91 protein-coding genes, 4 tRNA genes, 1 pseudogene and 1 riboswitch (1 of these 97 only partly in view) are annotated in these 115,343 nt (G+C 46.9%); of the genes and pseudogenes, 43 read left to right on the forward strand and 53 right to left on the reverse strand.

The features are described 5' to 3' along the window. Nucleotides 1-368: 368 nt before the first annotated feature. Nucleotides 369-1,931, reverse strand: a complete 1,563-nt coding sequence (guaA, locus tag BOCO_RS02505; protein ID WP_094722528.1) for a glutamine-hydrolyzing GMP synthase — start codon at nt 1,929-1,931, stop codon at nt 369-371. Nucleotides 1,932-2,312: 381 nt separating this feature from the next. Here guaA and BOCO_RS02510 point away from each other — a divergent pair, with 381 nt between their 5' ends. The 3 genes from BOCO_RS02510 to BOCO_RS02520 all read left to right on the forward strand — a co-directional run bounded on the left by BOCO_RS02510 (nt 2,313) and on the right by BOCO_RS02520 (nt 8,243). Next, the gene (locus tag BOCO_RS02510) at nt 2,313-4,787 is read left to right on the forward strand and encodes a phosphoketolase (protein WP_094722529.1); all 2,475 of its coding nucleotides are present in this window, start codon (nt 2,313-2,315) and stop codon (nt 4,785-4,787) included. A gap of 371 nt (nt 4,788-5,158) precedes the next feature. Continuing rightward, nucleotides 5,159-6,847 carry a phosphate acetyltransferase gene (pta, locus tag BOCO_RS02515; protein ID WP_094722530.1) on the forward strand — a complete coding sequence of 563 codons (1,689 nt, stop codon included), beginning with the start codon at nt 5,159-5,161 and terminating at the stop codon, nt 6,845-6,847. A gap of 169 nt (nt 6,848-7,016) precedes the next feature. Next, nucleotides 7,017-8,243 (forward strand): acetate/propionate family kinase, encoded by a 1,227-nt coding sequence (locus tag BOCO_RS02520; RefSeq protein ID WP_094722531.1) that lies wholly within the window; start codon nt 7,017-7,019, stop codon nt 8,241-8,243. A 95-nt stretch (nt 8,244-8,338) separates the two neighbouring features. On the opposite strand, the gene aroA is transcribed toward BOCO_RS02520, so the two are convergent. Further along, entirely contained in the window at nt 8,339-9,676 is a 1,338-nt protein-coding gene (gene aroA / locus BOCO_RS02525) for a 3-phosphoshikimate 1-carboxyvinyltransferase (protein WP_094722532.1), read from the reverse strand. A gap of 33 nt (nt 9,677-9,709) precedes the next feature. Then, on the reverse strand, nt 9,710-10,669 hold the full coding sequence (locus tag BOCO_RS02530) for a hypothetical protein (protein ID WP_094722533.1): 960 nt from the start codon (nt 10,667-10,669) through the stop codon (nt 9,710-9,712). Nucleotides 10,670-10,915: 246 nt separating this feature from the next. Here BOCO_RS02530 and BOCO_RS02535 point away from each other — a divergent pair. The 5 genes from BOCO_RS02535 (at nt 10,916) to BOCO_RS02555 (ending at nt 14,740) form a co-directional block, all read left to right on the forward strand. Next, nucleotides 10,916-10,989: transfer RNA gene (locus BOCO_RS02535), tRNA-Pro, on the forward strand. A 235-nt stretch (nt 10,990-11,224) separates the two neighbouring features. After that, complete coding sequence (locus BOCO_RS02540; RefSeq protein ID WP_094722534.1) at nt 11,225-11,821, forward strand: DNA-3-methyladenine glycosylase I; 597 nt, start codon at nt 11,225-11,227, stop codon at nt 11,819-11,821. A gap of 52 nt (nt 11,822-11,873) precedes the next feature. After that, entirely contained in the window at nt 11,874-12,656 is a 783-nt protein-coding gene (gene yaaA, locus BOCO_RS02545; RefSeq protein WP_094722535.1) for a peroxide stress protein YaaA, read from the forward strand. Between the two features lie 392 nt (nt 12,657-13,048). Then, nucleotides 13,049-13,675 carry a TetR/AcrR family transcriptional regulator gene (locus BOCO_RS02550; RefSeq protein ID WP_094722536.1) on the forward strand — a complete coding sequence of 209 codons (627 nt, stop codon included), beginning with the start codon at nt 13,049-13,051 and terminating at the stop codon, nt 13,673-13,675. A gap of 84 nt (nt 13,676-13,759) precedes the next feature. Then, nucleotides 13,760-14,740: a DUF5692 family protein gene (locus BOCO_RS02555; protein ID WP_094722537.1), complete on the forward strand. Its 981-nt coding sequence runs from the start codon at nt 13,760-13,762 to the stop codon at nt 14,738-14,740. 284 nt (nt 14,741-15,024) lie between these two features. On the opposite strand, the gene BOCO_RS02560 is transcribed toward BOCO_RS02555, so the two are convergent. Both BOCO_RS02560 and BOCO_RS02565 read right to left on the reverse strand, forming a co-directional pair. Then, nucleotides 15,025-17,592 (reverse strand): ABC transporter permease, encoded by a 2,568-nt coding sequence (locus BOCO_RS02560; protein ID WP_094722538.1) that lies wholly within the window; start codon nt 17,590-17,592, stop codon nt 15,025-15,027. A gap of 55 nt (nt 17,593-17,647) precedes the next feature. Then, nucleotides 17,648-18,349 (reverse strand): ABC transporter ATP-binding protein, encoded by a 702-nt coding sequence (locus BOCO_RS02565; RefSeq protein ID WP_094722923.1) that lies wholly within the window; start codon nt 18,347-18,349, stop codon nt 17,648-17,650. A gap of 165 nt (nt 18,350-18,514) precedes the next feature. Here BOCO_RS02565 and BOCO_RS02570 point away from each other — a divergent pair, with 165 nt between their 5' ends. Together BOCO_RS02570 and BOCO_RS02575 are read left to right on the forward strand one after the other, a co-directional pair. Beyond that, nucleotides 18,515-19,252 (forward strand): TetR/AcrR family transcriptional regulator, encoded by a 738-nt coding sequence (locus BOCO_RS02570; RefSeq protein ID WP_094722539.1) that lies wholly within the window; start codon nt 18,515-18,517, stop codon nt 19,250-19,252. A gap of 336 nt (nt 19,253-19,588) precedes the next feature. Then, a complete protein-coding gene (locus tag BOCO_RS02575; protein WP_094722540.1) occupies nt 19,589-20,242 on the forward strand; it encodes a hypothetical protein in 654 nt (217 codons plus the stop codon). 145 nt (nt 20,243-20,387) lie between these two features. On the opposite strand, the gene BOCO_RS07460 is transcribed toward BOCO_RS02575, so the two are convergent. From BOCO_RS07460 to BOCO_RS02590, 3 genes are all read right to left on the reverse strand, one after another. Then, a complete protein-coding gene (locus tag BOCO_RS07460) occupies nt 20,388-21,236 on the reverse strand; it encodes an immunity 22 family protein (protein ID WP_244568746.1) in 849 nt (282 codons plus the stop codon). Between the two features lie 338 nt (nt 21,237-21,574). Beyond that, nucleotides 21,575-22,018, reverse strand: a complete 444-nt coding sequence (locus tag BOCO_RS02585) for an SMI1/KNR4 family protein (RefSeq protein ID WP_158520396.1) — start codon at nt 22,016-22,018, stop codon at nt 21,575-21,577. Between the two features lie 520 nt (nt 22,019-22,538). Continuing rightward, nucleotides 22,539-24,077 carry a DUF2130 domain-containing protein gene (locus BOCO_RS02590; RefSeq protein ID WP_094722542.1) on the reverse strand — a complete coding sequence of 513 codons (1,539 nt, stop codon included), beginning with the start codon at nt 24,075-24,077 and terminating at the stop codon, nt 22,539-22,541. A gap of 404 nt (nt 24,078-24,481) precedes the next feature. On the opposite strand from BOCO_RS02590, the gene BOCO_RS02595 reads away from it, so the two are divergent. Further along, on the forward strand, nt 24,482-25,408 hold the full coding sequence (locus tag BOCO_RS02595) for an alpha/beta fold hydrolase (RefSeq protein ID WP_094722543.1): 927 nt from the start codon (nt 24,482-24,484) through the stop codon (nt 25,406-25,408). Between the two features lie 223 nt (nt 25,409-25,631). Here BOCO_RS02595 and BOCO_RS02600 read toward each other — a convergent pair whose 3' ends face one another. From BOCO_RS02600 to BOCO_RS02645, 10 genes are all read right to left on the reverse strand, one after another. Continuing rightward, nucleotides 25,632-26,552: a Nif3-like dinuclear metal center hexameric protein gene (locus BOCO_RS02600; protein WP_094722544.1), complete on the reverse strand. Its 921-nt coding sequence runs from the start codon at nt 26,550-26,552 to the stop codon at nt 25,632-25,634. 109 nt (nt 26,553-26,661) lie between these two features. Continuing rightward, nucleotides 26,662-29,553, reverse strand: a complete 2,892-nt coding sequence (gene polA / locus BOCO_RS02605) for a DNA polymerase I (RefSeq protein ID WP_094722545.1) — start codon at nt 29,551-29,553, stop codon at nt 26,662-26,664. Between the two features lie 33 nt (nt 29,554-29,586). Further along, nucleotides 29,587-30,255 carry an ANTAR domain-containing response regulator gene (locus BOCO_RS02610; RefSeq protein ID WP_476727130.1) on the reverse strand — a complete coding sequence of 223 codons (669 nt, stop codon included), beginning with the start codon at nt 30,253-30,255 and terminating at the stop codon, nt 29,587-29,589. A gap of 23 nt (nt 30,256-30,278) precedes the next feature. After that, nucleotides 30,279-30,352 (reverse strand) — tRNA-Leu (locus BOCO_RS02615). 250 nt (nt 30,353-30,602) lie between these two features. Continuing rightward, nucleotides 30,603-32,045, reverse strand: a complete 1,443-nt coding sequence (gene pyk / locus BOCO_RS02620; RefSeq protein ID WP_094722546.1) for a pyruvate kinase — start codon at nt 32,043-32,045, stop codon at nt 30,603-30,605. Nucleotides 32,046-32,207: 162 nt separating this feature from the next. Next, entirely contained in the window at nt 32,208-33,194 is a 987-nt protein-coding gene (locus tag BOCO_RS02625; protein WP_094722547.1) for a TerC family protein, read from the reverse strand. A 51-nt stretch (nt 33,195-33,245) separates the two neighbouring features. Then, on the reverse strand, nt 33,246-35,357 hold the full coding sequence (uvrB, locus tag BOCO_RS02630; protein WP_094722548.1) for an excinuclease ABC subunit UvrB: 2,112 nt from the start codon (nt 35,355-35,357) through the stop codon (nt 33,246-33,248). 28 nt (nt 35,358-35,385) lie between these two features. Then, nucleotides 35,386-36,024, reverse strand: coding sequence for a dephospho-CoA kinase (coaE, locus tag BOCO_RS02635; RefSeq protein ID WP_094722549.1), 639 nt, complete (start codon nt 36,022-36,024; stop codon nt 35,386-35,388). Nucleotides 36,025-36,158: 134 nt separating this feature from the next. Continuing rightward, on the reverse strand, nt 36,159-37,679 hold the full coding sequence (rpsA, locus tag BOCO_RS02640) for a 30S ribosomal protein S1 (RefSeq protein ID WP_094722550.1): 1,521 nt from the start codon (nt 37,677-37,679) through the stop codon (nt 36,159-36,161). 184 nt (nt 37,680-37,863) lie between these two features. Then, complete coding sequence (locus tag BOCO_RS02645) at nt 37,864-38,745, reverse strand: bifunctional methylenetetrahydrofolate dehydrogenase/methenyltetrahydrofolate cyclohydrolase (RefSeq protein ID WP_094722551.1); 882 nt, start codon at nt 38,743-38,745, stop codon at nt 37,864-37,866. A 154-nt stretch (nt 38,746-38,899) separates the two neighbouring features. Here BOCO_RS02645 and BOCO_RS02650 point away from each other — a divergent pair, with 154 nt between their 5' ends. Together BOCO_RS02650 and BOCO_RS02655 are read left to right on the forward strand one after the other, a co-directional pair. Beyond that, nucleotides 38,900-39,739, forward strand: a complete 840-nt coding sequence (locus BOCO_RS02650) for a metal ABC transporter ATP-binding protein (protein WP_094722552.1) — start codon at nt 38,900-38,902, stop codon at nt 39,737-39,739. Nucleotides 39,740-39,769: 30 nt separating this feature from the next. Then, nucleotides 39,770-40,615: a metal ABC transporter permease gene (locus BOCO_RS02655; protein ID WP_094722553.1), complete on the forward strand. Its 846-nt coding sequence runs from the start codon at nt 39,770-39,772 to the stop codon at nt 40,613-40,615. Between the two features lie 54 nt (nt 40,616-40,669). Here the strand turns inward: BOCO_RS02655 and BOCO_RS02660 are convergent, their stop codons facing one another. Then, nucleotides 40,670-41,302 carry a CarD family transcriptional regulator gene (locus tag BOCO_RS02660; RefSeq protein WP_094722554.1) on the reverse strand — a complete coding sequence of 211 codons (633 nt, stop codon included), beginning with the start codon at nt 41,300-41,302 and terminating at the stop codon, nt 40,670-40,672. Between the two features lie 236 nt (nt 41,303-41,538). Here BOCO_RS02660 and BOCO_RS02665 point away from each other — a divergent pair, with 236 nt between their 5' ends. From BOCO_RS02665 to BOCO_RS02680, 4 genes are all read left to right on the forward strand, one after another. After that, nucleotides 41,539-42,279, forward strand: coding sequence for a response regulator transcription factor (locus BOCO_RS02665; protein WP_094722555.1), 741 nt, complete (start codon nt 41,539-41,541; stop codon nt 42,277-42,279). A 19-nt stretch (nt 42,280-42,298) separates the two neighbouring features. Continuing rightward, nucleotides 42,299-43,429, forward strand: a complete 1,131-nt coding sequence (locus tag BOCO_RS02670) for a sensor histidine kinase (RefSeq protein WP_094722556.1) — start codon at nt 42,299-42,301, stop codon at nt 43,427-43,429. A gap of 70 nt (nt 43,430-43,499) precedes the next feature. Then, entirely contained in the window at nt 43,500-44,183 is a 684-nt protein-coding gene (locus tag BOCO_RS02675; protein ID WP_094722557.1) for a LexA family protein, read from the forward strand. After that, nucleotides 44,176-45,528 (forward strand): Y-family DNA polymerase, encoded by a 1,353-nt coding sequence (locus BOCO_RS02680; protein ID WP_094722558.1) that lies wholly within the window; start codon nt 44,176-44,178, stop codon nt 45,526-45,528. The genes BOCO_RS02675 and BOCO_RS02680 overlap by 8 nt, the downstream gene beginning before the upstream one ends. A 45-nt stretch (nt 45,529-45,573) precedes the next feature. Here the strand turns inward: BOCO_RS02680 and BOCO_RS02685 are convergent, their stop codons facing one another. Then, the gene (locus BOCO_RS02685) at nt 45,574-46,293 is read right to left on the reverse strand and encodes a ComF family protein (protein WP_148140046.1); all 720 of its coding nucleotides are present in this window, start codon (nt 46,291-46,293) and stop codon (nt 45,574-45,576) included. A gap of 67 nt (nt 46,294-46,360) precedes the next feature. Further along, nucleotides 46,361-47,182: an HAD-IIB family hydrolase gene (locus BOCO_RS02690; RefSeq protein WP_094722926.1), complete on the reverse strand. Its 822-nt coding sequence runs from the start codon at nt 47,180-47,182 to the stop codon at nt 46,361-46,363. A 97-nt stretch (nt 47,183-47,279) separates the two neighbouring features. Between BOCO_RS02690 and BOCO_RS02695 the strand changes: the two genes are divergently transcribed. After that, complete coding sequence (locus tag BOCO_RS02695; RefSeq protein WP_094722560.1) at nt 47,280-47,714, forward strand: metallopeptidase family protein; 435 nt, start codon at nt 47,280-47,282, stop codon at nt 47,712-47,714. A 9-nt stretch (nt 47,715-47,723) separates the two neighbouring features. Here BOCO_RS02695 and BOCO_RS02700 read toward each other — a convergent pair whose 3' ends face one another. Both BOCO_RS02700 and BOCO_RS02705 read right to left on the reverse strand, forming a co-directional pair. Continuing rightward, nucleotides 47,724-49,268, reverse strand: coding sequence for a DUF5719 family protein (locus BOCO_RS02700; RefSeq protein ID WP_094722561.1), 1,545 nt, complete (start codon nt 49,266-49,268; stop codon nt 47,724-47,726). Beyond that, nucleotides 49,265-52,486 (reverse strand): glycosyltransferase family 2 protein, encoded by a 3,222-nt coding sequence (locus BOCO_RS02705; RefSeq protein WP_094722562.1) that lies wholly within the window; start codon nt 52,484-52,486, stop codon nt 49,265-49,267. The genes BOCO_RS02700 and BOCO_RS02705 overlap by 4 nt, the downstream gene beginning before the upstream one ends. Before the next feature lie 299 nt (nt 52,487-52,785). On the opposite strand from BOCO_RS02705, the gene BOCO_RS02710 reads away from it, so the two are divergent. The 4 genes from BOCO_RS02710 to BOCO_RS02725 all read left to right on the forward strand — a co-directional run bounded on the left by BOCO_RS02710 (nt 52,786) and on the right by BOCO_RS02725 (nt 58,035). Continuing rightward, nucleotides 52,786-54,210: an LCP family protein gene (locus tag BOCO_RS02710; RefSeq protein WP_094722563.1), complete on the forward strand. Its 1,425-nt coding sequence runs from the start codon at nt 52,786-52,788 to the stop codon at nt 54,208-54,210. 86 nt (nt 54,211-54,296) lie between these two features. Continuing rightward, nucleotides 54,297-55,628 carry an LCP family protein gene (locus BOCO_RS02715; RefSeq protein ID WP_094722564.1) on the forward strand — a complete coding sequence of 444 codons (1,332 nt, stop codon included), beginning with the start codon at nt 54,297-54,299 and terminating at the stop codon, nt 55,626-55,628. A gap of 287 nt (nt 55,629-55,915) precedes the next feature. Next, nucleotides 55,916-57,655: an FtsK/SpoIIIE domain-containing protein gene (locus BOCO_RS02720; RefSeq protein WP_158520397.1), complete on the forward strand. Its 1,740-nt coding sequence runs from the start codon at nt 55,916-55,918 to the stop codon at nt 57,653-57,655. Nucleotides 57,656-57,759: 104 nt separating this feature from the next. Further along, on the forward strand, nt 57,760-58,035 hold the full coding sequence (locus BOCO_RS02725) for a WhiB family transcriptional regulator (protein ID WP_094722566.1): 276 nt from the start codon (nt 57,760-57,762) through the stop codon (nt 58,033-58,035). A gap of 83 nt (nt 58,036-58,118) precedes the next feature. Here BOCO_RS02725 and BOCO_RS02730 read toward each other — a convergent pair whose 3' ends face one another. Then, nucleotides 58,119-59,624 carry a sensor histidine kinase gene (locus BOCO_RS02730; RefSeq protein ID WP_094722927.1) on the reverse strand — a complete coding sequence of 502 codons (1,506 nt, stop codon included), beginning with the start codon at nt 59,622-59,624 and terminating at the stop codon, nt 58,119-58,121. A 261-nt stretch (nt 59,625-59,885) separates the two neighbouring features. Here BOCO_RS02730 and trhA point away from each other — a divergent pair. Beyond that, nucleotides 59,886-60,551 (forward strand): annotated as a pseudogene (gene trhA / locus BOCO_RS02735) (PAQR family membrane homeostasis protein TrhA); the annotation flags it as partial. A gap of 95 nt (nt 60,552-60,646) precedes the next feature. Here trhA and BOCO_RS02740 read toward each other — a convergent pair. The 12 genes from BOCO_RS02740 to BOCO_RS02795 all read right to left on the reverse strand — a co-directional run bounded on the left by BOCO_RS02740 (nt 60,647) and on the right by BOCO_RS02795 (nt 75,080). Further along, nucleotides 60,647-61,126, reverse strand: coding sequence for a GreA/GreB family elongation factor (locus BOCO_RS02740; protein WP_094722568.1), 480 nt, complete (start codon nt 61,124-61,126; stop codon nt 60,647-60,649). 213 nt (nt 61,127-61,339) lie between these two features. Further along, a complete protein-coding gene (locus tag BOCO_RS02745; protein ID WP_094722569.1) occupies nt 61,340-61,747 on the reverse strand; it encodes an FKBP-type peptidyl-prolyl cis-trans isomerase in 408 nt (135 codons plus the stop codon). Between the two features lie 114 nt (nt 61,748-61,861). After that, a tRNA-Leu gene (locus tag BOCO_RS02750) sits at nt 61,862-61,944 on the reverse strand. 42 nt (nt 61,945-61,986) lie between these two features. Beyond that, nucleotides 61,987-62,991, reverse strand: a complete 1,005-nt coding sequence (locus tag BOCO_RS02755) for a Ppx/GppA phosphatase family protein (RefSeq protein WP_094722570.1) — start codon at nt 62,989-62,991, stop codon at nt 61,987-61,989. Nucleotides 62,992-63,080: 89 nt separating this feature from the next. Continuing rightward, a complete protein-coding gene (locus tag BOCO_RS02760; protein WP_420835390.1) occupies nt 63,081-63,704 on the reverse strand; it encodes a DUF501 domain-containing protein in 624 nt (207 codons plus the stop codon). Next, the gene (locus tag BOCO_RS02765; RefSeq protein ID WP_094722928.1) at nt 63,679-64,254 is read right to left on the reverse strand and encodes an FtsB family cell division protein; all 576 of its coding nucleotides are present in this window, start codon (nt 64,252-64,254) and stop codon (nt 63,679-63,681) included. The genes BOCO_RS02760 and BOCO_RS02765 overlap by 26 nt, the downstream gene beginning before the upstream one ends. A gap of 83 nt (nt 64,255-64,337) precedes the next feature. Continuing rightward, complete coding sequence (gene eno, locus BOCO_RS02770) at nt 64,338-65,633, reverse strand: phosphopyruvate hydratase (RefSeq protein ID WP_094722572.1); 1,296 nt, start codon at nt 65,631-65,633, stop codon at nt 64,338-64,340. A 106-nt stretch (nt 65,634-65,739) separates the two neighbouring features. Next, nucleotides 65,740-69,279: a transcription-repair coupling factor gene (mfd, locus tag BOCO_RS02775; RefSeq protein ID WP_094722573.1), complete on the reverse strand. Its 3,540-nt coding sequence runs from the start codon at nt 69,277-69,279 to the stop codon at nt 65,740-65,742. After that, nucleotides 69,269-69,868, reverse strand: a complete 600-nt coding sequence (gene pth, locus BOCO_RS02780; RefSeq protein ID WP_094722574.1) for an aminoacyl-tRNA hydrolase — start codon at nt 69,866-69,868, stop codon at nt 69,269-69,271. The genes mfd and pth overlap by 11 nt, the downstream gene beginning before the upstream one ends. 77 nt (nt 69,869-69,945) lie before the next feature. After that, the gene (locus tag BOCO_RS02785; RefSeq protein ID WP_094722575.1) at nt 69,946-73,197 is read right to left on the reverse strand and encodes a UPF0182 family membrane protein; all 3,252 of its coding nucleotides are present in this window, start codon (nt 73,195-73,197) and stop codon (nt 69,946-69,948) included. Between the two features lie 74 nt (nt 73,198-73,271). Then, the gene (locus BOCO_RS02790) at nt 73,272-74,435 is read right to left on the reverse strand and encodes a glycosyltransferase family 4 protein (protein WP_094722576.1); all 1,164 of its coding nucleotides are present in this window, start codon (nt 74,433-74,435) and stop codon (nt 73,272-73,274) included. Nucleotides 74,436-74,438: 3 nt separating this feature from the next. Next, nucleotides 74,439-75,080 (reverse strand): NAD(P)H-dependent oxidoreductase, encoded by a 642-nt coding sequence (locus BOCO_RS02795; RefSeq protein ID WP_244568716.1) that lies wholly within the window; start codon nt 75,078-75,080, stop codon nt 74,439-74,441. Nucleotides 75,081-75,234: 154 nt separating this feature from the next. Beyond that, a riboswitch (M-box (ykoK) riboswitch) is annotated at nt 75,235-75,391 on the forward strand. A 284-nt stretch (nt 75,392-75,675) separates the two neighbouring features. On the opposite strand from BOCO_RS02795, the gene BOCO_RS02800 reads away from it, so the two are divergent. The 5 genes from BOCO_RS02800 to BOCO_RS02820 all read left to right on the forward strand — a co-directional run bounded on the left by BOCO_RS02800 (nt 75,676) and on the right by BOCO_RS02820 (nt 80,565). Beyond that, entirely contained in the window at nt 75,676-77,445 is a 1,770-nt protein-coding gene (locus BOCO_RS02800) for an ABC transporter permease (protein WP_094722578.1), read from the forward strand. A gap of 71 nt (nt 77,446-77,516) precedes the next feature. Then, on the forward strand, nt 77,517-78,884 hold the full coding sequence (locus tag BOCO_RS02805) for an ABC transporter ATP-binding protein (RefSeq protein WP_094722579.1): 1,368 nt from the start codon (nt 77,517-77,519) through the stop codon (nt 78,882-78,884). A gap of 316 nt (nt 78,885-79,200) precedes the next feature. Next, nucleotides 79,201-79,461, forward strand: coding sequence for a fluoride efflux transporter FluC (locus BOCO_RS07650; RefSeq protein ID WP_476727131.1), 261 nt, complete (start codon nt 79,201-79,203; stop codon nt 79,459-79,461). Nucleotides 79,462-79,475: 14 nt separating this feature from the next. Beyond that, nucleotides 79,476-79,673: a fluoride efflux transporter FluC gene (locus BOCO_RS07615; protein WP_420835397.1), complete on the forward strand. Its 198-nt coding sequence runs from the start codon at nt 79,476-79,478 to the stop codon at nt 79,671-79,673. A 253-nt stretch (nt 79,674-79,926) separates the two neighbouring features. Next, nucleotides 79,927-80,565, forward strand: a complete 639-nt coding sequence (locus BOCO_RS02820) for an NAD(P)-dependent oxidoreductase (protein ID WP_211278676.1) — start codon at nt 79,927-79,929, stop codon at nt 80,563-80,565. A gap of 70 nt (nt 80,566-80,635) precedes the next feature. Here BOCO_RS02820 and ychF read toward each other — a convergent pair whose 3' ends face one another. From ychF to BOCO_RS02835, 3 genes are all read right to left on the reverse strand, one after another. Then, nucleotides 80,636-81,724, reverse strand: a complete 1,089-nt coding sequence (gene ychF / locus BOCO_RS02825) for a redox-regulated ATPase YchF (RefSeq protein WP_094722581.1) — start codon at nt 81,722-81,724, stop codon at nt 80,636-80,638. Nucleotides 81,725-81,828: 104 nt separating this feature from the next. Continuing rightward, nucleotides 81,829-82,629 (reverse strand): pyrroline-5-carboxylate reductase, encoded by an 801-nt coding sequence (gene proC / locus BOCO_RS02830; RefSeq protein WP_094722582.1) that lies wholly within the window; start codon nt 82,627-82,629, stop codon nt 81,829-81,831. 105 nt (nt 82,630-82,734) lie between these two features. After that, complete coding sequence (locus BOCO_RS02835; RefSeq protein ID WP_094722583.1) at nt 82,735-84,081, reverse strand: alpha/beta fold hydrolase; 1,347 nt, start codon at nt 84,079-84,081, stop codon at nt 82,735-82,737. 153 nt (nt 84,082-84,234) lie between these two features. On the opposite strand from BOCO_RS02835, the gene BOCO_RS02840 reads away from it, so the two are divergent. The 3 genes from BOCO_RS02840 to BOCO_RS02850 all read left to right on the forward strand — a co-directional run bounded on the left by BOCO_RS02840 (nt 84,235) and on the right by BOCO_RS02850 (nt 88,700). Continuing rightward, nucleotides 84,235-86,757 carry a sensor histidine kinase gene (locus BOCO_RS02840; protein WP_094722584.1) on the forward strand — a complete coding sequence of 841 codons (2,523 nt, stop codon included), beginning with the start codon at nt 84,235-84,237 and terminating at the stop codon, nt 86,755-86,757. A gap of 180 nt (nt 86,758-86,937) precedes the next feature. Then, nucleotides 86,938-87,588, forward strand: a complete 651-nt coding sequence (locus BOCO_RS02845) for a response regulator (protein WP_094722930.1) — start codon at nt 86,938-86,940, stop codon at nt 87,586-87,588. Nucleotides 87,589-87,716: 128 nt separating this feature from the next. Continuing rightward, on the forward strand, nt 87,717-88,700 hold the full coding sequence (locus BOCO_RS02850; protein ID WP_094722585.1) for a ribokinase: 984 nt from the start codon (nt 87,717-87,719) through the stop codon (nt 88,698-88,700). Nucleotides 88,701-88,772: 72 nt separating this feature from the next. On the opposite strand, the gene BOCO_RS02855 is transcribed toward BOCO_RS02850, so the two are convergent. From BOCO_RS02855 to BOCO_RS02865, 3 genes are all read right to left on the reverse strand, one after another. Further along, nucleotides 88,773-91,403: an ABC transporter permease gene (locus BOCO_RS02855; RefSeq protein WP_094722586.1), complete on the reverse strand. Its 2,631-nt coding sequence runs from the start codon at nt 91,401-91,403 to the stop codon at nt 88,773-88,775. 15 nt (nt 91,404-91,418) lie between these two features. Next, nucleotides 91,419-92,354, reverse strand: coding sequence for an ABC transporter ATP-binding protein (locus BOCO_RS02860; protein ID WP_094722587.1), 936 nt, complete (start codon nt 92,352-92,354; stop codon nt 91,419-91,421). A 371-nt stretch (nt 92,355-92,725) separates the two neighbouring features. Continuing rightward, on the reverse strand, nt 92,726-93,814 hold the full coding sequence (locus BOCO_RS02865; protein ID WP_094722588.1) for an alpha/beta fold hydrolase: 1,089 nt from the start codon (nt 93,812-93,814) through the stop codon (nt 92,726-92,728). Between the two features lie 191 nt (nt 93,815-94,005). Between BOCO_RS02865 and BOCO_RS02870 the strand changes: the two genes are divergently transcribed. The 4 genes from BOCO_RS02870 (at nt 94,006) to BOCO_RS02885 (ending at nt 98,477) form a co-directional block, all read left to right on the forward strand. After that, complete coding sequence (locus BOCO_RS02870; protein ID WP_094722589.1) at nt 94,006-94,887, forward strand: pyridoxamine kinase; 882 nt, start codon at nt 94,006-94,008, stop codon at nt 94,885-94,887. A gap of 124 nt (nt 94,888-95,011) precedes the next feature. Beyond that, the gene (locus BOCO_RS02875; RefSeq protein ID WP_094722590.1) at nt 95,012-95,476 is read left to right on the forward strand and encodes a YraN family protein; all 465 of its coding nucleotides are present in this window, start codon (nt 95,012-95,014) and stop codon (nt 95,474-95,476) included. Further along, on the forward strand, nt 95,476-97,014 hold the full coding sequence (locus BOCO_RS02880) for a YifB family Mg chelatase-like AAA ATPase (protein ID WP_094722591.1): 1,539 nt from the start codon (nt 95,476-95,478) through the stop codon (nt 97,012-97,014). The genes BOCO_RS02875 and BOCO_RS02880 overlap by 1 nt, the downstream gene beginning before the upstream one ends. Further along, nucleotides 97,011-98,477 (forward strand): DNA-processing protein DprA, encoded by a 1,467-nt coding sequence (locus BOCO_RS02885; protein ID WP_094722592.1) that lies wholly within the window; start codon nt 97,011-97,013, stop codon nt 98,475-98,477. The genes BOCO_RS02880 and BOCO_RS02885 overlap by 4 nt, the downstream gene beginning before the upstream one ends. Nucleotides 98,478-98,493: 16 nt before the next feature. Here BOCO_RS02885 and BOCO_RS02890 read toward each other — a convergent pair whose 3' ends face one another. Further along, the gene (locus BOCO_RS02890; RefSeq protein WP_094722593.1) at nt 98,494-98,853 is read right to left on the reverse strand and encodes an MGMT family protein; all 360 of its coding nucleotides are present in this window, start codon (nt 98,851-98,853) and stop codon (nt 98,494-98,496) included. 101 nt (nt 98,854-98,954) lie between these two features. Here BOCO_RS02890 and BOCO_RS02895 point away from each other — a divergent pair, with 101 nt between their 5' ends. After that, the gene (locus BOCO_RS02895) at nt 98,955-99,620 is read left to right on the forward strand and encodes an O-methyltransferase (RefSeq protein ID WP_158520399.1); all 666 of its coding nucleotides are present in this window, start codon (nt 98,955-98,957) and stop codon (nt 99,618-99,620) included. Here BOCO_RS02895 and BOCO_RS02900 read toward each other — a convergent pair whose 3' ends face one another. Together BOCO_RS02900 and BOCO_RS02905 are read right to left on the reverse strand one after the other, a co-directional pair. Continuing rightward, nucleotides 99,621-100,412, reverse strand: a complete 792-nt coding sequence (locus tag BOCO_RS02900; protein ID WP_094722595.1) for an LOG family protein — start codon at nt 100,410-100,412, stop codon at nt 99,621-99,623. Nucleotides 100,413-100,494: 82 nt separating this feature from the next. Next, nucleotides 100,495-100,800 carry a YhbY family RNA-binding protein gene (locus BOCO_RS02905; RefSeq protein WP_094722596.1) on the reverse strand — a complete coding sequence of 102 codons (306 nt, stop codon included), beginning with the start codon at nt 100,798-100,800 and terminating at the stop codon, nt 100,495-100,497. Between the two features lie 226 nt (nt 100,801-101,026). Here BOCO_RS02905 and BOCO_RS02910 point away from each other — a divergent pair, with 226 nt between their 5' ends. Both BOCO_RS02910 and BOCO_RS02915 read left to right on the forward strand, forming a co-directional pair. Further along, nucleotides 101,027-101,542 (forward strand): Ltp family lipoprotein, encoded by a 516-nt coding sequence (locus BOCO_RS02910; RefSeq protein ID WP_094722597.1) that lies wholly within the window; start codon nt 101,027-101,029, stop codon nt 101,540-101,542. Nucleotides 101,543-101,687: 145 nt separating this feature from the next. Then, nucleotides 101,688-102,260, forward strand: coding sequence for an Ltp family lipoprotein (locus BOCO_RS02915; RefSeq protein WP_094722598.1), 573 nt, complete (start codon nt 101,688-101,690; stop codon nt 102,258-102,260). A 670-nt stretch (nt 102,261-102,930) separates the two neighbouring features. On the opposite strand, the gene BOCO_RS02920 is transcribed toward BOCO_RS02915, so the two are convergent. Then, nucleotides 102,931-103,632 (reverse strand): response regulator transcription factor, encoded by a 702-nt coding sequence (locus BOCO_RS02920; RefSeq protein ID WP_094722599.1) that lies wholly within the window; start codon nt 103,630-103,632, stop codon nt 102,931-102,933. Further along, entirely contained in the window at nt 103,629-105,002 is a 1,374-nt protein-coding gene (locus BOCO_RS02925) for a sensor histidine kinase (RefSeq protein WP_158520400.1), read from the reverse strand. Before BOCO_RS02925 ends, BOCO_RS02920 begins: the two co-directional genes overlap by 4 nt. Before the next feature lie 173 nt (nt 105,003-105,175). Here BOCO_RS02925 and BOCO_RS02930 point away from each other — a divergent pair, with 173 nt between their 5' ends. The 4 genes from BOCO_RS02930 to BOCO_RS02945 all read left to right on the forward strand — a co-directional run bounded on the left by BOCO_RS02930 (nt 105,176) and on the right by BOCO_RS02945 (nt 109,520). Then, nucleotides 105,176-106,132 carry an ABC transporter ATP-binding protein gene (locus BOCO_RS02930; RefSeq protein ID WP_094722601.1) on the forward strand — a complete coding sequence of 319 codons (957 nt, stop codon included), beginning with the start codon at nt 105,176-105,178 and terminating at the stop codon, nt 106,130-106,132. 44 nt (nt 106,133-106,176) lie between these two features. After that, entirely contained in the window at nt 106,177-107,394 is a 1,218-nt protein-coding gene (locus BOCO_RS02935) for an ABC transporter permease (protein ID WP_094722602.1), read from the forward strand. Next, nucleotides 107,381-108,736: an ABC transporter permease gene (locus BOCO_RS02940; RefSeq protein ID WP_094722603.1), complete on the forward strand. Its 1,356-nt coding sequence runs from the start codon at nt 107,381-107,383 to the stop codon at nt 108,734-108,736. The genes BOCO_RS02935 and BOCO_RS02940 overlap by 14 nt, the downstream gene beginning before the upstream one ends. A gap of 211 nt (nt 108,737-108,947) precedes the next feature. Beyond that, on the forward strand, nt 108,948-109,520 hold the full coding sequence (locus BOCO_RS02945; protein WP_094722604.1) for an NAD(P)H-dependent oxidoreductase: 573 nt from the start codon (nt 108,948-108,950) through the stop codon (nt 109,518-109,520). 573 nt (nt 109,521-110,093) lie between these two features. Here the strand turns inward: BOCO_RS02945 and BOCO_RS02950 are convergent. Both BOCO_RS02950 and BOCO_RS02955 read right to left on the reverse strand, forming a co-directional pair. Then, entirely contained in the window at nt 110,094-111,323 is a 1,230-nt protein-coding gene (locus tag BOCO_RS02950; protein ID WP_158520401.1) for an MFS transporter, read from the reverse strand. Nucleotides 111,324-111,392: 69 nt separating this feature from the next. Next, nucleotides 111,393-111,466 (reverse strand) — tRNA-Arg (locus BOCO_RS02955). A gap of 296 nt (nt 111,467-111,762) precedes the next feature. Between BOCO_RS02955 and BOCO_RS02960 the strand changes: the two genes are divergently transcribed. After that, nucleotides 111,763-112,443, forward strand: coding sequence for a hypothetical protein (locus tag BOCO_RS02960; RefSeq protein WP_094722606.1), 681 nt, complete (start codon nt 111,763-111,765; stop codon nt 112,441-112,443). A gap of 44 nt (nt 112,444-112,487) precedes the next feature. On the opposite strand, the gene BOCO_RS02965 is transcribed toward BOCO_RS02960, so the two are convergent. The 4 genes in view from BOCO_RS02965 to BOCO_RS02975 are tightly spaced (at most 2 nt apart) and all read right to left on the reverse strand, a layout consistent with a single transcriptional unit that may run on beyond the window. Beyond that, complete coding sequence (locus tag BOCO_RS02965; RefSeq protein ID WP_094722607.1) at nt 112,488-113,279, reverse strand: TlyA family RNA methyltransferase; 792 nt, start codon at nt 113,277-113,279, stop codon at nt 112,488-112,490. Then, a complete protein-coding gene (locus tag BOCO_RS07465; RefSeq protein WP_158520402.1) occupies nt 113,266-113,439 on the reverse strand; it encodes a hypothetical protein in 174 nt (57 codons plus the stop codon). Before BOCO_RS07465 ends, BOCO_RS02965 begins: the two co-directional genes overlap by 14 nt. Before the next feature lie 2 nt (nt 113,440-113,441). Continuing rightward, nucleotides 113,442-114,521 (reverse strand): HAD-IIA family hydrolase, encoded by a 1,080-nt coding sequence (locus BOCO_RS02970; RefSeq protein ID WP_094722608.1) that lies wholly within the window; start codon nt 114,519-114,521, stop codon nt 113,442-113,444. Between the two features lies 1 nt (nt 114,522). After that, a protein-coding gene (locus BOCO_RS02975) for a hypothetical protein (RefSeq protein ID WP_148140047.1) crosses the window boundary here: on the reverse strand, nt 114,523-115,343 show its 3' portion. The gene runs 835 nt beyond the window's last position; 821 of the gene's 1,656 nt are visible here — the last part of the coding sequence; its start codon lies off the right edge, out of view — the gene reads right to left on this strand; it ends in the stop codon at nt 114,523-114,525.

Raw genomic sequence — 115,343 nt, forward strand, 5'->3', positions numbered from 1 at the left:
ATTCATGAGTGTGAACGAGGATATTACTGCTTCTGTTCAGGATTTTTTTCAGCATCTTTCCTATAGGATCATTATTTCACTGTGTCCTTGCCCAAGCAAAATTCGTTACCTCCAATCTACTCTGAGATTGACTACATTCATGTCGTTCGTTTGTGTACCATATTCTTCAACTCTGCTGAATGAGCAAAACAACGATTGGGCTGCCCCTTGCAACGGTATTTTCCAGTCACCTACAGTTCTACATTTTTAATGTGAACTACAGCTATAGAACCGTGTCTCAAACAGGTAAGACAAATGTCGCAAGATTGATAAAAAAACAAAGAACTAGCAGCCTGATTGCCACTAGTTCTTCAATCAACATATTATGCTTACTCCCACTCGATTGTTGCCGGTGGCTTCGAAGTTACATCAAGAACCACACGATTGATTCCGGAACACTCATTAGTAATGCGAGTGGAAATATGAGCCAGAACGTCATATGGTAGCCGAGACCAGTCTGCTGTCATGGCATCCTCCGAACTCACCGGACGCAAAACAATGGGTGAACCGTAGGTACGCTCATCACCCTGCACACCTACAGAGTGAACATCCGCCAAAAGAACCACTGGGCATTGCCAGATTTCTCGGTCCAAACCAGCTCGGTTGAGTTCCTCACGAGCAATAGCATCTGCTTCTCGTAAGAGGTCTAAACGTTCCCTAGTGATGTCTCCTATGATACGGATTCCTAACCCGGGCCCGGGGAAAGGCTGTCGCCAGACAATCTCATCAGGGAGACCAAGCTCGCTACCGATGGCTCTGACCTCATCTTTAAAGAGCAATCTCAGGGGCTCAACCAGCTCGAAATTCAAGTCATCAGGTAAACCACCTACATTGTGATGAGACTTAATATTTGCAGCACCATCACCTCCTCCAGACTCGACAACATCTGGATACAAGGTACCCTGCACCAAGAAGCGAACATCCTGTCCCTGCTCCCCTGCTTGAGCAACTACTTCTCGTGCTGCTTTCTCAAATGTCCGTATAAACTTTTCACCGATTATTTTGCGCTTACGCTCTGGTTCACTTACACCTTTCAGAGCAGTTAAAAAGTCCTCTGAAGCATCCACCGCCATCAGCTTAATACCTGTTGCTTGAACAAAATCATGTTTGACTTGTTCCACTTCGCCTTTTCGCAGTAAACCGTGATCTACAAAAACACAAGTTAACTGGTCACCCACAGCACGATGGACCAGTGCTGCTGCTACAGCCGAATCCACACCTCCGGAGAGGCCACAAATAACTGCATGATTCCCGACGGCTTTACGAATCTTGGCAACTTGATCTTCTATTATATTCGATGCATCCCAGTCTGCTTCTAATCCAGCACATTCATGCAGGAAACGGAATATAAGATCTTGTCCGAGAGGCGTGTTGCGGACCTCTGGATGCCATTGAACCCCATACAGTTTTCGTGATGGGTCTTGCATAGCTGCCACAGGGGCACCTGCAGTATGGGCTAATACTGCAAAACCATCAGGAGCTTCTTTAACGGCAACACCATGGCTCATCCATACGGACTGCTCAGAAGGCGAATCTTGTAAAATACCGGCGGGAGTGTCTATGACAGCTACTGTCTTCCCATACTCACCTAAGGCTGCCTTATCAACCTTGCCACCTAACTCATGCGCCATGACTTGGAAGCCATAGCAGATACCAAGAACCGGAACCCCTGCTGTGAAGATAGCAGGATCAATGCTGGGCGCACCATCAACATAAACAGACGCTGGGCCACCGGATAGGATTATGGCTTTGGGATCCATAGCTAGCATTTGTTCTACTGACATGGAGTGTGGCACTAGCTCTGAGTAGACGTGAGCTTCGCGCACGCGCCTAGCTATCAATTGAGCATACTGAGCTCCAAAGTCAACGACTAGTACAGGTCCGGCTGCCATAGTGCTCCTTATATCATCTTTTAATCTTGTATGGATTATCTACATACCTAGTACTGCTAATTCTTTATGATTATGAACTGACTTTCAGACAAGCTATACATAGCACTAGCTCCTAGCTCAATGAGAGATGAGCACTAAACTTACCTATCAGTTTATCCACTTAGCAATTGCACAAATATGCCAAAAATGTATCCAAAGCGAACAAGAATGAGCGACTATGTGCACACATTCGAACACGCTAGGAACGAAAACAGTCAAAAAGTCGTATCATCCTCGTACGATTAAAGTGATTGGAATAAGGGTTTGTCAGGCTCGATGTGAGTTTACAAACCCTTACAACCGAAAGAAAATAATCAATCGCACTAAAGTGCAGGAGTACACATGACGAATCCTGTTATCGGCACCCCTTGGAAGAAGCTCGACGCTCCCGTATCTGAGGAGACCTTGGAAGCCGTCGACAAGTATTGGCGCGCTGCCAACTACCTTTCCATCGGTCAGATTTACCTTCGCAGTAACCCACTGATGAAGGAGCCCTTTACTCGTGAGGACGTCAAGCACCGTCTAGTTGGTCACTGGGGAACAACCCCAGGCCTAAACTTCCTGCTTGGTCATATCAATCGTTTGATTGCCGATCACCAGCAGAATACGGTCTTCATTATGGGCCCAGGTCACGGTGGTCCTGCAGGCACTTCACAGTCCTACATTGACGGCACCTACACCGAATACTTCCCTAAGATTACTAAGAACGAAGAAGGCTTACAGAAGTTCTTCCGCCAGTTCTCCTATCCGGGCGGTATCCCTTCTCACTTTGCACCTGAAACACCTGGTTCCATTCATGAGGGTGGAGAGTTAGGTTATGCTCTCTCCCACGCATATGGCGCTGTTATGAATAACCCTTCACTCTTCGTTCCAGCTGTTGTAGGCGATGGTGAAGCTGAAACTGGTGCATTGGCAACTTCTTGGCAGTCCAACAAGCTTGTCAACCCCCGTACTGATGGTATTGTGTTGCCAATCTTGCACCTCAACGGTTATAAGATTGCTAACCCAACCATTCTCGCCCGCATTTCCGATGAAGAGCTCCACGAGTTCTTCCATGGTATGGGTTACACCCCACATGAGTTCGTAGCTGGCTTCGACGACGAGGACAGCATGTCCATCCATCGTCGTTTCGCTGACTTGCTCGAGGAAGTATTCGACGAAATTTGCGAGATTAAGGCCTTGGCTCAGACAGACGATATGACTCGTCCGTTCTACCCAATGATCATCTTCCGTACGCCTAAGGGTTGGACCTGCCCCAAGTTCATTGACGGCAAGAAGACTGAAGGCTCTTGGCGAGCACATCAGGTACCACTGGCATCCGCTCGTGATACTGAGGCTCACTTCCAAGTACTCAAGGGCTGGTTGGAGTCCTACAAGCCAGAAGAGCTCTTTGACGAAAAGGGTGGTCTGCGTCCAGAAGTTACTTCATTCATGCCTCAGGGTGACCTCCGTATCGGCGAGAATCCTAACGCTAATGGTGGTCGTTTGCTTGAACCTCTGGATCTTCCTAACATTCACGACTACGAAATCAACGTCAAAGAACATGGTCGTGGCTGGGGAGCTACCGAGGCTACTCGAGTTCTTGGATACTACACCCGCGACGTGCTGGCGAAGAATCCTACAAACTTCCGCATCTTTGGACCTGATGAAACAGCATCTAACCGTCTTGCTGCCGCGTACGAAGTCACCAACAAGCAGTGGGATGCCGAGTACCTCTCTGAGCTTACTGATGAACATATGGCTCACACCGGTCAGATTGTTGAACAGCTCTCCGAGAATCAGATGGAAGGCTTCCTCGAAGGATACTTGCTCACAGGACGCCATGGCATTTGGTCCACATACGAGTCCTTCATTCATGTTGTTGATTCTATGGTCAACCAGCATGCCAAGTGGCTTGAAGCAACAGTCCGTGAAATCCCATGGCGTAAGCCAATCGCCGGTCTTAACGTACTTGTCACTTCACACGTTTGGCGTCAGGATCACAACGGATTCTCCCACCAGGATCCAGGATTCGTTGACATCTTGCTGAACAAGTCATTCAACAACGACCATATCGCCAACATCTACTTCCCAGCAGATGCAAACATGCTTCTCGCTGTAGGTGAGCGTGCTTACAAGTCAACCAACTGCATTAACGCTATCTTCGCTGGTAAGCAGCCCGCTGCTACATACCAGACAATCGATGAAGCTGCTGCTGAACTCGAAAAGGGCGCTGCACGATGGGATTGGGCTTCCAACGCTAAAGATGCTGAAGATGCAGATATCATCATTGCAACTGCAGGCGATGTTCCTACGCAAGAAGCCTTGGCTGCAAATGACATGCTGCAAAAGATGGGCTTGAAGGTTCAGTTTGTTAACGTTGTTGACCTTCTGAAGATTCAGAACACTGAAGAAAACAACGAGGCTATCTCTGATGAAGAGTTTGTCAAACTCTTCGGTAAAGACAAGCCTGTTCTCTTCGCCTTCCATGCATACCCAGGTTCCATCTACCGCCTGATTCACGGCCGCCCCAACCATGACAACTTCAAGGTTCATGGATATAAGGAGCAGGGTTCCACAACAACACCATTCGATATGGTGCGTGTCAATGATATGGATCGTTGGTGCTTGGCTGCTGACGCTCTACAGATGGTTGACGACAAGAAGTATGCTGACCAGATTGAAGAGTGGACTAAGTTCCGCATCGAAGCATTCCAGTTTGCGGTAGACAAGGGCTATGATCACCCTGACTACACCGACTGGGTATGGCCCGATGCCAATCACGCTGGACAGAAGAACATTTCTGCAACAGCTGCTACCGCTGGAGACAACGAGTAGCCTACATACATTATTCAGAGTCAACTGAAGTAATGTACTTTTAAATGGCCATTCCTGCGAAAGCAGGAATGGCCATTCTCTATTCTTCAAGAGATACTTGCACACTCTTGTCCTGCGCTGATAAATGCTGGTCTAGTTCGTAAGGCCACGGTATGGGATATATCAGATTCTTACGATGCTAGACATAAACAGATCTTAATTCACTGAACCGATGTGACACCATGTGAATCAGCGAAGTAGACTACTTAGAGGCTTGATCCATAAAGAAAAACACCACTTCTATGATTGCTATAGTAAAACTTGTATACTAGGAAAAGCTGTCGAGCAAAGTAGTCGCACAGTAACAATCAATTCTGGAAGTGAGGGATACAGTGGGTCCTGTTGCAATCAGCCTAATTAGCCCAGAAGCTGGTGTAGGACGAAACGTAGTAGCTTATGGTTTAGCTCATGAACTAGCATCGATAGGCAAACTAGCTATATTCAGACCTGTAGCTTGTCACAAAGAGACACTAACTGAAACACTTGTTTCTGTAGCGACGAAACAGACAACTCGAGAGGACTACGTCGCAACTTGTCCTTGCCAAGCTCGTGAGAATCCTATACAAGCCCGAGCTAACTCACTGAGTACCTACACCAACCTTTGTACTATGGAACAACCTCAATTTGTTCTCTCTGTTGGCTCAGACAACACTGATGTGGTGGACCCAATGAGACTACCTTTGGATGCCGATATAGCTACTGACTTGAGAGCACGAGTTTTCTTGGAAATCTGTTCCACCGAACGATCAGCTAAAACAGTATATGAAAGTGTCAAAAACTGCAGACGCATCGTCGAAAACGCAGGAACAGAACTGGCGGGCATCTTTATTACAGGTTGTCTTAATGAACAAAAAGCCGACTTAAAAGAAGTTTTTCGTCAGTGTGATACACCCCTGTGGCTGATAGACAAGGTACCTTTTAATCTAGACCCTACAGCTGTAGATAGTCGTACTGAAGCTCTGGACACATTCCAAGCTTGTGCACCGTTGAACAGTCTCATTCATGCTGTTCAACAACCTCCCCTGCAGGTTACCACACCCATATCATTCCAGAACGATTTGTTAGTAAAAGCCAAAAGTTCCCAACAAACGATTGTCCTTCCTGAAAGCGAAGACGATCGTATTCTTAAGGCTGCCGACTATCTGTTGGAAAGAGATATTGTCAAACTCATTATTATTGGTGACCGAGATTCGATAACCTCACACGGGCAAGAGTTAGGCCTACAACATTTACACAAGGCCTCCTACCAACCTATGGATGACGCGCAAGTCCTTGCTCCAATGGTTGAGCAACTTTGTACCCTCCGAGCAAACAAAGGTATGACCCCGGAACAAGCGCGTCATCAGCTTACAGACCCATCTTATTTCGGAACTATGTTGGTCGTCGAAGGGTTAGCAGACGGACTTGTCTCCGGTTCAGTCCATTCCACGGCAAGTACAGTGCGACCTGCCCTACAAGTCATTAAAACAAAACCGGGAACTTCTCTGGTATCAGGCGCTTTCCTAATGTGTTTCAAAGAGCACGTTGCTTTATTTGCAGATTGTGCCATCAACCTCAACCCTCATGCTGAACAACTCGCTGACATAGCTATACAGTCTGCTGAAACCGCTAGAGCTTTTGGCATAGATCCACGAGTTGGTATGCTGTCATACTCAACCTTAGGCTCGGGTAAGGGACCAGATGTAGATTTAGTGGAAAAAGCCACTGCTCTTGTGCAAGCGAAAAGACCAGATCTACCAGTCGTTGGACCCATCCAATTTGATGCTGCATGGTCACCAGAGGTAGCTATGACCAAAGCACATGACAATAATGTTGCTGGTCATGTAAACGTATTTGTATTCCCATCTTTATCTGCAGGAAATATCGCTTACAAGGCAGTACAACGTTCTTCTGGAGCTTTAGCGATCGGACCTGTATTACAAGGACTTAACAAACCTGTTAACGACCTATCCAGAGGTGCCTTAGTTGCAGACATCATCAATACTGTAGCCTTAACGGCTATAGAAGCACAAAACCATTGAACTTCCCATCCACAGTCACACACAGCAATTGTTCATACAGTATAGTTTCGAATACTAGGCTGTGCATTATTCGTTTTCGTCTACAGAGAGGATGTAAACCCCGGCAGGTAAGGTAAATGAAGGAATATGGAGTAAGAACTCCAACCTATTGCGTCAGGAGGATGCCACAATGGCGAAAACTGTCCTAGTTATTAACTCAGGTTCTAGCTCGATCAAGTATCAGCTAGTTGACCTTGAAAATGGTGAGGGCATTGCCTCAGGCCTGGTCGAAAAAATCGGCGAACCTGTAGCAGGACACTACAAGCACGAGTATCAAGGCATAAAGCACGAACTAGAAGAACCAACGGCTACTCATGAAGTAGGTCTCAAGAGGGTGCTTGATCTCTTTGGAAAATATGGGCCAGACCTGAACGAAGCAGGCATTGTGGCTGTAGGACACCGTGTTGTTCAGGGTGGATCGGTCTTCCCCAAGCCAGCACTGGTGACCGAGAAAACCTTAGCTCAGGTTAAAAGTCTTGCAGTGCTTGCGCCTCTGCACAATGGTCCTGAGGCAGAAGGAGCCGAGGTTATGATGAGCCTGCTCCCTGATACTCCGCAAGTCTTCGTCTTCGATTCTTCATTCTTCACGGACCTTCCAGCAAAGGCTTCCACCTATGCGCTGAACAAGGATATTGCCCGTCAGTATCATATTCGACGTTATGGTGCCCATGGAACCAGTCATGAATACGTTGGAAAGCTGGTACCAGAAGTCACCGGTAAGCCAGCAGAAGGCCTTAAGCAGATTGTTCTCCATATCGGAAATGGAGCTTCCGCCTCAGCACAGGTATCCGGCAAACCAATCGAAACTTCAATGGGCCTCACTCCTCTTGAAGGGCTGATGATGGGTAGCCGCACAGGAGACATTGACCCAGCGGTCGCCTTCCATCTGATTCGCAACGCACATATGTCTGTAGATGAACTCGATGCCCTCTTCAACAAAAAATCCGGCATGATGGGTATGACCGGTTTCGGTGATATGCGTGAAATTCACCGCATGATTGCTGAAGGAGATGAGGACGCCAAACTGGCTCTAGACATTTATGTTCACCGCATCGTAGGTTACATAGGTAACTACACAGCTCAGATGGGTGGATTGGATGTGCTCACCTTTACCGCTGGTGTTGGTGAAAATGACGAAATCGTTCGTCGTCGTGTTATAGAAGCGCTTGAGCCTTTTGGAGTCAAAATTGACTTGGAAGAAAACGACATTCGTTCCAAGGAAGCACGAATTATCTCAACTCCAGATAGCACGCTTACAGTATGCATCATTCCCACCAATGAAGAGCTCTCTATCGCGCGGCAGTCAGCAGTAATTGCTGAAAACGGTGACTCATATGGCAATAAGTTTAAGGGATAAGACGGATACTCTCCACAGCTTATAGTCAAAAACCGGTTGGTTAAGAAGTACAGTGTTACCAGCCGGTTTTACTATATTCAGTATGTTGCTACAGCTCACACTAGTTGCAGCATTTGATTCCAAAGAGCAACAAAATTAGGCAGTGTTTTGCGCGTGGTAGCAATATTGACAACTTCTATACCAGGAATGCCCAGCCCAAGCAAAGCACCAAATGTTGCCATGCGATGGTCATGATAGGTTTCAATGATTGCTGGGTGAAGTTTGTCAGCAGGGACAGGAGTGATTTCAATCCCATCTTCCATCTCAGTTGCACATCCACCTATCTTCTGTATCTCTTTGGTTAGTGCTTCTAAACGATTTGTCTCATGACCGCGTAAATGCCCCACACCGTGCAAACGACTAGGACTATCAGCAAACACTAGGAGGGCAGCCAAGCTGGGAACTAGCTCCCCTGCCGCAGACAGGTCATAATCACCAAGTCCATGTATGATTCTTGTTCCGGTAACTTGGCAGGTACGTTGAATATCAGTAGAAATGGTAACATCGGCACCCATAGTTTGTAATAAATCAGGCAACAAGCCACCAGGTTGTGTAGTGGAGGCAGGCCAATGCTGAACACCTACCCTACCGCCTGCTATGAGAGCAGCTCCGAGAAAAGGAGCCGCATTAGATAAGTCAGGTTCAATCTGAACAGTTTCTTCCAGTTTCGGATAAGGTAGCGAAGACGGAGAACTGACGGTCCATTGATTGTTGATTTCGTCTTCGTCGATGTGGAGACCAGCTTCTCTCAAATCTGCGATTGTCATACGTATGTGGGGCAGACTGGGCAACTGTTTACCGGTATGACGAATATGTAGTCCCTCACTTGCCCTAGATCCTAACAGCAGAAGTCCTGAAATGAATTGAGAGGACAGAGACGAGTCAATATCGACTGCTCCCCCGGTAAAGACTCGAGGTGGGTGGATCGTGAAAGGTAGGTAGCCCTCTTGTCCTTCATAGACAATCGTTGCCCCCAATTGTTGGAGGGCATCCAATAAAGGTCTCATAGGTCGCTCTTGAGCTTGAACATCACCATAAAAGCGGGTAGGACCATCCGCTAACATAGCCAGCGCTGGAACGAAACGCATCACTGTACCAGCAAGCCCGCAGTAGACTTGTTTGCCTCCTGTAGGGTACCCTGAAGAAGCTGGTGTAACGCATACTCGTGTGGAATCATCGTCCTCAACCTGACACGTTACACCAAGTTCTCGCAATGCCTCCATCATAAGATCAGTATCCCTGGAGCGCAATAGACCCTGAATATGTACTGGTCTCGAACCTAAGGCAGCTAGCATGAGGTACCGGTTAGATAAAGACTTACTACCGGGTATCTCAATGCAAGCATTCAGAGGATGCTTCGGCCTAGGTGCTATCCAGTATTCAGCGTTTGTCATATCTCTGTAGCATAGCCTACCCTGGTTATAGGCTTACTTTTTTGTTTTGTTGTACAAAACAGTGTGGAGATCCTCTAACGCCTTATTGGGGTTAGCATCGTCTTCCTGCTTCTGTAGAGTTGCTCTAAATTTTGAAAACTCTGAAATATCGTTTGACAAATTATTCAATTGCTTTGAAAGATCAGATAACTTGTCAATTTGTTCTGTGCTTTTTGGTGCTCCAGGATTTGATACCAAATCTGACATCTGCTTGACAACATCTTCCAACTTACCAATCGAACTTGCTGTCTTACCAGCAGATTGAGCAATGGCTTTATTGGGAACTTTAGAAGTCGCTTCCAAAGCCACTTTACAGTCGGACATATACGCGCTCAGCTCAGACATGTATTTTACACTATCTGACATAGAAGCTTCTGGTTCTTTGTTGCACTTACTATAAGCATCTGAATATGAAGGCAATGAATCGGCTAATTCACTTGCGTACTGGCTATACAGCTTCGATTTTTTCAGGTATGCCTGATACTTATCGTTGACATCCTTATCTTTTATTGCCTTCTGCTGTCCGAAGTCAACATTCATTGCATCGTACTGCTTTATGGCAGATTTTGCCTCAGCAACATTCTTATCTCTTAGCTTTGTATCTGTCTTTTGAGGCTGGTCAGCAACTTGGACCAGAGCATTACTTACTTTTTCGCCTTGTTTGCTAATATCAACAACAGCATTATCAGCTTTTTGGTAGTCGGCAGCTTTCAATCCCCAAGGCTTCCATATTAAAATTGCAGCAACAATGACTACAGCAAGTACGATAACAATAATGCCAGCCATATTGTTCTTGCCTTTTTTAACAGTATTGTTTGTGGCCCCTGTCATTGGCTGTTGCGGAAGAGGAGTGGCACTTTGGGTGAAAGTCTGCTCTTGAGTTCCGTTTTGCTTGTCGCTAAGAACAGGGCCTTCATTGGCCTGCTGCCTATCTGTATTGTTATTCTCGCTCATCGTACATCCCTTCTTCTTCGCTGATGTCTTGAGCCTAACGTCCACCCCGTCGCCACAGCACGATGATCATAAACGAAGCTATCAGTCACTTTTAGTTCGAGGCCATGCCTCATTACATATATTATCAGAACAATCACTAAGGAAAAATCCGGCTATACCAACATCATATCGTCTCGACTCTCCGATAGTTGAAATGTCCTTACTCCTGCGCTATAGTCTAAACCTGTGCTCAATTAGTTTGAGTATCGGGCTGTAGCGCAGCTTGGTAGCGCGCCTGCTTTGGGAGCAGGATGTCGCAGGTTCAAATCCTGTCAGCCCGACAAAACATTACCAGATTTTCTTCGTCTGAGTAGCAAGCCACTTTGCCCACTTGCCTTGAACAGCATTTCCTGCCATCCTACTGTTCCCATGCAATACTCTGTGCTCAACGGAGCCCTATTTTCATGCGTATAGGAGTTGTAATCTCATTGATGCTGTAAAATCTTATACGTATACAACGGCCGCAGAGCGAGTTCTCAAGCTTGCATTTTCTTTCACAGATTAAGGTAAAAAAACATGACTGTACAGCGTTGCGATTGGGCTCTTGGTAACGATTTAGAGTTAGAATACCACGACCACGAGTGGGGTGTACCAGAACATAGAGAACGTGAACTCTTCGAACTGCTCATCTTAGAAAGCATGCAAGCAGGACTCAGCTGGTCGCTCATTCTTCAAAAACGACCGTTTTTGAGAGATGCTTTCGATGCATTTAACTACGAAACGATCGCTGGATATTCTGAAGCAAAAGTGGATTCCTTACTGTCAAATCCTACAATTATCAGAAACCATCTGAAGATTAAAGCCGCAGTAACCAATGCTCAAGCTTTTATACGTGTGCAGAATGAAGCTGGCTCTTTCGATCAGTACCTGTGGTCATTCGTCGATAACAAACCAGTTCGAGGAAACTGGATGTCTGTCGAGGAAGTCCCCAGTACTAGCCCTCTTTCAGAAACTATTAGTCAAGATTTCCGTAAACGTGGTTTTAAATTTGTAGGCCCCACCACCGTATATTCCTTCCTCCAAGCCACAGGTGTCTTGAACGACCACATCAACTCTTGTTTTAGGTTTACAGAGGTAAATGCCAGTGCTTCCAATCCAAAATTCGCCAACTAGTCTACTCACTTCCACAACAGAGCACTTCGAATAGCTAGGGATACTTTTCTGTATGCTTTTCCTTTTTTCACCTTCTAAAACCATGGATTTTCAGTCGCCACTGACGATAGAACCCCATACTTTGCCAGTTTTCAGTAAGGAGGCAAATCAGCTCATAAAGATTTGCCAGCGATTGACAATAGAGGATATTCAAACTCTTATGGGGGTTAGCCGCAAAATCGCTGAGCTAAATTTCCAGCGTTTTCAAGACTGGGACTGTTCCGATAGTCCTCATAAGGCCCGGCAAGCAATTGCCGCATTTGCAGGCGAAGCATATGAAAGCTTGGATACAGGAAACTTATCGACAATTGATATGGACTATGCACAAAAGCATCTAAGGATTCTATCTGGCCTATACGGCATTTTGCGCCCGATGGACCTTATTCAACCCCACCGATTAGACATGGGAACACGCTTACCCAATGGCAATACTATGAATTTGTACCAGTTCTGGAAAACCACGCTTACTGAATATCTTCAACAAGAGCTATCTCATTCATCTGTACCAATCATCGTCAACTTAGCTTCCCAAGAATACAGTAAAGCTGTCGATATTAAGAAGCTGAACGCAAAGATCATTGAACCCATATTTCTAGATCAGAAAAATGGTAAAAGCAAAGTTATTAGCTTTTATGCTAAACGTGCTCGAGGACTGATGTGCAGATACGCTATCAGGCACCAGATCAGCCAGAGCGCCGCTTTACAGAATTTTAATCTCGAAGGCTATTGTTTTGACGATAATCGCTCAGATGACTCACACTGGTATTACGTCCGTCATACCGAAAATCAGCTGTAAGGACGGTATACGTCCTGCGGTATTGTCATGCACTTATGATGCACCGCATATATTTTGGCAAACGTTGGTCAGGACTGGCAAGTTGACACCCCTATCGTTGTCACAATTCTGCGCACAGCTTTGAAATCCTTTATAAAAGCTGTAATGCTTACCATTAACCGTTTTTGCCTTCTTTCAATTTGATATGTAGAGCCCGAGCATGCAAAGCTAGACCAGATCTTGCAAGTTATCCTGTAGCCAAGGCTCGCAACACGCTTTGCTTACTGATTTGACACGATGTCAATCCCTATACTTACACTAGTTCAGTCGATATTGACAGTGTGTCAATACTCTGTAAGCTACCTGCTTCACGCAAGGCGGATACAGAAAACAACCACAACGATTGGAGAAGCATGGTTCGCACTACCACTCAGGGAAAACAAGCTGCCAGCAAACACTCTGGAGTTGGGGTTCGCACAAACCGCCGACGCGAGCAAATTGTACAAGCTGCACATGAAATATGCATCGAAAAAGGCTTCACGCACATCACGGTAAGCGATATTACTAACAGAGTAGGTATCACTCGTTCTCTCTTCTACCACTACTTCCACAACAAAGAAGACGTAGCAACGGCTGTACTTGAAGATGCAATCAACACTATTATCTCTCGACTCGACGCATGGAACGAAAGCCGCATAGTAGGCAACGTCAACAAATCACTCGATGACATAGTTTCCATGATGCGAACCATCATTGCCGATGAGGGTCCCTTCAGTAAAAGAATGGTTCAATCAGGAAATGGTGGTTTATACCTACAGTTCGTAGATCAAATTTCTGAACGCGTTGCAGAACATATTTGCCAAACAACAGTTAAGGATTTCGAACAGGTCCACGGGAGCTTACCCATCACACACGTCAAAGAAACATTAATGATGTTAATTTCTGGATCGATAGCACTACTGCGCGAAAAACCACAAATCAGTAATACCATCGTGAAAGAAATATTCATTCAGACCCTTCAACTGGAAGAGTACTTATAGATTTTGCGAGCCCCGACGCTAACGTAATCGGTGCCTGGAGCCACAAACCATAAAAATTCACCAAAGAAAAAGGAAGTGAACACCTTGTTATTCCAAGTCTACGGTCCCGATGCCATGTACCAATGGCTGGGCTGGGCGCTTGTTTTTTGTGCTTTACTAGTCGGCAATGAGATCGCTCGCAGGAGTAAAATTGGCGGTATTGTCTGCTTCATGGCTTTGCCAGCCGGACTGACTGCCTACTTTATTGCAATATATGTAGGCGTGGCTATGAAAGCCGAATGGGCACTAAGTAATCAAACCTATACCGAAATGAATGGCTGGTTCCACTATGCCAAGCTTTATGCAGCCGTCGCTGGATGCATTGGTTTTATGATTCTCAAATACGGTTGGGGTAAACTTGGTAAAGTCAAGTGGTTCAAATGTTTCCCCTTCATTATTGTCGCCATCAATATTCTCATTGCTGTCGCTTCAGACTTTGAGTCAGCTTTCCGAGGCTGGGGCACAACTTTCGTGTCTAGCGAAGGTGTCACTCTTATGGGTGGCTGGTTTAACGTCATTAACGGTATAGCTGGTCTTATTGACATCTTCTGCATGACAGGCTTATTCGGGATCTACGCATCCAAAGACAAGCACGATATGTTGTGGCCTGACATGACCTGGGTATTCATCTTGGCTTATGATGTTTGGAACTTCACCTACACCTACAACTGCCTACCCACCCACTCCTGGTACTGTGGTTTAGCTCTCCTCTTGGCCCCTACGTTCGCTAACTTCTTGTGGAATAAAGGAGCTTGGATTCAAAACCGCGCGAACACATTGGCGATCTGGTGCATGTTTGCCCAGGTATTCCCCTTCTTCCTAGATAGGAACCACTCTCGCTTTGCTGTTGAGTCAGTCAACAACCCTACAGTCAACCTTACTATGTCAATCATCTCTTTGGTACTCAACATAGCCGCCCTGACTTACATTGTGGTGAGAGCCAAGAAGCAGAACATTAACCCTTGGTCTAGCGAGGTATTTAAGGGAACCCACGACTACGAGCAGGCCATAGCTCGGGCAAACTAACCACTACCATATACACGGCTTTAGCAGGTTGGATTGGTGTGCGTTAGGACGATGATATGCTCTAACAGTAACATTGGGGGTCATTAACAGTATTTGTTGATGACCCCCAACACTATCACTGCAACGCTTTGTAGGAAGTTCCTACAACAAGCACCAACACGGATCATTGTAAAGACCCATGCACATTGTTAGATTCGTGAGAGAATCTACTCCCCCAAATCCTATGGGCAACTGAGACAAAAATGCATTGTGTTACACCGTCTAATAAGGCAGACCTACAACACCTATTCTGGGCTCTTCAAAGATTCGACCATATCTATCCGGTCTAAACTTCTGTTAGAAATAAGCATAACCAGCATGGAAAAAGTTAGGGCCAGAATACTGACAATTACCCAATCAGATAGTGCCGTCTGCACCTCCAAATGAATACCAGGCATTTTCATCATAGCGATGATAGGGTATGTTAAACCCCATCCAGCAGTCATTCCTGCTGCAATCCCCACAATTGTTAATACCAACGTCTCCCTATTAACATATGAATGGACTTCGCGACGAGTAAATCCTAAAACTTCTATTGTTGCCAGTTCGCGTTTCCTTTCAGAAATATTAGTCATTGACAGCGTAAACAACACCACAATAGCTAGGAGCGCGGCCATAACAATAAGCAGACCCACAACATCATTAACTACAGCATATTTCTCAGAAAAATCATTCTTGAGCTGCTGATTACTAACTACTGATCGGTAGATTCCATTCTGTTCTAAATCCACAGCTGTAGCAATTTTCTCCGCTGAGTCACCCCTCACTTTCAGAAGGAACGCATTGGGTGGATAATCTCGATGGGAAGTAATCTCACAATATGCAGACTGAGTCATATACAGAGCATTACCTGCATAATTTTCAGTGATTGCCATTACGGTAACATGATACTGATTGCGGGCACTGTCTTCCACCCAAGCTTCCGAATCTACCTGAATCCCAAGAAGTCTAGCCGCATTAGTAGTTACGATCGCCCCAGACTTGGGAAGCTTGAGTGGAGTTTTACCACTAGCATTCTGCAAACTTATATAACCATCTAACGATTGTCCATCAGGTACGACGATAAGTTGAAGCGGAACTCTCGTTAATTGTTGTGCTTTAGCTTTATCAACGACCTCATCGGTACTAGTAGACCCCGTAAGGCTCACCATTTGTACGGCAACAGGTTTTATAGCAGTTATTCGCTTATCTGTTGTAAGCTCTCGGGTTGCTTTCTCCTCTTGCTTGGAATTAGTTGTAACCATAGCATCGTACCCATAAACTCCACCATATTGCTTTTCCGGCAAGCTCAGCAATGTATTGCTCAGAGTCAAGGCAATCATCATCAAGGCTGTGGAAGCGAATATCCCAAAAATACTCATAAGAGCACGCGACTTATACCTGAATAAGTTTCTAGCCGTAACTTTATTGAGGAACGATAAATGATTCCATATATAACTCATTTTTTCAAGGGGAACGGTGTTACCAGCTTGAGGATCTCGTGGACGCATGAGCATTGAAGGGCATTCTTGTAGCTGGCGAGCGCAAGAGAACCATGTAATTCCTGTTATAGAGCCAACGAATGCCACTAACCCAATGAACACCATCACTGCATTGAACTGCAACATATATTGAGGAATGACATACATTTCACGCAGTACCGGGAACGCCATCTTGGGTAGACAAATAGTTCCTAGTATCACCCCTAGCCCCGAGCCAAACAAACTTGAAAGACAAGCAAAACACAAGTATTTGAACGAAATCTCAGACTTTTTATATCCCAGAGCGCTATATGCCCCCAGTAACTGACGGTCTTCTTCGATCATACGTGTCATGGATGTCAAACTAATCAGCACAGCAACTAAAAGAAACAGGACAGGAAAAGCAACACCAAAAACCCTTAACATACTCACTTGTGTATCAATTTGGTTATAACTCTGTAAGTAGCTACGATCCGTAACGATCCAATATGACCGTTGTTGTTGATGACCTGCCTTACTATGGTCAGAGCTCGCATGACTACCCGCCGGTACAGCACTTTTGTATATAGCTCGTCTTGTTGTGTCTAACTGTGTATCATATGCTTTACTATAAGAGAGCACTCCTTCAGTTCCCGTAAGCTTCATATAAACCTTGCTGTAATAGCCCTTGTTCATCACAGATGATGGAGGAACAAAGAAAGCGTAGTCAGCTTGGGTAGACATGGAACCAGTGGCAAATTGAGAACTATATACATTATTCGGATCGTTGACCTGACCAACGATGGTATAGGTAACATCTTTGAACAAAAACGGAGAGTTCCCGTTTACTGAGCGTATTGTAAGTTCAGACAAAGATACGGGATCACCTAAGTGCTTCCCCGAGTCTATAAGGTAGCGCTCGTTCACTGCAATTTGATTTGAGCTTTGAGGCAATACCCCAGTAACAACATATGGGCGATTGATATTTTGATTGTTAAGAGAACTGATGGTCAAACTCTTTCTTTTGCCTGCAACAGTAGCATCATAATTGTCTTCTACAACACCAGCTACGCCACTCACTCCTCGAATTCGTTCAAGTTGCCGTAAGTCTTGCTGGTTGAGACCACCAGGGGCAGTGACAGATAAATCATAAAGCCCTTCCTGCTTGTAGTAAGCATCTGCACTTTGAAGCATATCTTCTGCTAAGGCAGTGAAACCGAGTAGCATAGCGACCCCTAAAGCACAGATGATAAGAATAGCCCCAAAACGTTTCCACTCTTTGACGATTGCCCGAAGAGCATCAGTCCAGAGAGCGGTCCTGTTCATACGCCGCCAGACACGATGGATGCATTGTGTATTAACCTCTGTATTCATATTTCTTGTTCCTTACCTCATGCCATTACTCACTTGAGTTGAGATTGACACTGTCCTACCACTCGATATCAGTAACAAGTTTGGGCTGCTCACTGTCAGAGATTTCTGTCACCCGACCCGAGCGAAAACGAATGATCCGATCAGCCATCGGTGCGATAGCTGAATTATGCGTGATAATTAAAACTGTTATCCCCCTCGAACGGCAACTTTCCTGAAGGAGGCTTAAAATCTGTCTACCTGTTTGATAATCCAAAGCTCCGGTAGGTTCATCGCACAAGAGTAGGTCAGGGTTCTTTGCAAGAGCTCTCGCAATAGCCACACGCTGCTGCTCCCCTCCTGAAAGTTGAGAAGGAAAATTGTGGAGTCTTTCACCGAGCCCAACATCACGTAGAGTTTGCCTAGGATCTAGCGCATGATTTGATACTTGGCTTGCCAGTTCAACATTTTCAAGAGCCGTTAAGTTAGGCATCAAATTATAATATTGAAAAACGAAACCGGTCCCAGTTCGCCGGTAATTGGTCAGCTGCTTATCAGTGGCTGTAGTAATGTTCTGCCCATTCACCACAACTCGGCCACTGCTAGCACGATCCATACCGCCTAAGATGTTTAAAGCTGTAGACTTACCTGCACCTGATGCACCAAGGACGAGAGCAAGCTGTCCTTGTTCAACAGCAAAGGTCGCCTCATCTAAAGCTGTTATTGTGCTCTCACCGCTACCATACTGTTTAGTAACTGATTCGAAGTCTATATATCCCATTGCTGTTTTCCATTCCACTTTGCTCATTACTCGACGCCTTGTCGTGCACAGATGTAGACTATGAAATTAAACAATGATCATCAATCAACAATGCAAGCTAAATTGTTGTGTAATACAACATGCTGCATAAACAACAAACGTATTCAGCGAAGCATAAGGAATCTCATGGCCACGAAACAGCCGGAAGTGACCGAACAAACACGCCAACGATTAGAAGACGCTTTTTGGCAGCTCTATAAAAACCAACCTATTGAAAAGATAACAATACAACAAGTTACTCATCTAGCGGGATACCACCGCGCCACTTTTTACCTGTACTATCGGAACCTACGTGAACTCCTCAACGACATAGAGGATTCTCTACTCGACGAGCGGGAACAGTTTATCGACATTCATTTCACCGAACAAACCCCATTAGAGACTTTACGAGAAGAAATCACTGCTTTTCTTACGAGCAAGCAGAGTGACATCCAGTACTTTAAAGTTCTTTTAGGACCTCACGGCGATCCTGCCTTTGTTTCCCGGCTCAACAGCATGGTCAAAACAGCAGTACAAGCATACTTAACTCTGACAAGCACCAGCGTACAGTCGGACAGCAGTATACAAACAGGCCAGAAAACCAACCTACAAGCGGACGAACGCAAGTCTTCGCGCTCAGAATCGAATACCCCAAACTATCTACTTTCTACACCACAGACATTAGTAGATGATTCGGATGCCACTACACGATTAGACTACCTAGCTGAGTTCTTTGCTGCTGGCAAACTAGGATTGGTCAGAAAATGGTTAGACGATCCAGAACACAATTCAGTTGACTATCTTGTTACCTTGTTCATCGACATCTTGCAAGGAGCTGCCCTTGATATCGGTCAATACAAATCGAAGATCCTCGAACACGATTGAAATATCTAATTGACTTTCACTTGAAGACCAGTCATAGGAAAGCACTTTAGCCTTTTGCTAGCGTTCACGTCTCAGGACTTCCTGAGCATCACACTTTCCTTGTTTCATCCCCTCTTATCAGTTTTCCTAAACATACCCTTTACACTGCAATTATTGACAATTCATAATTACTATTTCTGAACCTATTACGTCATACACTCTTGCCAATATCTCAATCACTGACCTATTGATACCTGTCTGCTGATTACTTTATTCTGTCCTATGAGCTTCTATGAAGAGCAAGGGGAACTCTGTGTACAGCCATCAATGATGACAACGAGGGCGAAAGAAAAAAGTATGCTTATAACCACATTCTCCATTGCAGACTATACCAATGTAATAACAGCTATGGCGACTGTCGCGGCGATATTTGTGTCTATTGCCCAATTAAGGAAAACCCTCAAAACGCAAGAACAGAACAAAATAGAAGATAGTTACTACTCTCACCGGTATGAAGCCTTTTTAGTTGACGCTTGGATAGCAAGAAAGGGTAACGAACGCCGACTCATTATTGATAATGAAAGTCGTGGTGCAATACGAGATGTTAAAGTTCATGTTCTCTGGCCATCTCTTGATACCTATGACAGGCAACTCGACAACTTACAATTTCATGTTGCACCAAAATGCCACAAACCATGGCGTCTCTTGCCAAGAGGAGTATGGTGCATACAAACAAATATTCAAAAGGGCTACGCTTCTTGGGATTACCCTAAAGAAGACACTGATAACTTTGCTTCATCACCAGTATTTTTTGACCCAAAAACGTCACACAGTTTCGAACAATACGCTCTAATATCTATAGATTTTAAAGACATATACGACAATACCTGGCGCCGAGTATACGAAGATACGCTTGCCCACCATGAAGTAGAAGCAGGGTTATACCTTATCAATACCACCGACCCACGCCTTCGACGATTCATTTCAACTAATTCTGACAGGCTAGCTTAAGTCAGCCCTTATACGTTCAGAAGAGGCTAGGTAAGACCGAATGAGTACATACGAATTCTACACAAAGATTGTCAGCAACGATTGATTTTCACAACACTCGCTTCCAAGAGCCCGTAAGGAGCCTATCACACTGTCACCAGGGATGCTAGAACTTGAATACTCCAACGTACTTCAGACCGTTATAACTGTCTTTATACGGTTTGTGCAGAGTAAATTCACTATCATACTTGCTCTCAGCAGTGTACCAGATTACAGCATTGGCTTTAGTGATGCCTAATTCATGGCAGGCGTTAACAATCTGCTCCCTACAATCCAAATCGGAATCGATTAATTCATCAACTAGAGTACCTATATCAACTTCTTCCTTTAAATGGTCTGGATAGCCAATAAAGTCTTCGTCATACCAGATATTGCCCGTATCCTTGCAAAATCCGCAGATTTTATAATTGGGACTGTCCATATCCTCTTCGGAATAGTCAAGCTCGAAATATGTATTAAACTCATCAGCCGGCTCATAAGTGGTACCAATCCACAAGTGGCTGTTACTAGTTGGGTCATATGGAACGAGTGGATATCGGGTGTTAGCATTGAATTCACCGATGTATTTCAGCCCATTGTAACTGTCTTTATATGGTTGTTGTACTTCCAAATCCAACACAACATCATTATTGATATACCAAAACACCGCATTAGCACTTGTAATACCTAAAGCTTTACACCGTTCGTTAATCTTAGGTTTTTCTTCCTCATTCACTGCTATGTCGTTGAGAACATGTTCGATCTGCTGCACCGTTAAGTAACGCTGAGGAACTACGAGCCGTTTTGGCATGTAATTCAGTTCGCCAATATCTGCGCAAAACAAGCATGATGGTGTAACAAAATCAAGTAAATCAGTTTCGTGTTCTTCGAAATACTGCAGGTACTCATCGTCCGAAGAGGTATTTGTGCCAATCCACAACTGTATAGCGACCTTATTCACATCTACCCTAGTCATTACACTCACTCACCATCCTTCAGGCACAGCCTCAGCTGTGGTTCTTCCTCATAACCCAAGCAACTGTTCAACATCATCATCACGCACTCATCCGGCAATCAATTTATCGAAATTATTACACAAGAAACATATACTCTTCTGATGATTATCCGATACTGACAAGTTATCAGACCATGTATCGAATGTACAGCTTTCGATAGTGTTCTTATATTGCTAAATGATGTACCATTGTAAACTCTATTCAGCGACTTACGCCTTCTCCCCAAACGCATCTCTAAGCTTAGTGATACTCATACGGAACAGCAGCGAGAAGCCATGTCCATTTCACATCCTGAATCTCAATCATCCTCTACTACTGTTTTCGTAATCATTGACATGAAGGCGTCAAAAGACTCTGCGACAAACGACAGATCAGTATTTTGCTCCAGATAACCATCCTTCACTGTCATATCCAGATAGAGATCATGCACTTCATGGTTCCAATACAACACTTCGCCCTGAGGACTCAGGCACAACAGATCCCCATAATTAATGCTTGCTATTGCACAATAATCTTCAGGTATCCTATACTCATACATATCATTCGTAGCTAACACGTCTTCAGCATCTACCTGCGAAAAACCGAACAAAACTTCCAGGGGCAATAATTCTCCATCACACGATATGCAGTAATCAATATATGGTTCAGTATTAAACAGCACGACGTTGTATTGTTTCAGAAACTGCACATATGCACCAGCAGTGCTTCTATTAAGAGGTAATGCTAACACAAGATCGTCCACGTTCTGTGGAACCTTATACTGCGATGTGAACACTGCACCATCCTTACAATCTGCAATCAACGGCTTCTCCCGTCAGTGTCTAGCTCAATATTACAGGCTCTTATCAGCACATGTCGGCTCAACCAGCTCAAACGCTAGCCTGAACCTGCATTATGTATTTTCTGTTAGAGCATTCCGTGCCAGCAAGAAAAAGGCGTGTAGGAGTTCTAGCACCTTTCAATCTCGCTAACCCCTACTTTGCTTTTGTCTAGACACCTTACAATTATCAGCAACTGAGAAATCATCGCAAAACCGTTCAAAAAACTTCACCTGAAACATACTCCTAGAGAGTGGAATCAATCCCCAAAATCCGATCTGAATGCTTAGTCATTGTAAAGCGAAAATCATCGATAATTGTTTTACTCGCGATAAGTTCTCGTACAACCTTATTTTTTGAAGTTACTGTATTATTAACTACCTCAACAAAGCGGTGATTGAAAGAGAAAACTAAGTAACGATCTCCCCCATCGATCGATACCTATCAGTTACTTGATTTTACATCAACCTTGTTTTCTTTTTCCATTTGAGCAAACTTATCTTTCATGGTTTTATTACCACGTGTAAGTCGACGAATACTAACATCTTGAGCCTTGTTATTAGCTAAGCGAAGTTGATTTTCAGATCCGATCAAGGCTTCCTTTATCTTATTTAAATGAGAAATGGATTTATCTATTTCATCTAATGCATTTTGGAACTTTTTCGAAGCAATTCCATAATTTCGACCAAACGCATCTTTAAAGCTCTCTAGTTCCTCCTCGAAATGAGTGATATCGATATTTTGGGCTTTTACCTCTTCAAGCTCATTTTTATATTGAAGTGAATTTTTTGCTGCATCTCTCAACAGGGTAATGATTGGAATAAAAAACTGAGGTCGAATGACATACATCTTGGGATACCGATACGAAACGTCAACAATGCCCTCATTATAGAGCTCATTATCAGGTTCAAGCAAGGATACTAAGATTGCATATTCACACCGTTTTTCATTTCTATCTTTGTTCAACTCCTTGAAAAAGTCCTCATTCTTATGCTTTGTTGAAGTCGTATCACACTCGTTTTTCATCTCGAACATAATGGACACTACTTCAGTACCAGAGTCGTCTGTATCTCGAAAGATAAAATCTCCTTTACTGCCCGTTCTAACATCATTATCTTTTTCAAAATATGCATTCGGAAAAGCAGTGGAACGTAGTTTATTAAACTCAGTTTGACAGTGTTGCTCCAGCGTTTCACCAATCATCTTGGTAGATAACTTTGCTTTAAAATCGCGTAATCGCTCAATTTCGTCGTCTCGATCCTTAAGTTGTATTTCATATCGCTCTTTGAGTGATGTTGATTCTACCTCTGCTTTAAGTTTTTCCGTTTCAAGGTTGCTTTTAAGCTCAGAAATTTCTGATTCTTTTAATGAAGTTATCCGCTGTATCTCAGATTTCAACTGTTCTTGCAAGAGTTTCTCTTCTGAATCTTTTTCAAGACGCAGTTTATCAAGATTGCTCTTGATCGAGTCGCGTTCTTTTTCTACATCATTTAGCGCTTCAGCTAACTCATGCTTTTTCTCAAGTTCTATAGACGCCAGCTGATTTTTCAGATTGTTGATTTCTGCTTCTTGTTTCGATGATACTTTCAACAGTTCACTCTTAGAATTAGCTTCAGCTAGTTCTATTGCCTTCTGTTTTTCTAATTGAGCCGTTTCAAGTTTGGCAGTAAGTTCATTCTTTTCTTTCTCCACTTGTCGTACTGCTTCAGAAACCGCGAGTTCTTTAGCTGATTGCTCAGACTCAAGTTTTGCTTGCAATTCTTGAATTTGAGAATCCTTTGTATTCTGCACTTGTTGTAGCTCTTGCGCAGCCTTTGACTTGGCTAGTTCAAGCATTTGTTTATTCTCGCGTTCTGCTTGCTCTAGTCGCTCGTGAATCTGCTTATCAAAGTCTTTATCCCGAACTTGATTTAGGATAGCAGCATATCCAGCTTCATCAATTTTGAACGCCTTCTTGCAATTCGGACAAATTATTTCTGCCATTCCAGCTTTCCTTTCAATACAGCTAAATCAACCATAATCATCAGAATGAAACGCTTATTCACAGTAGAATAGGATCTGTTGTAATGTTACGAAATTGAATACACGCATAATATAACGTTTTGAAATTATGTATTCCTACTATGTATACGTTCGTGATTCCACCCCGTAAAAGACAGTCAGCGTCCTCCCCATTGTAATCAGCTTTAGAGTTGTAGCCAAACATCCCACCAAAAAGTATAGGATTAAAGCAGTACGCTATCTTCAGTGCTGTCTGCCATTGAAATAACTAAAACTATATTATTTTTGCTTACCTTGCAGAAAAAAACCAAAAGTCTAAAATAGCGAGAGAGGATTAGTTATTGCGTAGTTCTTTGCTCAAAGTACGCACTGTTGCAAGGACGATTATGGTTACCAAGTATCACATTGACACTGCATATATCAACGGCGTTGACCAGCGCTATTGTGTTCTTGGCGACAACTCTGCGAACCCTGTTCTCCTCTATTTGCATGGCGGCCCTGGTGATACCTGCCTTCCATTGATTGAAAGATATAATATCAATCTCGCTCAACGATATAACCTCGTGGTCTGGGACCAGCGTGGTGCAGGACTTTCCTATTATCCGTTCACAGCAAACAACCATCCTAGTATAAATACCTATATTGAAGATATTCACCAGCTGACGCTGCACCTGCTTGACCGCTTCAACCAAGATACAATTTATCTCATTGGACATTCTTGGGGCAGCGTGTTAGGAATTATGTTTATTCAAGCGTATCCTGAATTGGTTCACCATTACATAGGATGTGGGCAGGCAGTCGATATGCATGCCATTACAGCAGAACAAATAGCTTTCGTCCGCGCACACACAAAAGACGCCGATACTCTAACTTTCCTAGACAACTACAATGAAGCCATAGTGGGACAGAACTGGGTAAAGACATTATTAAGGCTCACCAAACTTGTGGTCAAAAACGGTGGTTCCCTTTACAAACATTCCAACATGAATAATCTTATTTGGCCTTTTTTGACCTGCGGTCGTTATTCCATCCACGAACTCTTGAACAGACAGAAAGGCTCGATGCAAAGTATTACTTACCTCTGGCATGAGCTAATGGATACGAATTTCACTGACATTCACCACTTTGATCTCCCAGTAGCCTTTTTCGAAGGCAGGTACGACTACCATGTCTCTTCCTCAAATGCTCACGCTTGGTATGAAACTATCAATAGCCCCAAGAGCTGGCATTGGTTTGAGCATTCCGGCCACTTCCCACAGTGGGAAGAACCTGACCACTTTATTGATACTCTGCTGTTAACTCTTGCTGAATGAAAATGTAGCCCTTGCTTGTCAATTAATAAGTTGTAATGATAAACAACTCTCCACAATCTCATACCACAAAAACTACTGCAAGGTAAACACTCAATATAGAACAGTAGAGTAACTCTAGGGGCAGCAAGATAGATGAGCGCATAACAGGGTACGTTTATATGTGGTGAGAGTCTTTTTGCCTTTTGATGAGCCATTCTGGCAACTCAAACGGTATATCTTACATTTAGCGTAATACGAAAGTCCAGGGGTCGCTGCTGTGCTTGGTGACTTCTATTTCTATTGTTTGACCGGTTGCCTTTTTCACAGCTTCCGGAATGTCGTACTTGGCGTAGGTAAACCACAGGCTTTCAATTGCTGAATGGGGTGTATTGATCAGCATAGGTCGAGCTTGAGTATCTCCGCCTGACTGGAAGCGCAGCTGTGCCTCATACTGAGCCTGTTCTCTGACATCAGTCACTGGATGATGACGTAAATCACTGGTTACATAGACGTCTACCCCACTAGCTCGTACTGCATCAAACATGGAATCACCAGAACCTGGCAGTACCGCTACTGTCTGAACTGATGCATCTGGATCGCCGGCAACCTGCACCCCTACCTGCGTAGGCGGCAAAAGAGAAGCCACAAGACCCGCACAGTCACGTAAGCTCATTGGCCTTCTCAATCTTCCAACTCTACCTAGGCCGACCTCACCATCAAGGCCATGGAGCACATGCCAGTCGTCCGTATCCTTTTGCACGATTTGTAGCGGATGCTGATCAACTAAGCCCATAGCGTCAGCAGCAGCCTGCGCTACTCCACGCATGGCTGCATCAGCATTCGTATGCCCCACCCAGAGACCACACTGAGCCTGGATCAAACGGTTAACGATGGCACCATGCACACCCTTACCTGAAATCTCGTGTACTGACCGGAAGAACAGCGGATGATGGCAGACTAACAGTTGCGCTCCAGACTCAATTGCCTCTTCTACGATTTCAAGAGTGGGGTCAACTGCGCAATATATTCGGTTTACCGACCAGTCAGGATCACCAACAACCAAGCCGGGGTAGTCCCAATCCTCTGCATAAGAAAGTGGATACAAACACTCAAGAACCTTCACTACCTCAGCTAGGGAAAGCTCAGTTCCCAGTAATTGTGCCATACTTCCCCGCCTTCTTATTTACTACTGTCCAAAACCACTAATCTAAAAACTCACGAAATACACTGATACACGTCACCAGTAGAAACCAACGCCAGCAATATGAACTCTTTTAGTGAGCCGCTTGTTGCCAATCAGAGCCTATACCCGTGGAAACATCCAATGGTACAGCTAGCTCCACAGCATGCTCCATGGCATCAGTGATGATATTCGACACCATGTCGACTTCACCTGCAGCAACCTCTGCCACAAGTTCGTCATGTATTTGCAGGATGATTCGCGATTGGCATCCAGCTTTACTGAGAGCATGCTGGGCCTTGATCATAGCAACCTTCATGATGTCAGCAGCTGAGCCTTGTATAGGGGCATTTAAAGCTCCACGTTCAGCAGCTTCTCGTGTAACCCGGTTGGTTGAAGCCAGTCCAGGGAAGTAACGCCTACGGCCAAAAATGGTCTCAGTGTATCCTTTTACTCTTGCATCAACTACCAAGGATTCTAGGTATTCATGCACCTTACCAAACGTTGAGAAATACTGGGATCGTAGCACATCAGCTTCTGCAGGGCTTACATTCAACTGCTGAGCTAAACCATAAGTGGATAGACCATAGGCAAGCCCATAGCTCATCGCTTTTACATGAGAACGCTGATCACTGGTGACTTCATCCATGGGAATCTGGTATACCAAAGATGCTACGTATTTGTGGAAATCTGCCCCCGACTTGAAAGCATCAATCAAGCTTTCGTCTCCTGACAAATCAGCCATAATCCGTAGCTCAACCTGAGAATAATCGCAGCTCAACAGCGTTTCAAAATTCTCTCCAGGAATAAAGGCCGAACGAATTTCCCTACCCGCAGCATTCTTATTCGGAATATTCTGTAGATTGGGATCAACCGAACTTAGACGTCCGGTGGCAGCCACCGTTTGCTCGTAGGTCGTATGAATACAGCCATCTTTCGGATTGACTGACTCCATGAGCGAATTAACAATCTGCTTAAGTTTATTAGTTTCTCTATGTCGTAACAGAGCACCCAAGAAATCATTCGCACGCTCATTGTCTACTGATGTCACGTATAGTTTTTGCAGGGCTGCAGCATTCGTAGAGTATGAACCATTCTTAGTTCTTTTTGTCGGTTTGAGACCCATATCCTCAAAAAGAACTTTTTGCAGCTGCTTAGGACTCTGTAAATTAACTTGGGAACCAGCACGATCCCACGCTATATTTTGAGCGTCTTGTGCTTCAGCTGCAAATTGATCGCCCATCTCCTTGAGCCTGTGAATATCTACCTTGGCGCCCTCATGTTCCATACCAGCAAGCACCGTTGAAGTAGGCATTTCAATGATGCGTAACAGATTAAACTGCTGTCTGCGCTCAATCAAGGGTTGAATATGCTCAGCCATGAGCTTGATGTATTGAACTCGCCGAAGAGACATCCGATTCGCATTGTGTGTTGCGTCTTCCGTCTCAGCTTGATCATCAATATCTAATGAGCCTTGTTCAACTTCAGGCTGTGTGTTCAGAGGTACTTTCATCATATGAGCGAAAGCTTGATCTAGATCTGCTGCGTGAAAGTCTGGTTCTACGAGATATTGAGCAAGTTTGACATCAAAAAGAGGCATAGGCAACTGCAAACTTGCAGCTTGCAACAGGTGTATATTTTCCTTATACCCGTATACAACACAAGAGCCAATACGACTGTCTATGATCTTTTGAAGGCTACCCACCATCGAATGGATATGGTGTGCTTCCAGCTCAAGTGCGTGACCGTCTGGGGCGAGAAAAACAAGTGCCTCCAATTTCTCGGCCCCAGGTTTGGCCTGCCCTTGAGCATGCAGGTACCAGGCGCTTTGCCCTAAATCTGGGCAGACAACTTCGACAGTCTGCGTTGCATGTGCGCTGTCACCTGCTGCCTCAATAACTGGAGCTGCATCAGGCATAGCAGCAGCGATTGCTTGTGAAGCCTGAGTGCTTGGTAGGTGTTCTTCGCTCCACTGCTGCAAGGCCATGTCATCTTCTACCACATCTAGGACAGGCTCTTGAAAATCGATGAAACTAGTTTCCTTACCAGCAACTGACACTGTCCCTTCACAGTCCTCAACACATTTAAATCCTTTAAGCATTTTGTTCCGTGTGTGGGACCCAAATTCGAGTTGGTCAAAAAGGGCATTAACCTTGTCTAAATGAATGTGTCCAAACGTTAAATCTTCGACTCGAACACCTAATTTAAGATCACATACTAAGGCATTCACTTTGCGGTTGAGCGTAACTTGGTCAATATTATCTCTGAAAGCTTGACCCTTTTTACCAGTAAGTTCATCAGCATGATCGATAATTCCTTTTAAGCTACCAAACTGATTCAACCAACGGGCAGCATAACCGTCACCGACTCCAGGAACGCCAGGAATATTATCGGACTGCTCTCCGCGGATAGCAGCTAGGTCTGGATAGGTTTGAGGATTAACATGATATTTTTCCTCTATTGCCTCAGGCGTCATCCTTTTTAGTTCGCGGAAGTGATAGCCTGGAAACAGAACTGTGACGTTTTCACTTGCTAATTGGAAGGCATCGCGATCACCGGAAAGAACGAGAGTTTGGTACCCATCCCGTTTACCTTGCGTGGCAAGTGTAGCAATGATGTCATCTCCCTCATAGCCTTGTTTTTCAACATAGGTGACACCCATAGTGTTAAGAAAGTCTTGAATGAGTGGCAGCTGACTAATGAGTTCTTCTGGTGCCGCATCCCTTGTTCCCTTGTATTGTGGCAACATTTGAGAGCGGAAAGTACCACCTGCCATATCAAAAGCTACTGCTATGTGTGTAGGATGCTCAGCTTCTATAACCTGCGAAAGCATCTGAGCGAATCCCCAGATAGCATTGGTCGGTTGCCCGGCAGAAGTGGTAAAAGAGTCAACAGGTAGCGCGTAATATGCTCTGAAAGCAAGAGAGTGACCATCAACGATCAAGAATGGGCCTTTTGTACTAGTCGAGTTGGTTGACTTACTCATCCTTATAGCCCCTCTCAGGCTTCCTGAAGTTATCTAGTTATCACCCTGCACTTGGGTAATAACTGCATCAGCGACTTCCTGCATAGTCAGTCGACGATCCATAGAAGTTTTCTGTATCCAGCGGAATGCCTCGGACTCAGTCAAGCCCATGTTTTCCATGAGCAGACCCTTTGCTCGGTCCACTCGCTTACGCGCTTCGAAACGAGCTTTCATATCTGTTACTTCATCTTTAAGAGCATTGATCTGCTCAAAACGAGAAATTGCCACTTCAATAGCAGGCAACAACTTTTCAGGAGCGAACGGCTTCACAACATAAGCCAAAGCGCCAGCGTCAGCGGCTTTTTCCACCAATCCCTGCTGTGAAAAAGCAGTTAACATGACCACAGGAGCTAGATTTTCCTGTCCAATTTCGGTGGCAGCTTCAATGCCGTCTTTTCCTGGCATCTTCACATCCATGATTACTACATCCGGCTTGTACTCACGGGTTAAATCGACTGCCTCTTGGCCGGAAGCAGCTTGACCAACCACTTCATAGCCAGCATCCTCGAGTGCCTCAACGGTGTCCAAACGGATCAAAGCCTCATCTTCAGCAACTACAACTGTCCTAGCAGTTGATTCGTCGCTGTAAGTTTTACTCTCTGAAGCCAACGTTTTAACCTCGTTTCCGAATTTTCGTTCCAGATTATCTCTTCGTATTGTCACAAACGAAATGCTCACGTATATCGTGCCCCCGGTGAGACTCGAACTCACACTGGACGGATTTTGAGGCCGTTTCCTCTACCAATTGGGATACAGGGGCTAACTATTTCCTAAAAAGAATTTAGCACATATGTGCGACGAACAACTCACATCGCGTTGCGCGAACATTTTCAGTTTTTGCGTATTCACGCAAAGGAACATGCTATTGCAGCTTCTGCATGTGCTGATATGGCCGAGCATAATGAAAAGCTCATATGCAGCTTCGTATTACAAAACGTGGTTCAATCTTCCAAACAGTAAGAAAGATTGAACCACGTAGATTCATGAAGCGTATATCTTATATTGCGCTTTTATTCAGACTCACCAACAGTGTGTACATAAATCGAGTCTGTAGAGCCTGGATGATATTCAGTCTGAGCGCAGCTAAGTACAACGACCTTATCACCGTTTGTTAACTTGCCAGCCTGTGTAAGAACCTTATCCATGTATGCCATCAGGGACTCACGATTAAGTCCATGATAATCTTGGTCGCAGAGGAAGGCCTCAGTACCCCACGACAAAGCCATCCAGTGATAAGTATGCTCATCACTCGTCAAAGCATAAATTGGCGCAGCTGGGCGCTCACGAGATACACGATGAACGGTATTACCAGTCTGACTAAATGCCACGATTGCCTTAGCATCGAGTTTGTCAGCTAAGTCCACAGCAGCAGAGGAAACCGCACCAGAATTAGACATGTCCAAATCTCTCATAGCTGGGATGCGATCGAAACCGTGAGATGTTGCGTAAGAAGAAATTCTGGCCATGGTCGTAACTGTGGTGTCAGGGTAATCACCTACAGCTGTTTCATTAGAAGTCATGGTTGCATCTGTTCCGTCGAGTACTGCATTTGCGCAGTCCGAAGCTTCTGCTCGAGATGGAATCGGTGAGTGAACCATTGATCCCAAAACTTCAGTAGCTACGATGACTGGCCTTGCATACTGACGTGCAAGCTCAATGCAGCGCTTAGTAACGAGCGGAACCTCTTCGAATGGCATCTCAACGGCCATGTCACCACGAGCAACCATGATGCCGTCGAATGTCTTGACAATTTCTTCCAGGTTCTCTACAGCCTGTGGCTTCTCAATCTTTGCAACAATAGGAATTCGACGACCTTCCTCATCCATAATTTCATGAGCACGATCAATATCTGTTGCAAACCGAACAAAAGACATAGCAATAATGTCTGCACCAGTCTGAATTCCCCAGCGAAGGTCAGATTCATCCTTCTCTGTAAGAGCCGGCAAGCTCACGGCAACACCTGGTAGGTTGATGCCTTTATGAGACGAAACCGGTCCACCTACTATAACTTTGGTGTGAACGTTATTACCTTCAACTTCGGTAACCTCAAGACGAACCTTACCATCATCGATCAGGATAGGATCACCCTTGTGGCAGTCCCCCGGAAGACCCTTGAAGGTAGTTGATGTTATATGCTCATCACCTTCGATGTCATCGGTTGTAATAATAAACTCTTGGCCAGTCTTAAGCACGACCTTGTCTTCGCCGTCAGCATTCTTCTTAATCCAACCGCAGCGTATCTTTGGACCTTGCAAATCAACAAGAACCGCTACATTGCGACCAGTTTTCTTACTTGCCTCACGAACATTCTTATACACCTGAAGATGATCTTCTGGAGTGCCATGAGAACGATTAAGTCGGGCAACATCCATGCCAGCTTCAACGAGCTTGGTAATGCCTTCTAGAGACTCAGAAGCGGGACCTATTGTGTCCACAATCTTGGCTTTACGCATATACAAACGCCTACCTATTCCTTTGAATTGTTTCTGACCAAGTGAGGAATTATCCCTTGGTATCAACAGTTCAATACTAGCTGGCAAATGGGACGATTACAAAGAAATCATGTTAGCGTTAACAATCTAAGCATTATAGGAGTTTCAGCAACGTTCTTAACATTAAACACTTTGCAAAGCAGACTTACTCTCCTTCTTTGCCTTAATAACGCTTGCAAGAGCAGCCGAACCAATTGCTAGCACAATGACAGCCAAAGAAAGCCACGTTGGCACCTCAGGAACACTCGTAATTGGTTGACCGGAATTGATGAAAGGCAATGTATTGCTATGAAGCGCTTCTAAAATTAACTTGATTCCAATGAACGCTAGCACAACAGACAAACCGATAGGCAAATAAGCTAGTTTGTCTAACATGGCACCGAGAAGGAAGTACAGCTGTTGCAGCCCAAGAAGAGCAAAAACATTGGAAGTAAACACGATGAAGGGATCGTGGGTGAGGCCAAAAATAGCAGGTATCGAATCAAAAGCAAACATTACATCAGTTGTTCCAATTGCTAAGAAAACTATCAGCATGGGAGTAAAGTAAGAAACACCATTTTTTTTGACGCGCAAATGCTCACCATCATACTCATCAGTAATGCGTAATGCCTTACGCAACCAGCTCACAAGTCTATTCTCATGATATTCTTCATCCTCCCCCTTCACTACCTTATAGGCTGTGTACAGCAAAAAGGCACCGAAAATAAAGAAGACCCAGGTAAATCTGGTAATGAGGGTGACTCCTACTAAAATAAAAATACCCCTAAGGACCAAAGCAATAGCGATGCCAACACTGAGAACATACTTTTGCAGCTGACGAGGTACAGAAAAATTGCTCATGATAATAACGAAAACAAAAAGATTATCAATACTGAGCGAATATTCTGTTAACCAGCCCGAATAGAACTCAATAGCAGGCTGAGATCCTGCAACAAACCACAATACAGCACCGAAGACGACTGCTGCTGCAATGAAGAAGGCAATATGCTGTAGACACTCCTTTGTAGATGGCACGTGAGGCTTGCGACCTATGACAAAGAGGTCAACAATAAAAAAGATAGCAAGAACAACTAACGTTATAACCATAAAGGCAAGAGGGGTCTCAGACATAGTTATAACTCTATCGACCAATTACGACAGATGCTGCTTTTACAATGTCTACTACTTGCTAGCTTCAGTCATCTGTCGTAACTCCTTCTTGAGATCCCGTATTTCATCTCTCAGACGAGCAGCTAGCTCAAACTGAAGTTGCTTAGCTGCCGTATGCATTTGGTCGTTCAACTGCCTGATAAGGTCTGCCAAATCTTGAGCCGGGAGCCCAGCTTGAAGGATTTCTTGATGCCGTTTATCAGCCTCTTCCTGATCAAAAGTTGGAATACCCAAATGGGAATTGCCTGCCTTACCGGCGTTACGATAGCCTCCCTCAAGTAGTGTCTGCGTGTCTACGTCTTCCTTTGCCAACATGTCATTAACATCTGAAATTTTCTTAATCAGTGGTTTAGGATCAACACCATGCTCAGTATTGTATGCAATCTGCTTAGCTCTTCGGCGGTTGGTCTCATCAATTGCCTTCACCATAGAGTCAGTACGATGATCTGCGTACATAATGACCGTTCCAGAAACATTACGGGCCGCACGTCCAATAGTCTGAATGAGAGACCGGTATGAGCGGAGGAATCCTTCCTTATCGGCATCTAAAATAGCTACCAATGATACTTCAGGTAAATCCAATCCTTCCCGCAAGAGATTGATACCGACAATCACATCTATTTTGCCCTCTCTCAGTTCACGCAAGAGCTCCACACGACGAAGCGTATCTACATCCGAGTGAAGATACTCAACCTTAATATCTCGCTCGAGTAGGTAATCAGTTAGATCTTCCGCCATTTTTTTAGTCAGCGTAGTAACCAAAACCCGTTCATGTCGAGCTATCCGATCCTTAATCTCAGCGAGCAGATCATCTACTTGCCCCTTGACAGGACGTATTTCAATGTTGGGATCGAGCAGACCAGTAGGTCGAATTATTTGTTCAACAACCCCGTCAGAAAGTCCCATCTCATAATCACCAGGTGTCGCTGATAAGTAAACAGTCTGACCGATCTTGTCCAAAAACTCTGGCCATTTCAAAGGACGGTTATCCATAGCAGAAGGAAGTCGAAAACCATGCTCCACCAGAGTACGTTTACGGGAAGCGTCCCCCTCATACATAGCACCAATTTGAGGAACAGTCACGTGTGATTCGTCAATCACAAGCAAAAAATCATCGGGGAAAAAATCTAAGAGCGTGTGCGGGGCTGTGCCTGGCTCACGCCCATCAAAATGTCTAGAGTAATTCTCCACTCCTGAGCAGGTTCCTATTTGCGTGAGCATCTCTAAGTCGTATGTGGTACGCATGGTAAGACGCTGAGCTTCCAGTTCTTTGCCCTCCTTGTGCAACTGACTAACCCGCCAATCGAGCTCGTTTTTAATGCTTTTCAGAGCACGTTGCATCCTCTCAGGACCCGCCACGTAATGGGAGGCAGGAAATATATGTACTTGATTTTCATGCGCAATCTCATCACCTGTTAGAGGGTGAAGAGTTGAAATCCTATCTATCTCGTCGCCAAAGAATTCGATACGAACAGCTAGCTCTTCATACACTGGAATAATTTCTACAGTGTCACCTCGGACTCGGAAAGTTCCTCTGGTAAAAGCTATGTCATTCCGCTTGTACTGCATGTCTACGAACTGCCGCAGTAAGTGCTCCCGACTAATCTGCTGTCCTTGGTGGAGGAAAAGCATACGCCCAGCGTATTCTTCCGGCGTACCAAGTCCATAAATACAAGAAACTGTAGCTACAACCACACAGTCTCGTCGAGTAAGCAGATTGGCTGTAGCCGCATGACGGAGCCTTTCAACATCGTCATTGATATTGGAATCTTTTTCTATATATGTATCAGTTTGTGGTATGTATGCTTCGGGCTGGTAGTAATCGTAGTATGAAACGAAATACGAAACAGCATTATCAGGCATGAGTTCACGGAATTCTGCGCAGAGTTGTGCTGCTAACGTTTTATTTGGCTCCAAAATCAATGTGGGCCTTTGTAATCGTTCTATCAGCCAAGCTGTAGTAGCTGTTTTACCTGTACCAGTTGCCCCCATTAACACAACGTCATTTTCGCCGTTTTCTATTCGACTTGCCAATGCATCAATGGCCTGAGGTTGATCACCTGAAGGCTTATAGGGCGACTTGACCACAAACGGCTTATTGGTACGCTCAATGTTGAACCCCATCTTACTCCTCAGTACATTTCAATATAATTTATTTACTTGTCCGCATTGCTTCCTTGTGAGTTTGAACAGCTTCCTGACTCAGACTGTTATATATCATATCAACATTATCGAACATTTGTTCTATAGACACGGAAGAGTCTATAAGAACATCAGACAAACATTCCCTGCGAACCCGCGGAGCCTGGCTTGCGATTCTGTCAACAGCTTGTTTACGGGTGATATGCCTCTCATTTACCATACGCGAAATTCTTATATCTGTAGGGGCCTCAACTGTCAATATATGCGCAAAGTGGAAGGGTATCGTATCATACACGTCTGCTAAAAGAGGGATGTCATGAACAACTACCTTGTTGCTGTGCGTCCAAGATTCATCCATCTGCGCAGCAACCTGGTAAACCAATGGATGCATAATGGTATTAAGTTTGAGTCGTTGAGAGGTATCAGTAAAAACTTCTTCAGACAACCACTTCCTATTGATACCACCAGTCGAATCTGTTGCATGAGGTCCAAATGCATTCTGTATCTGAGTTACTGCAACACCAGTTGGACTCATTAATTGATGGGCAATCTGATCATAGTCAATTATCTGTGCACCCAGAGTTGCTAGGTGCCTAGCAACTGTAGTTTTTCCCGCAGCTATCCCGCCCGTTAATCCAACTCGAAGCATCCGCCCCTTCTCCCCTATGCAACAGCCAGTAGTAGATACAACACCAGAGTGTACTCCGAGTATGATATGAAAAAGGCCCAACTCATAACTAAGTTGGGCCTTTTAGCTAATACACTAGAGAGCTACACTGATGGTCACTGCTTCTCTTTCAGAAGCTGTTCACGCAGAGCAGCCAATTGATCGTCAGAAGCTAAGGTACCTTCTGGGGCAGCTTCTGAGGCAAAGGTATTAGTTGCATTATCTGTAGAAGCCTGCTGGTCTTCCTTAGCAGTGGACTGTTCCGAAGACTCAGACTCTGCATTCTTAGCATCTTCAGCCGCAGATGCCTCAGCATTTTCCATCTCTTTAGCTACAAAGGCCTTGTGCTGCTCCCACAGGTCGTGTGCAGCCGCATACTGCGACTCCCACTCTTCCCGCTGCTGCTCGTAGCCAGCAATCCACTCGTTGGTCTCCGGGTCGAAACCTTCTGGATACTTGTAGTTGCCCTCTTCGTCATACTCTGCAGGCATACCGTAGATAGCTGGATCAAAGTCCTCAGAAGCAGGGTCGACTGATTCATCTGCCTGCTTAAGAGATAGAGAAATACGACGACGGTCTAAATCAACGTCAATAACTTTGACGAAGATCTCATCACCCTGCTTAACGACAGTCTCCGGATTTTCAACATGCCGGTTAGCTAATTCGGAGATGTGAACCAGACCCTCGATACCATCCTCAACGGATACAAAGACACCAAACTGTACAATCTTGGTAACCTTGCCTTTGACGACCTGTCCAGGTACATGGGTACGTGCGAAGCGCTGCCACGGATCTTCCTGAGTAGCCTTGAGTGACAGTGAAATTCTCTCACGATCATTATCCACATCAAGAACTTCTACAGTAACCTTCTGCCCAACCTTGACAACCTCAGAAGGATGGTCAATGTGCTTCCAAGAGAGTTCAGAAACGTGGATCAAACCATCAACTCCACCCAAGTCAACGAATGCACCGAAGTTGACAATAGAGGAAATGGTACCCTCGCGAATCTGCCCCTTCTTCAGCTGAGCCATGAAGGTCTCACGGACTTCAGACTGGGTCTCTTCAAGGTACTGACGACGAGAAATGACAACATTATTACGGTTCTTATCTAGCTCCAAAATCTTAGCTTGGATCTTCTGACCAATGTACGGAGACAGATCACGAACGCGACGCATCTCAACCAAAGAAGCCGGCAAGAATCCGCGGAGACCGATGTCAACGATTAGACCACCCTTGACAGCCTCAATAACAGTACCCTCAACGATACCGTCAGATTCTTTGATCTTTTCGATATCGCCCCAAGCACGCTCGTACTGAGCCCTCTTCTTGGATAGGATCAGACGACCCTCTTTATCTTCTTTGGTGACAACGAGAGCTTCGATCTCGTCCCCTACCTGAACAACCTCGTCCGGGTTGACGTCTTTCTTAATAGAAAGTTCACGAGCCGGGATTACTCCCTCAGTCTTGTAGCCGATGTCCAAAAGTACTTCGTCGTGGTCAATTTTAACGACGGTCCCCTGAACCAAATCGCCATCGTCAAAGTTCTTGATTGTGGAATCGACTGCCTTGATGAAGTCCTCTTTGGAGCCGATATCGTTGATAGCGACCTGTGGAACCTCTTGTGTATTCTCTGCCATTAATGAGTAGTTTTCTTGAATAGATGGATGGATAATTGCTTATTTCAGTTATACATTTTTTATTTATTTGTCTACTGCTGATGCAGCACACAGCTCTATAATAGGAGTTGGGGCAGTCAAATTCATCAGGTCTTTCCGGCGTGTCGCAAATCTAGTTCTTTCCGTCACTAATAGCTTATCTACCTCAGTCCTTCAAGTTGCGTTCAGCTGCTTCCACTACATTAGTCAAGAGCATGGCACGTGTCATAGGTCCAACCCCACCTGGATTCGGCGTATAGGCACTGGCATACTCACGAGCAGTAGGCTCTATATCACCCCGGATATGCCAACGGCTCTGGACTTCATCCCACACCCTTGTAACACCTACATCAACTAAAACTGCTCCAGGTTTAACATCTGTTTGTTTTACCAACCCTGCATGCCCTACTGCTGCAATAATCACATCAGCTTTGCGCATCTGCTCAACGAGATCGCGCGTACCAGTATGACAAAGCGTAACGGTAGCGTTCACTGACTTGCTTGACAGCAAGAGGCCAATAGTCCGCCCAACTGTCAACCCACGCCCTAAGACACAAACATGCTTCCCACTAAGGTTAATATCGTATGCCTTCAAGAGGGCAATAATGCCGCGGGGGGTACACGGAAGAGGCGAATGCAACACACCGGAAGTATGCAAGACGAGTTGCCCCAAGTTATAAGGGTGCATGCCATCAGCATCTTTGGATGGATCGATGGAATTAATGACCGCTGTTTCGTCTATGCCTGAGGGAAGAGGGAGTTGAACAATAAAGCCCGTACATGCAGGATCCTGATTGAGCAGATGTACCTGTTCAAGGATGCTTTCACTACTAGCATCAGCAGGCAATTGCCGGCGAATCGAACGAATACCAACTTCAGCACAGTCCCGATGCTTACCCTCGACATACTTTACTGAACCGGGATCATTGCCTACGAGCAGGGTTCCTAGACCAGGTTGCCTACCTTGTGAGATAAGCATTTCGACTCGCTGCTTCAAATCTTGCTTGATCCGCTCTGCCTGGGCTCTCCCGTCCAGCATGACAACCATCTACGTTAACCTCCATTTGCTCAGGCTCATGAACTTGATGCCTGCTCATTCCAAGGATATAACCTTCCCACTATGTTGGCTTGTCTATATTGAGAACGATAATCATTAAGGAACAGGGCAACATAAAGTTCAATACCCTCAGAAAGGTGGCAGTATGGACAAGCAGACCCATCACAGTCCAGCGATAGTTCTCGACAACGCCGCAATTTCTAGGGGTGGACACACCATTTGGTCTCATGGAAATTTCAGTATTCCGACAGCAAGTGTGACAGCCATCGTTGGTACAAATGGTGCTGGAAAGACCTCACTACTCAAAGCAGAACTGGGTCTACTAGCATCTTCATCTGGCTCTATAGAAGTTCTTGGACAACCAGCAGGTAAAGCCAAAGCCAAGATTGGGTATGTACCACAGTCATACAGCAATCAAGATGATGTAAACCTGACCGTTGAGCAGTCAGTACTCCTAGGTATCAATGGCAACAGATTCGGTATACATCCTACTCGAGTTAGCGAGAGAGGACAGGCTCGCAGAGCCATGTCACTTACCGGAATTGAAGACCGTGCTGCAGCTCGGTTAGGTGAGTTATCGGGTGGCCTTCGACAACGTGCAGCCATCGCTCAAGCCTTAGCCAGTGATCCAGAACTGCTCATACTGGATGAGCCTCTAGCAAATCTAGATTTGGCTAGTCAGAGAGAATGTGTACAAGTACTGTCCAACCTTAATCATGAACTAGGTATGACTATCCAAATAGTGGCACATGATCTCAATGTACTTTTACCGATTCTGACCGGAGCTGTCTACATACTTGACGGTCGACCTCACTATGCCAATATTCACGATGTTATGAACTCAGACTTGTTAACACAACTGTATGGCACCCCAGTCGAAGTAGTCACCACACCGCAAGGCAACATGTTTATCAGCCCTCATGCTGGTGGAAGCAAACCTAAGGAACAGAACTTACATACTCGTTCAAGGAATTGCCAGCAATAGTGGTAACTACCAGCAGAAGGACACGCACCTATGACCACCTTTACGTTTGACCCTCACTGGTTTACAACGCTTGAAGCTCCATTCATGCTTAAGGCTATCCTAGCGGGAGCCTTAATTGCTATTGCCGCTGGAACCATGGGCTACTTCACCATAGCCAGAAACTCTACATTTGCTGCACATGCTCTTGCCCACATAGGACTACCGGGTGCAACAGGAGCAGTGCTCTTAGGGCTACCTGTTTCAGCTGGTATGGGACTGTTTGCACTGGCTGGCGCTTTAGTCATTGCAGCTTTAGGCAAAAAGGCCTCTCAACGAGAGATAGCAACTGGAACCGTTTTGGCCTTTGCCACAGGCTTGGGACTGTTTTTTGCTCGCTTATCTTCTTCAGCTTCTCAGCAAATGCAGGCAATCTTATTTGGCTCTATTTTGACGGTAAGCACCGGCCAATTGGTCACCTTTATCATTTTTGATCTAGTACTTATCCTTGCACTATGCTTGGTCTACCGCCCTTTGCTTTTTAGTTCAGTCGATGAACAAGTCGCTCAGGCTAAAGGCGTCCCAATTGCAGCTATGAATGTGCTCTACATGACCCTCATGGCAGGTGTCATTACTATCGCTGTCCCCGCAGTAGGAACTCTTCTCATCTTTGCTTTGATCGTAACCCCTGCTGCCACAGCCAATATTCTTACTGCGTCACCGCTAAAAGCCATGGGAATTTCAAGCCTCATCTGCCTAATTGCTATTTGGGCTGGTCTAGTTCTCTCAACTATGTTTCCTGCGCCGCCATCTTTCATTATTGTAACTATTTCTACACTGATTTGGGCTCTAACGAAATTCGGTCACTACCTGTCAACTTTTACCAATAAAGCATCGTGAGAAACCGCTGACTCGGTGTATAAGGTGATAAGTCAACAATAGCGTATCAATTACTCAGCTACTACTTTTGCTTTTGGGCTTGGCTTTAGCCTTGGCCGCTTTTTCTTTAGCCTGCTCAGCTACACGTTCCAAGGTTTGATTTGCTGCTTCTTTGGGAGCTTTACTATGATGTTTTTCATCGCCTTCTTGCGGTTGGCGATACCCCAAGTTCACATCGATAAGCCTCTGGGTCTCGTTTTCATCGAGTTTTTCAGACAGAGCAATCTCTGAAGTTAAAATAGATCGAGCCTTGCTCAGCATGCGCTTTTCCCCTGCGGACAATCCATGCTCGTCTACATCTCGCTGGGATAAATCTCGAACAACCTCAGCGATTTTGTTAACTTCACCGGTCGCAATTTTTTCAACATTAAGCTTATATCGACGAGACCAATTCATCTCTTTTTCCTCGACGATAGGGGTACGTAAGATTTGGAAAACCTTTGACACAGCTTTACCATCGACAATATCTCGCACACCAACTTTTTTGGCGTTTTCAACAGGGACATCAATAACAAGGCCATCTGAAGAGAGTACAGAAAGCTGCAAGTATTGGCGAGTTATCCCTTTAACGGTCCGCTCAGTAATGGCATCAACCCTGGCAGCGCCATGCCGTGGATAGACGACCATATCACCAACCTTGTAATCCATGGACCCTCCATCAGCGTACTTACACACTCTCTAATACAGCGATAAGTAGCAACATAAACGTACAATAATATACGTATATGCTTGCATCTGCCATGGACGAGAAAAGCCTTAAGAAATAGGGCTTTTCTGAATCAGGCGTGTAGAGACCGTATACAAGATTGTCAATGATTTTTTACCCCTATGACTAGTCTTACAATTAAATAAGAACTAATGCGAAGTAAAGGCGGCAAGTAAGCATGATGAAGAACACGACCAACTATGTGGCACCAATCACTATTTTGGTGGTTGAAGATGAACCCACGCTGGCCACCGCCATAGCGCAGCGTATAACGGCAGAAGGCTGGACTGCCCGAGTGGCTTCCGACGGAGCCAGTGCTGTGCAAGCCGCCAGCCAATTCAGACCTGATTTAATTGTCATGGACATCATGCTGCCAGTCATGGATGGTTTAGAGGCAACTAAGCGCATCGTGGCAGAAAGGCCTGTGCCCGTACTAATCCTGACAGCGCGCGACGATGAAGCAGATAAAGTTACTGGCTTAGGTGCCGGTGCCGATGATTACATGACAAAACCTTTCTCTATGCGTGAACTCATTGCACGCTGCAAAGCCTTACTCCGTCGAGTGGAACGCGCCAAGGTTATCGCTAAAAATTCCGAAAATGAGAAATTACTAGATTTTGGTTCCCTGGTGATTGACCCAGCTCAACGCATCGTTACTCAAGATGGACAACAAGTTCATTTGACACCTACTGAATTTGACCTCTTAGCAACTCTAGCCCGCAAACCAAAGTCAGTTCTTACCCGAGAAAAGTTACTCGAAGAAGTCTGGGATTGGGTCGATGCCTCAGGTACTCGCACTGTTGATTCTCATGTCAAGGCCTTACGTCATAAGTTGGGTGCACAGATGATTCGGACCGTACATGGTGTCGGTTATGCCTTTGAGCCTCCAGAGGTAAACGGTCAAGGAGCTCAGTCCTGAAAGTACGTATGAGCGACGTATGAAAAAACAGTCACAAAGTACACGCCAAAAACAGTCAACCAAACAGTCATTTGTTACAGCAGTAAAATCCACTGTCAAAACAGGCAGGCCAATTGGGGCTTTTTCTTCACTAAAGATAGAGCTTAGCGTCCTTATTACCATTGCAACAGCCATCGCTTTCATCATGGCTTGGTTCCTATTAAAAATGGGATGGTCTGGATGGCTAGCCATGCCATTGACCCTTATCGTGGCTTTAGGTATTACCTACTACTTTTCCCGCGGTCTTACTGCTCCCCTCCGCCAAATGCGTGATGTCGCCAAAGCAATGGCTGAAGGCGATTACAGTGTCCGAGTTCAGACAGCAACACAATCACATGATGAAGTGGGACTTCTGGCCCGATCTTTTAATGAAATGGCAGAAGAACTTCAGCATGCAGATCAGATGCGGCGAGATATGGTTGCAAACGTATCTCACGAATTACGAACACCCGTTTCTGCGTTGCAAGCCATGGTCGAAAATATGGCAGATGGTGTCACTGAACCCACACCCGCTAATTTGGAAGGTATTCTGGACCAAGCTCATCGCTTAAGCGATTTGATTGCCTTTCTTCTTGATCTCTCACGCATGGAAGCTGGGGCAGCAAGTTTGGAAATTGAAAAATTCAATTTTGCTGATTTTATCGACGCCACAGTCGGTCCCCTAGAAATCGCTGATGCTGGACACGCACATACACTTCGCGTTGACATTCCCCCACAAATCTCCATGGAAGGCGACCAGGACCGCCTACGGCAACTCTTCACGAATATCATTGCCAATGCTCTCAAACACTCAGCAGACGGCACTGAGGTGCTCATTGAAGCTCATGAAGATGAGATTCATGGAACTGTTGTGACCAACGTTATAAACTTTGGATCTCAAATACCTCCTGAAGCACGATCTGATATTTTCAGGCGGTTCGTCAAAGGAAAGTCTGGCCCTGGAACCGAATCGGGAGGTACTGGCCTCGGGCTTTCGATTGCACGCTGGGCTGCCCAATTACATGGAGGACAAGTTCGCGTAGTCGATGATTCTCGTGGCGCAGATTTTGAAGTTATCTTGCCCCGGTACCATATCGAAGACTACGAACTTGAAGAAGACGCTCACAGCTGAGCTTGTCCGATGAACTACCCATAATAGTATTCGAACGTTTGTTCGAATACTATAGAATGAGGTGGTAACGATGGTCAAGTACAGCAAAGAGCGGTCTACGGCATCGAAACAACAAGGAGAGATCGACCCGCCATCTCGTGTTAGTGCCATATACACACCTACCGCAAAACCGCAGCTGATCCCCATCGCCTTAGAATCGGTTCATGCCGGTTTTCCCTCAGTAGCTCAAGATTATTTTTCAGGTGATTTTAGCTTCGATGAACACGTGATTGTCCATCCAAATTCCACGTTTATTGTGCGTGTGGCTGGGGATTCCATGACAGGAGCAGGCATCTTCGATGGCGATCTTGTGGTCGTAGATAGGGCCTTGCTTCCTATTGACGGAGACGTGGTCATTGCAGTTTTAGACAATGAACTCACCTTAAAACGCTTGCGATATAACGGACAACAGACCTACCTACAGGCAGAAAATCCCGAATATCCCGACTTTCACCTCCAAGAAGGGGAAGAACTGGTGATTTGGGGTGTGGTAACCGGTAATTATCACTGGCAGCGTACAGACAACAATCCTCATATAGGACACACACCAGCTCCACATACTACTTATCCTCAGCCTGGTCATGGGTCAACTCGAACACAGCACATAACAGCTAACAGCAAACAGTCTCAATCAGCACAGACAACAAACAGATCATGTGCACACTCTGTCACCACGTCACCTTACCCATCATCAGAATGGGGACACCATGCCTAACCCACCAATAGCATCACCTCACGAGCACAGCACTCCTGCGAAACCTCAGTATGTCTTAGCTGATGCTAACTCTTTTTTCGCTTCCTGTGAGTCAGTCTTCAACCCCAGCCTTGCCGGAAGACCAGTGGTGGTACTATCCAACAACGACGGTTGTGTGGTCGCCCGTAGCCCAGCAGCCAAGAAATTAGGCATCACTAATGGCACAGCGTGGTTCAAGATAAGAGAACAGGCCACTGCAGATGGGGTCATCCCCCGAAGTTCCAACTATGAACTGTATGCATCACTTTCTCACCGAATGATGGCAATTATGGAACAGTTTTTCCCCGAACAGGAAGTTTATTCGATTGACGAGTGCTTCCTGCTGAGTTTATGGGACCAGGCAACTACCCTACGTACTTGTAAACAAATGCGAGAGTGCGTACTACGCAGTGTTGGTATACCTGTAAGCATAGGCATAGCACCCACTAAGACCTTAGCAAAAGTGTCCAATCACTGGGCCAAAGATCATCCTACGACAGCTGGTATTAGCTTCTGGGAGGATATCCAGCAGGAATTCGGAGATCGAGTTTTAGCCTCAATACCAGTGTCAGAAATTTGGGGAGTGGGACACCGGTTAACACGTAAGTTAGAAAGTATAGGAATCGTCACCGCGCTCGACTTGAGAGATTCTAACCCTAGTCTTATCAGACGTAGATTCTCTGTTCTTCTAGAGCGCACTGTTTTAGAACTGAGAGGCATTCCAGCTATCGAAGCTGATGAAAATGCCAACAACGGTATACGAACCAATCAAATCTTATGTTCACGCATGTTCTCTCAACCTGTTATTGGTTTTGAAACGCTCAGCGAGGCCCTCAGCGTCTACGCACAGAAAGCATGCACCCGCCTTCGCAGACAAAACAGTTTATGTTCACAAGTTCGAGCTTTTTGCTCTACCAGCCCGTACGAACCCCATAAGTACACGGCCTCCAGTCACACCATTCAGCTATCAGATCCTTCAGATGACCCTTTAACAATTAGCCATGCGGCCAGAACTGCTCTCAAAGAACGGATTGATCCTCATGCTCCCTATGTCCGTGCCGGGGTCGTACTCCTCGGATTACAGGATGCAACCAGTTTCCACACTTTAGAAGGATTAGAGCCCAATAGGGACCCTGGTCTAGGTTCAGCACTAGAAGAAATATCTCATCGTTTCGGTCCCTTCCGAGCAGGAATCGGCTATGGCGGTGTCCGTGGAAAAGGTCGGCAAAGTGAAGACACTGGCAGGAAGTGGGCCATGAATCGGCACATGCTTTCCGCTAGACCCACCACACGATGGGAGGAAATGGCCACAGTTTATGCTCGATAGACTCTACACATTTGAATATGATGTACAAGTTTTTATAAGCATCTTCTATTCCTCTATCGCAATTCCTGCTCTGGCCAGCGTAAATAACGTGAGAGGGTGAAAATTTGCTTTCCGCAAAGCCAAAGCACACTGGCTGGCAGTGGAACCTGTAGTAATGATGTCATCTACAAGAATTACAGTGCACCCTGTAATCCGTCTATCAGCACACACCTGAACACGCCCGTTCACTCGCTGTGATCTAGCAGCAGCTCCATGCAATTGGACTGACTTGCTCTTCACATCCTTCAGCTTCAATATCTGCTTCACACAGGCTCGATAACCCAGCTTTTGCAATTCGAGAGCTACACTTCTGGCTATAGGCATTAAGTGAATCCGACCACGACGACGTACCGACGTCAGCGAAGAAGGAACTGGAACTACAAGAATCTGACTTCGACAGTACTGATCAGCTCTTCCACAGACAGCAGCAATCAAATCTTTCATCGCCATTTCGAGGGGGCGAGTAACTTCCAAATCTCCATGGTCTTTCCACTCTAAAATAGCTTTACGGAGCACCCCAGTATACCGACCACAAGCATACCCAAAGTCCCATTCATAACCGTAAATACGAAATACTTGATTCTGATGAAAGCAGTCCAAACAGCTAGAACACAAGACCTGGTCTGGCATGTCACATCCTGCACAGCCACGAGGCATAAGCAAGTCCCGCATTGCCCGTACAGCGGAAACAACCACAGCCATCAGCAAGACAATAAACGATCTCATGCCACGACAATAACAACTATGAGATAGTCACCGAGACCTAAGCGCAATTGTGGTTAACAATAAAGACTCAACTCTTCGACATCAACAACGGCTCCATACGCTGTAAAAGAGTCAACGTATCCTGCGGATCACTGACCCGCAGTGCCATTGTACCTGCTTGAGCTGCTGGATAATCATTACCATCAGGATCCATTCGGTCACCAACAAAAACCATCTGATCAATAGCTATATCCAAGATTCCTGCCAGCTTCTGCACTGCATAGGCCTTATCGATTCCCCTTGCTGAAATATCAACGCTAGTCGATCCACCTGAACGCACTTGCAGGTGGGGCAAATCACCAGCAACAGCAGAGGTTAAAGCATTTTTCTTTTCATTGGTAGGATCCCAAGCCTCTTTCTTATCTACTGGAGCTTCCTGGCCCAAAGCAGAGAAAGTGATCTGTGATCCACGATCTTCTATACGCGGACCCCAAGTCTTTTCCTCCCAGAAACCCAACTCTTGAGCTCTTCGTTGTAAACTGGCCGCTGCCGCGTGTCGGTCCTGCTCGCTCAAATCGTGTGCATATACCTGGCTCCAATTACCGCCGTCCCAACGGTAATACCGGGTACCTGACGTCGGCATCAGGTGTAAGTTGAAACGATTAGTTTCAACCGGAAGTACATCTAGCACCTGCTCTTGAAATTGTTCAAAACGCCCACCAGAAACGATTGCTACAGGCATTATCCTTGTCATAGTTGCGAACTGGAACGCGACAGGCTCTGTCATCCTGGTCTTTGACCGTGCCAGCGTCGTATCTAAGTCAAAAGCAAGTACTTTGGCACGCAAACAAATGCTTGATAGATCTTGCTCTTGCCATGATGAAACAACCAATCCTTGCTGTTTTTCCATTCCCATAGATACACCTCGTAGCTGCCTAACAATGGATATAAACCATGGTTATCCTAACAAGAACCGTAAATCGAGATAAGTTATTACGATAGTAACCATGAAATCCACACCCTTACCTTGGCAAGAAGCAACCTACCGAAACTTACATGGACGTGGCATACGGCGCCCCACCTTCGGTACACACCTGCCACGTTCTCGCACGCGGGCCGGCATATTTGACGCAATAGTGGCCGCACAAATGAAGAGGTTAGAAGCTGCTTGGCCTCAACTCATACGTCCTGTCCAATTTGCCGTGGAAGACACTCCCCCTTCTGATCCCTTACCTTGGGATGCTGAACCATATCCACTGTCACGGTCCTTCCCAGCTAGTAGGAATATCCCTGCTCGAATTGTGCTCTACCGTTTACCGATACAACATAAAACCCATAGTCGCCTTGAACTCCAGATCATTATTCGGGATGAAATCGTACAGAGTTTGGCTGAACTCTATGGTAAACACCCTGAAGATATAGACCCTTCCTATAAATTCTAAAGGGTCTCATCAGTCAACTATCCCCTGTTCTTGCTTGACCTGTATTGACAGGCTTTGCGGCATCAAACTACTGGGTTGCAATACAGCCAGGCCAGCTTGGTTGGCTTGCGCGACTGTTGGAACTCCCACACGCACGTTCCAGACTGCCTGTCCAGACTGAACTTCGAGACGGACAATCGATACCTTTGCTCCAATCTGATCAAAATCGATACCTTCAGCATGCCCTTTATCGAGATTCAGTTGTTTATCAGCTACATACTTTCCGTCGCCATCAAAGCCATCTATCCGTAGACGAAGTGGGCTTGCGCTAGGATTCATAACAAGTATTCGCCCAAGGCTATTCTCTGGCAGAGTAACCGCGCTCACTGCGGCAGCAGGTGTTGGAGTAACCACCGTAAAATCACTTTGATTGAGAGCACCTGTTCGTGTCAGCTGGACAGCTGCAACTAGAGGTTTATCACCTTGCACCAAGAGACCGTTCGCGTTCTGTGGGGCCTCTCCTAGGTTAATTCTACTCACCTTACGTGCACTGATTTCGACCTGTTTCAGCTTTATTGGCCCCGTAGGAGTAGACCAAGCTAGTTGGACAGGAGTTTCTTCTTCCCCCTTAAGTAGCAGCTCAGCATGATCATGCTCTTCGATTCCAGCCAAACTTATTTGCTTGTTGGCGCTTCCTACCTCTCTTATAAAGTCAGATCCCTTGGAATCTGTTCCTGACATGGCGCTCACTCGCACTACTGCAGCAACCGGCGCATCGTTGCCTTTAATACTAATGAAGAGACCATCTTGGTCCGGCAGAGCTGCAGACAAGTCAAAGACACTCTCACTTACCGCTTTCACAACGACATTCGCACTGGTAGCTAATGGTAGACGGCCGGCAGACCGTGTACCGTACGCTTGAATGGTAACGCTTGTAGCCTTCGTCGATTGATTATAGAGCACCAATTGTTGCGACCATCCACGCTGGGTGCTGGGCAACAGGAAGGAGTGATCAAAACTGGAAGTTAGACATGAAGTCGCTTGTACACCACTGAGATCACCTTTGGTTGCCCAGGAAACCACGGATGAAGAAGTACCCGCTCCCCTAGCTGCTTTCAACAACTGAGTTCTGTGAATACTAGCCTCTTGATGCTCTGAATCAGAAAGCTCTTGAACCTGTTCACCATCACCTAGGTCATGATCTACTAGCTGCTGTGGATGCTTACCTGTTACCGAACTTGCGTTCGACGTATACACTGGACCAAAAGCGCTGTACCTACGTGAGGCAGTTATGTCTCCCTCACTCGGTTTCGCTTCACCAAAGCCGTTCACATCAGCAAGCGTCATTCGTGACGGACAGTATGAGGTCAAATTAAGCTGGCTGACGAGGTGTTTATTAACCTCTTCTGATTGCTTATCATCTACAATTGAAGTTGGTGGCTTCAAAAAAATAAGAGCTAACACGAACATGACAATGAGAAGGGCCGAGAGCACAGCAACCATCGAATGCACAACTCGTACATGACGAGTGGAACTAGCTTTCTTCTCTTTAATACCCGTATCCTCACGTATCACGATAGCCTCCCCTCAACTATCCTCCATCGCGGTAACGCAACAAGAGCATAGGCCAATAGCGTAAGCCAGAGAGACCAGAGCCAAACTACGCGCCACCAGAGCCCTGCAGCAGCATGCTGTCCTGCCAGGTCAAGTCCTTGCTTACTAGCATCTACAGTCGTCAACCTGAAGTATGTACCAGTTGGACCTGAAACTACCTGCTGAGTACCGTCGGAAGCAGTAATGTTTGAAGATAATACATCTGTAGGTAACTTCGTGCCATGGCCAGTCTCCTCCTCATTGCTAGGAATGAAAATGCCACCTATGCCAAGACGGCCCATAGTTTCAATAGCACTACTATTAGGGCTAGCCATCAATGCAGCGACAGCAGCAGACAACTCTTGCTCAGCCTGATCAGGCCGCCCCCCTAGTTTGAGAGCTTGAGCTGAAGCAGACACATCCACTATGTCACCACGTTCGGTACGCATCATAGTGTAACTGATCTGTCGATCATTATGAGCCCGTACAGCAAGTACCCTATGCCGGTCAGAGCGTGACAGATAATCCACTGCCACCATTGGTAAACCGCCACCATCTGAACGCAAACGAGCATTATCCATTCGACTCAGTCCACCGAAAGCTGTTGCAATCACGGTGATTAGCAAAACTACAGAAAGGCTAGCACGCGCTATCCGTTGCACAGACCAAGCCCTTGGAACACTATCGATTTTCCCATCTTCCCCTAGAAGAGCTGGGTCACGCACAAGAGCTTGTTGTGCCTGTGCCGCAAGCTCAACAGCTTCAGTATTTGCGTCTAAAGATGCATACGCATGGTAACTGCTCTGCCGATGGACATTCAGCGTTTCAAAAGGTCTGACTGCACCTCCAGCCATCATAACCACACATGACAATAGACCTAACATAGCCAAAAGCAATCCAGGAAGGGGTGATCCAGCAGCAGGTCGAGTCCATCCCTGCCCTACTGCTACACAGGTAGAGATGACAGCCAGAATAGCTCCTACGATGCTCAAGAACCACATGAGTCGAGATACCCGTGCTACAGAGGGCAAGCATAAACTCACTAAAGCTATCAGGAAAATAACCGCTAATGATACCAGCAAACACTGTGCTTGCCAGCTATTCGTCGACAACCAAGTACTTGCCGAACCAGAAAAGTTGTACCCGAGCACTGAGCCGATAATATCAGCAATACTGGCAGATCGAGGACTCCCAAAACGGTCAGGAGAAGACACAGTAACATCAGCAAACAACTGTCTCCACGTGCCTTCAGCCCAGTGTCCTAGGGTATTAACCAAGGTGGGGGCCATAGCCAGTGCAGCAGGTAGAGGAATCAAAATGAGCATGGCCCGATGACTGCCCACCAGTGCAATAAAGAGGAGGAATACAACGATTAAAGCCAGCAACAACTGAGGTTCAGCCATTACAACAGCCGCAAAGCATACGGCTGCGCATGCTGCATTTCTCACCGATGGATGAGGTTGTGCAGGAGGATCCGTGTAATACATACCCACGGCCCGGAAGGTAAAAGCAAAGGCAGCCGGTAGGAATGCCATGACCACCATATTAGGCAAATCTCCACTGGAATAAACTGGTAACGCGAACGCGAGTGCAAGCCACAAGAGAGAAGAGATTGCTCGAATAGGGTTAGACCTTGTAAAGATACCTGCGAGCGCCCAAAAAGATAGAACTGCTAGGGGTATGCAAGCAAAAAACAACAGGGCAACAGCTGCAGAAACATTACCACCAGTAATAACAGCTACTGGTAGCAGGAGCAGGAAAAATGGTGTGGGCGCTGTTGGTGAACCAACACCTAACCCCCATGACCAAGGAATAGTCGCGGCTTCTGCCAACTGTGACATATTGGCCGCAGAACCCAAAAGGTATTCAGAATGGAGAATACCACCTGTAAACAGATCTTTCAGTAGTGACCATGATGAGAACCCAGTGACGATACATGCCACTGCTACAACGGCGCAAGCCCAATATATGCGAATCTTCTGTTGACTACGTAGATGTGCCCTAGCAAGATTATTAAGCAAAGGGTGATTAAGCTGGTCTTCGTATGCTTCCAAGCGAAGTCTCCACTGTTTCACCTGTTGTCTGGTGACTTGTAATGGTTCTAACTTACTGTTCGCAGTATTGCTCACTTGCCGTAATTTCTGCCTTGCTGAAAGCAGCTTTCCCAATCTCGCAAGCACCCGCCAAGGGCTGCACAATTCGCATACAGCTGCATATGGCTGTTTATTTATTAAGCGAACCACAGCGAACCAAAGGGCTCCTACTAGTCTTAAGAGCCATATTAATGGCCACAGAACTGGCGAATGATTGGCATACAGGAAGCTTTCCCTGGCATCTATCACCTGCATAGAGCTATCACGGACCATCTCTGGAGAGACAGTCTGGCCAGACTTTGTTCTCATTCCCTCATACCGAGCTCGTCTATGACCAATACGAGCAGATGGCACCACCACTACACGCCCACCAGACAGGCAAACTCTACGTGAGAAATCCTCTGATTGCCCGAAAGTACTCACCCATGTTCCTAGATTTGGTATGGCTCGTAAGGTGTGTAAGGGCAGTAAAGCACCTGATAAGGAAACAGCAAAAACGTCCTGGCGACTATCATACTGTTCCTGGTCTGGCTCACCATCAACAACGAGACTGCTAACACGCCCTTTATCAGCATAATAACCCACATTATGTAGGCCGTTGCCTTCCCAATCTAATTGCTTACTGCCTAAGAGCGACGCCGTAGGCGTATCATGCCAAGTTTCAACCAATGATTCCAAGCAACAACCATCAAGCGGCTTGGAATCATCGTGGAGAAGCCAAATACCATTCACAGCAGCTGGCAAGTGCGCATACTCCAACGCACGTCGTATAGCGTCCGCGAAAGAAGTGGCACCATATGCTCGAACAATCTCGATACTTACTGAACGCTCTTCATGGGACTGTCCATGTAAATGGTCAAAATTCACTTGAGAGTACAGTGGCTGACTAGTACTTCCCGAGCAGTCTGCGATAATAATGGAACCTGGAAGCAGCTTCTGCGCAAAAACTGCCGCTAATGTTTCAGGAAAGTAAGTCAAATCAGTTTCTACTGTAACCACAGCTGCTATTGAGGAATCCACCTCTTGCCAGCTAGACAGAGGCTGAGTGCGCAGTACATCTGCGAGAACCTGTTTAACATCTGTGACGTTTGAAGAGGACGAACTCATAAGCTCTAGTCTACGCAAAGCCCTGTAGTGCAAAACTCGCCGGGCAGTTCTTGCACATTTTTCACATTCACTATTGAATGATCAAAGGCCTAGTTAAGACTGGCTTTCTGCCCTATAGCTACCTAACGTAACTTACACTTTCTACCCAAAAAATAGCATAATTACCGCTGAACGACACAAGAGTGCACGCATAGTCTTACAATTAGCTAGTGTATCTGTGCGGAAGATATCCTACTTGCGGCATCACTGTCTCCGCGCGCTACTTAGTAAACTGCTGCGGTATTTAGGAAGGCGCAAACGTGACCTCACACAAGAAAGATAGCCACGGTGTACCCAATATCGGGGGAAGAGCTTCTTTAGGCCCACGGCACTCTCTGGGCTTTCGAGTATCTCATCCCGTCAGAACAGGGATAGCAGCCACCCTATGTGCTCTCATTGTTTTTGCAGGATCTTTTATAGCAGCAGCATTCGTGGAAACCATGGGCAGCATTCACGTTCTTTCTCACCCAGCATACCAAGGTAAGAACACTCCAAACCCAGAAGACATCTATAAAGGCAAAACTCTCAACATACTTATCTTAGGTCAGGATACTCGTGAAGGAGAAGGCAACGCAGCTATCGGTGGAGGTGCTCCTGAAGAGGCAGGAAATCACCAATCAGATACGACAATTGTTGCCCAGATTTCTGCCGACCGAACTTATATCAATTTAGTACCTATTCCTCGTGACTCCATGGTGAACGCCCCCTCTTGTGTAACCAGCAAAGGAACTACCATTCCGGCCCGTTATAACGTTATGTTTAATTCAATATTCGCTACGGGATACAGCGAAGGTGGCGATGTCGCTTCAGCGGCATCGTGCACACTGACTGCAGTTAATAGTTTGACAGGACTGGACATCCAACAATTTGTCGTTGCTGATTTCAACGGGCTTAAAGACATGATTGACGCCCTAGGTGGAGTCAATGTTTGCATTCCAGTTGACACTCAAGATGCATACACTGGCTTAGATCTAAAGAAAGGCTTGCGGCACTTAGACGGTACTTCAGCAACCCAGTATGCCAGGATGAGGCATGGGACAGGAACTGATGGTTCTGACATCATGAGAACCACTCGTCAGCAATACCTAGTAAAGACACTGGTAAATGAGGCGCAACAGAAGAATGTGTATTCAGACTTTGGCACTCTATACCAACTCGTTAAAACATCGCTTTCGGCCTTACAGCTAAGCCAAGGATTGGGCAACCTCTCAACTCTGTTCGGTTTAGCAGATAGCATGAAAAATATAGATTCAAGCCATATTTATTCACGCACACTACCCGTAAAGCCTGATCCTAACAACCCAATGGCACGAGTGGTCTGGGACTCAAGCGCACAAGACATTTGGCAAACATTGAAGAACGAAAAACCATTGACAGACAAGGAAATTCATAAGGAAGAATCTGAGAGCCACGTTATTGAACAATCACCTGCCAGTCCAACACCACATTCGAATACCACAAACGGCACTCATAGCTCAGCTGAAGCATCAACAGGTCCCGTCCAGCCAGCTCCCGACCCAATAACTGGCTTAATTAAACAAGGCGATAAGCTCATCGATCCCATTACGGGAGGCACTGTCAACCCTGAGGATGGCACTATTAGGGATGCCAACTCAGGACAGTACATCGGAATATCTGAACGCTATCTGACTTCTACGGTATGTGCTGTTCCTGCACAGAAATAGTCCGAGATTGACCAGCAGACAGCCCAAACATGTTAAGTCTTTGTTTGGAGGGCTAGTGAGGAGTGTCAGAAAGAGGTTAACAACAGATGAGTGAGCGATCACGCGCCGATCAGGCAGGACAGGAGCCACCTTCTTTCCTCCCTTCTGGCAAGTCTCAACGCAGCTTGCGTTCCAACCGACCAGTTGCAGCAGATCCCCTGAGATCAAGTTCAAGACGGTCCAACCAGAAAGCTTCCTCACAGCCAGCACCTACCTTTGCTCCCACAGCAGAAGCTAGCAACGCACAACCACGTACTACACAATCTCGGCGTCAACATACACAAACTCGAATAGCCCCTGCCCTACCCACATCAGGTTCTGCCGCTAGACGCGCTGGAGGACGATATCACCAGGGAAATAGTACTCCCTTGCAACCAGCACGTAGACTACATACCACAGCAGTAGCTCAAAGACCACCTGTAGCGTATAACAAACAGGGGCATCATGCTCGCAAAATTCTATCTACTTTCCTCGTCGGAATCATCGCGTTAATCATTTGCAGCATTGGCAGTGCATGGTTTTGGACTTCCAAGCAGCTCCAGCATAAGGATATGCTAACGAATATGGCTTCTGGCACTGCCACCAGTTGGCTCATACTCGGTTCTGATGAACGAGATGGTACCGAAGGTACCGGCACCACCGACGATACACCAGGTTTTCGAACTGATACTATTCTGGTACTTACCAAGCCTAGACACGGTAACACATCACTTATTTCCATCCCACGAGACTCACTAGTTACAGTCAATGGGCAAGGAATGAAAATTAATGCTGCTGCAAATATATACGGATATAGAGCCTTAACTGGCCAAGTTGAAGCGATTTCCGGTCATAAAATAGACCATGTAGTCCTCATTCGATTCGGTGGACTTGAAGGTGTAGTGCAGGCATTAGGTGGTGTTAACTTGTGCTATGACCAGACCGTCAACGACCCCTACTCAGGATTAAACTGGACAGCAGGATGTCACAAGGCTGATGGTGGTACAGCCCTGGCTTTTTCTCGTATGCGTTATGCGGATCCCAAAGGAGATTTTGGTAGAGCTGAACGCCAGCGCATGGTTATTGCTGCCATCACCCACAAAGCGGTTTCAGCCAAAACACTCATGAATTTTTCTACTTTATCGCGCGTTTCGAAAGCTTCATTAGGATCAATCACCGTTGACGAAAGCACTAATCCCTGGACTTTGGTCAGAATGGCCCTCGCATTCCAAGAAGCATCTGGTAGCAAAGGGATAAATGGCTCTGTCTACTGGACGGATCCCGATTATTATGTAAGCGGATTGGGCTCAACAGTACTTTTGGATGACAAGCGAAATCTTGACCTTTTCGCACAACTTGGCGACGGTAGCCATGAACCAGGTCCTGTTGGTGGCGTGTAGAACGGCTGTCTCCTAAGGGAAGAAGTACACTCGACCACAGTACACTGCTATTCACCTGCCAGCTCTGAACATGCCTCACAATGAGTTCCATGAGTTTGAAAACTGGAAAACCGACAGCTACACACAGCATACGTAGTCAGTTCTGGCTCAGCTGCATAGGACAATCAGCCCCTATATTCTCTCAACTGGGAATTATGGTACTTATGGTACTGCAAGGCAATTGGCTATATACTATCCTGCTTACACCAAGTCTGATCGCTACGAGTGCGCTAAGCATCAGCAATCTGATGACATCACTGAAAACAACACACTCGATAAAACAGCATTCAGACGAAGGTGTCAGCGAAGATTCCACTGCATACCCCTTAGGTTCCATGAATGTGGGTGCTCCTCTTAATGCACTTCCCCCTGTGAAATTACAAGATATCGTCGCAGGGCATGAAGCAGTTAGTTTAGGGGGTTTTCTCTGGCAAGGAATTGTCCACCATTGGCTTATCAATAAGGACCCACCAAAAAGCTCAGACTCTAAGGCTGATGAATATTATCTAACTATGTTGGGATCGTCCACTCAAGGTGGTTTCTGTCTCAACCTTCCTAAGCAGGGGCCCCATGCGCTAGTCGCCGGAACGACTGGATCTGGAAAGTCTGTTTTGCTCCAAGACTGGTGTCTCAGTCTAGCCTGCAAACTACCTCCTCAATGTGTTAATTTTGTCTTCCTCGATTTTAAAGGTGGATCAGCCTTTAATCTTCTCAGTAAACTACCCCACTGCGTTGGTTCTGTTTCTGACCTCAACCTCGAGACCTCTGTTCGAGCTATTAAGGCATTAGAGCTTGAGCTCAAACGCCGAGAGCAAATAGTTGCGGACCAGGGTGTAACGAGTTTCGAACAACTGGACGATCCTCCAGCGCGTTTGCTGGTTGTTATTGATGAATTTCAAGCACTTCGACAACAACTGCCAGACTACATGGACCACCTAGTACAGCTGGCTTCTTTAGGCCGGTCACTAGGAATCCACCTCATTGTTTGCTCACAAAGCACACTAGGGCAGGTCAGTACCCAGATGAAAGCAAATATGAATTTAAACATCTCACTGAGAGTAAGAGACACCATACAGTCTAACGAACTGTTGGGGTCTAACTGTGCTGCGCTCATTAGCCCAAACTCCCCCGGCCTAGGATTTTATACAGATGGCGAGCAGCTTACAGGATTTTACTGTGCTTCCTGCGAGCAAGCCGGCGAAATCATCAGGCAGATTGAGCAAGCAACTCGCTTTTGCATGCTCCCATCACCCTGCAAGCTGTTTACTGCTCCCCTGCCACAAGTCCTATCTAGCTCTGCCCGTTTACATACGATTGCGCTCGCTCATTGGGAATGCGGTAAAGCTTGCATATGCTTAGGTCTTTCAGATGACGGCGTCAAGCTCTATGACTGTCTACTTACTCTTGAACACAACCTTGTTATCATAGGTGGACCAGGAAGAGGAAAAAGCAACCTTATTGGGCTCGTACTCTCCCAACTCAAAAAACTGGGATCTTCAAACCGCACGTCAGGAAGAGACATCGAACTCATCTACGGACGTTTCGACAGTAATGGCTACCACGAACAATCATACTCATACAATCATTGCGAGCAGGCAAGCTCGAGTAATTCTTCGAACGAAGAACCGATGCCGCCATGTCATACAAACAACCGATTTTCTAATCATCTCACCTTCTGGCTACTAGATGATGCAGATGAACTGCTGGACCCCTTGAATCAAGACCCCCTCGCTCAGAGATTGCACCTGGCTCTAAACAATCCTGAAGTCCAGGTTGTTATAAGCTTGAAGTCTATTCGCAGACTACGTGAACCGGATCAATTCCCCTACCAAATTATCTTCCCCAGTGGCCAGCGTGCTGAAGATGTGATGGCAGGAATCCCTCCGAAACTGCTACAAACTTTACCGAGTAGTTCGAACTCAACCCCTGGTCGCGCTATACTACTTAATCATGGACAAGCCACTATTCTTCAGTGCTCACAAAAATAATTTTTTCTCTCATAAGTCTTGAAAAGTTGCTCTAATCGTGCTTCCCTATAGTAAGTGACCTAGTGTAACGACAGTCATATTTGTCAGAAAGTAGAAGTGAGAATATGAGTAGTGCATTTGATTGGCGCGCTAAAGCTGCCTGCCGTGATAAAGACCCAGAGCTTTTCTTCCCAGTAGGAAACACTGGTGCTGCATACCAGCAAATAGAAGAAGCCAAAGCTGTTTGCAGGTCTTGTGAAGTCATTGATGCGTGCTTGAAGTGTGCACTAGACACTAATCAGGATTACGGTGTCTGGGGAGGCATGAGCGAGGATGAACGCAGGGCCCTCAAACGCCGGGCCATGCGAGCTCGCAGAACCCAGGCCATGCAGCAATCCTAAGAGTAATTGTCCCTGAACTTTTTGGATCTACCTGTTGCGGTTCAGCTGTAGTGCTAGCTAACACGCAACAGGTATTCAATCCGTTATCTAGTTTTTTTCTCCCCTGCCTTCTGAGCAGCACGAAGCTGAAGATTAATTACTACTCGAGTACCTCCGTCACGACGTGGCCCCCAACGTACTGTCCCACCAAAATCATTGGTAACAAACGTATTAATAATTTGCGTACCAAGACCGGACCCAGATGAACGAGCTAGGCCAGCTCTAGACTCAGTGTCATATCCATTTCCATCGTCCTCTACTACTACATTGAGATTGTCTCCGCCTCTTCCAACGGAAATGGTTATATGACCCTCTTTACAGCCTTCAAAGCCGTGTTCAACGGCATTATTAACTAACTCAGTCAGCACTAATGATAACGGAGTTGCATCTTGGGCTGGCATCATGCCGAACTTACCAATATAAGATATTGATATCTTTTGGTCTGACGTCGTTGCTAAGTCCACACTCATTTTGAGGAGATTCGCAATAACTTTGTCAAAATCGACGATTTCGTCTGCGGTCTGACTTAATCCTTCGTGAACAACAGCAATAGTTTGCACTCTTCGTTGAGCCTCTTCCAGTTCTTTGCGAACTTCTTCAGATTTCGTTCTTCTGCTCTGTAATCGGAGAAGGGCAGAAACCGTTTGAAGATTATTTTTAACCCTATGATGAATTTCCGATATCGTTGCATCCTTGGTCTGTAACTCTTTTTCACGCCTGCGAAGTTCGGTGACATCCCTGCATAAAACAATACCTCCTATTCTTTTCTCCTCACTGTACAGGGGCAAGGATCGCATGGACACAGCAGAACGATTTACAACCAGCTCAGAGTCTACTGCAGCTTTAGCCGTCAGCACCAGTGGAAGAGAATCTGGAAGAGGATCATTTTGTTTAATTAAAGAAGTACCTATTTCACTGAGATATTGGCCTGGCATGGTTTCAACAGAACCCAACCGCCTGAAGCAGGATATAGCATTGGGTGAGGCATACCGTACAACACCACCGGCTGTCAAAATAATAAAACCATCTGCTACACGAGCATTATGCCGCTGGTTCATCACCGAATCAGAGTATGGAAATTGCCCGCGAGTGATCATATCAAACAGAGCTTTACCAGCATTGATACTTTCACTCTCGTATCGCCCGTTTGACTCTCTGGTGGCCATATTAGTTTCTCGAGCTACCAGCCCCAGTGTTTTACCTTTATGCCGAATGGGAGCATACACATCACACACGGTAGCCTTGCCCACGGTACGCATATGGTTAGAACGTAATACTTCTCCAGATTCCATAGCTGCATCCAGCTCATTGAGACGATCCTGCGGTATCAAGTTTCCAACCACATCTTCGGTTCGGAGGGACATAACAGTAGACGGCCTACATTGCTCTGCTACTACATATCGTCCATCTGACCTCCTCAGCAACAAAAGAAGATCAGCGAAACTTAAATCAGCAATAACCTGCCAGTCAGCTACTAAAAGGTGAAGCCACTCACGGTCACCTTCATCGAAGTCAGAAAACGTAGCAAGGATCTCAGAAAAATCAGCCATAGTATCATCATAGCTGAGGTATTCCTCAGATACTTCCCCTAGCGCTACACTAGAAGCAAAAGAGCAAAGCTTCTTGACGATCACTGTCAATTGCTAAGGATAACCATGCAATATAAGTTACATCACCCAACTTCATCGGACGACACTAGGAGATGTGAAGCATACCAATATTCCACCGGCAAAGACCTTAAGAATTGTGATGAAGAAAAATGTCAAGGTAAACCGCCAGCGATGAAACAAGAACCGACGCAGGAGAAGCATCACACAATCCGATTGGATGTACACGGACGCCCTAAACCAATGATGCGAGGCTGGATTCACGCTGTCACAGCCCCTCTAGCTTTAGCTTCTGGGATAGTGCTCATTTGTATTAGTCACGGTTTAGCTCTGAAATTAGCTTGCTCTGTTTTTATGATCAGCTCATTAGCCCTCTTCGGAAATTCTGCTCTCTACCACTTGGGCAACTGGTCGCCAGAAGTCACTGATATTTTACGCCGCTTAGACCACGTCAATATCTTCCTTCTCATTGCAGGGACGTACACGCCGATTTCTTTTGCCCTGTCTCCCTCTTGGCGTCGCCTTATACTCATTGGAATCTGGACTGGAACTATCGTTGTCATGTTTATCCACGTTATCTGGATATCTGCACCCCGCTGGCTTTACACTTCAGTCTATATCATCTTTGGAGTAGCAGGAATTGGTTTTATGGGGCTTTTCTGGAAATCACCAGTTGCAGGACCGGCTGTGGTGTGGTTATTAATCGCCGGTGGCCTCTGCTATATTGCAGGTGCAGTTGTCTACGCGTCACGTAAGCCTGACCCCTGGCCTAAAGTACTTGGATTTCATGAGATTTTCCATGGCGGCACTGTAGCGGGTTATGTTTGCCATGTCGTAGCCATCTACCTAGTAGTTTGTCATCTCATGTAGTACATGACTTGCAGCATATATGAAAGCCAGCTACCAGCAGAAGAACCGTGCAAAAGGGTCAAAAGCAGGTAACTGGCTTCATTTTTATAAGAGCACTACTTCAAAGGCTGTGCGTCCTTAATAAGTACTGTGATCTCCTTGCCATTAGGGGTCTTGTATGAAACTGTGTCTCCCGTTTTATGACTTAAAATTGCTGCGCCGATAGGAGATTCTGGACTGATAACTTCGTAATCTGTCGCAACCGCAATATCACGAGATCCCAGTACATACACCATTTCACTGCCAGCTATGTCTAAAGTGACAATAGAACCGTTACCAACAATACCAGCCTTAGGTGCTTTCAAAATTTTTGCATTGCGCAGCTTGACAATGAGTTCGTTGATTCGACCCTCATTCTTGCCTTGCTCCTCACGCGCTGCTTGATAGCCTCCATTTTCGCTCAAGTCTCCCTCGGCGCGAGCAGCAGCAATACGCTCGGTAATCTCATCACGGTATTCACCCTGTCGATGTTTAAGCTCATCTTCTAACTTATCGTATGCTTCTTGTGTGAGCAGAAGTGTCTTTTCCTCTGTCATCACATCCTCCTTTACCACACAGCTATGTGAGCACTTCAACCTGTACCCACTCGTTTTTCATCCTGCATACTAGGGCAGTTACCAGCGGCGCTAACCCTACTAACCAATTGCTTAGCTAGCTTTCCCCCTTCAAATACTGCTCCCGATCCCCAAGTACTGCTTGGAGCATATATGGAAAAAGCCGGATCTGACCGGCCCTCCACAGTTCAAACATCATCGAGTCGAAATAATATCAACTACGAAGACCAAGGTGTCATTCCCTCCAATTCCAGCTTGAGGTACACCCTGGGAGCCATAACCATACTCTGGAGGTATCGAAATCAGCAAACGAGAACCAACATTATGTCCTGGTACGCTCATATCCCAGCCTTTGATAACTTGGCCTACTCCAATCGCGAAACCTGCCGGTTGGTGTCGATCAAAAGAGGAATCGAATGGGGCGTCAGAACCCCAGATTACGCCATGATAGTTAACAGTAACTGTGTCACCCTTACGAACGAGCGGTCCATCACCTTCTACCAGTTCAAGAACACGCAGACCTTGAGGGGCACTGCCAGTGAAATCTATGGTTGGGTAGGCACCGAACTCAGCATTGACCTCTGGCATGCTCTGCTCTGTCATAGTTCCCTCCGAATTCTGAGCTTGTACCTGAGGTATTTGCTCGGAGTAAATCTTGCAATTTACTTGTTACTCACACATCCGAGCAAGCGTAACTCACGCATATCGAATGCACAGTGCCCCGGGTGGGATTCGAACCCACACGCTTGTTACAGCGGCGGATTTTAAGTCCGCTGCGTCTACCGTTCCGCCACCAGGGCTCATACAACAATTAATAAGTATACCTCAGTGTCTGAACAGATTCAGCTCCGCCTGTCTAAACATCGACGACCTAAGTCCAAAACAACACCATCTAAGAGGCCATGCTCGCTTGCTATATAAGCATCAGCCATTCCTTGAGCTTGTTCTTGCAGACGTTCAAGCAGCCTGTCCCATACGATGGCCCCACCTGGAATAACTCCCACTCGACCAGGATGGATGACCTTGCAATCGCTTCGTTCTTTGGAGTTCATAGCTAGCAATTTACGATTAGCTTCGTGAACTTGAGCCATACTAATTTGAGCACCATCTACAGCCTCTCGATCGTATGTCTTGAGTCGTACAGCCAGCGCACTCATCGTCGTGATAGTACCCGACACGCCGATAACCGTCTTTACATTACGGACAGGCACTTGCTGGAAGGCTCTGTCTATACTGCTATCGATATCTGACACAGCCTCCTGAATTTGTTGCTTCGTGGCTGGATCAGACAAAAGATGACGTTCTGTCATACGTACCGACCCAATATCCATAGAATAAGATGCCTGGACTTGGTCTGCTGGGCTTGCGACACCGTCTCCACCCATAACAAGCTCTGTAGACCCTCCACCGAGATCAACTACCAGGTATGGGACTTGCAGTATTGAGGCTGATTGCTGACGAGCTTTGAGCACACTAACAGCGCCCAAAAAACTCAACTGCGCCTCTTCTTCACCTGAAATAACCTCTGGAGTCACTGAGAGAATGCGCTGGATACCGGCTTCAAATTCATCACGATTAAGAGCATCTCGGCTTGCGGAAGTTGCTACGAAACGAAGAGCTTCAACCTGATAGTGCTCTAAGATGTCAGCAAACTCCTCGGCAGCTGCAAAGGTCCGTTGTAAGGCAGCATGGGTGAAGCAATGCGTCTGATCCACCTTTTCCCCAAGATGAACTACTCTTGTATCCCTTGGCTTCAGTTCATGTAAGCCGTTTTCATCCACGTTGGCTATCATGAGACGAATTGAATTGGTACCACAGTCTATTCCTGCCACTGTCACAGCACTCATGAAAATGTCCTCCACAAAAGCGATACGCTAAGGTTATTTAAGAGTAGTACTAGAGCTAACCGTGTTGAAAATAACCGGTGTCACCCCTTTTATCTGCTCAGCATCTGGTGGCTCTGCTGCTGTGACCATGGTTGAGCGCAACGGCAGATGCCAGGATCAAATACGTCAGAAACAGACGCTAAAGCCTCATCTCCAAACGGGTTAATACCTCTACCCATTATGAGGGACTGAGCACTGAGTGCATGCAAGCACTTCACTCGTTTGGGCATACCACCAGCCGATATACCTTCGATATGACTTTCATCGTCTTCGAGACGCTGAGCAAGCGATTTACGGAACAATAGATATATTCGGTGGGCGATTTCGTACTGGATGCGCAGCTCAGATTCCTCAGACAGACGCTGGTTCATTATTTCCATAACACTGTTAGCCTCAAGTTGAGAAATGGCTTTGACTGCCTCAGGAGCTGTTAGATAGCAGGTAGTAGGAAACGGTATCCCTCCTGGTAGCAGTGGACGAGTTACAACAGCAAGAGGATTCCCACACACGCAGCGGGCTCCAACAGCCACCATACCTCGAGGATAACGTCCTAATTGTGCCTGTACTACGTTGATATCCTCTTCTTCAGCCCTGTGAGCAAGCAATTGATCAACCAGTATTTCAATTTCCCTGCGAGTATCTTCCATATTATTTCCGCGGCTGTGTATCACCATCTGTATTCCTCTGCGTTGTGTTGCCCTCGCGATTTGAATTTACTTGCCTTGAATCACTCGAATGCTGGGAAGAAGGAGCATCTGCCTTGCCGAGAGAATAAGCCATCTCCCTATACCAGGGCAACGAGGTTTGGGATTGTTCTGCATCCACTTCCCTCTGTTTATGAGCCTGCGAAGGTTGCCCGCCGGTCACTGCCTCTGGGTGCAACACTCGGATGGCCTGCTCTCCTGGAAACACGAAACCTAGACGGTCTCTCGCCTGAGCTGTGACATACGCTTGGTCATCCCAACGGGCAATATCGTTTTCAAGCTGCCGTTTTTGTTCCAGTAAAACGGCTTGCTGATTTTTCAAACCGTTAAGTTCCGACAGATTTACCGCATACGTGTGAAACGTTGAAATTAACTGTATCGCACCTATGAAAACAACAATGATAGATATACAGAGAGAAATTGATATATGCTGACGGTTCAGCTTCTTACTTGCAAGGCTGCTGGAAGATTGCCCCTTATAAGTCTCTCTGCGGGAGGGTTGACGACTTGCTCTAGTCATATTTACAAAATTACCCGTGACAGCCGACTCGACATGCCACGGGCATAAAACATCAAGACTCATCTATGCGAGCCTACTTGGAGTTACTTCATATACTGCTTGCATGCCTTGAAGGCGCTGTAGCCTGCATACTGTGCGGTCGAACCGAGCTCTTCCTCTATCTCCAACAAGCGGTTGTACTTAGCAATACGTTCACCACGTGCTGGAGCACCGGTCTTAATCTGACGGGTGTTTTTAGCAACTGCAAGATCGGAAATAGTGGTATCTGGAGTCTCACCTGAACGGTGGGATACCATGGAAGTGAAACCGTTAGCGGTCGCCAGCTCAATAGCATCCATGGTCTCAGTTACCGTTCCAATCTGGTTGAGCTTAACCAGCAGTGAATTAGCGGCCTTCATGTCGATAGCCTTTTGCAAACGCTTGGGGTTAGTGACCAAAAGATCATCACCGACGAATTGAAGCTTATCGCCCATGGCAGCAGTAATCTTCTGCCAAGCAGCCCAGTCTTCCTCAGCAAACGGATCTTCGATAGAAACTAGAGGATACTTAGAAACTAGTTCCTTGTAGTAATCCAGCATATAATCAGCTTCACGATCTTCACCGTCGAAGTGATATTTGTTGGTTTCCTTGTTGTAGAACTCAGAGGAAGCAACATCCAAGCAGATTCCAATCTGCTTTCCTGGCTCATAACCGGCCTTCTCGATGGCGTCCATAATGTACTTTAAGGAGTCCTCATTGGACTTCATCTTTGGAGCAAAGCCACCTTCATCGCCCAAACCAGTCTCATGTCCGTCCTTCTTGAGGACACCCTTTAGCGTATGGTAAACCTCTACACCTGCGCGCAAAGCCTCACGATAGGACTCGAAGCCATAAGGAGAGATCATGTACTCTTGGATGTCTGTGGCGAAATCAGCGTGAGCACCACCGTTCATAATGTTCATGTTCGGAACAGGCAGAATATGGCCGTTTGTACCACCGATGTAGCGGTAAAGTGGGAGTTCAGCAGACTCAGCTGCAGCATAGAGAGCTGCTAGGGAGACACCCAAAATGGCATTTGCTCCTAGCTTACCCTTGTTGGGGGTGCCATCCAATTCAATCATGGTGTCATCTAGAGCACGCTGGTCAGTGGCATCCATGCCAATAATGTTGGGGGCGATCACCTCATTAACAGCCTTTACCGCATTGAGTACACCCTTGCCCAGGTAACGGTTCTTGTCACCGTCGCGACGCTCCCAAGCCTCAGCTTCACCAGTTGAAGCTCCGGAAGGAACTAAACCACGTCCTTCTGCACCGTCTTCGGTCTGTAGAATAACCTCTACAGTTGGGTTTCCACGGGAATCAAGAATTTCACGCGCATATACGCTTTCAATTGCTGCCACAACTTCTCCTTTTATTACAACTTAGGTTGCGCTAACACTCTTAAGAGTAGTGCCTTTGTTGGACGAGAAAGGTCATTGGTTTGTGTGTTTACAACTGGCTGGATGATTACTTACCTTGAGTGGAATTCCAGGCTAAATCATCCAAAAGTTGGTCGGCCCAAGCCAGTATTTGCGTAGAATTCATAGGATGAGATCCTAATCCACCAGAGAAGGGGGCAGGTACCTGCAAAGTCTGCGTCACCGGTCGGTAACGGGAACCTTTGTAAATACGAGAAATACGCATTTGTAAGGAATCTAGCATATCAAGTTTGCTGATGCGCACTTGGCTTGACTGACCGTTTATTTCGCTTATGCCTAGCTTCCTAGCCTTGGAACGAAGGCGAGCTACCCCAAACAGCGTTTCAAATTCGGGAGGTGGAGTTCCATAGCGATCTGAGAGCTCATCATACAGATCTTGCAGGTCCTGTTCATCTTGAGCAGATGCCAACTTACGGTATGCTTCTAAGCGAAGTTTGTCAGAATCTATATATGCCACAGGAATTGATGCTTCTACTGGCAGGTCAATAGAAACCGCAATAGACTCCTTACGCTCTGGCTCCTTGTACTCTTCAACAGCTTGAGAAACCATGCGTACATATAAATCAAAACCGACACCTTCAACATGACCTGACTGCTGTGAGCCCAATAAATTACCCGTACCGCGTAATTCAAGATCTTTCATAGCTACGTCATAGCCTGAACCAAGAGCTGTATGTTGAGCAATAGTTGCCAACCGATCGTGTGCCGTCTGCGTCATAGGCTTAGACGGGTCATAAAGGAAGTAAGCATATGCTCTCTCTCGACCACGTCCCACTCTCCCCCGCAATTGATGGAGCTGAGAAAGACCAAAATAGTCAGCCCTATCTACAATAAGTGTGTTGGCATTGGGAATATCCAATCCAGTCTCGACAATAGTTGTACAGACCAACACGTCAACATCGCGGTGCCAGAAACTCTGGATAATCGCATCCAGTTGCTTTTCTCCCATTTTGCCATGAGCCACACCGACCCTAGCTTCAGGTACCAGTTCATGGACTTGTGCTGCAATTTTAGAAATATCAGCTACCCTGTTATGAATATAAAATACCTGGCCTCCACGTAAGAGCTCCCTACGAATAGCTGCTGTTACCTGAGCATCCTCATACACACCTACATAGGTCAAAACAGGCAAACGGTCCTCGGGAGGAGTGGCCAAAGTCGACATTTCTCGTATTCCGGTTACGGCCATCTCAAGAGTTCTTGGGATTGGTGTGGCGGAAAGGCTCAATACATCAACATTGGTACGTATTGCTTTTAGTGTTTCTTTGTCTTCGACGCCAAAACGTTGCTCTTCGTCAATAATCATTAACCCTAAATCTTTGAACTTGATTTTGGGGTTTAATAATTTATGGGTCCCGATAACAACATCTACTGTGCCTTCAGATAAACCCTCAATAGTTTCTTGATTTTCTTTACTACTTTGAAAACGGCTCATCTGAGCTACTCGTACAGGAAAACCTTCAAATCGTTCAACGAATGTTTGGTAATGCTGCTGAACTAAAAGTGTAGTAGGAACTAAAACGACCACTTGCTTGGCATCTTGGACTGCCTTAAACGCTGCTCGTATAGCAACCTCAGTTTTACCGAATCCTACGTCGCCACATATCAAACGATCCATGGGTACCGGCCTCTCCATGTCTCGCTTAACTTCATCTATAGCGGTGAGCTGATCGGGGGTTTCTTGATAGGGGAAGGCGTCCTCAAGCTCTTTTTGCCAAGGCGTATCAGGGCTAAATGCAAAGCCCCGTGTGCGCTGGCGAGCCGAATACAGCTTGACCAAATCTTGGGCAATTTCACGGACGTGTTTTTTAGCCCTAGCTTTCGTTTCAGCCCAATCAGAACCACCTAGTTTATTAAGCTTCGGCGCTTCGGAACCAATGTACTTACTGACTTGGTCTAACTGGTCAGCTGGTACAAACAACTTGTCTGCTGGCGCGTTTCGTTTTGAAGGAGCATATTCGATAACAAGGTATTCACGTGAACCTTTGCTTGCCTTGGATCCAACCGTCCGCTGCCGCATCCCCAGAAAGCGACCAATACCATGCTGCTCATGAACTACATAGTCACCAACCTTTAATTCTGTCAGATCGATAGCTTTGTGCCGGCGTTTGGCTGATTTTGGTCCTGTTACGACACTTGAGTGTCCGGTCAAATCACGTTCTGTCAACAGCGCAAAATCAGCTTCTTCATCGATGAAACCGTCTACCGCTAAAGACTGAATAAACTTGATACTAGCTAGGAAGCCGCTGGCTTCGACTACCCGTTTCAACCGGCTCAACGTCCCCTTGGCTGCCGCAGTAATGACAACTTGGATACCGGTCGTTACCAACCCTTCAATACCTGATTTAGCACGGTCTTCATTTCCTCGAAACTCCTCGGGTGCTTGTGCTGATAACCGAACCTGGTCATCCCTATCAGGATCGACACTAAAATCCGTCAGCTTCCATACTTGTCTCTTACCCGTGGAAAGAGCACGTATTGCTTCGTCATAATTGATAAACGAAGCCTGCTCAAATGAGATTGGTGCGCCAGCTCCGTGCCCAGAAGCTGCAACATGCCATGAGGCAGCCAAGAATTCATTAGCTGTTTTAGCTAGATCCTCAGCTGATCGACGGAGAAGTTCAGGATCGCATAACAATACTCGGGCATCTTCTGGAATCGTAGATTCGACAGGAACTAATTCATCTACTAGTGCCGGTAACAAGGACTCCATGCCTTCCACAGGAATACCTTGAGCGATTGATTCCAGCATGTCGTCAGCATTGGGAATCTTACCAACTAGAGCAGCTGCTCTCGTGCGGATCTGGTCGTTGAGCTCCATCTCACGGCACGGGGTAGCCCAAATCTGTTTCAGGCCATCTCCATACGTACGTTGATCTGAAGCATGGAAAGACTTAATCGAGTCTACGGTATCACCAAAATATTCGATACGGACAGGATGTGCAGCTGTGGGTACAAAAACATCCAGTATCCCACCTCGTACTGCATATTCACCGCGTTCCATCACTAGGTCAACCCTTGTATATGAAGCCCGTTGGAGCTGTTCAACAGCAGCACTCAGTGGCAAATCACTATCTTGCCTGAAGATGAGTGGTTTTATATCACCTAGGCCAGGGACAACGGGTTGAATCAAAGAGCGAACAGGCATAACTAAAAGGCGGATAGGACCGAAGAACCCATCTCCTTCGTTAGGATGTGCTAGGCGATGAAAAACAGCCATCCTGGAAGCAACCGTATCAGCCCGCGGTGAAAGTCGTTCGTGAGGAAGTGTCTCCCATGCCCGCAGCAGTGCTATATCTTCAGCCGCAGGATACCATGACCGCAAGGAGGACACCATTTCTTCCGCATCCCGCTCCGAGGGAACGATGAGGATGGTTGTACCTTCTTGTGCACAAGCGCTCGCTAAGGCCGGTCGGATACCTGACGCGGCTTGGACTGTAAGAGTTTCAGCCCCACTCAACTGGGATTGCTGATCGTCAAGCAAACGTGCAAAACTACTATCTTTCAGGAGGTCCTGCAAAAACGGATGTAGAGCACCATCAAGACTTTGAACTTGCTCACCTGCCATTAAAACGCTCCTGTGCCTGCGGCAAACCTTGGGTCATTACCGCCTCAACTGCATCGGCACCATCAGCTAGAAAGTCTTCCAATTCTTTACGCTGTTGGGAAGGAAAACGCCCTAACACCCAATCTACGGTTTGCTGATGAGCTTGAGCACCTCTCTGAGCATGCCCTACCCCTAGTCTCACTCGGCTGTAAGCGTTGGTTCCTAGCGAACGGTCAATAGAACGAATACCATTATGTCCACCAGCTGAGCCACCCATTTTGACTTTGATACGACCGAAGTCTAAATCCATGTCGTCGTGAATGACCACAACCCGCTGTGGTTCGATGTCGTAGTATGAACAAATTGAGGCCACTGCATCGCCTGAGTCGTTCATGAAAGTGAGAGGCTTCGTTAAGAAAAACTTGCTTTCTTGCCCCCCTAAACGCATAATTCCTTTTCCTAGCATGGCCAATCCCTTATGGTCACTAAAGGCAACAGACCACCGCTGAGAAAGGACATCTGCACACATGAACCCCATATTGTGACGAGTACCTTCGTACTTGGCACCAGGGTTACCTAGTCCGACAATCAACCAAAATTGAGATGCCATCTGTGCTCACTTCCCAAGTACGTACAAACGTTGAGCATTGTACAAGGTTTGTAAGACCACTTAGCCGTCCCTCATGCTTAGTTCTTTTCTTGGCTTTGCAGGGCTTTATTAAGGGCCTCTTTCAGCCTAGCCTGTGCTTCACCATAAGCACTAAAATCACCCTGTTTGAGTGCTGCATCAGAGTCTTTCATAGCTTGATCTGCATCCTTAAGAGCTTTTTGTAGGTTTGCATTAGGAACTTCTGTCTGATGAGGTAGAGTCCCCTGCCCCTGATGACTAGACGGGCCGCTTGATTGACTTTCTCCTGAATCTGACAGCTTTCCAGATCCTCCAGTTTTGTCTGCATGAGATGCATCACCTGCGGCCGCTCCGGAATCACCTTTAAAAGTCTTATCGAGAGCAGCATCCAAAGTCGGCGCAGAACTCACTTTGTCCCCAAATGCTACCAACACGCGTTTAAGGAGGGGGAAAGAAGTAGTCCCCGAAGATTGAACATAAACCGGTTGAATATAAATCAGTCCATTACCCACTGGGAGGGTTAGGAGGTTACCTCGCTTCACTTTTGTCGAGCCTGATTGCAAGAGGTTGAGCTCAGTTGATATTGCGGCATCGGAATTAAAATTATTTTGAGCTTGTCCTGGTCCAGGCACATTCGAGTTTTTAGGTAGCTCCAGAAGACGCAACGTACCATAATCTGGCCCAATTTTGCCCGCAGTTTTACCAGCATCAGAATCTACAGATAAGAAGCCAGTTAAAATTTCTCGTGTCGACGTACCCGCAGGAATAAAAGTAGATGTCAAAGAAAAAGTAGGAGCATTGGTTCCTGGTGTCTGCATCGTCAAGTAGTAAGGTGGCTGTTTAACACCTCGTTCCTGTTCTTGGTCACTACCTGTCGGATCAACTGGTGTTTGCCAGAAGTCTTCTCCAGAGAAAAACTGACTAGCTTGGTTGACATGGTAATGAGATAACAGCTGTCGCTGGACCTTGAATAAGCTCTCAGGATAACGCATATGACTCATCAAATCCCCGGATATTTCACTCAAAGGCTTATACTGACCAGGGAAAACCTGCTGCCAGGCACGCAGTACCGGGTCTGTCGTGTCCCATGCATACAAGTCAACAGAACCATCATAAGCATCCACTGTCGCTTTAACAGAGTTGCGAATGTAATTAGCCTCTTGCGATCCTAAACCTTTGACTGCCCGCGAACTCACCGTAGTAGTGTCTTGCGTAATCGGACCTAAATCAACTTTTTGAGCATATGGGTACATGTCAGATGTGGTATAACCATCAATGATCCACTTGACTCTTCCACCCACAACCGCAGGGTAAACACGCCCATCGAGAGTCAGATAAGGAGCCAGTTTAGCTACGCGCTCCTTGGGAGAGCGATCATACAGAATTTGGGAAGATGGAGTGACCCTGTCAGAAAAAAGAATTTGGTCTGAACCAAAGCGAATGGCATAGAGCAGCCTACTGAAAAAGTTCCCAACCGAAGGCCCTCCGTTACCAACAAAGGTATTAGTAGCGCCATTCGATCCCGTTGGATAGTCAAATTCCCATCCCTTGGTTTTGCTACCTTGAGCAGAGCCAACTATAGAGTACTCTGGCGCATTTGGCGAGAAGTAAATTCTTGGCTCATAGTGCTCTTGATCAGTGAGTTTGCCATGAGTCGGGATGTCTTGCTCAAAGAATAACGGCTGACCGTCAGGACTGACCTTGTTGCCATATGCTGCAACAATTCCATACCCATGAGTAAAAACAGTATGATCGTTCACCCAGTTTCGATTGTCATTTCCTGCAAGGTCAAGCTCTCGAGCCCCTATGACTGTATCTTGGCTAACACCATCAATATCATACTTATCCACTGCTAAGGTGTCTTCGAAAGAGTAGTATTGCTTAGACTGCTGGAGCTGGCGGAATGTGGGAGAAACCACCTGCGGATCTAAGAGGCGAATTTGAGCAGTTGTATCAGCATCCTGTGCCAGGGCTCCAGAATGTACCTGGGTTGTAGCTTGGTACTGTTGTGTTTTCAATTTTTGTAAGCCATATGCTTGAGAAGTAGCAGCAATATTGCGCTGGATAAACTGCGACTCCATCTCCTGAGCATTCGGGCTTACCCTAAACCGCTGCACTACAGATGGCCAGACTCCCGTTAACAGAACTGAAGCCACAAGTAAGGTGGAAACTGCAATTACCGGAAGTTTCCAAGCCTTCCAAGCAGCACCGACGGAAGTTGCTAGAGCCCTACCCTCATTTAAACTATGTGTCGTGAGTATCCATACTCCAAGGGCAATGCCGACAACCGCGACAAGCACAGCCATAATGACAGTTACAGGAATATTAGCATTTACGGAAGTATATGAAGCTCCAGTAAATTGGGTTGCCCCACTGGCATGACTTCCCTGTTCAGTAAGCCTGTCAAAAATACCAAGTGCGATCGTACCTGCCCACACAAGCATGGCTAGTATTAGCCAAATAGCAACTTGCGTGCGGGCTCGTCGAGTCATCTGCACAATACCACGTCCTCTAACTGGCATAGTCAGACTGATACCGCCCATGAAAATATGAGTAACAAGGCTACATAAACCTGCAAGGACGAATACCATCAAGAGCGAAGAGGCTACAAGTTTTAAGCCAGGTAACAGAAAAACATAAAAACCGTTGTCTATACCAAATTGAGGATCTTTAATCCCAAATGACTGATTGTTAAAAAGAAGCACGATGCTTGACCAGTCAGCATTGAACTGGAAGCCGACAATAATACCAACAGCTAGCGAAACCAAACCAGCAACTCGCCGAGCTGTGCGCGAGCTTACACTATGACCTACCTCGATGACATCTCCCCTGACTCGGATCGTAGAACCATCAGGAGAGTCCGGTCTTGCTCGAATTGCCAACGTAGCTGAGAACAGGGTGATGAGGGTCAGGATCAGGGCATATGCCACCCATAGGCCGAACTTCACTGAGAGCTGAGTCCAAACAACCCTCGAGGCTCCTAGCTGGGAGTACCACATCAAATCTGTTATAAAACGCGCTGTAGCAAAAAGGAGGGCCACCACAACCAGCAACACAGCAAGGACAGCCAGCAGTATTTTGGTTCCCTTGCGCATCTCAGGCCGTTCCGAGGACTGTCTGCGCAATCTGGGCCGTCCGTTGTCAATTGGACTTTGCGGACCACGAAAACCATGGGAACTAGCACTCGAACGAGATTGACCATCCTCTTCAACATTGATGATGATAGGCTCGTCCTCTTCGACATCCTGCCGACGGAAGCGAGGATCTTGCCCCATATCGAACATGGCACCAAACAGATCAAAAAATGACATAAGTCAAGCTTACAGGTAACCTGCGTCTATGCCTAGCTATTTAAGGCTTTTAACTGCCACTACACCCTCACAGTTCAACGGTTAGATAAAGCCTGCCGATACACCTCTTCAACTTGATCAGCCACTTGAGTAACATTATAACGATTAAGAAAAGCACGCTGCCGATTGCCTAACTCATGAGCCCAAACCGGGTCATAAAACACACGAGCCAAACGCTCAGCGAGACACTTGGCTGCTAATTGCCTGTCGCCACCGACGGGGAACAAAGCATCTTCATCATTCAACAGCGTTGATCGGTAACCTGGATTATCCCCAGCGAGAGTGACCTTGGCACCCGAGGCAATAGCTTCTAAAAGAACGATTCCAAAGGACTCTCCACCAGACGAAGGAAAGACGGCAGCATCAGCAGAAGCCAAGAGCGCAGGTTTATCTTCTTCAGATATAAAGCCCAAAAATTCCACCGGCATACGCAAGTTCGAAGCCTGTCGCTTACACGCTTCCAAAAGTGGCCCTTTACCTGCCATCGTTACATGTGTACCTGGAGGGAAGATTCCTTGACTCTCTCCCCATTCCAGGGCATCTAAAAGCAGTTGTGCCCCCTTGCGGGCAACAAATCGACCTAAAAAGACAATATGTGGCGCACCAGCCCTGTATCTCTCTATCTGTTCATCGCCTGTTGCCTGTCTGCGCTCAAGGAGTTGTGCGACATCTACGGGATTGGGAATGATACAGCCACGAGCTCCAGCAGTTATTTGGGCATATTGAGCAGCAATTGGAGAAACCGCAATAATGTTGTCTATACGCTTATGCGAGTGTGCGTTCAGCGCACCCAATATTTGCCCGCCCAAGAGCTGTAATCTACCGGTGGTAGCGATATGGTAGGTGGCTACGATCCCTGTATTACAATCGGCTCGCTCAATAATCTGCCCCGCCAGAACAGGACTATACGGAGCCTGCACGTGCAAAATATCAAAGTGTACTTCATTGAGCAGCTGGCGAATAGCACGTGAAAATACCCAAATGGGAATACGCATTTGGTTCCCGTTAAACGAAACTAGTACATTACGCGACAATGAGTGCACCTGTTCTACAGGCGGTTGTATCGTCTGTCCAACTAGGTAGTGGACATGGTGACCCCTTCGACTCAGCTCTCTGCCTAAGGTCAGTATGTGCTGCTGAACACCATCGTAAACGTCAAGACTATCGTCGAAAACAAAACCTATAGTCAGTGCATCCATAAATTAGTCTCTCTGTTCGTTGTCTGACGAACCCACAACCAGCTGTCTACCCATCACAGATATACGGAAAAGCTGTTCTTTCAATTCTTTCCTTATATCCTCGTCCATATTCCCCATAATCAGACCATCGATATATACCTTCTCTATATCAGTGATCCCACAGTAATCTCTCAAGGTGCGCTGGCAGATCTGCACATCGATAGCTTGGTCTACACCGTCTACACGGAAGGTCTCCTCTTCACCACCGCACAGCACGATAAGTTTCACCTTTTTCCCAGCAAGAACACCTGGCACTCCACCCTTAAGGTATGCAAAACGCCGGCACAAGACACGGTCAAAGAAACCCTTCATGACAGCAGGCATTGAGAACCAATACAGGGGAAAGACGAATGCAAGCACATCAGCGTCAACGATTCGCTGCTGGAGGGCAGCCACATCAGCAGGTAACGGCCCCTGCTCCAAGTAGTAGCGCCTATCCTCAAGGGAATAAACCGGGTTAAAGTGTTCACTATTAAGGTCAATGAGATCAGTTAGAGCACCACCTTCTGCGGCTCCGTTTAGCAGAGCATTACCCATCGCTTGCGTTAAGCTATTTGGCTCTGGATTTGCAACGATAGCGACAACTTTCAATTCAAAACTCCTCATGGTTTATTGTTTTGACGTTTCAACTTTAGCAGCGCCGCTGCTCTAGGTCAGCAGGTTTACCCTCCATCGCACAACTCGGTGTTTCAAACTGTACTAAGCTGACAAGTTTGTAGCTAACAACTTGACAAGATGCAGACCTATCTCCTATGTTAGGTGATGAAGTCGGTAGGCGAAGCTACCACATGGACATGGGTTGCTGCCGCAAAGGAATGGAGACACTCCGCGCTGGTTAGCAGTCCCCGTCGAAATCAAGGCGAGGACTAACGCAATACCAAAGGCCATGCGAAGCCGAAACTTGAACGACATCGCGTTTGGCGATTTACTCGTCCTTTCTTGCATGCCGTCTTCTAGGCCTACAGCAGAACAAATCTGCAAGCGAGTGAAGGAGGTGAGGTTCATGGACGATGTTCCACATCACAGTTGCAGTTATATAACTTTACACGCTCATTCGACGCCTCTTATAGCTCTACATCTACCGCAGATCTCGTACTCCTCGAATTGCTCAGCCATCAATGCATAGTGACTGAGCAATTTCCCACAGAGGAGAATATGTGCATACACGAGGTCATGCGGCATAGTCAGAAAAGAACTGCTCATGACCATGTTCGGTAATTCATCGAGAACCATGTCAGCTGCATCTACCAATCGCAGCAACGTTCCTAAGAGCACTCGCCTGCTCTCTAATATAATTGTGATCATAGGTATCCTGTCCCTCTTCGGCGTTATAGGATACCTCCTCCCTGATTTGAATGCCCCTATAGGACCTCAAGGCATCCCTTCTCATGTATCCACAGATCCGCGCAATCTGCCATACTACGCCCTACGATCTGTTCTACGAATGTTCATAGCGCTCGCATTCTCACTCATTTTCTCTTTCATCTACGGACTTGCAGCAGCTCGTAGCAAAAGAGCACGCACCATCCTCGTGCCCTTACTTGATATCCTGCAGTCTGTACCGATTCTTGGGTTTCTATCAGCAACGATTTCCATCTGGCTCGTTTTATTCCCGGGCTCAATCATGGGCGTTGAAGCGGCTTCAATCTTCGCTATTTTCACTTCCCAAGCTTGGAACATGGCCTTCTCTTTTTATAGCTCGTTGATGAACGAACCTACCGAACTCGACGAAGCTGCTCGTTCCCTTCGATTAACCCGTTGGGAACGGTTTTGGAAACTAGACGTTCCCTCGTCAGTCATCCCTTTGTTGTGGAACTGCATGATGAGCGTGGGTGGTGGCTGGTTCTTCCTAACTGCATCCGAGATGATCTCCGTCAACAACCGAACATTTGCTCTCCCAGGCATCGGCTCGTATGTAGGCGAAGCAGCAGCAGAGCAAGACCTTGGTAAAATTGGCTGGGCTATCCTGACGATGATTGTAGTGGTCATCTTAATAGACTTCCTCCTATGGAAGCCGCTGACTGCATGGGCTGAAAAGTTTAGGGTCACTCAGAGCGAGTCAACAGAACCCAAGCGCAGCGCCGTTCTCACTATCATACGACTATCCGGAATCAACGATATTTTGGCAGCTATAGGCAAACCTATTGCCAGCTTCCTCGATGCTATTACGCGCCCCTTGGGCATCACCGGCACTCAAACGCAGGTTCGTAATGAGCAACAACGGCATCGCTTTACTGACTATGCTTACGCAATAGTGCTGGCTGGCTTAGGAATATGGGGTCTGATAAAGCTGTACCAGCTCGTAATACCTTCCTTAGGTTTTGCTGAAGTTGGGCATGTATTTGTCTTGGGATTTCTCACCTTCCTGAGGGTCGCCTTGCTCATGATTGTCTGCTCGATAGTATGGGTACCAATTGGAGCTTCAATTGGCATGAACCCTCGCCTGTCTCGTATCCTTCAGCCAATAGTGCAAATATGCGCATCATTCCCCGCCAATTTCATCTTCCCCTTCGTCACGCTCTGGTTCTTGTCTTGGCATATCGACATAAACTGGGGTTCCATTTTACTTATGGCCTTAGGAACACAGTGGTACATTCTCTTCAACGTAATTGCAGGAGCTTCAGCCATTCCTGACGACCTACGAGAAATGTCACGCTCCCTTAGGCAGCCCACATGGCAAAAGTGGAAGACTCTCATCCTTCCGGCCGTTTTCTCCTCCTGGTGTACTGGAGGAATTACAGCAGCTGGCGGAGCCTGGAATGCTTCTATCGTCTCAGAAGTTGTAGCTTACGGTCAACATACACTAACAGCACAAGGCTTGGGATCATACATTGCTGAAGCCACGTCCACAGGCGATACAGCACAAATTATCGCAGGAGTTACCGTTATGAGTATCTTCGTCGTGGCAGTGAACCGTTTCTTCTGGTATCCACTGCAAAACCTCGCCAAACGGCGTTTTTCTCTCACTTGAGACCAGTTTCCCAATTATCACTTCCTCAAACATAAGCAGATTTACATTACTATTTTGAAAGACACACGATTATGCAGACAAACTCCATTATCGAAGCCCGGCACATCAACAAGGAATTCCAGTCAGACAAAGGCAATGAACTTAAAGTTTTAGATGATATGTCCTTGACACTGAATGAAGGTGAAGTCGTTGCCCTCCTTGGACGTTCAGGAGCCGGAAAGTCAACCTTCCTTCGCATTCTTGCAGGTTTAGTACCAGCCACTTCAGGTTCTGTGACATACCGAGGCAAAGAACTCGAAGGACCGAACCCTGGAGTGGCATTGGTCTTCCAATCTTTTGCATTGATGCCTTGGCTGACAGTAGAAGCAAATGTAGAGCTCGGCCTGCAAGCCCGAGGTGTCCCTCGAAACGAACGCAAGAAACTGGCTTTAGAAGCCTTGGACTCTATAGGATTAGATGGTTTTGAAAGCGCCTACCCCAAAGAGCTTTCCGGTGGCATGCGCCAGCGCGTAGGCATAGCAAGAGCTTTAGTATTAAAACCAGATGCGCTGTTTATGGATGAACCCTTCTCTGCTTTGGACGTACTCACGGCCGAAAATTTACGGCAGGAGGTATTAAAAGTATGGTCAGCTGAATCAGATGCCATTAAGTCCATATTGATTGTGACTCACAATATCGAGGAAGCTGTTCAGATGGCCAATAGGGTCGTCGTCCTCGGCTCACACCCTGGGCACGTCATTGCTGAAGTACCTATCAAGTTAGACCGCCCCCGGGATAAGCAATCAGAGGAATTCCAGTCTACAGTTGACTACATTTACTCCATTCTCACTGGCCGCTCTGACGAGACCAATGCCCGACGCATCCTCCAGTCAAAGGTACGAGACAAGGAAGCTGTCAACAAGTCTGTGCAAGAGGAGGACCTTGGGACTAAAGTTCTACCTGACGCCACTCCAGGAGGTCTAGCGGGACTTGCTGATATTGTGGCTGAGCATCCAGGCGGCATTGATATGGCCGACTTAGCAGCCACACTCTCTTTCGAAGTGGACGACCTCTTCCCACTCATTGACGCCGGTCTTCTCTTGGGTATCTTTGATGCAGACAACGGACATGTACGCTTAACGTCATTAGGTAAACGCTGGCAGCAAGCAGACATTCTGGAAGCAAAAGAAATGTTTTCCTCTATGATTTTGCAACGGGTACCTCTTGTGAGAGTCATCGATCGCGCCCTAAAGAATTCAGAATCAAAAACCCTCCATGGCAGCCTCATTCTCGATTTGCTTCGAGCTCATCACTCAGATAAAGAGGCTGTTCAACAGTTCGAAACTGCCATCGGTTGGGGACGTTACGGAGAACTCTTTGACTATGACGCCGACGATGATCGATTGACCCTTGATCCAGAGAACAAGGCTTCCCTACCCCAGCAAGAACAAGAACTATAAATAGAAAATTCTGAGCTGCTCTGGGTTCTGCGTTTATCGGCAGAATCCAGAGCCATAGCAGCCCTGGGGCACAGAGAACTGTCCCGCCGCAGCCGACCCTGTAAGACCCTCCTACCTGGATAAAGGAATACACATGGAACCTGTACGCAGTAACCATTCATTTGCATCTTCTTTAGCTGAAGCATTTGCAGTTTTTATCGGCGGAACACTGGGCACAGCAATACGGTACATTTGTTCCTCTTTACCCGTATTTTCTTGGTATTTTTACACAGGTACTTATTTGGCCAACATGTAGGCCTGCCTCTTCTATGCTTACCTGACCTCTTATGTAGCACAAGCCAGCTGGATGACTATCATGCAACAACAGATAAGCACTCGTGCACTGGGCACAGGCTTATGCGGAGGGCTGTCAACTATGTCAACCATCTTGGTAGAAGTATTCACCACGCTACGTGATCAGCGATACTTATCGGCAGTCGCCTACCTACTAATATCGATATCTAGCGGCTTACTGTTTGCTTGGATAGGAAGCAACGCAGGCTGCAAGTTGGCCAGAAGAAAGCAAAGCAACAGATGATCGGGTTCTTGGTAATGCTGTGCGGTGGATTAGGTGCTGAATGCCGCTTTATGCTTGATACAAGTATCAACAAGCTATGGAACCATAACTGGCCCTTAAGCACAATTGTCGTTAACATTACGGCCGGTTGTTTAGCTGGATTGGTCGGAGCATTGTGCGCCCGTTCTCTGATTGATCCGACTGCACGTCTGCCCCTTACCACAGGTTTCTAGGTGACTTCTCCACCTTCTCTACTGCTATATGGGAAGTATTCAGTTTTCTGCACCATCGGCAATTTTTGCGGGCCACACTGTATATGGGTATGGGATTTTTGGCCCCCTTACTTATGGTTGCTTTAGGTTTTACCCTTGGCATGAATCTGATATAAGTACCCCATCAGCTATCAACAGCAGTAGTCTTAAAAGAGTCTTCATATTCCCATGAAAGACCCCAACACTGTAATGTGGTATCAGCAAAGGAGCAAGAATGTCAGCAATTAAGATGGCTGTAGTGGCCGCAAACGGTAGGGCGGGTTCCAAAATTGTAGCAGAAGCAGTCAATCGTGGTATAGAGGTGACGGCAATAGTTCGACATCAGAAGGAAAGCCCAGCACAACACACTCTTATCAAAGACCTTTTCGAACTTACAACTGAAGACGTACAGGATTTTGACGTACTTGTCGATGCTTTCGGCACGTTTACACTAGAGAACTTACCTGAGCATATGGTTTCCATAAAACACTTGACTGACATTCTTTCTCATGTCTCAACACGCTTACTCATCGTAGGCGGAGCCGGCAGCCTGTATACAGATAAGGATCATAGGCAGCAACTGAAAGATAGTGCTGATTTCCCGAAAGAAGCGCTTCCCTTAGCCAGAATAATGAGCCAGACATTGGAGCAATTACGACTCAGAGATGATGTTCGTTGGACTTATGTAAGCCCAGCAGCCAACTTCCTCGCAGATGGTCCACGCACCGGGCATTACCTGTTGCGAGGTGAAGAATACTCAACTAACAGCAAAGGAGAATCATCGATATCCTATGCTGATTACGCTATTGGTTTGGTAGATGAAGCACTTTCAGGGGAACATATTCATCAGCGTATTTCACTCATCGGTCAGTAAAGAAACCAGCACTGAGAAGGGTCTGTTGCAAAGAGAAACTTGCAACAGACCCTTCTCAGTTTCAATTCACTTACACATTGAACTTGAAATCTACGATATCTCCGTCTTGCATAACATAATCACGACCTTCTTGACGCAACTTGCCTTCCTCTTTAATAGTTGCCATCGAACCACCAGCTGCCACAAAATCATCGTAAGAAACAATATCTGCCTTGATGAATCCACGCTCAAAGTCAGAATGTATGACACCCGCAGCTTGAGGAGCTGTCCAGCCTTGGTGAATTTGCCAAGCTCGTACTTCTTTTTCGCCAGCGGTTAGGTACGTTTGTAGTCCCAGAACGTCAAAGCCTACCCTTGCCAGCTGGTCAAGACCAGACTCCGTCAAGCCCGCATCAGTGAGCATCTCGCGAGCATCAGCTTCATCAAGCTCTGTTAGGTCTGCTTCAAATTGAGCATTGAGGAAGATGGCCTGAGCTGGTGCAACTGAAGCAGCAAGTTGAGCCTGCATGTCTGTGTTTTGAAGCTCATCATCATCCACATTGAATACGTATATAAAAGGCTTGCTGGTCATCAGATGAAGGTCGTGAAGATCAGCTTTGTCAATCTTGCCAGCGGTAGCAGCGTGATCAATAGTCTCGCCTGCTTCAAGAATACTCTGAGCCTTTTTAACAGCATCCACATATGACTGGTCTATCTTCCCACCGCGAAGGTCCTTTTCTAGCTTGGGCAACGCATTCTCGATAGTCTGCATATCGGCCAATATAAGCTCTGTATTGATGGTTTCGATATCATCCGCAGGGTCCACCTTACCGTTGACATGAACAATGTCGTCATCCTTAAAAGCACGCACGACTTCGCAGATAGCGTCCGCTTCACGGATATTAGCAAGGAATTGGTTGCCGAGACCTTCCCCCTCTGAAGCACCTTTAACAATGCCTGCTATATCCACAAAAGTAACCGTAGCGGGAACAATTTTTTGGGTATGCACCAATTCAGCAAGCTTAGGCAACCTTGCGTCTGGCAATGGAACAATGCCTGTGTTGGGCTCAATAGTGGCAAAAGGATAGTTTTCTGCCAAAACGTTGTTACGAGTAAGGGCGTTAAATAAGGTGGACTTACCCACGTTGGGCAGACCTACAATTCCAATGGTAAGAGACATATAATCCAGTCTATTCGCAAGGCTGACTAACGAAATACAAGGAGAGCCTTTGCCCCAGCTGGCAGCCTCTGCTCACTATATTTCTATAGTCCCACTTATGTACGTTATCTTAACTCTATCGCATCAATAGCTGCAATAACAGCACCTCGGAAGGCCGCTTGCTCTAAGGCTGCCACACCCCTGATCGTGGTACCTCCTGGTGAGGTGACTTGGTCTTTCATGATGCCAGGATGAGTTTCCGTATCCAAATATAGCGCTCCCGTACCTTCCAGCATTTGAGCAACCACACGATAGGCAGAATGCCTGCTCAGTCCGTATTTTACTGCTGCGTCAGCAAGAGCCTCCATGTACATGGCAGTAAACGCTGGCGTACAACCAGCTACTGTGCTCGCAATATCTACTTGGTCAGTTGAAACTTCCTCGATAAGAGCAACTGGGCGGAAGACCTCCTGGAATATTTGATATTGCTCAGCACTGAGACTGTGCTTAGTCTCAGTTACCAAGATACCTTTCCTCACAGCTATAGGAGTATTAGGGATAGCACAAATTATATGTGTACCCTTACTGCACAAATTTTCATAGTAAGAGTGCGTGTAGCCAGCAACAATTGACACAATAAATCGCTGGTCATTCGACAGCCCTGCAAGTACCGGCTTCAAGGCTTCCTCTACCTGTTGAGGCTTAACCGCTACTACCACGATGTCAGACAACTCCACTAGCTCTTGAGCAGAACGAACAGCTCTCACGCCCAGCTTTTTTGTAGAGATTTCAAGCTTGTCAAAGTGAAGAGTAGTAGCCACAATCTGATCAGCTCGCACAACACCCGAAGACACTAAACCTTGAGCCATAGCCTGTGCCATGTTGCCATACCCAATAAATCCTATTGTTAGGTCTGCATTCACCATATATTTCCCTTATCACTTTGCTTTTACAAGCCCCTTCAGCGTTTTATCTGTTCCACAGGCCTTGTATTTTTCAATTGCACCGGCTCCTACTGAAAATTGTATATGTCAGTATAGGTCCGCCAAATCTCCGCGTTCTCTTGCCAGATCCAACAAATGAGCAAAAACGTTACCAGCATGAATTCCATCGTGTTCGAACTCATTAGTCACCCACGCATGGCTATGCCCCACGCGAGAAAGGGTATCCAATTGCAAATGTGAGTCCACATACATATCGTCATAGTAGACAGCTGCTTGTAGAGGAACCTCATTGCAGGCCAACCTCTCACGATTATAAATATTAGGCCACGAGCCCTCACGCATCAGTATATTTACTGCTTCCTTAAAGGGAAGCAAAGCTTGTTCCTGCTTAAACATCCAAGGGAAAATAGCTTCTCCGGTGAACAGTAGCGGTCTAGCAGCAGTAGCAAACTCGGGCAACTGATCTCTTACCTGCTGAGCAGCCCAATCGATAGGACCACACTCGCCATCTGCATAAATGAACTCTTGCAAGGGCCAATACAGCGGATTGGACGCGGTAGCAGCTTCCACACCCGCCAAGAAGGGTTGAGATAGCTCCACTTGTCCAGTTCGAGGAATGCTTCCATCTCCAGCAGTAAAGGCAGAATCTAGCAACCAATGCAGCTGTTCAAAACTCGGTTTCATACCGAAACCTGAACCCAAGGACTGGAAACGTTCTACTGTTAGGGGATCACCTGCCGGCAGGAAAACATCTGCTTTACTCAAACGGTCAGCAATTACTGAAACACGTTCCATATCCTGAGGATACCGACCATAAAATTCTTGAGTCTTCGCTTTCATTCTAGGGAAAGTATGCTCATAGACTTCTCGCGGGCTAGCTGGTACATGAGGAATACCACCTGTTGTAAAACATGCAGTCAAACCTTCAGGGTAGGCAGAAAGGTATGCGAGCGTTAAGAAACCACCATAAGATTGACCTAACGATACCCACTTCCTGCCGCCAAAAAGTCTGAGACGCATGTGCTCAAAATCAGCAACAATTGAATCAGCCAAGAACTGACGAAGATATGCAGCCTGCTGGTTTGGATTGCCGATACTAGCAAAAGATGCAGCATCTATGAGTGTTGAACGTCCTGTTCCCCTCTGATCAGGAAGAACAACTCGAAAATATTTAAGAGCTTCATCTATCCAAGGTTCACTCTGCCTATTCAACGGTCTAGGTCCGGCACCACCAGGGCCGCCTTGGAAATACACCAAAAGCGGAAGATCATCATGAATATGCTCTGGAGCACACAGCACCCGACAGAATAAACTAATAGTAGATGTTTGCCCAATGTCAGAACCGGGCTGTAAACCCTGCCAATGCAGCGGAACTGAAATAGAATACTCTTCCACATGTAGACCCGGCAAATAGTACTCAGCAAGTAGTGTCATCTTATCCCCTTCATACAGAGCTTTTCTCTGTATTATCACTCTTACCATACTCAAACCTAATCAATAGAGGATGCTCATACAGAGACAATACCTCCTATAAAATCATTCCTAAGGCTTAGAAGTGAGCACAGAGAACACGGTAGGCTCTATTATATGAGTACCTTGAAGGCCAACTGGCAACGGTTCACAAGCTGGTGGCATGCCCACTTGCTAGCAAAGGACACATGCTTAGCTTTCATTCTAGTGTGGCTGCTGAGCATCGGTGGTGAGACGCCCCTGCTAGCTGATGGCTTCGTAGTCCCCTGCAACCATGAAATCGCTCTCGTGTTTAGTCTTGTGCTGGGAATACCTCTCATCTATAGGCGCAGTAAACCAGCGTTGGCAGCCAATACATTCGTTTCTCTGTGTTTAGCCCAACTTATTCTCGGACCCGCTTTACTCGCCAGTGATGCCATAGGTCTCATCATCGTTTACACTGTCATCGTCTATGCAGACCGCACTCAGAGCAAGAAATATGTGCTCATGGCACTAGGGGTAACCTGTCTGGCGGCGCTAGCATACGCTTCTGCAGTAACTTATGGTCCTATACTACCCGATCGAATGTATCCACACATTACTGCTGGAACATATGCTCATCTTGATCAATGTGCAGTTATACCTGGTGTGCACCTGCTCTCCAGCTGTACTCCAATCCTACTTACACATTTATTCATAAACATGGTGACTTTTAACCTTGTCCTCACTCTCGTTATGTTCTTGGCCTTTTGGAACCGCTCTCGCAGGCAGATAGCTCAGACCATTCGAGAACGCAATGAAGCCATTCTCTACCAGCAGCAGGAGGAAGCCAGACTCGCTGCATCAGCAGAACGAGCTCGGATAGCCCGCGACATGCATGATGTTGTAGCACACACCCTTTCGATTGTGATTGTTCAAGCTGATGCTGGACGATATGTAGGATCCCAAGACAGCGACGTAGCACTTCATATAATGAAAACTATTAAGCAAGAATCCAGCAGAGCTCTTAAGGATATGGACAGTCTTTTTGGCAGTCTCACAGAATCAAGCATTGATAAAGAACAAGATGTACAAGCTCAGATTACCTCCAACAAAACTTCTATCAGGAACAACATAAAGACAGCACTGCCTCAAGAAACCACTACAGGTAAGGAAACACTAAATAGCAAGGCGTATGACAATATTGACAATCTCATTGAGCAGGCAAAGGCAGCCAGCCCCGATCTTGTTTTAAAACGACAAATTACAGGAACTCCAGAACCAGACAAGTTAAGTACTCAGGCTGGCTTAGTGGCCTACCGTTGTGTGCAAGAAGCACTTTCTAATATCCGCAAGCATGCTAGTGCTGCTGCTCAAGCCACCATACAAGAACGGTGGACAGCCACATCCATAGAACTGATTATTACAAACGATGGCATAGGTTCTGTCAATCGCGCGAAGGAATCCCCACACCGTAGCTATGGGCTCTTAGGAATGAACGAGAGAGTCAAGAACATTGGCGGAAGCTTCCAAGCGCAACCAATTGCTGGAGGTTTCTGTGTTAATGTAACTATACCTTTCCAACAGGAGCCTGTAGTTGGGCCATCACCGGAAGCGAATGCGGCGAGGTCACAACAGCGGTCTGTAGAAAGTCAAACTGCTCCTTATCAAATTCAATCTGTCGAACATACAACCAGTCAGCTCAACACCATTGAACGACTGGTAAGATGGTCCTCCCACCACTACCTCATAGTCGATACCCTGTTGACAGTGCCTCTTATTTTGTTGTTAATTATTTCTATTTCAAATCCATTTTTCAATCTCTTCCCCTTTACAGATGGTAGTACAGTTCCAACACAAGTAATTATCATCCAGACATTGTTCTTGGCTTTACCTCTTATCTTCCGCAGACGCTGGACCGACCTCAGTGCCGCATTAGTGGCCACATGTACAGCTGTAGAGCTTGTAGTGTCACCATGGATCACAACCATGAATTGCATAACACTCACGTCAATATATTCAGCAATGACCTATGGTCAAAAGCGAACGCGCATCTGGGTACCAGCGGTGGTACTCGCTGAAATTGGTTTGGTAGCAGTACGTTTTCATATTGAAATTACCTACGGCTCACCAACTATCTTGGCTTGGATGTTAGGAAATCGAAATAGTCCTACAGTAGTTCAGACAGCTGGTGATCAACAAACAGCACTCATCTGGTTGGTATTTATTTCTATAGGATGTGCATGTGCTCTAGTACTGGGATTGTGGAGGCGGGCGTCTGGGTCCAACCTGCTGGTCTTGCGGGAACGTGAGGCTGCTTTGAAACAGGGTGAAGCTCAACACAGACAGTTGGCTGCCAATGCTGAACGTGCACGTATAGGCACTCAGATTCAAAGCCAAGTAACAGCTACTTTGAATCAAGTATTGACTAGCACTGACGAGGGCATAGAAATGATTAACCTGCAACAAGCACAAGGCTTGCCTGTATCCACAAGCACAATCATCCAAGCATTTGAACAGATCGGCCACGAAGGCCGGTCAGCTCTCTCGCGTATGCGGCAATTGCTAGATATTCTCAGACAAACTGGTTCTTCAGACGATATTAACCACCCAAAGGCCAATCAGTACCCCTTGCAACTCCATCCAGTCCAGCCTCATGTAGAACAGTCCCAGACTATGTAGCTATCGTTTCAGCTCCAGCAAGGTAACGATCATTTACTCCTGTATGCATGAACCGTTAGCATTGACCTATCGGGATAGACGAGGGAGCAAGTGGATTTGGACAACGACAAGCCAGGAGTCAACAACCGTATTCGCGTAGTTATTGCCGATGATCAGGAACTCGTACGAGCCGGTTTTGCCATGGTCATCGGCTCCCAAAATGACATGGAAGTTGTAGGGCAAGCTGCTCACGGTGAGCAAGCTGTGCGCATCGTTCAAGCCTTACAGCCAGATGTTGTCCTGATGGACATACGCATGCCAGGTATGGACGGACTCGAAGCCACTGAACGTATTTCACGCCTAAGCCCAGTGCGCACAAATGAGATTAGTCAAACGTATCAACCTACAACGCGTGTTGTTATTTTAACTACCTTTGATCTCGATGAATATGTCATGGCAGCTATTCAAGCAGGAGCTTCGGGTTTCCTCCTCAAAGACACCGAGCCGGAAACATTATTAGCCTCCATTCGCACGGTTTACCAAGGAAATGCCATCATCGCCCCATCTGCCACTAAACGGTTAATCGAACATATAGCTAGTCAGAATGCTACTAAACAGACACTTCAGGCTTCTCGATCACCGTACACTGATCCAGAACTCGACAAGTTAACTGAACGCGAGAGAGAAGTGCTGGTAGAGATTGCTCATGGCTTAAGTAACCAGGAAATCGCAGATAAATTGTTTATTTCTATGCCTACAGTGAAGTCGCATGTGGCACATATTCTCCAGAAAATCAACGCTCGAGACCGCGTTCAAGCAGTTGTTTTTGCTTATGACAACCACTTAATCTAAGTGAAACTGTTCCATTTGTGCTATTATCAGCACGTTGAATTATTAGGTCCTATCGGCAAGACTAGCGCCCCAATCGAGGCCTCGTCTACATGAGAACGTATTTCAATTGGGCCACAGTGAGGAGAACGATGAAGCAGCAGCACATCACTGAACCGAGCGAGGTTCTTGCCCTACTCGACCAGATCACAGGGAGCATAGCCGTCGTCGGATCAATGAATGCCGATTACACAGTAACTACAGAGCGTCTACCCCTGCCGGGCGAAACAGTCAATGGTGGTCAACTTGAGATTCTACCTGGTGGCAAGTCAGCAAACCAGGCATCTGCGGCTGCTAGAATCGGTGCGCAAGTTCGTTTGTTTGGCGCTGTTGGGCAAGATAGCAATGCTGACTTTTTGCTAGGTCAACTCACAGATGCTGGTGTAGACGTCTCACAGGTAAAAACAGTACCTGCTCCTAGCGGTACTACAGTTATTACAGTGGATGCCAACGGTGAGAATACTATCGTCTATTCTCCAGGATCCAACGCTCATGTGTCATCTGAGTATATTCAAGAGTCCAGCAAGGCTCTCACTCAAGCCAAAACACTCGGTCTCTGCTTAGAGAGTCCTATTGAAGCCGTGACAATGGCTGCACAGCAGGCACACGATGCTGGTCTTACTGTCTTAGTCAATAACTCCCCCTTCCAGCCAACCCTTCCACAGGAGCTGATTGATGCCTCAGACATTTTGTTGGTCAATGAGCACGAAATGTCCCAGCTCTTAAACTTGAATGAGTCAAAAGATAGTAACTGGATGGAAGCAGATTGGCAGCACATAGCCGCACAAATGGCAGACTATGGATTTACCAAGGCCGTTGTGACCTTAGGATCTGAAGGTTCAATGATTCTGGAAGACGGTCAAGCCGAACACATCCTGCCCGTGCCTGTACAGGCAGTTGATACGACTGGCTGCGGCGATGCCTTCATGGGAACTATTCTAGCAGGATTGTCTTCTGGTATTAGCTTAGTAAACTCAGCTCAGCTGGCTTCATACGTTTCAGCATATGCAGCTACTGGTCGCGGCGCTCAGGCCTCGTACGGTTCAGCTCAACAAATCCGCGAGCGTTTCCTATAAAAGGATACAATAATTAATCCCGTGCTCCCCCATACGAGGAGAAAGCACGGGATTAATTATATTTCCTACTCTTTACGCTTCAGCGAGAGCCTCCACCGGTGCGGTTTTAGTTGCTCTTCTTGCTGGAAGAACACTGGCCAAGTAAGCAGCAAGAGCAGCTACAAGCACAATAAGGATGTACATCGTCCAGTCAATCGGTAGTGCGACCTTCCCGTAGGATTCGAAAACAATATAAGAACCCACCCAACCGAAGAGAGTTCCCAGTACCAGCCCAACCAAACAGGAACTGAGAGCTATGAGCAATGCTTCAACAGTCAGGGAGCGCCTAAGCTGCTTCTTAGTCATTCCAATAGCTCTGAGGGTAGCCGACTCTCTCGTGCGTTCTATCACCGACAGAGAAAGCGTATTAGCCACACCAATAAGAGCTATGAGTACTGCGACTGCCAGCAGGGCAACCATCACCATGAGAATAATGTTGATAGACCTCTCATACATATCTTTCTCAGCAATGGCTCCTGCCACATTCGCACCATTCACACTACTCACTGCCTGGCGTATATCATCAAGCAGTATGCCTGCGCGCTGAGTACCATCAGATTTAACCCAAATCTCAGATTGCATTGGGCTACCAAACTGCTCTAGCTGATCTCGTAAAGCCACTCCATAGAGGTTGTTCTGAGCCGACAGACCTTTAAAACCTCCAGAAACAATCTGAAAACTCTTTGAAACTGGTGTTCCATTAGCACTCAAGTCGTCTGAGATCAGTTTTATACGCTGTCCCTCCTTGTATTCGCTGCCCAGTTTGTTCTTAGGCACAATCAACTGTGAACCAGAAGATAAAGATGATTCCAAGTTAACGTTCATCAGACGTTGGGACTGTCCAGCCTTAAGCCCATAGACTAAAACATCTTCGCTATTTTTATTTTCAGATTGACGAGAATGATGTTCGTCACTGATGTGAACATTGTAAACCGCAACATTTCCGGCTGCTTTCACACCAGGAACGGCACGAATCTTTTCCAGTACTTGCTGGTCTTCCTTGGGAAGAATAACTTCTATATCGACACTATACTTGCGGTCTAGAGCATTAGACAGTGTTTGCTTGGCTGAACTAGCACCTGTTCCTAGACAAGCGACAAGCGTAACACCAATTAACAGAGCTGTACCGGTTGCAGCTACACGACTTGGGTTGCGTGAGATATTAGCCACTGCCACATTCGACGATGGCCCACAACGAGATACTATACTTCCGATCCCTTTCAGCATCCATGGAATCCAACGATTCGCACAGAGCAAGATTCCCACAAAAGCCAATGCAACACCCATGACAGCGATGCCGATTGCCTGCTGAGATTGATCTCCAGCAAGCATATTCGTCTTAACTCCTCGAGAGTCAAGAATTGCCTGATATACGATATAAGCAGCCATAGCAGCACCCATCAGTATCATCACAAGAGCAGCCAGTAACCGTATACGACCGCTACGCTTGCCTTTGCTGATTTCTGCCGGGCGCAAAGCTTCTATAGGAGAAACCCGAGTTGCAGCGGAAGCAGACGATAGGGAAGCCAGCATCGTTATCACAATTCCGAAAGCAATAGGGACAATCAAAACAGGTGGCGTGACACTCAGCGTAAGACTCACCCCACTGAGCTTGAACTTGCTTAGCTGTACACCATACATCATCCCTATAGCTAGCACTGTGCCCAGAATTGAGGAAAGAAGTCCAAGAATTCCCGACTGCATGAGAACCGAACTGCGAACCTGACTCTTTTTAGCACCTATAGTTCGCAAGAGTGCCAGAACTCTGCGCTGACGAGCAACCATAACTTGGAAGGTGTTACTGATCACCAAGGCAGCTACAAACATGGCCAGGACTCCAAAAGTCAACAGGAAGGTAGTCATGATACTGGTCTGGCCACTCAGTGATTTAATCTGCTTATCCTCGTAAACTGTCCGAGTCTGCAATGAATAACCCTTCGGCAGATAACCGTTGATGAGTTTCATACCTTGACTGCCAACCTGAGTAGGATCTAGGGAAAGATAGACTGCTATAACAGGAAATTCATCGATACCTTTACCGGCATCCAATCCAGCGATTCGCCCAAGTGCCCCTTTGCTCAACACACAAGCGCCTGAGTAGTAAGAGTATATACCTGATTCATCCTCTGTAAATCCCACCAGCCGAAACAGCTGAGGATTCGTTTGTGAACCTTTCCCACCTTCCGACGATATGTCCACCTGACCGCCAATCTTCACTCCCAAATGCTCGGCATCTTTCTTAGGAATAGCCACTTCAGATTCAGCTTGTGGCCAGCGCCCTTCAACCAGCGATATAGGAAGCAGAGAGTCAGGATGGGACATAACAACAACTGCTGTATTGCTGTGTTTATCTCCCTGTACAGTACTGATAATTACGTCAGATGAGAAAATGTCAGGACGTAACCCACGCACTCCTTGTACCGCTTCAACCTTATCTAAATGAAAGTCCTTAGCAGGCAGTGGCGCTACCTGATCATCGTCAGGCGCTAAAGCGTAATTGGCACCCCCAAAATTAGACGATATTTGCTGGCGGAAAGATCGATCCAGAGTATTACCAAACAGAAAAGTCGCAGCAATAAAGAGCGTCCCAACCATGACAGCAATGCCTGCTGGAATCAGCATCCTACTGTCTTTTTTCATCATCCGCAAAGATATAGACCACATAAGAACCTCCTTCCGCTACCGCTGTGCCTGCTGAGAGTACTGAACCGCATCATCCACCAGAGAAGGATCTGCCATCATTTGTGCTTTCGAATTGAGTAATTCACTCATTTCTTCCGCAGTAGGATTGACCTGATCAGCCACTATACGACCGTCAGCAAAAACAAGCGCTCGGTCAGCGTAAGAGGCAGCAACAGCATCATGAGTAACCATAATGATGGTCTGCCCTAATTCTGTAACAGAACGCTTTAGAAAACTCAAAACTTCAGCTGATGAAACTGAATCGAGATTGCCCGTAGGCTCATCAGCAAAGACGATTGTGGGCTTGGTAACCAACGCCCTAGCTATGGCCACTCTTTGCTGCTGACCGCCGGATAGCTCACTCGGTCGGTGATTGAGTCGTCCTTGTAAGCCTAATGTTGTAACCAGAAGATCCAACCAGCTACGATCAGGCTTCGCCCCTTCTAGGGTCAGAGGCATAAGAATGTTCTGTTCAGCCGTGAACATAGGTAACAAGTTGAAAGATTGAAAGATAAATCCAATAGAACGCCGCCGCAGAAGCGTGAGTTGATTGTCCCCCAATTTGGTAATATCAACAAAGCTGTGCGGATCAGCATACTGAGAATCTGCCACATGTTGAGAACCTGACGGATGCTTGTGTGAACTAGATTTACTAGAACCAACTCCATAGAGCAGCACACGTCCTGAAGTAGCCGAATCTAAGCCAGCCAAGGTATGCATCAATGTAGACTTACCCGAACCGGACGGACCCATAATCGCCGTAAAACGTCCCCGCTGGAAGGCAACATCTACCCCACGTAAGGCATGAACAAGATTCTCACCCTGACCATAATCCTTCACTAAACCAATAGCTTGAACAGCAGTACCATCGACTGGTGTTGGTGGCACACTTACAGTCGTTTCTTGCTTATAGTCTGTGAGCCCGCTCGTCATTGTTGCTCCTTTTACTGGTCTTTAGCACAGGACTTCTCCCGCACCGCTTACCAGTAATGTACCGAATTGTGAGCGTTCAGATTATCCTACTGAGGTCTGAACTTTGAATCACCAAAAGGAACACTATCCCCACCTTCAATCATCCTTAAGAATGATGGACAGAATGAGTATCAAATAACCACGATTCAATGTGACCCGAGAACATATATCACAGGCTCATCAATCTTCAGGCCACATACTTGTGCTGAGCTTGTCTAGTGTCTGTTCCTGATCTTTTAGTGAAAGAGCGCAGGTCTGTTGTCATTTGCTAGGCACTCCAATGACTGACAAAAGTAACGGTTGATCTATTTTGTAATAGCCATATTCAATTATCAGACGCCTTGTCTCCAGTGGGAAACTGTTTCATCAATATGTTGAGCGATTTGAACAGTCTCATAGTCATGAATATAGTGAGGCACGTTAAAAATAGTCATAGAGGAGCTATTGTTACCGGTCTTTTTCAGTAGATTAGATTGGAGTTGCCGCCAGTCTTCTTTAGGCAATCCGGTCCCTTTACCGTTAGAAACAAAAAGGCGTAATTTGACCCGTGGAAGCCCTATGCTGTCTATATAGCCGGCATTTTGCCGCGCAAAAGCAATTTCGTTACGTACATCAGAGGACATGAAATTGCGGTAACACAGAGCAAGATAACTGGCTTTATCATTATCAGTCAGAGCACCAGCCTTCGCAGCATCTAACTGATGAGAGACCAAACTAGGAAAGAGTCGTAAAACACCACACCTTCGTAAGGCAGCAGCACAAGTAGTAACCCAACGAGGAGGAATGTTAATGCGACTGTACGCTTCCGGGCAAGCCATATCTAAACCAATGATTCCAACAACCTCCTCTGGATACTGTTGAGACCAATGGAGAGCTTCCAGACCTGCCATCGAGTGCGCTACCAATATATAAGGTCCTAAATAGCCAAGCGAAGCAAGGACTGAACGGTCTTGCTCCAGCACGGTATTAACATCCCTACTGAGCTGGGTATGATCACTAAACCCATATCCTAGCCGTTCCATAACCACTAATGGATGCTTTAAGCGCAAGCGTTCCACAAGAGACTGAAAATCATAGATAGGAGAAGGGGTTCCAGACCCTGACAGCAACACCAGAACTGGTCCTTGTTCTGTATTTCCTGTAACGTAAGCGTTCACCATCGCTGTTCCAACAGAGACACGGTTGGTGTATTGCAGGTTCTTTCCCCCAGCCAAAAGAGCATTATCCTTCGCTTGGCTGAGTCCATCAACAATGGAACCTGCAATCACCAAACAGACACCTAGGATACAAGTAAGAACTAAACTCCAAACGATGACAGTCAGTAAGAAAACCATGCCTCGCCCTTCTGGTGTATCCCGAAAAATCCAGACTAGCACACTAAGCTGTGACTTACTTCTGTCTCCTGCTGCAGCCGGCGTCATGAAACCAGCAACAGTTCCCCAACATCACACCCTAGGCACACACGACACAAACGAACCCTATGAACACAACTATAAAAAAGAAAGAAACCACTCACCAACATCCTGCTGTTTCAGTCTGTTATGTTACCTTGGATGAAAGTAGACTACTGATGACAACCAAATGACACACGGAACATCCTAGGAGAACAGTAATGCATGACCTCAAACCCCTATACGGTCGAGATTCGAGTTACATCCCACGGGTGGCGGCCGTACACGACATGTGCGGTTATGGAAAATGCTCATTAACAGCTGCTATTCCTATACTGTCCGCTGCTGGATGTGATGTGTGCCCTGTGCCAACTGCCCTCTTGAGTGCCCACACTAAATTTGAACACTTTACCTTCCATGACACCACAAACATGCTTCCAAGCTATTTAGACGCATGGCAGCAAGAGGGTGTGCAGCTAGATGGCATTTACAGTGGATTCCTAGCTTCTGCAGAGCAGGTAGACATTATTTTACGCATGTATAGCGAATACCCTCAAGCCTTACGCATTGTCGACCCAGTGATGGGCGACAACGGGCAAATGTACCCCACTTATACCGATGAACTATGCCAGGCCACCGCGCGCTTGGTTGACGGTGCTGATGTACTTATACCAAACCTCACCGAAACTAGCTTACTGACTGGCCTGCCTTATGAAGGACAACACTTGAGCGATGCCCAGGTAAGACAACGCATAGATACTCTTCTAGAAATGGGAGCCCGTAATGTAATTATAAAAGGAATCGATAGGAATGATGGCTTCCTGAGAAATTATGTGGCTTGCGCTAGTCAAGACCAGCTCTCAGAACCTATCGAAATTAAACACGACAAACTCCCCTATATGATTCACGGAACTGGTGATGCTTTTGCAGCTGCAGTCTGCGGAGCAATGTTTGCTGGTCTTGCTCTCAACCAAGCAGCACAAGTAGCAGGAGAATTCGTCCGTTCCGCAATGGCTCACACACCAATTCAACCTAATTTTGAGGTGCGCGGAGTGAGTTTCGAACTGGATTTAGGACAACTTACCCAGTTAGTTCAGGCTTAGTTTGCCCTCACACCTTCTCCACTGTGGTTGAAGGTGAGCACGACATTTAACCACAGCTAACACACTTGACCACATCAGTGGTTCATTGTTTATTACGTATGCCTAGTTGTGTTGCACTAGATGCATGAAGATTAGCAACACTATCACAGACAGCACCTGTTCTCTAAACAATGGACTCAGGTTAGCTGAATCTCGGCTTTTATCACCCAACCTCACTGCTCGAACGTTGGGAAGTTTAGGAGAAGAGTATGTCGCCCAATGGTTGCAAACGTTGGGCTGGCAGATAGTAGACCGCAACTGGAGTACACGATACGGCGAACTCGACATTGTGGCGCTCGACCAACGTAACTGCCTCGTTTTTGTAGAGGTAAAAACTCGACGAACGACACAATTTGGTCGGCCTGAGGAAGCGGTAGCTCCTAACAAACAAATTCACCTTAAGCATGCAGCTAGCCTGTGGCTTATGAAGCAACACAACAATCGTAATATTCGCCACCAGAACATTCGTTTCGATGTGGCCGCAGTCAGCGTTTGTTCAAATGATACCCATCCCACTGTCTCAATTAAGCTGATTCAGGGGGCTTTCTAATGCGTATTGGCGAAGGTTTATCTGTAGGACTTATAGGATTACAAGCATTTCTTATTCAAGCTCAAGCTTTCATATCTCCAGGCTTGCCATATTTCTCCATTATTGGCCTGCCCGATACTGCTTTGAGTGAATCCCGCGAACGAGTTAAGTCAGCCTGTTCTGCAAGCGGTTTTCAGTGGCCACAAACTCGAGTGACAGTTAACTTATCTCCTGCTTCCAAACCTAAGCGTGGTTCGACTCATGACTTAGCCATTGCTACCGCAGTCCTCGACGCTGCTGGAGCTATCCCCCCACAGTCCTTTGAACAAGCATTGGTATTAGGAGAGCTCAACTTAGACGGCTCAGTACTACCAATCAACGGACTTCTACCCATCCTCTTACATGCCAGCGCACAAGGTATTCATAAAGCGTATGTACCCTATCAGAATCTAGAAGAAGCACAACTAGTCCCAAATGTTACCGTCATAGGAGTGCGCCATCTAGGGGAACTCATCGAACAAGTCGGGGGCAAAGCACGTTACCAGCTAGCAGATGTCAGCAAACAACAGGTTAATCAGCATGATAATACTGAGCACCAGTACGAGTCCAGCAAACATCTAGATATGGCACAGGTGGTAGGGCAAGAACAAACTAAGTGGGCACTTACTGTTGCAGCCGCAGGAGGACACCATATGCTCATGACTGGTCCCCCAGGTGCAGGAAAGACCATGTTAGCATCTCGTCTGCCGTCAATATTGCCTCCATTAACAGAAAAAGAACAGTTAGAAGTTGCCTCTATTCGTTCCCTGTGCGGTAATCTTCAAGACTTCGGAGTATCTAATCTACCGCCGTTTGAAGCTCCCCATCATACAGCTTCTACTGCTTCCCTGGTAGGTGGCGGTAATGGAGTAGCTATTCCTGGTGCGGTTACACGTGCCCACCGTGGAGTCTTGTTCATGGATGAAGCTCCAGAATTTTCTCCTCGTTCGCTACAAACACTACGTGAGCCTCTCGAAACAGGGCACATCATACTATCGCGATCAAAAGGAACTGCCACCTACCCTGCTCAATTTCAGCTCATCATGGCTGCAAACCCCTGCCCTTGTGGCTATGCTTATGGAACTGGAGAGCGCTGCACATGCTCACCTCGGGAACGATCCCGTTATTGGAATCGACTTTCTGGTCCCATCTTAGATCGCATTGACATCCAGGTAGCTGTTCCTCCTGTCTCCAACTTCATAAGTTCTGACCACGAACCACGAGAAACTAGTGCCAAAATTCGAACACGCGTCACTAGAGCCCGAACGATCTCTCGCTCGCGGTTCAACAAATACGGTTGGTCATGTAATGCTCAAGCATCGGGCGAATGGTTAAGGAGTCATACCTCAACACGAGCTCTAGCTCTCGTTAATCACGCCTTAGAAAGCAAACGACTTAGTCTCAGAGGAGCTGATCGAGCTATGCGCTTGGCTTGGACACTCGCAGATCTGAACGGACGAACCTCTCCAACAGCAGACGACGTTAATGCCGGGATACTGATGAGGACACGATTGCAATGACCACTCGTACAACACAGCAACAGTCAATATCAAGCCCATCAGCAGAAGCCCAGGCTCGCGCAATTTTGACGTATTGCATAAACAGTCCGGATGCCTTACTGTATGCAGCACTGTTAGGTGCTTCATCAGCCCAAATACTTCTCGACACACTCTGGCAGCTTAATTCGGAAGATACTCAGCAAAAAACAACTACTACCCCTGCCGCAAACCTTGATGATATGTTCATGATCGGATCAGCACGATGGGGTCATCGTGCCAGCAGGCATGATTTGGAAAAATTCCATCGATCTGTGTCAACATGGCGTAATCGACTTAAATCTCTCACCAACAGCTGCCACTCAGGCCTGCTTGACTGGATGACCCACCATGGTGATTATTGGATTATTGCCCCTAACGATCCATACTGGCCACAACAGTTAAACGATCTATCTATTCGATCAGATTGGGCACCTCCACTGTGTCTATGGGGAATGGGCTCTCAACAAGCCCTCACATCATGCTCCCAACCACTCGCAGTAGTTGGTTCCCGGAACTGTAATGAATACGGGCGGTTCGTGGCCCACCAAGTAGGTTTACACGCTGCCAGGGATGGACATTTAGTAGTATCCGGTGGCGCTCTTGGAGCAGATGCCAGTGCTCACTGGGGTGCTTTATCTGCCCAGAAAGAAACAAGCAGCCTCAGGGGCTGCACCGTTGCGGTATTTGCTGGAGGACTCAACCATATAGGCCCTCTCCACAACCAACAGCTATTCCAAGCTATCAAACGAGAAGGAGGCGCACTTATCAGTGAACTATATCCCGAAACTATACCAGAAGCCCGTCGCTTTCTACTACGCAACAGAATCATCGCTGGGCTTGCTCACACAGTTATAGTTACTCAAGCACGCTACCGTTCAGGGGCACTCAATACAGCAACTTGGGCCTGTGAGTTAGGACGAGAAGTCTATGCTGCACCAGGCTCAATTGATACCCCGGAAAACACCGGCTGCAACCGCCTGATTCACAATGGCAAAGCTATGATTCTCATTTCTGCCACAGATCTGCACGAAATCACCCACTGTTCACACGAAGAAGTATCACAAGCCAGACCAGAAGATACTTATTCAACTAGCAATGCAAGTAATGAATCAGACGAAAACAATTTCTCAAAAGAGCCCAAAAAGCCCCCACACTCAGCAACGAAAACACATAGCCAAGATCAAAGGTACGTATCAGTCTCCAGTAAACCCTTGACCGACAAACAGGAAGAACTACTCCGAATGCTCGACCTATGTAGTCGACAAGGCATCGATCCCACCTGCGAGAACATTGTGGCTGTAATGAACAAAAGCGACGGAAAAACCCACAAACTCCACAACGTTATTCATCTGGCTGGAGAGATGGAACTCCTCGGATTGGTAAGGATAGAAAATAGTATGTTATATCCAATGAGACAAGAGCAACCTATACAGTCAGAAAATTAATTTCGACAAAAAAGGTTTAAGCCTGCCATTGACAGACATCTAAGTCAACCACCCATCCAGACTCTCCGGCATTGACAGCACTTTCTGAGGGTTTGAAGGACACACCTTCAGCTTCTAAAAGTTGACGCTGGCATTCAGATCCTCCAAAGGCGAAACCTGGAGACAGCGATCCGTCGCGAAACACTACCCTGTGACAGGGAATAAGCTCTGGATTGGGGTTGGAGTGTAAGGCGTAGCCTACATATCGAGCCGAGTGCGGGTGTCCTGTCAAAACAGCCACTTGTCCGTATGTAGCCACACAACCTTTTGGAATACGTTGGACTACCTCGTAAACGGCCGTAAAGAAGGGGGAAGCTGAAGTGCTTGCATCAGTCATGGGTCCATGCTTGCAGCAGGTTGTGACAGGCGCTATTCTTCTCAATCAGCCAGAAAACAGAACATTTGTGAGGGCCAGTGGTTAGAGTAAGGAGCATGAATATGACTTCCTACACCAACCATGCTAAGGCTTGGATGTATGCAGAAGAGAGTCCACTCAACAGTGAATCAGAGGTTCTGCGTTCAGCTCGCCTACAAGCACAGGATGCTGGTTTCACACCTGGTTGCATTGCACAAGGAGCCTTTCTCAAACTAGTAGCCCGTTCCAGTCAATCTAAATCTATTATTCTAGTCGGTACCGGTTCGGTCGTTGAGGCTCTTCGGCTCATTGAAGGTTTAGGAACAAGAGGCCAACTCACAGCTGTGGACTCTTCTCCTGAAGGAGCAGATCTCATTCGAAAAACCTTTCGGCAGTTCAATGATCACAATGGTTTGAGTCTACGCTCAGTCAATACACGCGCGCGAACATACTTTCCCCGCTTAAACCCACAAGACTATGATCTTATCGTGGTTGCTGGAGACGATATCAATTACCAAGACACCTTCCAAGAAGCAGAACGCCTGCTGAAACCTCACGGTCAAATGATTTTCACCGATGTGATGTGCTACCGTGACGACCAGAAAGCAGGAGGTGTTATGAACCCAGCTAATCGTTCACCCCGCGCTCTGTTACTACGACAGCTAATGACTGATTTTCAGGACACCGATGTTTTCGACTCCTGCTTGCTCCCGATAGGAACAGGCCTTTTACTTTCTATGAAGCACTAGTTATTGTGTTTTGCAGTTAGTTACTAACACATTCACTGCCTCTTCCGGATCATCAGTACGAACAAGCAAATCAGGGTCCAACTCAGAAATCATTGACCGGTTTTTCACAGTAGATGTGAGCCAGTCAAAAAGTCCTTCCCAATACGACTTGTCGAAAAGGACAATAGGCATTCTTGTCACCTTATGTGTCTGAACAAGAGTCAGCAACTCAAACATCTCATCCATGGTCCCAAAACCACCAGGGCAAACAATGACTCCAGATGAATATTTAACAAACATCGTTTTGCGAACGAAAAAGTAACGGAAGGTCATTCCTAGATTGACCCACTGATTGAGACCCTGTTCGTGAGGAAGCTCTATGCCCAGACCAACTGACTTGCCACCAGCTTCCGCAGCGCCACGATTTGCTGCTTCCATAACACCGGGTCCCCCTCCGGTGATAACTGCGATACCTTCACGCGCAATGTCACGCCCCATCTTCCGAGCTGCCGCATATACAGGATCATCACTCGTAGTACGAGCAGAACCGAAGATTGCCACCGCAGGACCCAACTCAGCGAGCGCACCAAACCCATCTACGAACTCAGCTTGTATGCGCAGCACCCTCCACGGATCCATATGCAACCAGTCAGTATCAGAGTTTGAAGCGTATAAGTTAGTGTTGGAATTATCTTGAGGAATCATCCTACCGCGCATGATTATTGGTCCACGATGGTAGGTTTGCCCGAAGGGCTCACTACTGCCCTGCTCTGAACCACCGGTGGGTTCCTGAGATCTTATGAAATCTGCCATGTTCTATCCTTTAACTGCTTTATAACATGCAAGCCCATGCAACGATGACCTTATCCTCATGTCTTTTCTGTGTGAAAGCTATTTAGACACGAACAAGCCTGATATGTTCCACACCATCTTTATTGCTTGGACGATACAGTACAAAACGACGACCTATAACTTGTACAAGTTCAGCATGTAAGCGTTGAGCGAACTCTAGGCCAGCTTCTTTCGCATCGACGGGACTACCATCTTGCACTACACATTTAATAAGCTCATGAGCATCCAAGGTCTCACTAACCTGCTTGGCCGCAGCTTCACTCACCCCTTCTTTGCCTATCCAAAGCGAAGGGTTGATCCTATTAGCCATGCCACGTAGTTGTTTGATTTGTTTATTGGTGAGCGTCATCTGAGCTTTCTCTTTCTCTTTCTCTCTCGTTCTAATACTGGCCACATCTCAGGCTCTTCACGTCACTTGCATAAGCGGCCTCATAGTTCCATACGATTATCTCATGATTACAACAGATGTGCTTTCTTCTTCATAGAGGCTTGTCATCAACACGAAGAAAGCTAGACTTGTTGATAGACTAATATTGTCGCAAGCTACTGCGGACAGGAGAGAGATTCAGGGAGTAATGCACATACATTCTCAGCATCAACGTAATGCTTCCAGCGAAGGGAAAACCCCTTCTACGGCACTACGCTGGTCACTTTCCGCCCTAGTCATACTACTTATCGCAACTGCTGCATATATCATCTTTACAGACGGCGATAAAATCAATAACGATCTCAATCAGATTCTTAATTCGCTGAGCTCTACGCAACAAACTTCTCCAACCAAGGCAGCAGTTCCTTCTGATTACCAACAAGCCTTAAAAAAAGCACAGTATTACGTAGATACTCTCCATCTCTCTGAAGAAGGATTACGAGACCAGCTCCGGGGGGCTCCTGATCATTTTTCTTCTGATACAGCCCAGTACGCCATTGAACACGTCAAAGCCGATTATCGGAATAATGCAGTAATTCGAGCTAAAGAATATGCTCAAAACGAGCACTTATCTCCTGATGAGATAGATGCCAGACTCACCAGCCTCGCCAACAAATTCACACCTGCAGAAGCCGATTACGCTATTCAACACTTACGTGATTAAGAAATAATATCCAACCTCAAGTAGCTTGAAGTGTTACCCTGCTGTTTCATCAGTCTTATGGTTAGGCAGATAGTACGCTAGAGTAGAAATAGACGGTTGGATCGTATGTGATTTATGCATAGCTAGGGAGAGGATTGTATAAACTATGCCTGATTCTCCTTTTCGACATGCGCACGTAGTTGGGTCCACAAGACCATGGTATAAATATGTAAAACCATGGAAATTTATACTTATCTTTGCAGCTATAGCTTGTTTCTTAGTAGCACAAAGTCATATTGTCGATGTGCAACACGCAGTCGTTGAAACCTATGAAACCATGCGTGGCAACAGACCAGTTAAAAAGAAACCTACGAAAAAGCCAACAGTAAGACCGACTCCCATCACCCCGGAGTACAATGAGGCAGCTACGAAGGCTCAAACGTATGTAGACACCTTGCATTTATCAGAAGAAGGACTGCGTGACCGTCTAACGTCTAAAACAGATGATTATACGCCCGACATGGCCCAGTATGCCATTGAAAAGGTTCACGCTGACTACCCCAACAATGCTCTCATTACTGCCAAAGAACTCGAGCAAGAAGGAGTCACTCGCCCAGAGGACCTGATGAAAAAATTAACGAGCGCTAAATACAAATTCACTCCTGCAGACGCTGAATTTGCTCTCAGGCACCTCTTCCCAGATCAAATTGTCAACTCAGTACTGAACCGGGAACAATAACAGCGACTGGTGTGGTGGAGCGCTGCCCATCTGTCAGGGACTGAATTTGCTCAGGGAGCTCCATTTTTTAGCTTCTATCCTTCCCCACCCAACTAAGTTCTGTTCTCCACTTGGATGAGATGGTCAAATTCATTGCGATCTTGGGTCTGTGAATATTTTGAATTGTGTGCTTCACTTTTCGCTAGGAATCTAAGCAGATCTAGTGTAGCTGTACCAGACTTAACCGGCATATCTGTCGTTAATCATTAGACCAACCATCTGACTGCCGCATGAACAATAGTCAATCAACATACCTGGTAAACGGACTTCAAATCTGTATTGCTTCCCATTTCCACAACAACAATTGAGAGAAGCTTGAGGATACGGCAGAAAAGATGAATCTGATCCCAGCCTTTAGTCGAGAGACATCTTGTTGACCATACGCCGCATTTCGCATAATCTCTTGAACCGTGCTTACACTTTCGAAATCCAAACTTATTAGTGATTGTTTAATGCACTTCCCTCGTGATCAAATCCTAACCTACGGTCCTTGACGATAAAGCAGCTATTCACCAAGTGAAAAAAACAGCATGGGCCTATTTCATGTATTGAAACGGTATCGAATTTGAGTCACCGTGTTTCTGCCACTGCTGATAGTTAAACTTACGGCCGATTTCACAAAGTTGAGTTCCTATGACTCTTGTGAAGACAACCATTCCACCGCCAGTTGAGTGCGGTTGGTCAGGTTAGTCTTGGCGAGGATGGCTGAGATATGGTTGCGCACAGTGCCCTCGCTGAGGTAGAGCTGCCTGGCGATGGCTTGACTGTCGAGGCCTTCGGCCACCAGGGCAACGATGTCGCGGTCACGGTCAGTCAAAGATTGGAAGCGCTGTGAAGTATGCCCGGATGCGTCTTCCGCCCCCGTTAGATCAGTTCGGACGGTGACTGCTCCAGCAGAGTACCTTCTCTGGCGACTCTCCTGCCCACCCAAGGACAAATGGGCCACGGCCTCAGCTCCAAGAACTGTCTGGCCTGCCATAACGGCTTGGAGGGCCGGTACAACTGAGGCCACGTCTTGCTTGATCACATAGCCCTTGGCTCCCAGTGCCAACGCTTTGGTGATATAGTCTTTGTCCGAAAAAGTAGTTAGGAAGAGTAGTCGAGCGGAGGGGTCCACGGTAAGGATTTGCTCAGCTGCCTCTAGACCGTCCATACCGGGCATCTGCACATCGAGCAAGAGCACGTCAGGTCTGCCATCCACTGACTGAAAACAGTCCAGGGCAGATTGTCCGTCATTGGCGGTCCACAGCACCTCTGCGGTACCTGTTGTTATCAAAATGGTTGACAGGGACGAGCAGACAATCGGATCGTCATCAGCAATGGCTACTTTCAAGCGATTACCTCCTTATGTTCTGTTTGGATACGGTCGGCCCAGGGCTCCTTGGGCAGGGAGACAAAGACGCGCCATCCCTGCCGGTTGGGGCCACTGTGGGCCGTACCTCCCAAAGCCTTAGCCCTGAGCTCGATGTCAGACAGACCCATGCCTCGCCGGAGATCAACTGCTCGCCAAGGACGCTCACCTGATACCAAGCCAGAAAGCAAGTGAGGCTTACTCATACCAGTGCTTTTGTTATCTGAATATGATTGCTGAATCCCACCATCATCCTGGACCACCAACTGCCAGAAAGCAGGAAGGTCACGCAAAGTAATCTGTACCGACCGGGCTGTGGAATGACGGACTGTATTGTTGAGGGATTCACGAACGATGGCGACAAAACAATGGGTTACTGGCGCTGGAGCTGTACGTATACCATTGTCGAGCTCGACTTGCAGCTGTCCTACAACGCCGTCAGAGCCAGCAACAATCGCCTGGCTGGCATCCAACATCTGAGTTGCAAAGTCTGTACCATCATCTTCCAAGTCGTGTACCGATCGGCGAATCGTAGTCATGGCGGCATCCAAGGTTTGTCCAAGTTCAGCAAAGGAACGTTCGGCCGCAGAGTCGCCATTGCTCTGTGCCACCACCCTGCCTGCCTGGATCTGCATGATGGCACGAGTGAGTTGGTGGCCCACGTTGTCGTGAATATCCCTGGCTATGCGGGTACGCTCGGATAAGCGGGCTACTCGGTTTGCCTGAGTGCTCTCCTCATCCAGATCACTAATACGGGTGCGCAGCTGGCGGACTTGATAGCGCTTCATGTCTTCGACCTGCCAGACATGCTCTTCCACCGCAGACAGGCGTACACATGATAGTCCAGCACAATAGGTCAACACTGATCCGAATACAGCAAGGAGCGCATACCGCTGCCTATACCCGTTGAACTGTAGGAGGTCAGTTATTGCGGGTATCAACCAAGCAAATGCCGGAAGCAGGGTTAAAACCAGCTTGGGCCGATCCGATTTGGAAGTCCTTCTTCTCAGGAGATTAACTACCTTACCGCAGTATGTTTCCATGCTGCTATGGTTGTCATATGCTCCCGGAGTTACTTTGATAATTGAGACCGTGGCCCCTAGCCCAACTCCTGTCTCGAAGGCAAGGGCAGGTAAAAAGACCAGCCAGTTTGGTATGAACGTTGCCAGAAGAGCCACTAGAGCACTGCCCCACGTGGAACCCTGTGCTGGCAACAACCACTCACATAGGGCCCCGACAGCCAATGATGCCAGCAGACCAGCAATCAAGGTTCCGGAAACTCCAGAATCGCACCAGGACCCACATAAGGTCCCCAGGCTCAGCAGTCCTAGCCAGCCAGCAATCCTACCCATGTACATTTCCCTTCACCCTACTACCGTATTGTCTCAATATTGGCAGACTACCCGTTCTGAAATTCCCTTGCAGGCATGGCGCCCATGACAAATGTCACTGATCGATTTGGGTGCTTTCATAACAGTGACAGTTGTCATGGTTTTGGACAGGGCACAACTGGGATGATAGAAACATGAACAGTTTACTTACAGAAGAGCCTGCACTAAGAGTCAGCGCACTGCTGAAGCGCTATGGCGACATGGTGGCTTTGGACCACTTCAACCTGGACGTCAGGCGGGGTGAGGTCTTTGGACTCCTTGGCCCCAACGGGTCAGGCAAGTCGACCGCCATCAACTGCATACTTTCCCTGCTCACCTTTGAATCAGGCACCGTGCGAATTTTCGGCCAGGAAATGACCCCAACATCTTACGATCTGAAGCGTCATATCGGAGTGGTTCCACAGAACGTGGCCGTCTTCAACGAGCTGAGCGTCCAAGAAAACATCGATTATTTCTGTTCCCTCTACGTGCCGAAGAAGGCCGAACGCAATGACCTGGTCGAACAGGCCATTGATTTCGTTGGCTTGGATGACTTCCGCAAGTTCCGTCCAGGTAAATTGTCGGGCGGTCTGCTACGACGGCTCAACATCGCCTGCGGCATCGCCCACCAGCCTGACCTCATCTTCTTCGATGAACCTACAGTTGCTGTTGACCCCCAGAGCCGCAACGCCATCCTCGACGGCATCGAACACCTAAATACCCAGGGAGCCACCGTGGTCTACACCAGCCATTACATGGAAGAAGTGGAGCAGATCTGCACACGCATCATGATCATGGACCATGGCCACCAGATCGCCCTGGGAACATCCGAGGAGCTCAAGGGCATGGTCGATGCCGGTGAGCAGGTCACCGTCGAGACCCTGGACCTAGAGGACTCGGCACTGTCCCAGATCCGCGCCCTACCATTGGCCCAGTCGGCCGACTATGACGGTAAGGAGCTTGTCATCCACTGCCGTCAGGGCGAGCACAACCTGCAGGATGTGCTCGCAGTCCTGGAATCCTCCGGGACCAGCTACGGCCACCTGACCAGCCGCCCACCCTCCCTCAACGACGTGTTCCTTGAGCTTACCGGCAAGGAACTGCGCGACTGAGCGCGGCCCGAAGGCTCAATCGCCGTAAGGAGCACCTAATACTTATGTGGAATTCATTTTTCATTAACGTCAAAACCTCGATGCGCGACAGCTCTTCCCTCTTCTGGGTCCTAGCCTTCCCTGTTATCCTTGCAGCCCTGATGTTGGGCATCATGAGCAACCTGCAAGATGGTTACACTGCTGCAGCACAGCCCTTTGCCATAGTTTCGGACGCCAACTGGAAAGCTAGCCCAGGTGCTGATGAGTTGGTCTCATCACTATCAAAGAAGTCCAAGGCTGGATCAAATGTCACTCAGCTACTTATCCCTACGACAGTGGATTCTATGGACGAAGCAAACACACGACTGGATAGCCGTAAGGACATCGGCTACCTGTACGCGGACTCTGACGGACTAATCAACATGGTCCTGTCTGACCGCGAAGCCGCCAGCATCCAATCCGACGCAACCGCCTCCGAAGGCATAGCAGTCTCCATTCTGTCCGCCTCGCTGGGCAGCTTCAACCAGTCCAATTCCGCAAGGATAACTCTGGCCCATCAGTCCCCGGACATGCTTGCCTCAGCAACTACCCCAATCCTGCTGCAATCCGGCGGACAGACCTACACCAAGGACATCAGGCTCACTCATATCAAACCCTCAGTCACAGCCCCCTACTTCTTTGCTGTGCTTGGTATGGCCTGTTTGTTGGGAGCCAGCATTGCAGCCTCAATGATTACTAGGACTCAACCCAATCTTTCGGCTCTAGGGGCCAGACGATCCACTTCCCCATGTCCCAGGTGGCAGCAGACGGCTGGCGCTTTCCTGGCATCCTGGTTCTTCTGTTTCATCAGTCTTTTGATTGCCTATGTCTTTGTCCGTACCGTCTGCGGTGTAACCACTGGTGGCAGGGATCCTGTGGCCCTGCTGGCCATCGTCGTCGGCACCTTCATGTCCACCGCTTTCGGCAGTTTGATTGGTGCAATACCCACAATCTCCCTCGAAGTCAAAATGGGTCTGACCATAGGTATCGACTGCTCGCTGAGCGCCCTCGTTGGTCTATACGGAAGCCCCATAATGGATCTGAGCTACGCCATTCAAGAGCATGTTCCAATCCTCCACCTGCTTAATCCGGTCAAGCAGGTATCCAACCTCTTCTACGACATCGTCTATTACGACAGTCTGGCACCCTTTGCACGCACCTGCGGCATCCTGGTCATTATGTCCACCGTCTTCCTGGCTGCAGGAAGTCTGCTCCTAAGGAAACAACAGTATGAATACTTGTAAAACAGCACTGCGCGTTATCTGGGCGCATAAGTTCTACTTTCTTCTGTATCTGGTGGGCATGAGTTTCATTATGATCATCATCGGTTCCACGAGCATGCAGGCCGCAGTACATGCCAATGCCTCCAGCTCGGTTGGGCGTTTTGAACCAGCTCAAGCGAAAATTGCCGTCATCAACCGGGACTACGGCAGCCATGTGGGACGAGAACTGGGTCAGGGTTTGGAACAGTATCTGAGCAAGTCTGCTCAATCGGTGAGGGTTGATGACGAGCCTCAAGCCCTCCAAGATGCCAATGTGTCTGGTAAAAGCGATTTAACTGTCATCATCCCAGCTGGATATGGCCAGCGTTTCCTTGAAGCGCTTGAAAACACTGCCACCCAAGATCAGACCGGCGGCAAAGCGCCTGCTTTTCCTAAGGTTGAAACGGCTGCCTCCTATAATTCAAGCCGTGGCAGTCTGGCACAGTTGCAGGTGGATGGCTATTTTAATGGTCTTCGAACTGCCTCACTGGCAGGTCTGGGCCAGGACGGCTCGATGCAGCAGTCTGTGACAGTCATTAAGAACATCGATGCCGGAGTGATCAAGGACGCGGCTGCCTACACGGTTGCCCACTATGCCAGCAACCAGCCTCAGGTGAAGGTCCATGCCAGCCCGAAGGACGACGATGGGACCCTGTCAGGGGGCTTCGCCACAACCGTCAGCCTAGCTGCCTATCCCCTAATGACAGCACTTACAGTTTGTGTCGCCATCCTCTTCGGAGCCTTCAGCTCCACTGACCGACACCGACGACTGCTAGCCTCACCTGTACGGCCAAGCAGCCTAAACGGACAGGAGCTCATGGCTGCCCTCATCTTGGCCAGTATCTCCTGGGCCTACTACGTAGCCGTTACTGCAGTCAGCATGACAACGATGGGAGTGTCGTTAGCTTCCTTGGGCTGGGGAAAGGTTCTGCTGAGTTTCTTCGCTATGCTGATATTCACCGTATCAGCGGCGGCCTTCGGATTCATGCTTTCTCAATTCAACCCGTCTTCATCACTCATCAACTCCGTAGGGGTCACTTTTGGCCTAGTGGTTATGTTCACATCCGGGGCCGGTTCCAGCGGAACCCTGCCACCGGCCATGCAGACGATCGGCAAACTCACGCCTGGGTGGTGGTATAACTCAGCAGTCAAATCGATCATGGATTCATCCCCAGCAGGCTCGTCTTCTTGGGGTCTTTCGCTGGCCTTGGTCATGCTATTCGCCCTGACCTATGTTTGTGTCGGCCTCATGGTCTCCCGTCTTACCCGCACTCACAGCAGTATGGACGCTTCCACCAGTTCCGACCCCAGTATGATCGGGTAACTCCCAACTTTTGGATATCCGCTACCCATCAAGACCACTGACTGTCCTAGCAACCATCCGTCTTGATGGGATTGGTACTAAGAAACTATGGAAGCAGATGAATTCGAAATTTCGGGGCCAGCCGGTATTTTTCCGTAGTGCCCAGTACTAAATGCAGCACAATAGAAGAACTAGTTAACAGTCCAGTTGAAAGACACTTTAAAGGAAAGACATGAACATACTTGTTATTCAGGGATCACCCGATGCCAGTAGTTTTAGCCACGCCAACGCCCAGGCTTACGCCCAGGCCGCACGAAGAAAGGGGCATACTGTCGAGATAATCGACCTTAGCCAAGAGAATTTCGACCCAGTGCTTCGCTTCGGTTATGCCAAGCACATGGAGAATGAATCAGCACCGAACCGTTACCAAAGCATGGTCGCCAGGGCCGACCACCTGGTCTTCGTCTTCCCCATTTGGTGGGCTGCTGAACCGGCCATACTGAAAGGTTGGTTGGATAGGGTACTCATGCCTCAATTTGCCTACAGATACGAGAGCAGCGGCAAATCCACGGGGCTCCTCAAAGGTAAGACAGCTCAAATCATCAGTAGTAGCCACGCTCCTGCCATCGCCTCCCAGATGTATGGTTCCACGGTGACCCGATGGAAGAGATCCATCCTAAAATTCTGCGGTATCAGACTCACCGGAGTCAACATATTGGGCCGCATCGACTCGAAAGTCGACACCTCTCAACGCCGCGAAACCTTCATTCAAGACATATGCAATACAATACCTACAGCCAAATAAAGCCCATACCAACGTTCCTCACTATTTCTAAAGAGCTGACGAAATAACGAAACTGAGCTACAAACCATCGTCGGGTCCATCACCCCCCCCCCGACAGTTTTCGGACGGAAGACAGCAGCCCAATTTAGCAAGAGGGAATCGACCATTTTTCTCAATCAAACCAAAACAAGTGATCTACCCCTTTCTTAATAGTGATTGGGCTAACGCCTAAGGCGTTGGCCACATTGACTTGGGTTGAGACCGACCAGATCGCGAAGGACCTAAGAGTTGGCTTTGGACCGAGTGCCTGCAGCGAAAACTGTTGTCCTAAAACAACACCTTCATCTCTTTAGAAGATATGATATATTTCACGCCGACAGTGCAGCGACTTGTGATTTGCTGTAATAAGTTGCCACTCTTTTTCTAAGATCTCGCTACCTGTTCCGCATTGAATCATTCCTAGCACATTGCGTTAGAAACAATATCGGCACCCTGCTGAATCAGGGATACTCGCCGAGATGTTGACAAGATTCAGAATCTCTCAATCTACTGAGATACCTGCAGCAGCCTCTGCACCTGGTTCGCCTTAATGTATTAGTTATTCTGCGTAGTAAAGCCCATAATACCGGGGACAAATGCCAGAAACGCAGTTACAACAATGCATATCACGGAGCAACAAAGCAAGATGGACGATGCACTTGTAATAGAAAGTAAGTAGTACCCGGAAAATAGGCCCAAAGGCCCTAAAAAAGTTCGTGAGCCGTCAAGTAATGCGTACATTGTGGTCTGATCGTGGGCTTGAAAATGATCACCAATAAACGCTTGCAAATGTGGAGTTCCGATCGACAAACTAAAACGACCAATAGAGAACACGGCAACGGCGATTGCGATGTTTAAATGAATGGATAGGGCCAAGAATGCTACGGATACACAACAATCTCCCAAAAGAAGAGCTAGACCAGGGTAGTGAATATGTGGGTACAAACGGGCAACTATGTTACCGGCAAGGAGGGCCCATGCTGGAATCGCGGCCCAAAGACCCGCCTCCTGTTGTGTATACATTTGAGTCAATATAGTTGGAACCCCGGCAGAGGAGGCAAGCTCGAGTGGTACAGCCGAAATTGTTATTGCTACCAAGTAACAGAAAAGCCACCGGTACTGTGTCGCAACTTGCCATGAGCGCAGTGTGCTTATCAAGCAATTATGCCAATTATGCCAATATCTGTGGGTTCGATTTTGGTTGTTGTGGCCTACTTCGCGCAAAGCCTGTCTACAAGAACTCCAGGCAATCGTTGCTCCAAAAAATGATATTGCATCGATTAAAAATCCAATAGCGTAGTTCCCTAATCCGATGAGAAATCCTCCAACCAAAGAGCCTAATGCGATACCTAATCGATTGAGCATCGCATTAGTCGCGAATACTTTGGTACGGTCTCCAGCTGTTCCCAAATGAGACCACATCACTGAAACGGGTGCCATAGTAACACCAGCAGCAAATCCATTTAATGTGAATAAGAAAATTATTGTTATTTGATCTGCTCCGCGGTATGCGGACATAGATAAAGACAGCAAATCGAGAGCCAACGCACCATAACCAAAGATAATCACTTTGAGTGCACCGAATCTACTGATGAGCATTGAAGCGCAAATAGCTCCAATTGAAGTGGCAAGCAGCATTGAAGCTGTTGGAATAGGGACGAACTTAACCGAATAACGATTTGCTAAATAGAGCAGAATAAGAGCAGATGACACACCATTCCCAAGGTGTGATATGAAAGAAGCTATCCGAATTCTTGCCCAATATTTATGCAAATCCTCAGTCATCACAAAACCTATTCCGATGCAGATCGTGCAACCACCGTGTTTGATATCAGCTAACATGAGAACCGCTTGTGCGCCAGACAGGATTCGAACCTGCAACCTGCTGATCCGTAGTCAGCTGCTCTAATCCATTGGGCTACTGGCGCATGTCATTACCATGATGGACTCAACGTAACAACTCATTCATGATACCGCAACCATTTCCCAGCTGCAATCCGGAGTGTCGGCTGAGAGACAGTATGGCATGTATGCAAATATTATGCGCATATCTGAATAGCTTCTTTTTATTTTCAAGGCTTTTCCTTTATATCTCTATATAAGAGCTTTCGCCGGGGAAAGCTTCGAGCCTCTCACCAAGGCATCATCGACGACGCCTTACACGAACCCGACGGGCTACCCCGTCAACATACGCAAAAGTTAAGTACCTCAAGGAGAAGCCCAAATGTCCCAAAATCTGACCCTCAGCAATGGCGGTATTGTCAAAAAAGGTTATTACGGACACATCGACGCACACGGAGATGTCTTCATGGAGCCGGGAGTTCAATTTCAAACATTACGAATATACGGCAATACCACCGCGAGCACCTTCCGGGGCAGTTCTCTCACCGTTAACGGAAACTTGCGATTAGTGGGTCAGATGAACGTAGTTACCATTCAAGGCCAAGGAGGTATCACCGGCTCTTGTTCCCTTTTTGCCAATAATGTAGACTTCCGAGGGCTTATCCAAACAAAAGGCAGCATACATGTAAAACATTCATTCAACTTTTCAGGTCTCATCACAGGTCAGCAATTGATGGTTGCTCGGAACGTCAACATTAACGGTGTGGCAGATTTTGAGCATTTGATTGCTCATCACGTATATATCAGGAGCTTGCACCCTAAGGTTGTACCACTTAAGCACGTCAAATGGATGGTCCGCCCTAGTAAAATAACCACCATCAGTTGTTATCAAGCTGAACTCCACAAGTGCGGATGTCGCTTTATCCAGGCCAATACCATAGATCTCAGAGAAGGTTCTTTCATATACGACGCCGCATGCATAGGATCTATTAGTACAGATAAGTCTTCAGCTGCGGTCATGACACTCGGTGGGGCAAAGAGACTTCACGTAGCTGGCTACTGATCACCTTAGCGATACACTGAACTCACGTCTTCAAAACCTCGCCACTACTGATTCACTTGTGGCAGCCGTAACCAGAGCAAATACTCTTCATTGCCATGCGAACCTGTAATTGGCGAGGGCGCCTGTCCCTTGATCATAAATCCATTATCGATGGCGCATTCCTCAACTCGACGGAGAGCCTCCTGACGCCTCTGAGCCTGTCTCACCACTCCCCCATGGCCTAATTTCCCCTTACCGACCTCGAACTGTGGCTTAACCAATAACACACAGTCGGCACCAGGTTGTGCGACTTGGGCAATCACCGGAATCACATAAGTTAAGGATATAAACGACACATCAGATACGACATAGTCTGGCAAAAAGGGTAAATCTGAAGCCTGTACCTGTCGAATATTGACACCGCTGAGTTCTCGCACCCTATCATCAAGCTGTATCCGGTCTGCAAGCTGATCGTGACCCACGTCCAATGCAATAACTTCACTTGCCCCTTTACGCAGAAGCACATCCGTAAAACCACCTGTGGAAGCACCTATATCGAGGCAGTGTTTACCCGTGGGTGATGAAAGTCCTAGAGGCATGAAAGCTGAGAAGGCACCCAAGAGCTTGAAAGCACCACGAGAAACATAATCTTCACCCTTATCGACTTCTAAGCTATCAGTGGCAACGATCGAACGAGCAGCCTTTACACAAACCTCACCGTTGACTTGCACTGCACCTTGCTTAATTAAGGCAGCAGCTCGGGAACGCGAGTCAACAAGGCCTCGCTCAACTAATTCGTGATCAAGCCTGTCTCCTTTGGCTGCCTTGGTATCTCGGGCAACACTACTGGGTAGCATCTAAACGTCCTTGCAGTCGTGAAAGTACTGTCTTATAGGTATCCAACTGTTGGTCAAGAGACATATTTTCTATACCCACCAATTCAGGATACCGTTGGTAGAGTTCACCATTACCTGCTACAGGAGTAGGTACATGTTTGCCATCATCGTCAACTGTCATGTTCAGTCTTTCATACTCAGCAAACGAAACTGAGGGAGCGTTATATCATTGATCGAACTACCGTTGTCGACAGCCTCCCAGACTGTGCAAGCAGCTGCTCGCAAGGCATCAATCTGCGTAAGAGGATCTACAGCATTTCCTTGTCCATCCATAGCAGACAACGTTAACTGCCCATTGATATAGCTAGCCCTACAGGAACGGCAAACCCAATCAGCCTCACCGTTCCTCCTCACTTCTGGTTGCTTTTCTAATAAACCTTGCAGGTCGGAGGCAATGTATGTAGGCCGTTGAGCTTGAGGTGCTCGCAATATTGACTCAGGGTCAGCAACACCAGTGAGCACAACCAAGGAGTCATAGCCTCCTCTATTAGCTGCTTCTATGTCTGTATCCAAACGATCACCAACCGGCAGGGATACTTGCTTGTCAAGAGGTATGGACTCCGTACCAAACAGCCTACGAGCCTCGTCATACATCGCTGCTTCTGGTTTACCCGCTGAGTCCTCAGGTTCTGTACCAGTAGCTGCGATAACCGGAAGCTGCATTGCCCCGTTGCCTGGCGCTATGCCATCTTCACGGGGAAGTGTCAGATCTCTATTAGTAACGAAATACCGAGCCCCTTGCTCGATTGAATACGCAGCCTGAGCTAAATCATCAAAATCAATCTCGGGATACCACGATTGAATGACAGCCTGTGGATGGTCATGACTGGACTCAACAACAACCATCCCATTGCGACGAACCTCATCTCGCAAATGGTCTGACCCTATAACCAACACTTTTGCTTCATGTGGCAAATGCTCACGTAGCATGCGAGCACCGACTATTGCAGATGTAATAACCTGCTGATCGTCAAGCTCAATACCAAATGAGCGTAACTGCTCAGCCACAGCATTGGGATAACGCGAGGGATTGTTAGTTGTGTAGGCAGCCTTCATTCCCGCACTACCAGCCATCTGAATAGCCTGTGCTGCATGCTCTACAGGTTGTGCACCTCGGTATACGACTCCGTCTAAATCAAGCAGGGCCAGTGAATATACCTTACAAAGTTCCTGCTTGCTTCCCTTGAGCAATGTGGCAGCCATCTCACAGCTCGCCTTTCTCTCCGTCAGTATTTTCGTCGTCTGCTGGCGGTGTCACATCAGACTCATCTTCTGACGCAAGAACAGCATCGCTCTCTGTTGCGGTAGACGACCCCTCTTCTGGCACTCTCTCAGTTTCTCGCAATGGTGTGTCAGCTGAAGTATCGCTATGGCTATCGCCAGTTGGAATATTCAAATTTTCCAACATGCTGTAGGTTGCATGTTCGAGGTCATTGTCGATAATGATCTCAACGTCAGAGTTTTCATCATCTTCGTCAGCATATTCTGCTTCGAGTTTGTCTAATACCGAATCAAGAGAGTGTGATTCATCGTTGCGTCCTGCCTGATCGAGGAAGTTTTGCTCTGCTTGGATAGCCCTCATACGATAGTCTCCAGACAAACCCTTAGCATTTGCGAGCTGACGGACTGTCTCAACAGCCTGATCTAACAAGCCAAGGTCTGCAAGGGCACCAGCGTAAACCAGAAACATCTCTGCCTTTGATTCACCTCTTAAAGCTCTGCCTTCTTCGCTTGTAGCTTCTTCTATCGCTTTTTTAGGATGTCCGAGACCACGCTCACAGTCCGCAATGAACGGCAAATAATCGAGATAACCGTTCATCCGGAAAGCAGTACGGAACTCTCGGAGAGCTAACTTGTATTCTCCTTGACGGTATGCAATCAGGGCAAGGGTTTCACGCGCTATATCCACTCGAGAAGCCTGTCGTGCAACCCACTGAGCGTGGGCTAATGCTCGGTCCGGTTCCGTCTCTTCAAGAGCGTAAGCGGCCAAGATATGCAAGCCGATATTTTCTGCGTGTTCTTTAC

It is taken from the genome of Bombiscardovia coagulans (assembly GCF_002259585.1).
Classification (GTDB): Bacteria; Actinomycetota; Actinomycetes; order Actinomycetales; family Bifidobacteriaceae; genus Bombiscardovia; species Bombiscardovia coagulans.

Bases quoted from the DNA above. Each gene is read 5' to 3' on its own strand.
- guaA (WP_094722528.1), bottom strand. From the start codon at position 1,931: ATGGCAGCCGGACCTGTACTAGTCGTTGACTTTGGAGCTCAGTATGCT.
- BOCO_RS02510 (WP_094722529.1), top strand. From the start codon at position 2,313: ATGACGAATCCTGTTATCGGCACCCCTTGGAAGAAGCTCGACGCTCCC.
- BOCO_RS02520 (WP_094722531.1), top strand. From the start codon at position 7,017: ATGGCGAAAACTGTCCTAGTTATTAACTCAGGTTCTAGCTCGATCAAG.
- aroA (WP_094722532.1), bottom strand. From the start codon at position 9,676: ATGACAAACGCTGAATACTGGATAGCACCTAGGCCGAAGCATCCTCTG.
- BOCO_RS02530 (WP_094722533.1), bottom strand. From the start codon at position 10,669: ATGAGCGAGAATAACAATACAGATAGGCAGCAGGCCAATGAAGGCCCT.
- BOCO_RS02540 (WP_094722534.1), top strand. From the start codon at position 11,225: ATGACTGTACAGCGTTGCGATTGGGCTCTTGGTAACGATTTAGAGTTA.
- yaaA (WP_094722535.1), top strand. From the start codon at position 11,874: ATGCTTTTCCTTTTTTCACCTTCTAAAACCATGGATTTTCAGTCGCCA.
- BOCO_RS02550 (WP_094722536.1), top strand. From the start codon at position 13,049: ATGGTTCGCACTACCACTCAGGGAAAACAAGCTGCCAGCAAACACTCT.
- BOCO_RS02560 (WP_094722538.1), bottom strand. From the start codon at position 17,592: ATGAATACAGAGGTTAATACACAATGCATCCATCGTGTCTGGCGGCGT.
- BOCO_RS02565 (WP_094722923.1), bottom strand. From the start codon at position 18,349: ATGGGATATATAGACTTCGAATCAGTTACTAAACAGTATGGTAGCGGT.
- BOCO_RS02570 (WP_094722539.1), top strand. From the start codon at position 18,515: ATGGCCACGAAACAGCCGGAAGTGACCGAACAAACACGCCAACGATTA.
- BOCO_RS02575 (WP_094722540.1), top strand. From the start codon at position 19,589: ATGCTTATAACCACATTCTCCATTGCAGACTATACCAATGTAATAACA.
- BOCO_RS07460 (WP_244568746.1), bottom strand. From the start codon at position 21,236: ATGACTAGGGTAGATGTGAATAAGGTCGCTATACAGTTGTGGATTGGC.
- BOCO_RS02590 (WP_094722542.1), bottom strand. From the start codon at position 24,077: ATGGCAGAAATAATTTGTCCGAATTGCAAGAAGGCGTTCAAAATTGAT.
- BOCO_RS02595 (WP_094722543.1), top strand. From the start codon at position 24,482: ATGGTTACCAAGTATCACATTGACACTGCATATATCAACGGCGTTGAC.
- BOCO_RS02600 (WP_094722544.1), bottom strand. From the start codon at position 26,552: ATGGCACAATTACTGGGAACTGAGCTTTCCCTAGCTGAGGTAGTGAAG.
- polA (WP_094722545.1), bottom strand. From the start codon at position 29,553: ATGAGTAAGTCAACCAACTCGACTAGTACAAAAGGCCCATTCTTGATC.
- pyk (WP_094722546.1), bottom strand. From the start codon at position 32,045: ATGCGTAAAGCCAAGATTGTGGACACAATAGGTCCCGCTTCTGAGTCT.
- BOCO_RS02625 (WP_094722547.1), bottom strand. From the start codon at position 33,194: ATGTCTGAGACCCCTCTTGCCTTTATGGTTATAACGTTAGTTGTTCTT.
- uvrB (WP_094722548.1), bottom strand. From the start codon at position 35,357: ATGGGGTTCAACATTGAGCGTACCAATAAGCCGTTTGTGGTCAAGTCG.
- coaE (WP_094722549.1), bottom strand. From the start codon at position 36,024: ATGCTTCGAGTTGGATTAACGGGCGGGATAGCTGCGGGAAAAACTACA.
- rpsA (WP_094722550.1), bottom strand. From the start codon at position 37,679: ATGGCAGAGAATACACAAGAGGTTCCACAGGTCGCTATCAACGATATC.
- BOCO_RS02645 (WP_094722551.1), bottom strand. From the start codon at position 38,745: ATGGTTGTCATGCTGGACGGGAGAGCCCAGGCAGAGCGGATCAAGCAA.
- BOCO_RS02650 (WP_094722552.1), top strand. From the start codon at position 38,900: ATGGACAAGCAGACCCATCACAGTCCAGCGATAGTTCTCGACAACGCC.
- BOCO_RS02655 (WP_094722553.1), top strand. From the start codon at position 39,770: ATGACCACCTTTACGTTTGACCCTCACTGGTTTACAACGCTTGAAGCT.
- BOCO_RS02660 (WP_094722554.1), bottom strand. From the start codon at position 41,302: ATGGATTACAAGGTTGGTGATATGGTCGTCTATCCACGGCATGGCGCT.
- BOCO_RS02665 (WP_094722555.1), top strand. From the start codon at position 41,539: ATGATGAAGAACACGACCAACTATGTGGCACCAATCACTATTTTGGTG.
- BOCO_RS02670 (WP_094722556.1), top strand. From the start codon at position 42,299: ATGAAAAAACAGTCACAAAGTACACGCCAAAAACAGTCAACCAAACAG.
- BOCO_RS02675 (WP_094722557.1), top strand. From the start codon at position 43,500: ATGGTCAAGTACAGCAAAGAGCGGTCTACGGCATCGAAACAACAAGGA.
- BOCO_RS02680 (WP_094722558.1), top strand. From the start codon at position 44,176: ATGCCTAACCCACCAATAGCATCACCTCACGAGCACAGCACTCCTGCG.
- BOCO_RS02685 (WP_148140046.1), bottom strand. From the start codon at position 46,293: ATGAGATCGTTTATTGTCTTGCTGATGGCTGTGGTTGTTTCCGCTGTA.
- BOCO_RS02690 (WP_094722926.1), bottom strand. From the start codon at position 47,182: ATGGAAAAACAGCAAGGATTGGTTGTTTCATCATGGCAAGAGCAAGAT.
- BOCO_RS02695 (WP_094722560.1), top strand. From the start codon at position 47,280: ATGAAATCCACACCCTTACCTTGGCAAGAAGCAACCTACCGAAACTTA.
- BOCO_RS02705 (WP_094722562.1), bottom strand. From the start codon at position 52,486: ATGAGTTCGTCCTCTTCAAACGTCACAGATGTTAAACAGGTTCTCGCA.
- BOCO_RS02715 (WP_094722564.1), top strand. From the start codon at position 54,297: ATGAGTGAGCGATCACGCGCCGATCAGGCAGGACAGGAGCCACCTTCT.
- BOCO_RS02720 (WP_158520397.1), top strand. From the start codon at position 55,916: ATGACATCACTGAAAACAACACACTCGATAAAACAGCATTCAGACGAA.
- BOCO_RS02725 (WP_094722566.1), top strand. From the start codon at position 57,760: ATGAGTAGTGCATTTGATTGGCGCGCTAAAGCTGCCTGCCGTGATAAA.
- BOCO_RS02730 (WP_094722927.1), bottom strand. From the start codon at position 59,624: ATGGCTGATTTTTCTGAGATCCTTGCTACGTTTTCTGACTTCGATGAA.
- BOCO_RS02740 (WP_094722568.1), bottom strand. From the start codon at position 61,126: ATGACAGAGGAAAAGACACTTCTGCTCACACAAGAAGCATACGATAAG.
- BOCO_RS02745 (WP_094722569.1), bottom strand. From the start codon at position 61,747: ATGACAGAGCAGAGCATGCCAGAGGTCAATGCTGAGTTCGGTGCCTAC.
- BOCO_RS02755 (WP_094722570.1), bottom strand. From the start codon at position 62,991: ATGAGTGCTGTGACAGTGGCAGGAATAGACTGTGGTACCAATTCAATT.
- BOCO_RS02760 (WP_420835390.1), bottom strand. From the start codon at position 63,704: ATGGTGATACACAGCCGCGGAAATAATATGGAAGATACTCGCAGGGAA.
- BOCO_RS02765 (WP_094722928.1), bottom strand. From the start codon at position 64,254: ATGACTAGAGCAAGTCGTCAACCCTCCCGCAGAGAGACTTATAAGGGG.
- mfd (WP_094722573.1), bottom strand. From the start codon at position 69,279: ATGGCAGGTGAGCAAGTTCAAAGTCTTGATGGTGCTCTACATCCGTTT.
- pth (WP_094722574.1), bottom strand. From the start codon at position 69,868: ATGGCATCTCAATTTTGGTTGATTGTCGGACTAGGTAACCCTGGTGCC.
- BOCO_RS02785 (WP_094722575.1), bottom strand. From the start codon at position 73,197: ATGTCATTTTTTGATCTGTTTGGTGCCATGTTCGATATGGGGCAAGAT.
- BOCO_RS02790 (WP_094722576.1), bottom strand. From the start codon at position 74,435: ATGGATGCACTGACTATAGGTTTTGTTTTCGACGATAGTCTTGACGTT.
- BOCO_RS02795 (WP_244568716.1), bottom strand. From the start codon at position 75,080: ATGAGGAGTTTTGAATTGAAAGTTGTCGCTATCGTTGCAAATCCAGAG.
- BOCO_RS02800 (WP_094722578.1), top strand. From the start codon at position 75,676: ATGACCATGTTCGGTAATTCATCGAGAACCATGTCAGCTGCATCTACC.
- BOCO_RS02805 (WP_094722579.1), top strand. From the start codon at position 77,517: ATGCAGACAAACTCCATTATCGAAGCCCGGCACATCAACAAGGAATTC.
- BOCO_RS07615 (WP_420835397.1), top strand. From the start codon at position 79,476: ATGCTGTGCGGTGGATTAGGTGCTGAATGCCGCTTTATGCTTGATACA.
- BOCO_RS02820 (WP_211278676.1), top strand. From the start codon at position 79,927: ATGTCAGCAATTAAGATGGCTGTAGTGGCCGCAAACGGTAGGGCGGGT.
- ychF (WP_094722581.1), bottom strand. From the start codon at position 81,724: ATGTCTCTTACCATTGGAATTGTAGGTCTGCCCAACGTGGGTAAGTCC.
- proC (WP_094722582.1), bottom strand. From the start codon at position 82,629: ATGGTGAATGCAGACCTAACAATAGGATTTATTGGGTATGGCAACATG.
- BOCO_RS02835 (WP_094722583.1), bottom strand. From the start codon at position 84,081: ATGACACTACTTGCTGAGTACTATTTGCCGGGTCTACATGTGGAAGAG.
- BOCO_RS02840 (WP_094722584.1), top strand. From the start codon at position 84,235: ATGAGTACCTTGAAGGCCAACTGGCAACGGTTCACAAGCTGGTGGCAT.
- BOCO_RS02845 (WP_094722930.1), top strand. From the start codon at position 86,938: ATGGTCATCGGCTCCCAAAATGACATGGAAGTTGTAGGGCAAGCTGCT.
- BOCO_RS02850 (WP_094722585.1), top strand. From the start codon at position 87,717: ATGAAGCAGCAGCACATCACTGAACCGAGCGAGGTTCTTGCCCTACTC.
- BOCO_RS02855 (WP_094722586.1), bottom strand. From the start codon at position 91,403: ATGTGGTCTATATCTTTGCGGATGATGAAAAAAGACAGTAGGATGCTG.
- BOCO_RS02860 (WP_094722587.1), bottom strand. From the start codon at position 92,354: ATGACGAGCGGGCTCACAGACTATAAGCAAGAAACGACTGTAAGTGTG.
- BOCO_RS02865 (WP_094722588.1), bottom strand. From the start codon at position 93,814: ATGACGCCGGCTGCAGCAGGAGACAGAAGTAAGTCACAGCTTAGTGTG.
- BOCO_RS02870 (WP_094722589.1), top strand. From the start codon at position 94,006: ATGCATGACCTCAAACCCCTATACGGTCGAGATTCGAGTTACATCCCA.
- BOCO_RS02875 (WP_094722590.1), top strand. From the start codon at position 95,012: ATGAAGATTAGCAACACTATCACAGACAGCACCTGTTCTCTAAACAAT.
- BOCO_RS02880 (WP_094722591.1), top strand. From the start codon at position 95,476: ATGCGTATTGGCGAAGGTTTATCTGTAGGACTTATAGGATTACAAGCA.
- BOCO_RS02885 (WP_094722592.1), top strand. From the start codon at position 97,011: ATGACCACTCGTACAACACAGCAACAGTCAATATCAAGCCCATCAGCA.
- BOCO_RS02890 (WP_094722593.1), bottom strand. From the start codon at position 98,853: ATGACTGATGCAAGCACTTCAGCTTCCCCCTTCTTTACGGCCGTTTAC.
- BOCO_RS02895 (WP_158520399.1), top strand. From the start codon at position 98,955: ATGACTTCCTACACCAACCATGCTAAGGCTTGGATGTATGCAGAAGAG.
- BOCO_RS02900 (WP_094722595.1), bottom strand. From the start codon at position 100,412: ATGGCAGATTTCATAAGATCTCAGGAACCCACCGGTGGTTCAGAGCAG.
- BOCO_RS02905 (WP_094722596.1), bottom strand. From the start codon at position 100,800: ATGACGCTCACCAATAAACAAATCAAACAACTACGTGGCATGGCTAAT.
- BOCO_RS02910 (WP_094722597.1), top strand. From the start codon at position 101,027: ATGCACATACATTCTCAGCATCAACGTAATGCTTCCAGCGAAGGGAAA.
- BOCO_RS02915 (WP_094722598.1), top strand. From the start codon at position 101,688: ATGCCTGATTCTCCTTTTCGACATGCGCACGTAGTTGGGTCCACAAGA.
- BOCO_RS02925 (WP_158520400.1), bottom strand. From the start codon at position 105,002: ATGGGTAGGATTGCTGGCTGGCTAGGACTGCTGAGCCTGGGGACCTTA.
- BOCO_RS02930 (WP_094722601.1), top strand. From the start codon at position 105,176: ATGAACAGTTTACTTACAGAAGAGCCTGCACTAAGAGTCAGCGCACTG.
- BOCO_RS02935 (WP_094722602.1), top strand. From the start codon at position 106,177: ATGTGGAATTCATTTTTCATTAACGTCAAAACCTCGATGCGCGACAGC.
- BOCO_RS02940 (WP_094722603.1), top strand. From the start codon at position 107,381: ATGAATACTTGTAAAACAGCACTGCGCGTTATCTGGGCGCATAAGTTC.
- BOCO_RS02945 (WP_094722604.1), top strand. From the start codon at position 108,948: ATGAACATACTTGTTATTCAGGGATCACCCGATGCCAGTAGTTTTAGC.
- BOCO_RS02950 (WP_158520401.1), bottom strand. From the start codon at position 111,323: ATGACTGAGGATTTGCATAAATATTGGGCAAGAATTCGGATAGCTTCT.
- BOCO_RS02960 (WP_094722606.1), top strand. From the start codon at position 111,763: ATGTCCCAAAATCTGACCCTCAGCAATGGCGGTATTGTCAAAAAAGGT.
- BOCO_RS02965 (WP_094722607.1), bottom strand. From the start codon at position 113,279: ATGCTACCCAGTAGTGTTGCCCGAGATACCAAGGCAGCCAAAGGAGAC.
- BOCO_RS07465 (WP_158520402.1), bottom strand. From the start codon at position 113,439: ATGACAGTTGACGATGATGGCAAACATGTACCTACTCCTGTAGCAGGT.
- BOCO_RS02970 (WP_094722608.1), bottom strand. From the start codon at position 114,521: ATGGCTGCCACATTGCTCAAGGGAAGCAAGCAGGAACTTTGTAAGGTA.